We start from the raw sequence: 115,343 nt of genomic DNA, 5'->3' as shown, positions 1-115,343 counted from the left end.
GTTTAATTAGATGTTTGTATTTATCAGGTACATTATACCTAAAATTTGAGGACATTATTCGTGTTTCTTTGTTACGAAATTTTATGGCTTCTGATACTTTATCTAATGATAATAGCATATCCATATCATACTCATCCTTGATTTCGGTTTGCATATCTACCCACTCGTAACCTTTTGTATTAATTTTAGCTCTTTTAAAGGCGAATTTTTCCATACTGTCGCCGAAGAATACTAGTTTATCAATTTCTTTCGTTTCTAGAATATGATTCATAAAGAAGCTAAAATCTCTATAAGCTTTTCCAGCTATTCGATAAGCAGTCTTTTTTTGCTTAGCATTTAATGTAAAATCTTTATCAATCTCTTTGTTGTACTCATTCTTTTTGAGATTTGCAACCGAAGCTTCTACACCAACTTTGTTGCCGTATTGATCCGTCACATTTCTCCATCGCTCAACATTAATATCATAAACAAATCTTCTACCAGAATAATCAATAGAATTTGTATTCTCATTATAGAATGCAATACCGATTTCTGTTGGCATTGATATTCTTTTATGAGATCCATGCACATGCCCATATTCTAGATCAACGAAAGCTATCTCTTCACTAGTACCACATTTCATACTTATCACCAAAATTCCAACAAATTTATTCGACAACTATTGACATTCAAACTTCTATCCAAAAAATGTGGGATACATAAGCATCCCTACAAAACTTATTTCTTAGACTTAGCGGCTGCAGCTTGTGCCCTTGCTTTAAATCCCTGGTTAGTTCCAGTTTTGTCTGCATGGGACTGAATTCTTGCGGCAGCTTTCTGATCCATTGATTTTTTAGACATTTTTTATCACCACTTTGAGAAGGGATTTACATGTTCATAAAGCATTTTGAAGAGTGGATTGTAAGACTAAATTGTTGACTAGTGAACTTTTTGTTAAATCACTTCACGAGTTGTAAACAAATATATACTGGTATACTACTATCCACTAGTCATGGAAGTGGTGAATAGTATGAAAGAAGAAAATTTGACAGAAAAAGAATTAGATGTGCTTGCATATTTTATTGAAGCTGAAAGTTTTGTGATGAATAATCACCAGAAGTTCTTAGAGAATCCGATTATTTTTGAATGTGAAGATGGAAAAGAACACTATTTAGCATATCCTGCAAAAGTTGCAAAAGATTTTCACAAAATAATTTATAAAGAAATATCAAAAAAATGGGCAGGAACTGTTTGTAACAGTCTATATGAAAAAGGCATTCTTGATTATGAAGAGATTAAACCACCTCGTCAAAGGAATACAACTGAGCACTATTTCTTGAAAAGTAATTTAGAAGCATTTAGAACAGTAGCAAATTATATTACAAAAAATACTGAAGGTTGGTATTGCAAACAACTCTTTTCAAAGGCTTATTTTCAACAAAACATCAGTGAACAATTAGTTCAAGAAGTAATGGCTGAGAAAAAGGTAGAAATTGGTAGGGATATCGATTTTTGGCACTGGAAACCAACTGAAGCAGAGCAGCTCTTTGCTGAATGTAAAAGAGCAAATGAAGCATCTTTTGACAAATACATTCAAAATAGGGTAATTGAAAAATATTATCAAAAAAAATCAACATCTTTCCCACCCGGAATTCTTCTTCGTTTCCCTGTACTTAATATGAATAAAGAAGGAAAAAATAACCTTAGCACAAACAATTATCAAAAAATAGTAGAACTTAACAAGCGTTCATTTGGAGAATATACTTCACTTCAGCACACTAGAAGTGGCATTATAGAACATTATACCAAGTTTCAAAGAAGAAACTGGATACTTCCTTTGCTTGCTTTAATTAAATCATCTCCAATAGCTTTACAAGAATTTCTTAATGGTGACTGGGATTGTTCAAGTAAAAGCTGTTGCTCTTATTCTAAAGAAGGAAGTGAGAATTTTAAATACCATTTCTTTAGACTTCTTTTTGCAACAATTAGTGATCTTGCTCTTACAAGAGATGTGGAAAATAGTGATGTTTCTTTTGCAGAGTTTAGATCAAGTTCAAGACATAAAAACGAAAAGGACAACTATCTTCTTAAAATTAGTATGAAATCTTGGCTAAATACTTATTTTGATGGTGGATTTGATACACAACACAATTACATTGGGACAGCGGAAGGAGATATTTTTGAAACTCCTGATGAAACATATTATTGGGCAAAAGCATGGATTGATTATCCAAATAAACATTCTTCACATTTCCTTGGCTTGAAAGACATTATAAATTTTGAACAGTTTGTGGATAGACTGCTTGAGGAAAACAATCAAATGGGGAGATTTATCTTTGAGAGAATTGCTAATTATATGAAAAATATCTTGTTATATCTTAAGGCTTTAGATAAAATTCCCGAAGCATTAAAAGAAGATTTACTTTTTGAGATTAATGATATAATTTTTGATAATGATTTTTCAAAAGAGCAATTATACGATGATAGTGAAATCAGTGACTACACAAAACATGAAATAAACCATTTGAGACAATCCGAAGAATCTGACTTTTATGAACAAAGTCTTATCCACTCTATGAAAAATGGTGTAAATCGTTTGATACTAGAGGACGTTTTTGAAGGTATTATTGCTAAAAATTCGTGGAGGTTAAATAGAGAGAAAGAAGGTGAAGAAAATGACTGGTAAATTCGTCCGTTCTGTAAACTGGCATATAACCAGTCGTTGCAATTACAATTGTAAATTCTGTTTTGCTAAATACCTTGGTAAAGAAATTAAAGACATAACGATTGCAGCAAATATTTTAGAAAAGCTAAATGACATTGGAATGAAGAAGATCAATTTTGTAGGTGGTGAACCTCTGCTTCACCCACTTATCTTTGACCTAATTAGAATTGCAAAAGAAATGGGCTTTTTAACATCTATTGTTTCTAATGGCTATTACCTTAACAGAGAATCAATTGAAAGATTGTCTCCATGGTTGGATTGGATTGGGCTTTCTGTAGATAGTTCTTATGAAGAGATACAGAGTCAATTGGGTCGCGGGGATGGAAACCATATTAATCACATATGCAATGTAGCATCTCTTGTGCATGATAATAATATCAATCTGAAAGTTAATACTACCGTGACTAAATTGACTTTCACAGAAGATATGAAACCTCTTATTAAAGAATTAAATCCGATGAGATGGAAAGTCTTTCAAGTACTGCCTGTAATGGGACAAAATGAAGAACATATTGAAGAACTAAAAATCTCAAATTGTGAATTTAAACAATTTATCCATAATAATTGTAATCTCAGACTTGCACAAGGTGAAATGCCGGTATTTGAAACAAATGATGATATGGTGGACTCGTATTTCATGATTGGACCTGATGGTTCAATAGTAAAGAATTCGGGGATGGAACATTCAATACAACCTATGGATTGTGATTGTATTGAGCAAGTTCTTGAGGTTGTAGATTGGGATAAATATTGTGGAAGAGGAGGAGATTACTGGAATAACTAAGAGAACTTTTCCATTAACTAAATTGGATGTATAAGAAGTCCAGGCCATAGTATATAGTTCCACTATTGATGAAATTAGTATTAGGTGTATATTCATGAGTAATGAAAATAATTTGGATGAAAATATTGCTACGATTAAATTTTTTATTAATGCTTCTAAATATCATTACACAAATTTAAGAAACAAATTAGCTGAAGATAATCAACCTACAATTAATAAGGAAGCATTTGAGGGAATGGTGGGAAATCACAAAGGACTTGAGATAAGAGTGCCGGCAACAATAGAATTCACGGAGGGGTATGCAATTGAGCTATACGAATTTTATTCATTCGTTAGTGCTGTGATGGCTTCGGTAAATAGCATTATCGATTTAAAATGTAGAGTTTATGATTGTTATTCTGAGCATTATTCGTTTTCATTTGGACAGTACATGAATCCGCAAACCCGAAAGAAGAAATTACCATCATTTGCGCCATCCGATGCACATGAGTTAATCACTGAAAATTCTAACTGGATTCAAGAAATTAAAGAAATAAGAGACATTGTACAACACAAACCGATCCAAGAATTTATTGTTGCTCATCTCTTTTTCAAAGGTGAAAGGGATGAAGATGGAAATATTGAAGACAAAAGTTTCGTGGAAAAATATGTACCTTTAAAGAATGAAGATCAGAAGGAGATTTCTGAATTTTGTAATAGCAATATAATCAATCTAGAGAATTTCTGGAACGATATGAAAATGAAACTAAATATTGATGTATATTAATGTACATCAACATTTTAATCAGAAAGAACTCTCTAAACGTCGATTAAAACAAATTCAATATTGCATACAGTGCAACAATGATCAGTAATAAGCCCACTATGTACTTTGACAAACTTGATTTTTTGTTAAAATCGCTTGCATAAATAACCTGTTTAGTACTACGATTTCTAGAACCTGTGAAACCGTCTACCTCTATCTCTGGATGACTATCTTCTATTGATATACTCTGGTCATCTGATACAACTGTTACCTTTTTGCCAGTGCATTCATGTTTTTCTGGGAGACGGTGATCTTTACAGAAAAGCTCTCCGCAACGGCGGCATTTGAATGGGATTGCAATCGTTTTTGAATTGAAAATTTTAGTCCCACGTTCATAAGAGTAATCTCCACCCTCTATAACATTCCCACAATAGAAACACTCAGTTCTTGACTCATCATTCGAATTGTTTTCAGACATTAAGCAACCCCGATCAATATTTTACCATTTATGTTGATTCTATAAAAAGATTACATAATTGTTTAAAATATAATAACTTAATATGAAAAACTGATGACTTACATACAATTTTTCGATTTGTAAATTACACCCACCCTCATATGTCGACCAACTTCCGTTCGATAAGCACATGAGATTCTGGAGCCCTTGTTCTTAATTTCTGATTGTATCATTGGAATAAATTTACTGTGTACGGCTCGAAGCTTGAATACTATATATACCTTTAGACAAAAATTATAAATGTCTGACATGCATACATGAGTTTGGAAATAGTAACAAGTACTCCGGCTCTTACTTTCATTTTGTAAGTTGATGATTCATACTGCCATGCGTTTCCACTAATAAGGAGTAAGGCAGTATGAATACAATAAGAACAAAGTATGACAAGATAGTAGTTGATAAAATTGAACATGAGCATCTCAGTCAGTTTATGATTGAAGAATCGGAGTATAAAAGTGAGGTCTATTTTTCTTTAGCAACCTTCACAATTCTGATAACACCCATAGATGCTATACGAGATCTTCTTTTGAAAGTACTTTATGACTCTATTGAACCACATCTAGATTCAGCTATTAAAGAAAGAATTAATCCGTATGTTTTTGCATATAAGTTCTTCCGCGAGAAGTATGTTGAGTATCGCGAAACGCAGAATCCAATATACACGATGTTTGAACCACCCACCCCTGAGGAAAATAGGAAATGCTTCAATAATGCTTCATTGGAACTCTCAATAGAAGGTTCAAAAAGATTCCATGAATATGATATAAAAATACTGAAAGGAAGCGCAGATAATTCCGAAAGAATGAAAGTCATTGAGCGTTTAAATGCTGAGATTGCTGAGGCTGAGGCTGAACATAAGGCAAAAGCCATGTTGGAGTGATCTCAATGAACACAATAACAAGATATGACCGCGAAGCAATCAGCGAAGAATCATATCATCGGGACTTATATCGCAGCACCCAGGATATGTTTCTAAATATGAGGATTAGCTGGATGATGTCGATTCTTTTTGCGGGCATGGTATATGAAGAACTTAAACCACAGATCGAAGCAGGCATTAAAGAAAAAATACATCCTGAGATTCTTGCATACAAACTATTAAGTGAAAAAGTCGAAAAGTATGCAAATACAAATGAGTGGTTTAAGCATGAATATGCCAGTGACTATACTGATGAGTCTACTGGCAAATTGATGTCATTCAATGACATTATGTTGAAAATGGACATTATTAATGCAAAGGAAAAGTTTGGTAAACGCAAGGATTTAGATTTAGAAATTACACGTCAACTCATTATAGAAGATGACTCTAATCTTAGTAATCTTAGTCTTTATACCGATGAAATTGTCAATGCAGCAGCAGAACATAAGGCAAGAGCTATGTTTGACTAATTTGGTGGAGGTTCTATCTTCACACCAATACCTTTTTTTCAATAAAACCCGTTACACGCGTTCATTTTATCGAGATATTGAGGCACTGTGGGCACATCTGGCGATACTTGACCTTCGTTTCCTGTAAAAATAGTGAGGAGCAAAAAAAGCTATAGACTGTATCATACAGTCCTTTCCAAGTATCTTACTGTGCAGAATCTGCTACATAAAAATAAGTCTATTAGAGGCATTTTTGACTATCGATATAAATCTTAAATATTTACAAATATTCAATTTTACAAACTCTCCATAGCTCTTTATAATTGATATTGAAATATTAAAAAATAAGTAGCACAACATGTTGTTGCTTGCTATCGAAAATTGATACAAATTGGAGAGGAAGAATATGGATATTTCAGCAATTAAGAGATATGCGAAAAAACGGGAGAAGGGCGATGCAGCAGGCGTTACAACCGTAATAATCAGATGTGCTGCAATACTTATAATAGGAATTATCGTTATGAACTCAATCGTGAAATCTGCATCACTTCAGGAAGGAGAGTCATTATACAATCTAAGTCAATCGGTCATTGCTACCATAGGGTCAGGCTATGCTTTAAGTGCATTATTGATAATTTCATTGGGAGCCACTATTGTGATGAGATCTATGGAAATTTTGTAATTACTAATGACTAAAATAAATTTATCCAGGATCTTCTGATTGAAGCTGCACAATTCTCATGATCGCTGAATGTCCATTAATCTCCTCATTATTTTTTTTGTCAATTCAGATTTAGATTATAGTGGCACAATTTTATGGAATATTCCGATTCTCCTTCCCATACAGCCCTCTGTGACAAGAGATCACAATGAATTGATACCAATTTATAGGTCAGGTAATAAAATCCCTCATACGCTTTCATTTTGAGGGTACGGATATTCCGTGCATAGTCTTGGTAAAATTTCTAGAAATACTAAAGATAAGGGCCGTATGTGCCTGTTTTTGCTAACAATGTATCGAATTCTAAGTCTTAAATTTAGTGTAACATCTGTAAAATTTAGTATTTCTTAATCCCACTAAAAATAAGGGCAAATTGCATTATTAAAGCTTCACAATTGAGTAGATGTTGTCCAAAAATAAAAAATGATCATCACTTTAAACGCCTTACCATCTTCCTTCATAATCCACAATCAAAGCTTGAAAACCACCTACTGGTACTTTTGTAGAGGTAATTCTTGAAATTTTATGCTTATATTTGTCTTCAATTAGGTGATACTGATTTAAGTTTACAAGTATTTTGTCAGTATAAAAGGTAGGAATGTGTCGATTGTCAGACTTTTTTCCAATCAATCCACAAACCCAATTTTCGTTTTTCCTTTCAAAATTATCGATAACATAATCATCACCTTTAAAATCAGACTGTAACAGTTCCACAGAAGACAAATCCTCATCAACCTCTTCAATAAAATTTGGGACAAATCCAATGCTTTCAAAAAAATCTCTATAAATATTATCATAGGGTATACTTGAAAAAACAAATCCGACAGTCAAGTAATCCAATGTGATCTCTTCATCTGCAGTTCTCTTGCTATTCGGTTGTGCATGGATATAAAATATGGCATTATCTAATTCATCAACAAAACAAGCTGATTCACGATGATGAATATACCTATTGTTTTTTTTCAATTTAGCATATCTATGATCTTGTTTTTCCAAGGCATCAAGGAAATTTAATGGGCCATGTCCAAACCAGTTATATTCTTCTTGACAAATTCCAAAAGCTGAGAGATTGTGATTAACTTGAAAAATAGAATAGTATTTCTCAATAATTTTTCTTAGATCATTAATTGTGATGCGGGGAAGTAGTTTATCTAAATAGTAGGCTTTCCTGTAAAAATGATTGAATGTATTTGCATATATTATACAATCGCCAACATCTGCAAATGTTTTAGATTCAATATATGGAACTTCTCTACTATCTTCATAGATTATATGTTGATTGTTTTCTCTGGTTAGAATGGATTCAATGTCAATTGTATTTGGAACTGAAGTTATTTCAATACCTGGATAATTTAGAAGTTCATCCAATTCCATTGTTCGAGTAGTATTTCCATGTCTTATGTACCATTTTTCATTGGCTTTAATTGGACGACGAGCCTTTGGTATATTGATATATGCGACATCTCCCTCGTCAAAGTTCACAATCTTGACTTCTGGTTCAATTGGAGGGTGACAATTTTTAGAAGAACTCCCCATTATCCTCTCAATGTCTTTATTTCCAATTGTTACGCCTTCGATTTTACAATCATCAGTAACCCCTAATAGTACTTTACCACCATTATAATTTGCAAAAGAAGAGAGAGTCCTAGCCACATCCTGACCTTTATTTATAAACTCTTTTTGTTTGAACTCAACAGCAGGATTTTCACCATTTTCAATTAACTTCAAAACTTCTTTTTCTAAAGACATAGAATAATCATTAAAAGAAAACATTAAAAACTTTATGATATGATTAATTCGTTTAGGAAGAAAACGTAATCAAAATAATCATGTCCTGTCAAATAGTATTTTTAAATATGGTAGCGACAGGCAAATATCACAAGTACAATTATTTGAAATTTCTAATTTTTAGTGAACTCTATGCGATATATCCAAAGAGAGTTACCTATGCAGAGCTTGCAGAAAGGTTAGAAATGGATAAAATGAGTATAGCACCTATGTTAAAGAGTTACAGCGATTTTGGTTATATTAATCGAAGAAAAAGGAAAGCTTCTGATTCAAATAGGAAAGTTTACAGTTATCAGCTAAATATCCTTGGAATTGAGACATGTCTGAAATTAAGTGCTTTATACAACATGGGAAGGGAACTTAATCTTCGCAAGCTAAATAATGATAAGCCATTACAAAAAATTGATTCTTATACAGGTATCACACGGGCAGCCTGCGAAGGTAATACATGAACATAAATAGTTGAGTATATATGATATTCTATTTCCTTTTTTAAGTATTAGGTATTATTCTTATTTTGCGTGGACTGACATTGCTGTACCATCCTGATTCCCATGTATATCCACCACATTAAACGTTCTCTTTCTGATGATACATTGGTATACCTCTACCTTCTAACTCGTTGTAGCCTTTCATTATGAATTTAACATTTCAGAATTCTAGTTACTCAACATTCTATGATTGAAAATTTGTGAGGTAAGTATTATATCTAAGAACTGCCTACAGATTGTTGTTTGCTAACAGATGAAAATAAGTGATCTGTTATTTTAATATATTCGGATAAGGGGTGAGAACAATCATGATGTCTAAATTTAGAAATTTCTTAGCAATTAGTTTACCGATAGCGATTATTGTATGTGTATTAGCAATAATGAAATCGTGGTATACAATTACTGGATTTAGTTTTGTTTATATCTTAGTAGGTGGACTGTTCTGGAAATTTATAAAATAAGCAGAACTAATTTTACTTAACTAAATAGAATGTTCAATGGGAGGGTTGATCTTTCAGATAACCTCTCATAGTTCTCGCACATTAATCGTTCTTTGATTGCCTGATATCATGATATAAGGAACATAAGAAATATCTATTATTTTGATACCTGGGAGGGAGCTTTTATGTTGACTTCAATTGCATTAGGTGATCTGTTTAACCTCTTTGGGTCTTCCATAGCTTTTATTCTTTTAGCACTAAAAATTATAGAATACAGAAGAGATAAAATAAAATTAGATATCGATTTAAATCTTCTTTCTTTTTCTACAATATATCCAAATGAAGAAAGTAGAGCTTATGGTAGTGTTGAAGACACATATGTTTCTATTATAGCAGATATTAAAAATACAGGAAGGCAGCCAACAACGGTTTCAAAAATTGTTCTTTTCTCAGATAATGAGAATTTTTCAGATCTTAAAATGTTCAATGAATTAGAAAATAAATCTCAGTTTTCTGCATTATCCTACACATTTATTCCAATAAGAGTTGAAGCTAATGATAGAATTGAGATGAAAATCTTTACTTCAAAAAATATCTATCTTGAAAACTTTGAATCTATGAATTGTACTATTGAATTCACTACAAGTCACAAAGTTATAACAAAGAGATTAAAAGTTACAGAAAAAAGAGCTTAATCTATCTTCATAGTACTGATATCATGATGTGTATTTCGATTGTTTCAATCAAAGAAGGATTTTACTGCTGATATAGCTATAAATATTCCAAGGATGGAAGCAACAAAAGCAATTAATCCTATTCCAAATTTTAAAATGTTGAGATGTTCTTTTTGCATATCTCCCCACTTATCATCTTCGACAGGAAAAGTATCTTCATCAATATCATCAGCTACTATTTGAACTAAGCCGATCTTATCTGTAGGCACATTATAGACTGTCCCGATTACTGTGAGAATCACAAATGATATTATAATTGTTACAGCCTTAATTTTGTTATCCATTGATTCAAATAAAGGAATGTGTGCATATAACTATTCTTACTTTTTATTTCTCATGTACATCTCTTGTGCTTATCGTTCTCTTATTGATTGATATCATGGGATGGGTATGTTGTTTACCTTATATTCAGTTAAAAGATATGGTCCTCTTACTGTCAAATTTCATTTCTTTGTAAACATATCTATTAAATCCATCATCAAAATCATAATAGAACGTATAACTTTCGACATCATGAATTATTCCACATGCATCGACATAAGTAAATGTAAAACTAGTATTTTCTGGAGTATATGATTTATTAGCTTTTACAGATATATGCCATGAGTCTGTATCATCTTTTGGCAATGCATATCCGAATCCAAGTTCATTCTCATAGTCTTCATTTGATCTTTTCATAAAAGATATTGACTCGTCTTTGCAATTAAACATTAAATAATAAGATCCTGGTTTGCCACCATCGTTAGATACTTTGAAATGAAAGTCACTTGAAGAGTAAGTTGGTATGTATTCAGGCGGTTGAATTTCATCATGAATCATTTCAGGAGATAATGTATATAATGCCACTCCGACAGTAACGGCTGCACCAAGGATGGCAACAAATAGGGTTACTTTATGGCCTGTTGACAAACTCATAAGAGATATGATGCTTCAAGCACACATAAATAGTTTTTTGCCTTATAGAAAAAGTTAATAGTTGTTGAAAAGATGATTGTTATTTAAGCAATTAAACATTTAGATATAGGTAAATGTATATCGACATCTAGCTCCTTATTCATTTTGAATAAAAGAAAATAGAGAACGGGATGTTGTATACAGCTGAGCACCATCAATAGACTCATTTATACTATCGCCACAGACAATACCCACACTATATCTTGGCCTTGTTAATGCAACATAAAATTGAGCTCTTGTTTTGTTTGCTAGATCGGTGTCATTATCAAATACCCACTTTAACATATTCACAGTGGGGTAAATGATTGCTCTATCACATTCTGAACCCTTTGATTCACCAAAATTCATAACTGGTAACTCATTGTTTGCTCTTTCATCCTTGCTGCTATGTCTAAGTTGGGTAGGCATATAAGTTTCCAAATATTTATTAAGGTCAGACGCTCTGACTAAAAAAACACCATCATGCCCTGTTTTTGTGCATTGGTCGGACTTACACTCTTCATAATCTGGATAAAGTCTTGATGAAAATTTACAGATAAGCTCATTGTTTCTGTGAGAAATATTTAATGATGTTTCATCAATTTCACATTTTTCTTTTTTGCATTTATCTATTATGAAATTTTTAATTCGACCATAAGAGTATTGTTGATGTTTCCGTTCATTATGAGTAAGGTATGTTACTTGACGTGGATCTCCAACCAAAGTCATATTTATAGGGCTATTAAAAAATAATTTTAATAACTCCAAATCGTATCCTGCTAAATCTTGAACTTCATCTACAAATATATGAGAATAAATTTTACTTAATCGATTTATTACAGCATTTTCACTTTGCTCATTACATCTGAATACAAGTTTGGCTATTTTATCAGAGTAGACACGATAATCATCGGTAAAATAGTGTTTGTTAAATTTTGACTCAGGATAACAGATTCTTTGACCACTTTTATTTGTAAACCAATATCCTGATGCCTCATTAACTAATAACATCCCGTTTACTTTATGTTCAAATAAACAATCTTGGTAAGGTTTAATACCATCCTGAATTAAAAATGAAAACCATGTTTGAACAGTGATGTTTTTTGGAATGCATTTTTCAATCTCAAAAATTTTTTGACGAATGGCTTCTTCATTTGCTAGCGTATATGTGGTTATAAGAATATTACCATCATGTTGCTTTAGTGCTTCTTTAATTATCTCAGTCGTTTTCCCCGAACCAGCTGCAGCAATAATTAGTTTATTATTTGTCATTTATTCTATTGCCTCCAATATGTAGTCTGGGAAAACTATTTCTTCATTAGTTTCAAAAATGTCAAGAGCACAATCTGTCTTATTATTTTTCATGAAAGTATGCATTTCATTCTCAGTCTCATAATCAGTGTCAAAAATAGTGTTCATCAATGCTAAACTATTACATTTGAATATTTTAGGCTCTAGTGTATTATAATTGAAAGGTTTGCCACTAATTTCATGGGATCCGGTATCAACGTTTTCATCATAGCAGATGATTATGTTCTCTTTTTTGTTGTCACCTATATAATTTTTATATTTTTTTTGAAGAGCTGCTACATTTCCATCATTATCAGTTACAACTGCAACGTTTTGATCAATTTTTTCTGTAATTTGTAGAAAACGTAAAAATGAAGTCCCAACAGAAATGACATCTATGCCATCCTCTATGGGTAATTTACCCTCGTATTTATTCATATAAGCTTTTTGAACTACTAATTCATCAGAATCTCCTTCAACTAATATTGCTTTTTTACACAATATCATTCTTAGAGTATCATAACCGGATATTTTTTCAAAAAACTCTTTTGTAGAATCTTCTAGATCATTCAGTTTAATTTGATTACGGTTGTTTAAAAGAATAAGATGATCTAGACCTAATTTATTGGCGACAAAACTACTGTGTGTAGAGATAATAATTTGCTTTTCTTGGCAATCATTCTTAATATCATTAATCAATTGATTTAGTTTTGTATGTGTAAGATGATTTTCAGGTTCTTCTAAAAGAATAACTGGGGCCTCTTTTGTCTTTTTGTTGAGGAGTGCCAGTTTTGTTTTTATAATACATTGTTCACCTTTGCCGACATAGTGAAATGGGACATCATCCAAATGTGTCATCAAACTATTTTCCCAAGAGTTTTTAGATGAATGTTCAACAGATAATTCTACTTTTTTTTCAGATACGTTGATGTTATCTTTAATCTTTTCATTGATTTTTTGTATAGTAGGATCATCCATGAAGTATTCTTTCATATTTCTATGAGCTTGTGATATCTGCACAATTTCTTCTGCATCTAAATATTGTCGAACAATTCGTGATAAATAAATGTCAGATCCATTTTGCGAACCACATGATGATGAATCAATTAACGCTGATTTTACAGGTATACTCCTAGTCGTTATGTCTTTTCTAGCAAATGTTGACCACTTAATAGAATAGTATTCGATAGGAAGTGTTTTTATGCCATCACTTTTAACAAGGATTTCATATTCTTCCTTGTATTCTTCATCAAACTCTATTTTTAATGCGAGTCCACACCCATTCATATCTTTATTGCTATTACTACTTCCCATAAATGTTGGAATACTCTCATTATCAAAATATAGTTCAATTAGTATATGAGGGGGATTGGCATCTCCTCCATTACTTAAATTATCTAAATATGCATCTACAATCTCATTGTTAAATAAGTACTGAGTAAGTGTATTTTTTAGATATCTTCCATTTAAGATTCCAGTTAATGCTAAATGAATGGCTTCAAGAATTGTAGATTTTCCGGCTTCATTGTTTCCAACTAATATATTCAGTCCTTCATTTAATTCGAGTTGAAATTCACCTTTAAAACATTTAAAATTTACAATTTTTAGTTTTTTAATCATTATTTATCATCGCCATTTTAGCTAACAGGAATGTATATTTTCTTACTGTCTAAGTTCATCTTGATGGTACATAACTGTTCCCATTTTATTATTTTGTATTGATAAATATTTCCATGCAATAGTATTTTTCCACCTTCTTAGCTAATCTCTCCACCAATATCATTAAACCCTCTACCCCCCACATTCATTGCAATGAATCTTTCACAGTTTACATGAGGAATGTCTCGAATAAAATTGTTCGGTGATAAACTATGACTGCCGAAGATGATTTTAGGACATTTCTTGAAAAAGCAATTTGGGAAAAGACTTGGGAAGAGGAAGATGAGGACGGAGAAATATTAGCTTATGAGGTCCTGTCATTCGAGGAAGCCGGGATCTTGTCAAATGATAATGGCTTAGTTGTTATCGCGCCCGATAGATCGACATTTGTTGTGACAATCCAGCAGAAGATGTGATAGCATGGATGATATTTTTGGTGAAGTTGTCTATAGCTACACATCAGAGCAAGCTGTTGAGGATGGAATCCTATTTGATATCACTAAGATCAATCCTGAATGGGAGAAGGGCATCTTTAGGTACATAACAACTAACCTGATGGCGCATGGCTACATGACTGATGATATCAATATCCCTAACCTGTTAGACCTATTGAATCAAGCTAATGATATTGTACGGAATGCATCTAATGGCTTCAAAGATAAGCCCGAATCGTTTTATTCAGGTAATATCGAGTTGGCCAGTGGTGAGAAACAGCAGATATTCCTATCATTAAACGAGCTTGGAAGGTACACAATTATGTTGCCAGAGGATTACTAAAAGCAACAAAATCTTCTTTTTTTTCTTTGACTGGAAATGCGTGGAGTCGAGTTCTAATCCTAAATATTTGCCAGCTCCCTCAAAACAAAAATATGATATAGCATCAAACACTTTTGAACTTGTACATTATAGGTGTCTTTCTTGGACTCTTACATCAACATTGCAAGGGAATCTGAATTTTATCAGGGGTACATCCGTTTCAAGATGTCGGTTAGCAATGAGAGTCCCTACGTTATCACAGAGATCACGCTTGATTTCATCTTTGACGAGAACCTGTTGCATATTGCGGATCATGATAACTGTCCCGTGAGAAACGGTAAATTTAATCTGGGAATTGTTCATGGTGGCAAGTCAAAAACATTCACTATCCTTTTCGAGCCCCTTACCTGCACCAAAGCTGCTGATATAAGATGTCAAATTAACTATGCGGACCATGAAGGCAGGATGAATTCCTTATGGATGGAACCCAAGGAGATCAGCGTTACCTGCCCAATAATGAAGACTGATCAGGACATTAATATAGGTAGGCTCAAGGAGTTCATCGAGAAACTGCCAAACAGCGATAGCCGTGTTTATGAGGTACAGAACGGTTTTGATGTCAAGAAGCTTTCTATCCTTGCTCGTGAGGTTGTGGAAAGGCATGATGTAAGGCACATCAGTACCTTGCACACCCGTGACGGGAATGCATGTGAGATATGGTACTACGGAAGGACCAAGGTCACTAAAGATGATATTGTAATAAAAATATCCATTCTCGCCGAGCACAGTACAATGGAACTGTTCGCAGCTACTCGTAACTCCGAGGCACTGGCAGGCCTGCTTGCTGAGGTTGGTCGTGACCTGAAAGAGATTGTTGAAGACAAGGCAAGTGGCATAGGCAGGGTTGTAAACGTACACATCAAGGATTCTCTGATCCAGCGCAGCAATTTGCTGGATATGTGTGACATGGACGGTACCTGCGACATCAATGTGGTCATCGAGGATTCTCTGATTCAGCGCAGTAATATTGCCACAGTAAATGAGGAAACTGCACGTCTGAAAGCTGCCGAAGAAGCTGAGAAAAAGAGAAAGGCAGAAGAGGAGCGTAGGCTCAAGGCAGAGGAAAGACTAAGGGATGAGAATGAAGAGGCTGAGAGGAAAAGGAAAGAGGTGAAAAAGCAACAAACTGCAAAGCAAGCACCCGTTTCGTCTCAAACTACACCTGTCTCTAAATCACAAAAACCTGTTTCTCCTCTCGTGAAGCGTCGAGATTCATCTCAAAAAGAGCAAAAGTCTGGTCAGAACAAATTGTTAATACCGATGTTATTGGTTTTGCTTCTTGGAGGAATCTGGTTGACCATGCCGGAAAGTAATGATAATTCGGACACAATTTACGTTCAGGAACCTGTCCAGTCGAATGAGAATCCAGCAATTGTCAATCCAGAAAATCCTACTGATAAAAAAGATGATTCAATTAGTGATATTTCCGAGAATTCCATTGATGAAAATGATTACAAATCTGAGGCTGTTGTAAGTTCATCGAATATCCCAAAAACTTACACCAACACTATCGGCATGGAGTTCACGCTTATTCCGGCAGGCGAGTTCATGATGGGCTCGAATGATGGGCTTTATCGTGAAACTCCTGTTCATGAGGTAACCATTGGGCAAGCCTACTACCTTGGCAAATACGAGGTCACTCAGGAACAATGGATTGAAATAATGGGGGATAATCCTTCTTATTTTGATGGTAAAACTAATCCCGTGGAATCAATTTCATGGCTTGATGTGCAGGAGTTTGTTAAGAAGTTGAATGAAAAGGAAGGTATGGACAAGTATCGTCTGCCTTCAGAGGCCGAGTGGGAGTATGCCTGCAGGGCAGGTACAACCACAGCGTATTCTTTCGGAGACAGTGAGTCTGATCTGAGTGATTATGCTTGGGCTGCTTATGTGGATTATTCAGGACCTCGTCCTGTTGGTACAAAGAAACCCAATCCTTGGGGTTTGTACGACATGCATGGCAACGTCTGGGAATGGTGTCAGGACAGTTATTATGACAGTTATCTCGAAGGTTATAAAGGCGCTCCTGTTGATGGTACTGCATGGGAAGGTAATAGTAACTACCGTAGTTTTGCACGTGGGGGTAGCTTCCACACCACTGCTGAGGGATGTCGGTCAGCGTTTCGCGTCCTTTTCAGCTCGGGCGACGGCGACGAAACATTAGGGTTCCGTCTCATTATGGATGTGTAATTATTTACTGCCTTACCACTTTACAACTTTACGAATTGCTAAGTTAGAACAATGATTTTATCTTCATATCATTAAACGAGCTCGGAAAGTACACAATCATGCTTCTCGTTGACTATTAATAGAAATGACGAATATTTTTTTTACCTTTTAGATGGATATATGTTGGGTAATTTTTCAATAATAAATCGTTTGTGTACGAACATTCTTTAATGCCAGTATCTATATAAGGGTTTCTGGGAAAAGCTAATGTCCTATTATCTGAATATTCTATCTATACTTCTATAATCTCCGTTGTTATCGGAAATCTTGGGAAGGATGAACAAATTGACAGGAATAAGAAGATTGGTTCTGGATGTGTTGAAACCTCACCATCCCTCTACCATTGAACTGGCAGAAAATTTGAGTGTTATTGATGGGGTTACTGGTGTGAACATCGGTTTGTATGAGGTTGACCAGAAGACAGAGAACATCAAGATCACTATTGAAGGTGATCAGATCGACTATAATGTTATAAGGCAATCCATTGAAAATCTTGGTGCTGTTGTGCACAGCATAGATGAGGTAGCTGCAGGCAATAGTCTTGTAGAAGAAGTGGAAACCCTTCAGGATCGCTGAAGGGACAAGTTTTCTGTTATATTTAATAATAATTCATCTAATTGATTCAAAGAGTTGAACCTTTTTATTTTGGGCCTTCCTCTTCATAACGTTCAATGACCTTTGCAAAAGCAAAGTTTGGTTTGACATCTGTGATCTGTATCTTCACAGATTTACCTTTTTCTGCTTCTTTAACAAAGACCACGAAATCCTCAACATAGGCAATACCATCTCCGGAAGCGCCCATTTCTTTGATAACGACATCGAATTCATCGTTCTTATGCAAAGGTGCAGTTAGGAACTTCTTACCGATCACATAGATCTCTGCGCTTTCATCCCTTGATGCATGTGGTGAGTATGCCTTGGTAAATGTGAAGTTTTTTCGAACCTCGTCCATGTAATCCTTGAACATATCTCCCTGGAAAACCTTCACAATAAAATGTCCCTGGGGTTTGAGTATCTTCTTTGCGCATTCCAGTGCGGAAGTTGTAAGGTCTATGGAACGTGCATGGTCAAGGCTCCAGTTACCTGATAGATTTGGTGCAGCATCACAAATGACAACATCGGCTCCATCCTCTCCGACCATTTCGATGATCTTCCTGATGGTCACATCCGAGGTAATATCTCCTTTTATTGTGTCCACACCTTCGATCTCTTTGATGCGGCGAAGGTCCACTCCGACGACCTTTCCTTCGGAGAGTTTCTTTGCGACCTCGAGCCATCCGCCAGGTGCAGCTCCAAGATCCACAATAGTGTCTCCTTCCTTTATTACCTTGAATTTCTCGTTGATCTGGAAAAGCTTATAGGCTGCCCTCGAACGATATCCTTCATCTTTTGCACGCCAGTAATAAGTATCTTTTCTATGCCTTGCCATATCTATCTTCACCTCTCATCGCATACAAACATCAAATATCTTGTGCTGCTCCCAGAGCATCGATCTGTTTGCTAATATCCAGTATCTCAGTCTCCATCTCTGTGATCTCTCCTTCAAGCCACGAATCATAGTCATAGTAGAGATTTAACAGGTCGCTGTATCTGTGTTCAAGCACAGGGATATCAATATTATCGTCTTCTCCTTTAGCAAATGTCTCTATGTTATGCCTGAGCTTTGTGATCCTTGCCTTCAATCTTCTGGAGAATCGATGTGTAAGTTTGTGTGGATCTATCTCACGCCTGTCCAGTTTTAGTATGTCAATGACCTCGCTCAGATCGAATGGAAAATTCGGGAATGCATTTGGTCCAACAATATAATAGTGAACATCTTTACCATCCTTTTCATCAACTTCTCTAAGCTCTTCAGGGGATATTATCTCAAGAAGGTGGTGTGATACTGCTTTTTCCAGCAGCTTAGTGATCTCCTCCTCATCAGGTATGTCCTCTTCTCTGATATAGGCAAGTTCCTGTACGGTCTTTACAACTTCATCATGCGTAACGGCCCCAAGTGCGTCTGCCATGCCTTCGATCTCTTCCGGTTCTACCATGTTCGCTCCTGTTACAGTTTATATCGGCGGCAGCTGAAGATACTTTTTATTATGCTATCAGTATCATGCTTTTCGATCTTTGCATCAATGTTCCTTTCCATTACTGGTAAATCCGTATCAATATTTTCAAGGATATAATTTGCCAGCACAGTGTCTCCACATATTATTATCATATCAATATCAACAGGAGCATGCTCAAGCATGTTCTTCAGTGCGTTCCTGACCTTTTCCACATGATGATCTATATCTTCATCCCTGAGCCTTTCAAAGCGCCTCTGGCTAAATCCACCCTTTGTATGTTTGGCTTTGACACTGCTCCTGATGATCATATCTTCGTCAAATCCGGTCTTATCGGAAGATATGCCGATAAGTGATTCTCCGGCGTGGGCAGCGAGGATACATACATTAATGTCCTTTATGAGCGTGTTCTTTAGCGCCCCGGTCCCAAACGAACCGGACATTTCTACATAACTTCTTTCAAATGGGAGTGCAGGAACTACAACCTCCTTTACCATCTGCATCCTGTCATAGAACAGTGCATATCCTGTGTCACTTTTGATCTTTTGTATCAGGTACTGGCTATTCTGGTCTATCTCCCTAATACCATCCTTTGAGACTCCTGCGTTCAAAATCATCTCTTTTTCAGTAATGTAGGCAGTTAGCAGTGAATCGCGATCAGATCTTATGGATTCCAGCTGTTCAATGTAGGATTCCATCTGTGGCGTTGTGACCTCTTCGATAAGAGCAAATGAGATTTCCTCAGAAACTTCCTCTTTCTTCTCTTCAAGCTGGTGTGTGAGTGTTTCGATCTTAACGTTAGCAGCTTTGAGTTTTTCCTCTGCTTCCTGTTTTGCAGCAAGGGCACGTTTTGCATTGGTCTCGTTCTTCTCAAACCTCTTCCTGTCGATCTCCAGCTCAAGTATGTGTGACTGGAGCTTGTCGATCTCATCCTCCAGCTTTTCTTTTCCTGAATACTTATTAAAAAATGTGTTCAGGTTTCCTGCGACTTTCTTTGTTCCAGCCATTAATCTCAAGTTAAGTGTTTCAGGATGCTATTAATACTTCTGTTAGTATATGCACAACTGTTAAGATTCTTATTGACATTTGCCAAACATTTAAGGAAATATGTGGGTGTATGCGATTGGCTGGATACTTTAGCGGCTAAAGTGATCACTGTAACTCATTGCCTGGTTTGATAGGAAAGAGCTCTCGTTTTACGCGGTGTTACAGTGAATGAATGAATGAATGAATGAATGAAAGGAAAGGTTAAAGATATTTATAGTGAATATGTTTAATGGGGTGCGTTAGATGGATAGTCAAGTAAAATGTTCAACATGCTATTATTGGATAGTCGAAAATGAATTAGGTGGGGATCGTGGGGAATGTAGGAGATATCCTCCCCTTGCCGACACTGAACAACATTTTAGAACTGGTAACGTATATTTCCCCATCACTACTAAAGAGCTCTATTGTGGTGAGTGGAAACAAAGACCAACAAAGGAAGACGTACTAAAATAACGTTCTCCATCTTTTTTTCATTGTTTATTCCGTTTCGTGATCTGTGAACTTCCAGATTACATCTTTTATTTTTATTATTGACTGCTTGACGCTGCTTTTATATTTAGGCAAAATGCCAGTTAATGTGCCTTATGTTTTCTTAACTGGGGCACATTAAAGGCGTCTAATGGAAGAAAATGGGATTCTCCAAAGGTACATTGCATTAGTTTGGGGTATTTTTAACCTATGTGTTCAAAAGCATGGATAAAAAGAATGCCGTTTTTCGAAAAACTTTCAGTAAGCTACTTATCATTAGAACACAAAGTGGATTTGATGAAAATGTCACGTCATCCTACTATATGGATAAAAGGGCAGAGCAGTGCTTCCCTTTCCGGAAAGGTCATCGTTATTGCTGTTACCGGCAGTATAGCTGCAGTACGTGTTGTTGAACTTGCACGTGAACTTATACGCAACGGTGCAGAGGTTTATGCTGTAATGAGCAAAGAGGCGCAACATATCCTTCATCCTTATGCATTGCATTACGCCACTGGTCACGATGTCATCACTGAGATCACCGGTGAAGTTGAGCATGTGAAGTTCTTCGGCTCAGAAGGATGTGCAGATCTTCTCCTGGTCGCACCTGCAACTGCTAATACCATCGGCAAGATGGCATATGGGATAGATGATACTCCTGTTACGACGTTTGCAACCACGGCCATGGGCTCCGGTACGCCTGTGATCGTTGTTCCTGCTATGCACAATTCGATGTATGAACATCCGGCTGTGATGGAAAATATAAACAAGCTTCAGGATTGGGACATAACCTTTGTAGGTCCTCATCTTAATGAAGGAATTGCAAAGATAGCATCCAATGACCAGATCACACTTGCAGTAGAACGTTCTCTTGGCAGCAGTACACTTGCAGGAAAAAAAGTGATCATAACAAGTGGTGCAACTGCAGAGGCCATTGATCCTATCAGGATTATCACCAATCGTGCATCAGGCCGTACCGGCAGGGAGATAGCTCTGGAATTCTACCGCAGGGGAGCGGAGGTTACTGTGGTCCACAATGGCAGGTTCGACTCTGAAGGTGTGAATGAGATCCTGGTCGAAAGCGCAGGGGAGATGATCGATGCAACTCTCAGGGAACTTGAACATGGCTATGATATGTTGATAAGTGCAGCAGCGATCTCAGACTACACTCTTGATGCTCAGGACAATAAGATAAGATCAGGTGGTGAGCTGAACCTGAAATTCAGGAGTACCCGTAAGCTCATAAGAGAAGTACGTGATGCTTATCCCGATATTTCCATTGTTGGATTCAAGGCAGAGGCCGGCATTACAGAGGATGAGCTGATAACACGCGCAAAGGAATCTTTAATAGCTGCTGAACTTGACATGGTGGTCGCAAACGAGGTGAGCATCACCGGGATGGGAACCGTGGAAAATGACGTTCATATAATATCTGCAGGGGATGATGGGATCACTCATGTCAGTGGAAATAAGCGGCTGATAGCTGAAACACTGGCAGATAATGTGGAAGATATGTTTGGGAAAAGAGAGTCCGATGTCAATTGAAAATTCTGTTGGCAGGGCCTTTGCTCCTGGTCATATTACAGGTTTTTTTGAGATACATGATGATCCCGATCCACGCAGGAAAGGATCAACCGGGTGTGGTATTGTCCTTGATGGGGGCATTGATGCCATTGTCACTCCTGGGGAGGAAAAAACGGAGATATTTCTCGATGGAGTCTCTGTTAAAGCAGATACTACACTTTCGTTGATAGGACAACTTGTGGACTTTCCTGTTCATGTGGAATGCACCTCGTCGATTCCCATAGGTTGCGGATTCGGTGCATCTGCCGCAGGTGCTCTTAGTACTGCTTATGCACTCAATGATGCCTTCTCGCTGGGCCTTACCTCCAATCAGCTTGTTGAAGCTGTCCATATTGCTGAGGTGAGCAATGGTAGTGGCATGGGGGACGTTGAAGGTCAGTATTTCGGGGGGGTTCCTATTAGAAAAGCACCGGGTTGCCCTCCTTATGGTGTTCTTGATCGTGTCCCTTCACCATCCTTTGAGGTTCATTGTATCGTACTTGGTGAACTTTCAACTGGTTCGGTGCTAAATGATGATGGACTTATGAGTGAGATCAATTCTGCAGGCAGGTCTGCATTGCGTTCTTTGCTGTCACTTCCTACAGTTACGAATTTCATGGAGGTCTCAAAACAGTTCACTGTAAAATGTGGTCTTGCGAGCGATCGTGCAATGGATGCTATCGAAGCAGTAGGTGCAGCAGGTGGTATGGCTTCTCAGGCAATGTTGGGAGATACCGTTTTTGTCTGCTCGGTTGAAGATGCAAAAGAGGATGTGTTAGAAGTACTTTCGACTTTTGCAGAGGTTACTACTTATAAGGTAACTTCGTCTTATCACCATCCTGGATATTTTTGAAGTTCATCATATAATTTGTTCGCAATGGTACGAAAAGTGTATTAATAAAAAGGATGTATTCTTTAATTCAGTTGGATCACTATATACAAATCAGGAGTAAAATACTATGGTAATGGAAGATGAATGGGATATCAAAGATCCCAAAGAAGGTAAGGAATCCCCTATACCTGAAATAAAGATTCCGCCAATGGCAGGAATTGTTCTCCGTGGAGCGGCTATTCTTCTAACGATACTGATCATCTTTTCCGTATTGTTCGGATCGATCTTCGTATCTATAGGTGCTGGTGAAGTTGGTGTGAAGTTCAGCCAGTTCGGTGGTGTTCAGGATGATGAGCTTGGTGAAGGTCTGCATATTGTCCCTCCGTGGGTAAGTGTTACCAAATATTCTGTCAGGAGTGAAGTCTACACTATGAGTGCAAGATCTTCTGAAGGTGAAGTTACGGGTGATGATCAGATCAATGCACTAACGAATGAAGGATTGACCCTTGGTCTTGATATCAGTGTAAGGTACAGGCTTGTTTCAGAGGATGCGAGTGAGGTCCATACAAAGCTTGGTACTGGCTATGCAGAAAAGATCATAAGGCCTACGATAAAGTCCGTTATCAGGGAAGTTGTTTCCAGAAATACTGCCATGGAGGTCTATGGTGAACAAAGAGAACTGGTCGCAACCGAGATGGTTGATGAGATGGAAGCTGCTCTTCTTGAGGATGGTATAATTGTTGAAGAGGTTCTTCTAAGGAACGTCAGGTTGCCTGAAAAGGTGGCTGATGCTATTGAGTCCAAGCTTCAGGCAGATCAGGAAGCTCAGAGGATGGTCTTTGTGAAGGAAAAGGAACAACTTGAAGCTGAAAGGAAGATCATTGAGGCGAATGGTGCTGCTAATGCGACCATTGTCAGGGCGACCGGAGAGGCAGAGGCTTTGCGTCTGATAAATGCGGAACTTGCAAAGAATCCGAAACTTATCAACTACAAGTATATCCAGATGCTTGAGGGACAGGAAGTTCAGACCTTGATAGTTCCTGCTGATCAGGGAATTATCCTGGATGCTACTGCTTGATCAGTGCGGTATGTAATATGAGCGAGATCCCGAAAGATCATCCAAGATACGCTTCCCTCATAACAAGGGAGAAGATCGTCGAAGGTGTCGAACTGGGAATAACAAGTCAGCAGGGGCTGGTCGCACAGGGTCGGGGCGAATGCTTCGATTACCTGACCGGTGAGCAGACCACTGCCTCTGCTCTTTTGGCAGAGAAGGTCAGTGTTGCCATGTTGCTCCTTGCGGAGCGACCGGTGCTATCGGTGAATGGCAATGCTGCTGCACTTGTTCCTGATTCTCTTGTAAAGCTCTCTGAAGTTACAGGTGCACCCCTTGAGGTGAACCTGTTCCACAGGAGCGAAGAACGTGTCAACCGGATAATCAACCACCTTAAAGGGCACGGTGCATCGGAAGTTATGGGGAGCAAGGCAGATGCACGTCTTGAATTGCCGCACAGCAGGGCGATCGTGGACAGTGAAGGCATCTACAATGCAGATGTTGTACTTGTCCCGCTTGAAGATGGTGATCGATGTCAGGCACTTGTGGATATGGGTAAAAGTGTGATAACTATCGACTTGAATCCACTATCAAGAACATCTCGTACTGCGAATGTTACTATTGTTGATAATGTGGTTCGTGCTGTGGATAACATGATCGATCTTTTCTCTGAGCTGAAAGAGCTTGATGAGGCTGAACTACGCAAAATGGTCGGTGACTATGACAATTCCCGTACACTTTCCGATGCTGTGCAGCAGATGATAAGAAAACTTGAAGAACTTTCAGATACGTGAGGTATCTCATGGATCTGATCGACAGGACCCGGGAATTTGTTGCAGGCGTGCTTGCCGATGAGCCGAGTTCTCATGAGATGTCACACATCGAGCGTGTGGAATCCACTTGTATGGAGATACTGGCAAAAGAAGGCGGTGACCTTCAGGTCATCAGACTTGCAGCTTTGCTTCATGATGTGGGTGTTGTCAGGGAGCATCGGGAAGGCGGTGATCATGCTGAATACAGTTCAGAGATCGCCCGTGAGTTCCTTTTAAGCGAAGGTGTTGATACTCCTACGGTCGATCACGTAGTTTCCTGTATAAGGACCCATAGGTTCAGCCGCGGACATAAAGCGGAATCTCTTGAAGGTCAGATATTGCAGGATGCAGATCGTATTGATGCTCTTGGTGCTATTGGGATATTCAGGGCAGTTATGTCCATGGGTGCATTGCGATGTTTGAAGCATGCCAGCGGGGTAGAGAAAGCTTCTTCAAGGAATGCCTATGCTGAAGATCCTCTGGATGGCTTTGCCGAGTATATGGAAATGAAACCTTTTAAAATAATAAACAGATTAAATACTGCCGCTGCAAGAGAGATCGCAGAGGATAGGCTTAAGATAATGCATCAATATCTTGATGCATTGGAGGATGAGACATCTTCCGATAACATGTACAGGTGTCATAATGGCTGATATCATAATAAAGAACGGTTATATTCTGACGATGGATCCGTCGTTGGAGAACATCAAAAATGGTGTTGTTGTTATAGAAGATGGCAGGATCACGGATGTATGCGAAAAGACAGAAGAGACTGCTGAAACTGTAATAGATGCACAAGGCAGCGTTGTGATGCCTGGTTTTGTGAACACTCACACCCATGCAGGAATGACACTTTTCAGGGGATATGCTGATGATCTCGCTCTTTCTGACTGGCTGGAGAACCATATATGGCCGGCAGAAGCTGAACTGACAGCTTCTGATGTTTATGCAGGCACTCGTCTTGCATGTCTTGAAATGGTAAAAAGTGGAACCATCGCGTTTGCAGATATGTACTTCTTCATGGAAGAAGTTGGGAAAGTAGTTGAAAGTTCAGGCCTTCGTGCTGCCCTGTCCTATGGTATGATCGAGCTATGGGATGAGGAGAAAGGCAAAACCGAACTGAAGAAAGGCAGATCATTCGTTAATGAGTGGAATGGTAGGGCAGGTGGCAGGATATCTGCCATGTATGGTCCACATGCTCCGAATACATGTTCAAAGGAATTCCTTATGAAGGTAAGGGAGCAGGCAACTGAGGACAATGCAAAGATCCACATCCATGTTCTTGAAACTGAAGCGGAACTGAACCAGATGAAAGAACAGTATGGTATGTGCTCTGTGAACATGCTGGACAGCATTGATTTCTTTGGTCCCGATGTTCTTGCAGCACATTGTGTGTGGCTTTCTGATGGTGATATGGATATTCTGCGCAACAATAATGTTAATATTTCACATAATCCTGTAAGCAACATGAAGCTGGCATCAGGTATTGCTCCTATTACGAAGTTGCTCGATCGCGGAGCGAACGTCTGTCTTGGTACCGATGGTTGTGCCTCCAACAATAATCTTGGCATGTTCGAGGAGATGAAGACTGCAGCGTTGCTCCAGAAAGTTGATACTATGGATCCGATGGCACTTCCTGCAAGGCAGGTGCTTGAGATGGCTACGGTCAACGGCGCAAAGGCACTGGGCATTAACAGCGGAATGATAAGGAAAGGTTATAATGCAGATGTTATTATTGTTGACATGAACAAAGCACATTTGAATCCATTATATGATGTTCCTTCTCACCTAGTGTACTCGGCTGGTAGCAGTGATGTGAGAACTACTATTGTAAATGGTAAAGTGCTTATGGATGATTACAGGGTCCTTTGCATGGATGAGCAGAAGGTTATCGATGAGGGTCGGGATGCAGCAGAGAAACTGATGTCCCGCGTGGATGCGAAGAAATAATGTGATAATTCGTTCCATTGTATTGATCCTATTAAATTACATTTTACGCTTTAAATTGGAGATTCGAATATGAGTGAAAAAGAACTGATAGAATCCGGTGATATGAAGATCGGCTGGGTGCGTAATCACATGCCTGTGCTATCTATCATCAGGGAGAACTTTGAGCGCGAGCAGCCTCTTAAAGGGCATAAGATCGCAATGGCGCTTCATGTCGAGGCAAAGACCGCTGCTCTTGTTGAGACCCTTGCAATAGGTGGTGCAGAGGTAGCTATTACCGGCTGTAACCCACTGAGCACACAGGATGATGTCTCAGCTGCCCTCAATACCAGGGAAAACATTGATTGTTATGCTAAATACGATTGTTGTGGCGATGAATATTATGAAGCCATTGACAAAGTGCTTGATATGAAACCTGACATCACTATTGATGATGGTGCAGATCTTATTTTCAAGCTTCACACCGAGCGTCAGGACATGCTTCCTGATATCCTTGGTGGCTGTGAGGAAACCACTACTGGTATCCACAGGCTTAAGGCAATGGAAAAGGACGGTGCCCTGAAGATGCCGGTAATTGCTGTCAACGATGCAATGACCAAGTTCCTTTTCGATAACCGCTATGGTACCGGTCAGTCCTCCTGGGATGGTATCATGAGGACCACTAATCTTCTTGTTGCAGGAAAGACCGTTGTAATTGGTGGGTATGGCTGGTGTGGAAAGGGTGCAGCACTTCGTGCATCCGGACTTGGTGCTGATGTCGTTGTGACCGAGATCGACCCTATACGGGCACTCGAAGCACGTATGGATGGCCACCGTGTAATGTCAATGGCAGAAGCTGCAAAGTATGGTGATATCTTTGTGACAACTACTGGTAACGTGGATGTCCTTACAAGGAAGCACTTTGAAGTTATGAAAGATGGTGCAATTCTTGCAAACTCCGGTCACTTCAATGTGGAGATCAACCTTGAAGAACTCACTGCAATGGCAGATTCTATCAATATCGTCAGGAAGAACATCAAGGAGTATAATGTTGCCGGCAGGAAGATCAACGTACTTGCTGATGGAAGGCTTGTGAACCTTGCAGCAGGCGACGGTCACCCTGCAGAGGTTATGGACATGAGCTTTGCAAACCAGGCACAGTGTGTTAAGTACATTGCTGACAACAAGCTGGAGGCTGGCGTACATCCGGTTCCTCGTGATCTTGACATTTATGTTGCCGAGTTGAAGCTAAAGTCACTCGGAATAGATATCGATGAACTTGAACCCCATCAGACCGAATACATGGAAGGTTGGGAGTGCGGGACATAATTGTCCTGCATTATTTTTTATGACCGCGTTTTCCCTTTGTCTTTGAATTTTGGTCATTTAGTTCATATGTCCTTAAATTCTTGGGAATAGCGATTGGAATAAAGAAACTTGCGATTCGTCCTTTAGAGGAGTTACTAATTATAAAAAAAGATGCGGGAATATTTTCCTTCTGAATTCAGGCCTGCAACTTTGTAAAAGTCGTAAATTATATTATATATATGTATTGAATAGTTGCATGTCTGATCACTGAAGTAATAATATATTTTTTATATGTCTTCATTGTTTATGGGGAAATTACAAAGTACAAAGGCGAGTTCATAGAAACACTTAAATACTATTATTCCCTTGTTGTCCCGTCGTACGAGGCTTGTAATATGTGGCACTCGTACAATGTATCGTCATGGGCTCGTAGCTTAGTCAGGCAGAGCGTCTGGCTTTTAACCAGACGGCCTAGGGTTCAAATCCCTACGAGCCCGCCAGCAATCCTGGAATAATTGCTTGCATATTTTTAAGGAGGAATAAATTTGAGTAAGTTCAGCCTGCTTGACCACGAATTGATCCCCAATCATGAGATAATGGACGAGGATGAATTAAGGACTGTCCTGAAGCACTTTAATGTAGAGAGGGAGCAGTTGCCGAAATTAAAAGTAACAGATCCTATTGCACAGGAGATCGATGCGATGCCTGGTGATGTTGTTAAGATCACTCGCAAAAGTCAGACTGCAGGTGAAGCACTGTATTACAGATATGTAATAGAGTGAACACGAGGTTTTCAAATTTGAGACATTTCGTTTATTTTTCACGTACTTTTTTTGGCCGCAGTATAATACACATTTCCTATATTACGGCCGGTCTAGTCAATACTGTGTTCATTCCATTGAACGCTACTACTGATCATAATCGCTTTATTACTCTTAAATATCCAATTAACTAAAAAGAGGGTGCTATCATCGCATTAGATACAAGCATACTATCAGAGGCCTATTTCACAAAGGACAAGATTGTGCAGCATCACATTGACTCTTACAACAAGTTCACCAAATCTGGTCTCCAGAAGATCATTGATGAGCAAGGTATAATCGAGACAGATCTTGAAGATATCTATGTAAAGCTTGGTAAGATAAGGGTGGAAAATCCGGTAGTTAAGGAAGCTGACGGTGCAATTGAGAAATTGTATCCAAATGAAGGAAGGTTACGTAATCTTTCTTACTCAGCTCCCCTTTTCCTGGAGATGTCTGTTGTACAGAATGGTGAGGAGCAGGAACCAAGGGAAGCCAAGATCGGTCAGCTTCCTGTAATGATCAAATCGGATATCTGTAATCTTGTTGGCATAAATGACGCTGAAATGATCCAACATGGTGAAGATCCGCTCGATCCCGGAGGATATTTCATAGTAAATGGTACCGAGCGTGTTGTAATGACCCTCGAGGACCTTGCACCTAATAAGATACTTGCCGAGTTCGGTGAGCGTTATGGTGATACTATCGAGGTTGCAAAAGTATTCTCTCAGAGGAGGGGCTACAGGGCTCTGGTAGTTGTGGAAAGAGGGCGTAAATCCCTGTTGGAAGTTTCTTTCCCATCCATATCCGGTCGTATAAACTTCATCACATTGATACGTGCTCTTGGAATTGAGACCGATGAGGATGTTGTAAAGGTGGTTTCTACCGACCAGGAGATCATGAAGTTCATGTTCGAGAACCTTGAGGAAGCTGAAGTGGACACCATCGAGGATGCTATCGAGAAGATCGGTGGCCGTGTTGCTTCAGGCCAGGCAAGGGAATACCAGATGAAGCGTGCAAATTACGTAATTGACCGTTATCTGCTCCCACATCTGGGTAACGATCCTGCAGACCGGATCGCAAAAGCCCACTTCCTTGGAAGGATGGCGGAATCATGCTTCGAACTTGCACTTGGAAGGCGAGCTGGCGATGATAAGGATCACTATTCTAACAAGAGGTTGAAACTTACAGGTGACCTGATGGAAGATCTGTTCAGGGTAGCATTCAACCGTCTTGCACGCGATGTTAAATACCAGCTCGAGAGGGCGAATATGAGGAACAGGGAACTGAACGTAGCAACTCTTGTTCGTGCAGATGTACTTACTGACCGTCTGCAGCATCCTCTTGCCACAGGTAACTGGGTAGGCGGAAGAAGTGGTGTTTCACAGTTGCTTGACCGTACAGACTACATTTCCACTCTGTCTCACTTAAGACGTGTGATCTCACCATTGTCAAGAGCACAGCCTCACTTCGAGGCCCGTGATCTGCACCCAACACAGTGGGGTCGTCTTTGTCCGTCAGAGACTCCTGAAGGTCCAAACTGTGGTCTTGTGAAGAACTTTGCCCAGATGGTCGAACTCTCCACAGGCGCTGAAGAGATTGATGCTATCAAGAACATCCTTTATGGGGTTGGAGTTGTTCCTGTTGAACTATATGTTCCTGAGAAAGTGCTTGATTTCTCAGGTGATGCGATCTATGCAGAAGAGCTTGATATAGCACCTGTAGAGACTGTAAAACCAGAGGTTGAATATCATGATATTATGGATGAGAACGCTGATCCTATCGGCGATGATAAACCAGAGGAGGTTGTTCAATGACTGAAGCAAAGGTCTTCCTTGACGGGGAACTTATCGGAACACATAACAACCCGGTAGAACTGGTTGCAGACATCAGGGAGCAGCGTCGCAATGGCATGCTATCCAGTCAGCTGAATGTAACTCTTTACGAGGACATTCATGAAGTTATCATCAGTTCAGACATGGGTCGTGCCAGAAGGCCGGTCATTGTCGTAGAAGATGGTGTTCCTCTGGTCACAGGTGAACATGTAGAGAAACTGAATGCTGGTGAAATATCATTCCTTGATCTTGTAAGTCAGGGGTGTGTTGAGTATCTGGATGCTGAAGAAGAAGAGAATGCTTTCATTGGTCTTTACGAAGAAGACCTTACTCCAAATCACACCCATCTTGAGATCGACCCTTCACTGATCCTTGGTATTTGTACCGGTATGGTCCCATATCCGGAACACAATGCTTCTCCAAGGAACACAATGGGTGCAGCGATGATCAAGCAGTGTATCGGAGTTTCCACTTCTAACATCAAACTTAGGCCGGACACACGCGCACACGTTCTCCACTACCCTCAAAAAGCACTTACACGCACTCACACATGTGATTCAATTCACTTTGATGACCGTCCTGCAGGACAGAACTTCGTAGTTGCCGTTATGTCCTACGAAGGTCACAATATTGAGGATGCACTTGTCTTTAACAAAGGTTCTATTCAGAGAGGTCTTGGAAGAAGCCACTTCCTGAGAACATTCGAGGGAGAAGAACGCCGCTATCCTGGTGGTCAGGAAGACAAGTTCGAGATACCCGACTCTGAGTTCAGAGGCGCTCGTAGTGCAGACGCATATGCAAACCTTGATATTGACGGTCTCGTAAACCCTGAGACCATTGTAGGTCCAAATGCTGTGCTTATCGGAAAGACAAGTCCTCCAAGGTTCCTTGAGGAGCAGTCTGATTTCGGTATAACTGTTGAGCAGCGCAGGGAAAGTGCAATTACCATGCGTTCCAACGAGAAAGGTATCGTGGACACCGTTATTCTTACTGAGTCCATTAATGGAACCCGTCTTACAAAGGTTAAGATAAGGGATCAGAGGATTCCTGAGATCGGTGATAAATTCGCATCAAGACACGGTCAGAAAGGAGTTATCGGTCTGATAGTTCCATATCAGGATATGCCATTCACTGAAGGTGGTATGGTTCCTGATCTTGTTATTAATCCACACGCGATCCCTTCACGTATGACTGTCGCTCACGTTCTTGAAATGATCGGAGGCAAGGTAGGTTGTATCGAAGGTCATCGCATTAACGCAACTGCTTTCTCAGGTGAGACCGAGGATGACATCCGCGATGGTCTGAAGAAACACGGTTTCTCACACACAGGAAAGGAAGTATTCTCTGATGGTGTAACCGGAAAGAAGATCCAGGCAGATGTTTTCGTAGGTGTGATCCTTTACCAGAAACTGCATCACATGGTCGCATCAAAGATACATGCCAGGTCCAGAGGTCCTGTACAGGTATTGACCCGCCAGCCAACAGAAGGACGTGCTCGTGAGGGTGGTCTGAGGTTTGGTGAAATGGAAAGAGATGTACTGATCGGACACGGTGCTGCAATGACCCTGAAGGAAAGGTTGCTTGATGAATCTGACAAGGTTGTCGAGCTTGTATGCGGTCACTGTGGAATGGTTGCTACCTTTGACAGAACACGTAACATAAGGTACTGTTCGAACTGTGGTGCAGAAACAGATATTCACCCGGTAGAAATGAGCTATGCTTTCAAGTTGCTCCTTGATGAGATCAAATCTCTGGGAGTTGCTCCAAGACTTAGACTTGATGATGCAGTGTGATGGTGATACAGATGGATAATATGATACCTTCAATACCAAAAAGGATCGGTGCGATCAAATTCGGTCTGATCTCTCCTCGTGAAGTTAGGAAGATGAGTGTCACATCGATCATAACTGCGGACACTTATGACGATGACGGGTACCCTATTGATATGGGACTTATGGACTTGCGTCTTGGTGTTATTGACCCCGGTCTGAAATGTAAAAGTTGTGGAAGCCGCGCCGGAGAATGCCCCGGTCACTTCGGTCACATTGAACTTGTGGCTCCTGTGATACATGTAGGCTTTAACAAGACCATTCGTAAGATCTTACGTTCAGTTTGTTGCAAATGCAGTGCTCTGATGCTTGATGAAAGTAAAAAGAGGGAGTACCTCGAACAGCTTTCCAAGTATAAGGATATGGGTCATCTTCCTGATGATGTCATCAATGATGTTTTCAAAGAGGCAAGAAAGCCAAAGGTCTGTCCATATTGTGGTGAAGCACAACTTGATATCAAGTTCGAGAAGCCAAGCGAGTATATTGAGGATGGTCACAAACTGACCCCTACTGAGATCCGTGACAGGTTCGAGAACATCTCAGATGATGATATTCGTGTCATGGGGATGAACCCTGATACTGCTCGTCCTGAATGGATGATCCTGACCGTACTTCCGGTTCCACCGGTCACGGTGAGACCTTCCATTACACTTGAGTCCGGTCAGCGAAGTGAAGATGACCTGACACATAAGCTCGTAGATATTATTCGTATCAACCAGCGTTTCCAGGAGAACAGGGATGCAGGTGCTCCACAGCTTATCATCGAGGATCTGTGGGAGCTGTTGCAATATCACGTTACAACTTATTTCGACAATGAAGTTTCAGGTGTACCACCTGCAAGGCACAGGTCAGGAAGGCCGCTGAAGACACTGACCCAGCGTCTTAAGGGTAAAGAAGGACGTTTCAGGGGAAGTCTGTCTGGTAAGCGTGTTAATTTCTCTGCACGTACGGTAGTTTCCCCGGACCCTAACCTTAGTATAAATGAGGTAGGCGTACCTTTTGAAATTGCAAAACATATGACGATCCCGGTAAGGGTCATCTCAAGGAACCTCGAGCTCATGAAGGAATATGTCCGTCGTGGGAAGAAGGTCCATCCGGGTGCGAACTATGTCATCCGTGAGGATGGTCGCCGTATAAAGGTGACTGATCTTAACACTGAGGAACTTCTGGAGAAACTTGAGCCAGGATGGATCGTTGAAAGGCAAATGCAGGATGGAGATATAGTCCTGTTCAACAGGCAGCCTTCACTTCACAAGATGAGTATCATGGCACACCGCATAAAGGTACTTCCTGGCAAGACCTTTAAGCTCAATCCGGCAGTATGTCCTCCATACAATGCTGATTTTGATGGTGATGAGATGAACATGCACGTACTCCAGACAGAGGAGTCCCGTGCAGAGGCAAGCATCCTCATGCAGGTGCAGGAGAATATTCTTTCTCCACGTTTCGGTGGTCCTATCATCGGTGGTATTCACGACCACATTTCAGGTCTGTTCCTTTTGACAAGGAATGAGAATTTCATCAGTAAGAATGATGCTCTGGAACTTCTCCGCAAGTCTGAGTTACGTGAGCTACCAGAACCTGCAGGACATCTTGAAGATGGTGCCCCTTACTGGAACGGTAAACAGATCTTCAGTCAGATCCTTCCTAAGGGTCTTTACGTGGAGTTCCCTGCACAGGTATGTTTCAAGTGTGATGTCTGTAAAAAGGCAGACTGTGAATATGATGCTTATGTTGTTATCGAAGATGGTGAACTGCTTCAGGGTACCATCGATGAACAGTCCATTGGTGCTTTCAAAGGCCTTGTCCTTGATAAGGTGGTCAAGGAATTCGGTGCTACAGCTGGTGCTAAGTTCGTAGATGATTTCACAAGGCTTGCGATCAGGGGTGTAATGTATACCGGACTGAGCTTCGGTATCAGTGATGAGGATATTCCCCGAAATGCTAAGGTCGAGATCGCAGCAAGACTCAAGGATGCCGAGGAAGAGGTCTCTAAACTTATCAGTGCATATGAGGCCAAAGAACTTGAACCATTACCAGGTAGGACTCTTGCAGAAACCATTGAAATGAGGATCATGCAGACCCTGGGTAAGGCAAGAGATGATACTGGTAGGATCGCGGATAACCAGCTTGGTCTGGAGAACTCTGCGGTTATCATGGCAAGGTCTGGTGCTCGTGGTTCGATCTTGAACCTGACTCAGATGGCTGCTTGTGTCGGACAGCAGGCTGTTCGTGGTGAGCGTATAAGAAGAGGATATGCCGGAAGGACATTACCTCACTTCTATAAGGGTGACCTTGCTGCAGATGCACACGGTTTTGTCAAAGCAAGTTACAAGAGCGGCCTGAATCCGACCGAGTACTTCTTCCACGCAATTGGAGGTCGTGAAGGTCTTGTGGATACTGCGGTACGTACTTCCCAGTCAGGTTACCTGCAGAGGCGTCTTGTGAATGCACTTCAGGACCTTGAGGTCCAGTATGACCGATCTGTGCGCGAGACCAGGGGTGTCATTGTACAGTTCAAATATGGAGAAGATGGTATTGACTCCACTAAGAGTGATTACAGTAAGCCTGAGGCAATACACCGTGTTGTCAGGGCTGTTACGGGAAAGGAGGTGGCATAATGTCCATCAGTGAAGCTACTATTGATTCAATGATAGGTGGTCTTCCACTTCCAATGACAACGCTTGCGACCCTCAAGGATGATGTGATGAAGGTCGGAGTAACCAAGAAAGAGCTGGAAGAGATCATCGAACGTGTCATGGCGGATTATGAGTATGCATGTGTTGAACCTTGTGAAGCCGTGGGTGTGGTATCTGCCCAGTCCATTGGTGAACCGGGTACTCAGATGACCATGCGTACTTTCCACTACGCTGGTGTTGCTGAGATCAACGTTACATTGGGTTTGCCACGTCTTATCGAGATCGTAGATGCAAGAAAGACGCCAAGTACTCCTATGATGACAGTTGCACTCGAAGAAGGCTATGCAACTGACAGGGATCGTGCAAGGAAGGTTGCCTGGGAGATCGAAGCAACTCACATCGCGCATCTTGCAGATGTGACTACTGATCTTGCCAACATGAACCTTGTTATTGACCTGAACGAAAAGATGCTGGTCCAGAGGGATATCGCTGTGGATGATGTTGCAGAGAAGCTCGAGGATGATCTTGGAGTTTCAGTTAAGGTCTCAAGTGCTGTGAGCAATCAGATAATTGCTCAGCCAAACGAGCCATCCTACAGGGAACTTCTTCAGCTTGCTAAGAAGATCCATACTATTACTCTCAAAGGCATCGAAGGCATCAAAAGGGTAGTTATCAGGAAAGATGGTGAGGAATATACGCTTTATACAGAAGGTTCAGTGCTAAAGGAAGTCCTCAACGTTGAAGGTGTGGATATTACAAGGACGTACACTAACAACATTGGTGAGATCTATGAGGTGTTCGGCATCGAAGCTGCTCGTAATTCCATCATAAAAGAAGCAAGTGATACTCTGCGTGAGCAGGGTCTTACTGTGGATATTCGTCACATAATGCTTGTATCAGATATCATGACCTGTGATGGTGAAGTAAAACAGATCGGTCGTCATGGTATTTCCGGAGAGAAGGCAAGTGTCTTCGCCCGTGCTGCATTCGAGGTTACTGTAAACCACTTGCTTGATGCAGGAATGCGCGGTGACATTGATGAGCTTAATGGTGTTACTGAGAACATCATTGTTGGTCAGCCTATAAAACTTGGTACAGGTGACGTTCATCTGGTGGCTAGAAATCCTCTTGCTAACCTTGAGGAAGAGTAAGTACAACCAGAAAGTAGATATAATGAATCAGTTATTAGAATACAAATCTCAAATTGACAATATATATGAGTTGATGTAAAATGGATATTAATGTTGATAAAGCACTGATCAAAGTTATCAGGACAGGCTCTGTTATCATCGGGGCAAACCGCACCATTGATGCAGCTGTCAAGAACGAGGCAAAGATGATAGTTCTTGCATCCAATTGTCCTGCACATGTGAGGGAACAGATCGAAGCAACAAACGTGCCGGTCCTTAACTATACTGGAACAGGTGTAGATCTTGGTCCTGCATGCGGTAAGCCATTCACTATTGCTGCAATGGCTATAATGGATGTAGGAGAATCTGATATACTTGCAGCAGCTTAAGATCGGGAGTTGTATTATTTGAGCGAGATCAGACTTTCAACAGAATGTGTAAGGTACATTGCGCTGTTTGAAAGTATGACCGACGCTTCAATTAAGGATTGTATTATCGATGATGGCAGGGTCATCTATGTCGTGAATGCTGGTGACATGGGTGCTGCTATTGGGAAACGTGGAGACAACATTAATCGGGTCAAAAGGTCCGTTGATAAACACATAGAACTTATCGAATACTCGGATGAGCCGGTTACATTTATAAAGAATGCTTTCGGTACAGTGTCTATCAAGTCCGTCAAAATATCCAATGAAGATGACAAAAAGGTCGCCTATGTGGATGTATCTGCAAGTGAGAAAGGGCTTGCTATCGGACGTAATGGAAGCAACATTGAAAAAGTAAAAATGGTAGTTAGTCGCCATCACGATATCGATGATGTGATCTTAGAGTGAACTTTCGTTCGCCAAATGATTAATAATTTCAACTCATTATGTACGGAACACTATTGGGAGGATAATATATGCCAAATGGAAAGTATGCAGCTCACAGACTTCAACAGGTCCGCAAGGATGCCAGGTGGAAAGACAGCCACTACAGTAGACGTACCTTAGGTCTGGACGTTAAATCTGACCCGCTCGGTGGCGCGCCACAGGGTCGTGGAATTGTGCTTGAAAAGGTAGGTGTCGAGGCAAAACAGCCTAACTCTGCTATCAGGAAATGTGTAAGGATCCAGTTGATCAAGAATGGTCGTCAGGCAACAGCATTCTGTCCAGGTGACGGTGCTATCAATTTCATTGATGAGCACGATGAAGTGACCGTGGAAAGGATCGGTGGCCGCATGGGTGGTGCAATGGGTGATATTCCCGGAGTGCGCTTCAAAGTCACTGCAGTTAACAATGTCTGCTTGAGAGAAATGGTCATTGGAAGGAAGGAAAAGCCAAGGAGATAATTCCATGTATAAGTTATTCGGAAAATGGGACCTTTCAGAGGTAGAAGTGAATGATGCTGGTATCAAGAGATACGTGAATCTTGATCCTGTTATCATACCACACACATCAGGTAAGCACGCAAGGCAGCAGTTCAACAAATCTGATCTATGCATTGTTGAGCGTCTTGTCAACAATGTGATGCGCAATGCGCAGAACACCGGTAAGAAGCAGATCGCTATGCGTATTGTGGACGATGCTTTTGATGTGATCAATAAGAGGACACAGAAGAACCCTGTTCAGGTACTTGTGGAAGCTATTGCTAACGCTGGTCCAAGGGAAGAGGTTGTAAGACTCAAATACGGTGGTATCTCTGTACCAAAAGCAGTAGATACTGCACCACAGAGGCGTATTGACAGCGCATTGAGGCATATCGCAATGGGTTCAAACCAGGCAGCATTCAAATCAAAGCGCTCTGCATCCGAATGCCTTGCATCCGAGCTGATCGCAGCTTCCAACCGTGATGCAAAGTGTTTCTCTATTAACAGAAAGGACGGAAAGGAAAGAGTCGCAAAGGCAGCACGTTAATCGTGTTGTTCTTTATTTTTTCATAAAGATTCAATTGTAGGTTTTATTATGGGACGAAGGAAAAAAATGGTTGAGCGTGTAACAACGCTGATGAGCAACCCGGTAATGATCAGGAACATCGCAATTATTGCTCACATCGATCACGGAAAAACTACCCTTTCAGACAATCTTCTTGCAGGCGCTGGTATGATCTCCAAGGAGCTTGCAGGTCGCCAGTTGTTCATGGACTCTGATGAAGAGGAACAGGAAAGAGGTATTACGATCGACTCCGCAAACGTGTCAATGGTGCACGAGTACGAGGATGAAGAGTACCTTATCAACCTTATCGACACACCAGGTCACGTTGACTTTGGTGGTGACGTTACACGTGCTATGCGTGCAGTAGATGGTGCTGTTGTAGTCATTGATGCTGTGGAAGGTACCATGCCTCAGACAGAGACCGTTCTGAGACAGGCACTTAAAGAGCACGTAAGGCCAGTACTTTTCATTAACAAGGTAGACCGTCTTATCAACGAGTTGCAGGTCGATGCACAGGAGATGCAGATCAGGCTCGGTAAGCTCATTGACCACGTCAACAAGCTTATCAAAGGTATGAACGAAGAGCGCTACAATGAAGGCTGGAGAGTTGACGCTGCAGAAGGTACAGTAGCATTCGGTTCAGCTCTTTACAACTGGGCTATCAGTGTTCCTATGATGCAGAAGACCGGTGTCAGCTTTGGTGAGGTATTTGACTACTGCCGTGCTGAAGATATGAAATCACTGGGCGAGAAATGTCCGCTCCACGAAGCTGTCAACGACATGGTCATCAGGTTCCTTCCAAGTCCTATCGATGCTCAGGAAGACAGGGTCGGTGTCATCTGGCACGGCGATCTTGAGACTGGTATTGGAAAGCAGATGGCTGTTGCTGATGCAAAGGGCGATCTTGCATTCATGGTAACTGATATTTCCATGGACCCACATGCAGGAGAAGTTTCAACAGGCAGGCTTTTCAGTGGTTCACTTTCACGTGGTATGGAAGTTTACGTATCAGGTGCAGCAAAGCAGAACAGGATCCAGCAGGTTGGTGTTTTCATGGGTCCGGAGAGACTTGAAGTGGATGAGATCCCTGCAGGTAACATTGCTGCAGTTACAGGTCTTAGGGATGCTATGGTAGGTTCTACTGTAACCACTCTCGAAGGTATGTCTCCATTCGAGAGCATCAGACACGCAAGTGAGCCTGTAGTGACCGTAGCTGTGGAAGCAAAGCACATGAAAGACCTTCCAAAGCTTGTTGAGGTTCTGCGTCAGGTCGCAAAGGAAGACCCAACACTTAAGATCACACTTGATGAAGAGACCGGTGAACACCTGATGGCAGGTATGGGTGAACTTCACCTTGAGGTCATTGCTCACAGGATTGAGCGTGACAAGGGTGTAGAGATCTCAACAACACCGCCTATTGTGGTATACCGTGAGACCATCACAGGAACGGCAGGTCCTGTTGAAGGTAAGTCCCCTAACAGGCACAACAGATTCTATGTTGTTGTCGAGCCACTTGAGCCTGAAGTACGTGAGCTTATCCGTGAGGGCGAGATCTCCATGAGAATGCCTGAACTTGAGAGAAGGGAGAAGCTTATGGCAGCAGGTCTTGACAAGGATGAAGCAAAGAGGATCGCTGACATCTTTGAGAGCAATGCTTACTTTGATATGACCAAAGGTATCCAGCACCTGAACGAGACAATGGAACTGGTCCTTGAAGGTTTCGTCGAAGTTATGAAAGCAGGTCCGCTTTCAAAAGAACCATGCATGGGTGTAAAGGTAAAGCTCATGGACGCAAAGCTCCACGAGGATGCTGTCCACAGAGGTCCTGCACAGGTCATTCCTGCATCCAGGCAGGCAATCCAGGCAGCAATGCTCATGGCAGATGATACACTCTTTGAGCCATACCAGAAGGTATTCATCCAGACCCCACAGGAACAGATGGGTGGAGCTACAAAGGAAATTCAGGGTCGCCGTGGTGTTATTATTGACATGACATCAGAGGGTGACACAACGATCATCGAATCCAAGGCACCTGTGTCCGAATTGTTCGGGTTTGCCGGCGATATCAGATCAGCAACAGAGGGTCGTGCTATGTGGAGTACAGAGTTCATAGGCTTTGAACCACTCCCAACAAACATGATCACTGAAGTTGTTTCTGGCATCCGTGAGCGCAAAGGACTCAAGAAGGATCTTCCACAGGCACAGGACTTCATGAGCATGTAAGGTGGATGTTTCATCCATCTTTTTGTTATGAAATGTTCTATCCTTCGGAAAGGTTTAAGAGTAGAAACAACAATTTAGGTCAAAATCATAGATATTACATCTAACACTCAAAAATAAAGGAGAATATATTATGGCTGAGAAACCACATATGAATTTAGCAGTTATTGGTCACGTTGACCACGGCAAGTCAACCTTTGTCGGCAGATTGATGTTCGAGACAGGAGCAGTACCTGCACACCTTATCGAAAAATACAAGGCAGAAGCAAAAGAGAAAGGAAAAGAATCCTTCGCTTTCGCATGGGTCATGGACACACTCAAGGAAGAGCGTGAGAGAGGAGTTACCATCGATATCTCCCACAAGAGATTCGATACAGACAAGTACTACTTTACAGTAGTCGACTGTCCAGGTCACCGTGACTTCGTAAAGAACATGATCACCGGTGCTTCCCAGGCAGATGCAGCTGTTCTTGTAGTTGCAGCACCTGATGGAGTAATGGCTCAGACAAAGGAGCACGTGTTCCTTTCCAGGACCCTTGGTATCAACCAGCTCATCGTCGCTGTGAACAAGATGGATGCAGCTGAATACAGCGAGGAAAGATACAACGAGGTCAAGAAAGAAGTATCACAGCTCCTCGGTATGGTAGGATTCAAGGCAGAAGATGTCCCATTCATTCCAACCTCCGCATTCGAAGGCGACAACATCACAAAGTCAAGCGAGAACACTCCATGGTACAATGGTCCATCATTGCTTGACTGCCTCAATGATCTTAAGCTGCCAGAAAAGCCAGACACACTTCCACTCCGTATCCCAGTACAGGATGCATACACCATCTCCGGTATCGGTACCGTTCCAGTAGGTAGGGTCGAGACCGGAATCATGAAGAAAGGCCAGAAGGTCGCATTCATGCCAAGCGGAGCAGTTGGAGAGGTCAAGTCAATTGAGATGCACCACGAAGAAGTCGATCAGGCTGTACCTGGTGACAACATCGGTTGGAACGTAAGAGGTATCGGAAAGAACGATGTCAGAAGAGGTGACGTATGTGGTCCTGCAGAGAAGCCACCATCGGTAGCTGAGGAGTTCACCGGACAGATCGTTGTCCTTCAGCACCCATCCGCTATCACAGTCGGATACACACCTGTGTTCCACTGCCACACCACACAGACTGCATGTACTCTCATGTCCATCGACAAGAAGCTGGATCCAAAGTCCGGTCAGGTCAAGGAAGAGAACCCAACCTTCATCAAGGCTGGAGATGCAGCAATCGTTACAATCAGACCAACCAGGCCAATGTGCATTGAGCCTGTAAAAGAGATTCCACAGCTCGGCAGATTTGCTATCCGTGATATGGGTATGACAATCGCTGCCGGTATGTGCATGAGTGTTAAAGATAAGCAGTAACACTCTTCTCTTTCTTTTTAGAGGAGATTAAAATGGCACAGAAAGCAAGAATACGATTATCAGGCACAAGCCCTGTGAATCTGGATGGTGTTTGTGATCAGGTGAAAGCCATCGCAAACCGCACTGGAGTAAGCATATCCGGTCCAGTACCACTACCTACTAAGAAATTGGTAGTTCCTGTAAGGAAGAGCCCTAGTGGCGACGGTACAGCATCATGGGACCATTGGGAGATGCGTGTCCACAAAAGACTTATTGACATTGCAGCTGATGAGCGCGCATTAAGGCAGCTCATGAGGATTCAGGTTCCAAAAGACATCAATATCGAAATTGTACTTCAGAATTAAGTACTTCGATATTGGTCAAAATGGCATGGAACTATGTTACAGATTTTAATCTGTAACAGTTCTCCTCCCCATTTCTTTAATTATTTTTGAATTTTTGATCTTAAACTGGCTTTTGATTCCACTTTTGTTGATCAGTACTTTATTGTTTATAGATAATGTTTATATCGTACACATTTCATATCTATGTGAGGTTATATCATGAGTGAAGAAACATTAACTGAAAATGAATCAGCAGTACTAAATGCTCTGGAAGGCTCTGACAAATCCTTAAGACCTGGTGATATTGCAGAGTCTACTGGTCTGGACGGTAAACTTGTTAGTAAAACAATTACATCACTGAAGAAAAAGGGTCTTGTTTACTCTCCTAAAAGATGTTACTACGATGTTTCAAAGGAATGATCCTTTATTTTTTATAATTTATTTTTTTTCATTATCTTTTTCAGATAAAATTGCTGTATTGATCTCAGGTTTTAGTGGTATCTTAAAAATAAAAGTGCTACCTTCGTTGATTTCACTTTTTACATTCAGGGACCCACCATGCAATTCTGAGTATTTTTTTGCAAGACATAATCCAATTCCAATTCCCCCATGGCTTCTTGTTGAAGATGCATCGATCTGAGTGAAGGGGCTAAAAAGTTTATCAATATTTTCCTCTGATATTCCGATTCCAATGTCTGACACTTCAAAAACCAGATATTTATCAGTATTCTTAATTTCAACGATAATGGGGCTACCATTTTCTGAAAATTTGCTGGCATTGCCAATGAGATGGATAATACTTTGTTCTACTTTTTCGAGATCGACTGTAATATATTCGACATCTGAGTTGATATTAAATGTCAGTCTCTGCTCTTTATCCTGAACTATTGGGATAACATGTTTCCGGATATTTTCCACAAATTCGACTAATTCTACTGTCTTATAATTAAGTTCAATCACTTCGGACTCGATCTTTGAAACTTCCAGCATTAAATTAAAAACATCAAGAAGGTGTTTTCCACTGGAGTATATATTGTGTAGGTATCTTTTTTGCTTTTCATTAATATATCCGAATTTCTTTTCAAGAAGAATTTCTGAGAACCCTATCACTGAATTAAGAGGTGTCCTCAATTCGTGACTGATGTTTGCAATGAATGTGGTCTTTGCCTGGTTTGCAGTTTCAGCTTCAATTTTTGCATGCAACATTGTCTTTTCTGCAATCTTCCTTTCAGTAACATCGATGCCTGAAGCAAGTATTCCGCTGATGTTCCCATCATCATCATAAAGTGTCGAATTATGCCAGGAAATTATTCTTTCTTCACCCGATCTTGTGATAATTGCATTCTCGTAATACTGAAATTGATCGATATCACCTGATATAATAGTGTTGAATATACCCTTTACATTATCATGATCGTTCTCAGGTATTGCCATATCAAACCAGTTGCTTCCAAGTAACTCATTCTCAGAATAACCAAGAATCTCTACGGTTTTCGCATTTACAAGAGTTATTTTCTGGTTTCTGTCAAGAGCAACGAACATAACATTGGAAACATTGAGGTAATGTTGGGCTTTTTCCTTTTCTTTCATCAACTCACGCTCAACTTTTTTGAGCTGATTGATGTTTACCATGATCCCATTAAGGCCAACAACTTCCCCATTTCTGACAATTCCTTTTGAAGAAGTGTGTACATGTGTTATCTTGCCTGATTTCCCAATAACTCTGAACATGTAGGGTTTGTGCTCACCTTTAAGGGTCAGGTCCATATCTTCAAGCAGACCTGGAAGATCCTCTGGGTGTATATATCTCATAAATGATGTGCCTATGACTTCTTCTGGCAAATAGCCTGTAAAAAGTTCAATAGCGGAGGTTATATACGTAAAGTTTCCTACCTTGTCAACACTAAAGATGACATCATTGAGATTCTCAAGATGAAGCTTATAAGACTCTTCCTTTTCCCCAGCTTCCCTAGTGACCAGTTCGATCTCATCTCTGAGGTCTTTGATAGTCTGTTCCAGATCTTCGATCTTTTCAGAGCTTTTAATTTCTTTTTTTACTGTCATTTTTTTGTGTAAAATAGTTCGTTTTTATACTAATATTGGAGTTCCTTCAAAGTATACTTGTGCTTTAATGTATTGAAATGTGTATTAATATGTTTTCAAAAATAATGTTATATCAATAATATACTATATTTTAAAGAATAATATTATATCAATGAACTAATGCCTGATTGATAAAATGAACTTTTTTTATGTGGAAAGCCTTTACTTTAAATCATATTCTTGTTAATGATGCTTGAAGTATTCTAAAATATGAGTGTTTTGTGTCCATCTGTCAAGTCCCAATTCCAAAACAATAATATAATAACTGGTTTATTCTACAATCAGTTACTGTTGTCACTAACTCGATAACATATATTCATAGTCATATTATGGGCCTGTAGTGTAGTGGATATCACTTTAGCCTCCGGAGCTTAGAACCCGGGTTCGATTCCCGGCAGGCCCGTTCTATAATCTATTTGAATTGAATATTTATGACTTAATTTCTGATCAATTCATATTCAATTATCCGGATCATTTTGAAAATTGTAGAGTTTCTCAAGATAGCTTTTTATCCTGCAATAAATGAAATTCCTGTAGCCGATGGTATCCGGAATATCGAATGTAACTATTCCTTCTACATTCCAGAATACGTTTTTAACCAGATCCCTCTCTTCCATGTCATCGACGAAAAATCTAACCTTGCTAAAATCATCAACAGCCTGTCTCCAGTCACCAGCTCTCATTTTTGATGGATCCTTGCTACACATCACTTCAAATTGCTGCAGGCCAAATGCGTATGTTTCTAGCCATTGCCTGTCATCCTTTGTCATTGCAATGATGCCCTGTTTCGCATCTTCTGACATCTGTTTTAGAAGCAAGTCTATATCCTTATTCGTAAACTCATTGTTGTCGAGCTTTTCAAGAAACACATGTAATTTTTCCACGATCACTTCCCCCTGTATATAATATAATTTATGGTGTCTATCAATAGATAAACATTACCTTCTTGATGGTCCTTGAGTGTCTCATTCTCGGGTAGAATAGGATTCCATGCTCAAAGCTTATTTATGGGTTTATTGTTTATGTAGCCCATATAGTTCATTGGTAAAATTTAGTTTTACAATCCAAGGAGACCAAAAGATATGGCAATCCATCCTATTGAATATCGTTACGGCACTGACGAAATGAAATATGTCTGGAGTGAGGCAAATCGCCTTGAAAAGCTCTTAAAGACCGAAGCAGCACTTTCACAGGCTGAAGCAAAGATCGGTATAGTTCCTGCTGAAGCTGCAGCACAGATCGAGAAAAGCATAAATCAGGTAAAACTTGAAAGGGTCACAGAGATAGAAGATGAGATCCACCATGATATGATGGCCATCGTTCTTGCGATCTCCGAGCAGTGTACAGAGGATGCTGCCAAGTGGGTGCACTTTGGTGCAACATCTAACGATATCCTGGATACAGCTACTGCTCTTCAGATGATGGATGCTGTTGCTATCCTTGAGGATAAGGTACGTACGCTTCTTGATGTCTTGCTTACAAAGGCAGAAGAACACAAGAACACTGTCTGTGCAGGAAGGACACATGGTCAGATCGGTGTGCCAACGACATACGGTCTCAGGTTTGCCATCTGGGCAAGTGAGATGGCAAGACACCTTGAACGTCTGGGACAGCTCACACCACGTCTTCTGGTAGGTCAGATGACCGGAGCTGTAGGTACACAGGCAGCATTCGGCAAGGACGGTATTGAGATACAGAAGTACGCAATGGAATATCTTGGTCTTGGCAGTGTTGACGTTTCAAACCAGATCATCCAGCGTGACCGCCATGCAGAATTCGTTATGTGGATGGCGAACACCGTAACAACCCTTGACAAGATCGCTGTGGAGATCCGCACCCTCCAGAGAAGCGAGATCGCAGAGGTCGAGGAAAGCTTCCGCAAGAAACAGGTAGGTTCTTCCACCATGCCTCACAAGAGGAACCCTATCAAGTCAGAGCAGATCAGTGGTCTGGCACGTATCGTTCGCTCAATGGTCGAACCTGAACTGCTTAACAATACTCTCTGGGATGAGCGTGACCTTACAAATTCCTCATGTGAAAGGGTCGTTTTCCCTGAAAGCTGTGTACTGACCGATCACCTTCTCAAACTGGCTATCGGTGTTATCGAGAACCTCAGGTTCTATCCTGAGAACATCCGTAAGAACCTTGATCTTCTTCGTGGTCTTAACATGGGTGAGTCTGTCATGATCGAGCTTGCAAAACGTGGTGTCGGCAGGCAGGAAGCTCATGAGATCGTCCGAAGCTCAGCAATGGAGGCACACGAATCAGGAATGCACCTTAAGGATGTTCTTCTTGGCAAGCCGGAAGTTACACAATACTTAAGTGAATCCGATATCACAGACCTCGTGAACCCTGACCGGTACATCGGTACCGCTGTGGAGCAGGTCGAGAACGTAGCTGCAAAGATCAGAAGCCAGTTCTAAGGTGAGATCATGGAACTGGAAGATGCAGTTAAGTTCCATGGGCACCTGTGCCCCGGACTTGTTATTGGTTACAGGGTTGCAACCTATGCAGCCGAGCAGTTCAAGGATCGCTCTGAGGACGAGGAACTTGTGGTTGTCGTTGAGAACAAGTCATGCAGCGTGGATGCCATTCAGGTGATCAACGGCTGCACCTTTGGAAAAGGAAACCTTGTATTCAAAGACCTTGGCAAGCACGTTTATACTTTCTTCAAAAGGGGAGAGCGCGAAGCACTTCGTATTTCGATCAATCCGCGCCAGCGCCGGGAAGATCCACGTTACAATGAACTTTTCCCCAAAGTAAGAAATGGCACTGCTACAGATGAGGAACAGGAAGAGTTCAAGAAAAGGCATGCTGAAAGAGGTCTTGCAATTCTTGACATTCCGGCTGATGAGTTGTTCACTGCAACAAGAGTTGAGGTCGAACCGCCTGAAAAGGCAATGGTATATCGTTCCATAGCATGTGCAGAATGCGGCGAGGAAACAATGGAAACACGCCTTCGCGTAAAAGATGGGAATATGGTCTGTCTTTCCTGCTTTGAAGGTCATGATATCTGACGTTCCGGTCAGATATCTTTTTTAACCCTTTAAGTTTCCAAACTCTTTACTTTTTGAATCACTTTTAGTCTTTCAACTTATTTTTTGAGTACTCTTTTCAGGAATTCTCCTGTATAGGATACTTTGCTCTTTGCTATTTTCTCGGGTGTGCCTTTTGCAATAATATTGCCACCACGTTCTCCACCTTCAGGACCCAGATCTATCACCCAGTCTGCTGTCTTGATAACGTCAAGGTTGTGTTCTATGACAATGACCGTATTGCCTGCATCCACAAGTCGCTGGAGCACGTCAAGTAACTTGTTCACATCGTCAAAGTGCAATCCTGTTGTTGGCTCATCGAGGATATGAACCGTCTTTCCGGTAGAACGCCTGCTAAGCTCCGTTGCGAGTTTCACACGCTGTGCCTCTCCTCCTGAGAGGGTTGTCGACGACTGGCCAAGTTTGATGTAACCAAGACCAACGTCGTAGAGGGTCTGGAGCTTTTTATTTATCTTTGGTATGTTCTCAAAGAATTCCAGTGCTTCCTCCACGGTCATGGCAAGCACATCAGCGATGGTCTTGTCCTTGTAGGTGACCTCAAGGGTCTCACGGTTGTATCGCTTCCCGTGACAGACCTCACAGGGCACATAAACGTCAGGTAGGAAGTGCATTTCAATTGTTATGATACCGTCACCTGAACAGGTCTCACACCTGCCTCCGCGCACATTGAAGCTGAACCTTCCAGGCTTGTATCCGCGGGACTTTGACATCTTTGTCTGTGCAAAGAGTTCTCTTATGGGTGTGAACAGGTTGGTATATGTGGCCGGATTGGATCGCGGTGTCCTTCCGATAGGTGACTGGTCTATGGTGATGACCTTGTCGATCAGGTCAAGACCCTTTATATCCTTGTATTTGCCCGGTCTGTCTCTTGCACGATGCAATTTCTGGGCAAGCACCTTGTTGAGGGTCTCGTTGATGAGTGTGCTCTTTCCTGAACCTGATACACCTGTGACGCATGCCATGACCCCGAGCGGGAATTCCACATCGATACCTTTGAGGTTGTTCTGTGATGCACCCCTGAGGATTAGTTTGCCTGTGGGCTTGCGCCTTTTCTTTGGGACTGCTATCTCAAGTTTCCCGCTCATGTACTGCCCGGTAAGTGAATCCGGATGTTCCATGATCTCTTCAGGCGTACCTTCTGCCACGATGTCTCCACCATGGATTCCGGCTCCCGGTCCCATGTCAACCACATGGTCTGAGTTCATTATCGTCTCTTCATCGTGCTCCACGACAACTACTGTGTTGCCGATATCACGAAGATGTTTCAATGTATTGATAAGTCTGAGATTGTCTCTCTGGTGTAGCCCTATGCTGGGTTCATCCAGAATATACAGCACGCCCATAAGGCTGGAACCGATCTGTGTTGCAAGCCTGATCCGTTGTGCTTCTCCTCCTGAAAGGGTTGCTGCCGATCGGCTCAATGTAAGATAATCAAGCCCGACGTCCATAAGGAAGCCAAGTCTTGCCTTTATTTCCTTGAGGATCAGCCTTGCAATGGAATATTCACGAGGTGTGAGGGTTGGCTCAAGTTCTTCAAAGAAATGCAATGCAGTTTCCACAGACATTTGCGTGACCTCAATGATGTTGCTTTCATTGATGCTCACAGCCAGGCTTGCAGGTTTTAGCCTATTACCTTTACAGGTCGTACAGGGTTTGGTGGTGATGTACTTCCTGAGCCTGTCCTTTGTGTTCTCTGATTCAGTATTATCATATGTCTTTGATATGTTGGAGATGACTCCCCGGAAGCGTCCCTTGTGCCTCCACATGCCACCGTTCTTACCGACATGCACGAAATCGATCATTTCGTTAGTACCGTTGAAGATTATGTCCTTGTGCTCCTGTTCAAGTTCCTCGAAGGGCACGTCAAGTGAGAATCCGAAGCGCTTCCCCACGGACTCCAGTGCCTGCATGTAGTAACCGTCCTTCTTGTTCCAGGTCTCAACTGCACCTTCCCTCAATGTAAGGGTGGGGTCAGGGACGATAAGTTCGGGGTCGAACTCCATTGAAGTGCCAAGTCCGTGGCATTCTTCACAGGCACCCTGCGGGCTGTTAAATGAGAATGCAGAAGGTTCCATCTCCTCAAAACCAATTCCACAGTCCGTACATGCCAGATTTTCACTGAATACCATCTCTTCGCCGTCAAGCACATGTACCATCAATGTCCCGCCACTTTTCTCAAGTGCGGTTTCCACGGAATCCGATAATCTTTCTTCCATTCCTTTCTTGATGACAAGTCGGTCTACCACCACTTCGATGTTGTGTTTGTAGTAGCGTCCCAGTTCGATGGTCTCAGCATCATCCAGTTCAACGATCTCGCCATCCACCCTTGCTCGTGCAAATCCTTCTCCCCTCAGGTCTGTGAGTAACTTCTTGTACTCTCCTTTTCGTTCACGCACAAGGGGTGCAAGGATGTGAACCTTTGAGCCTTCCTCTATTTTCATAATGCTGTCAACGATCTGGTCAACACTTTGTGGCTCGATGACCTTCCCACATTTAGGGCAATGCCTGATGCCTATTCTAGCATAGAGCAGCCTCAGGTAATCATAGATCTCGGTAACCGTTCCCACTGTGGAACGGGGATTCTTGCTGGTGGTCTTCTGTTCGATGGAGATTGCAGGAGAAAGTCCTTCTATGTACTCAACATCCGGCTTTTCCATCAGCCCCAGGAACTGCCTTGCATAAGCTGAGAGCGATTCAACATATCGCCTCTGCCCTTCTGCATATATGGTATCGAATGCAAGGGATGATTTACCGGAACCGCTGAGTCCTGTAATGACTATCAGTTTGTCACGGGGAAGGACGAGATCGATGTTCTTCAGGTTGTGCTCCTTGGCACCTTTGACTATTATATTTTTGAGGGACATGGTTTCTGGAAGGTAGTGTTTTTAGGATAAGTTGGGGTTTGAGATATTTGAGATATTTGAGTGAGAGGATTAAAGGTTTGCTATTGAGGTGAAATATTACCGGAATTTGATTCGACAGTTGTACGCCTGAGTATGTTCTCACTTTTCAGTATATCATGTAGCAATGTTTTTAAGTTTATTTTTTCATTTTTCCCTGGATGTAGTTTTCAGAATATATTAATCAAAGTTCTTTTCATACTTTTTACAATAAATGCAACTATCAATTCTATAAAATAAAGCTCAGTATGGAAAAATCATGTAATTCTAATTCGTGTTATGTTGTGTTATTGATGACAATATCAATTCTGCTTTAGCATCTCGGGAACAGTTCTTAAATTCATAATTTGCATCATATCATTTAAAATAATATCAGTTGTTATCCTAATTTATACGTGTAACTATACAAATTCTTAGTTAAATCTATAAAATGACATTCAAAGAATTATCTCTTGGATATGAAGCTATGAAAACAAAACTCCTCTTGATCTTCTTTCTTTGTTTTTTCACAATCAACATTGTTGATGCAAGTGAAATATTGCAACTTACCAATGACACCGAATCCATCGGATTCCCTCAATGGTCTCCTGATGGGGACAAGATCATTTACACTTCATCGGATCTCGAAACCATAACGTCAGGAGATTGGGTTGTAGATTTTTGGATGATGGATGCTGATGGAAGTAACAAAACTCAGCTCGCGTCTGGAGATACTATACTCGGACTTGGATTTAATAATCCTTTATCTCCCGATGGAACACAATTCCTGTTCATTTCAAACACCACAGGTAATCATGAGCTTTGGATCATGAATGTCAACGGTTCAAATAAGAAACAATTAACTCACGGAGCACATCTTGAAAACAATTTGCTTGGATTGACGGGCAGATGGGGCATTTCGTGGAGTCCAGACAGTTCACAGATTGTTTATGTTTCTGCATCTTCTGAAAACAGGAATGTTTGGGAATCCGTAGAAATAAATAGCAAAAAAGAACCAATATTCAACATTTCTAAAGTCTCTAAAGATTACGATATCTGGATTGTCGATCACGATGGTAGTAATAATCTAAAGCTCACCACCAGTGGAAAAGATAATATCGGGGCAACATGGCGACCAGATGGGGGAAAAATAGCTTTTGTATCAAATGAATCCGGCAATGGTGGAATCTGGGTAATGAACAAAGACGGATCCGATAAAACACAACTTGTAGACGGATCTGCTTACAATATTGACTGGTCCCCTGATGGTACAAAAATAGTTTATGCAAAGGTTGATCATGAAAATTATACATCCAACATATGGGTAATGGATGCTGATGGTAGTAATAAAAAACCTCTTACCAATAATTCCGAGTATTTTGTATCACAGTCTTATTCAGACTGGTCGCCTGATGGAAGTAAAATTGTTTTCAATTCCGGGAGCATTGGAGAATATGAAATCTGGATCATGAACAGTGACGGAACTGACCAGATTCGAATTGGTGAAGGTTTGATGCTTCAGTGGTCACCAAAAGGGGACAAAATTGTTTCGACAGCAATAAAGGGCGACATATTAGCAATATCAGTAATTGTTCTTGATGAAGAACTGGTATCTAGACCTGCATCAACATTAGCATCTGTGCCAGAATCTCCTCCAGAAAAAACACCCGGATTTAGTGTAGTTATTGCAGTGCTCATGTTAGCCATGACCTTTTCTCTTGAAAGAAAAAAGAGAATCTGAATTTACGAGTAGGGCTTGTAATTCCCAGTGGCCAGCAATCACCTTCATATATCCCTTCATCCAAAAAATACAACACAACAACCAGCAGGTGAGATCATGGAATTTAGTGAAATCATAAGATCAGAAGACACAAACAATGTCGATGACCGTTCAAAAGAAAGGCACATCCCCACTATCGAGGTCCTCAGGAATTACGACAATACAGGGAAGGAATACATCCGTGTTGTTGTGGGGGAAAACGTGAAACATCCGAACACTCCGGAACATCATATCAAATACATTGAACTGTATGGTCGCACCAAGATGATGGACACTGTCACCATTGGAAGGGCAACCTTCGGTCCGGGAGTAAAACCGGATGTTGTGTTCGGATTGGTAAATTTTGGAAAGTACCGGGAATTCTGTGCCATTGCATACTGCAACGTCCACGGAGTGTGGCAGAATTGCATCGAGATACGCGAGGAGCTAAGGTTAACAGCCGGATGTAGAAGGGAAAAGTGTCTGCAGGAAGGTTTCGGGGTTTAAAAATTAAAAAAAAGTTTGGGATTTAATACTTAATACCTAATATTCAAGCTTCACAGCTCGATCTCTACCTCATAGACCTCTTCGACATTCTCCTTGTGAATTTTCCAGAAAGGCTCTTCTCCATGCTCTTCCACAAGTTTCAACGTCCTTCGGGGTATTGTCTTTGGTCCCAGTACAGCCCCCGGTCTGTCAGGATCATCGATATAATCGGTCTCCATCATGAACCGTGTTCCTTCTTCGAGAGCCTGTTCTATGGCTCCTTTGCCTGCAAGCACTCCCGGGAAGATACCAAGCTTCTCGCAAACGTTCACAAGAGGGGGTGCGTAATGTTTGACCACCTTATTCAGCTGGATGCCTGTTCTCTTTGCTCTTTCTGTAATATCGATCAGTTCCGGTTCCTCAACACTTTCTGTGTGCAGCTGGATCGCACAGTCGTGGTCCTTTGCGAGCATAAATCCATGCTCCATGATGGTATTGGATACATCCCATATCTCCTCTGAGACAGGATAGTGAGGCCGCCCACTCTTTAATCCTACAGCAAGGCCTTCATCGACGTACTTTGCAGCGATCTCAAGACCGCTCTTCATAAGCTCAACAGCTCTGTCAAGTTCCATGCGTTCGGTCAGTTTGGTGATCTCAGCCGGATGCACACCAAGTACCGGGAAGGCCTTCACGCCGGTCTCGTTGATCTGTCTGGCAAGGTCGACGGTCTCATCGAAGACGATCCTGTAGTCCTCTGGTCTTGTTACTTCCACTCCGATTGTCCACGTTGGTTTGGTAACCAGGATTATGTGAGTTCCCCCTGCATTCTGGAACTCTTTGACAGCTTTCAGCCCTTTTGCACGGGGGTCGATGTGCATGTGCTCATCGGTGATGGGGATTTTTGGTGATGTGTTCATGTGTTAATAGATGTAGTAAAAGCAGATAATGTTACTGTCTTTTAAGCATTGGTACTTTTATCGGGAAAATGTTCTCAATATGTTTGGAAGGTTTTGAAAAAACAGGGCAGACGAATTGATTTAGTTTTGTAGTTCCATCAAATTTGTCAGGAAATCATCTTCTTTCTACAATGTTATACGATTCATACAATTTCATACGATTTGTATATAGTTAATTTTATATTCTAGATCAATTTATATATAACGATTAAATTCATGCTTATGCCCTTTATTGCCAATTATGTTTGTTTGGTGGCCAATGACAAAATACGACCAAAATTCATCAGGAATTAACACTTATCCATCTGGGTTTGAAGATATTTTAAAAACAACCTGTTTGTTTGATATGTGGGATGAAAATGTTGCAATCATCTCTCCCGATGGCCTGATCATTTATACGAATCAAAGTTGGAAACAGTTTGCTAAAGACAATGGTCTTGATCCGGGGAAATACAGTGAAGGTACTAATTACTTGAAAGTATGCGATGAATTAAATGGCAATTATTCAACTGATGCTTCTGCTGCAACAAAAGGTATAACTGATGTCATAAATGGGACCAATGATATTTTTAAAAGTGAATATCAATACCAAGGTCCTGATGAGGTCTACTGGTTCTTGATGAAGGTCACACCTCTTTCGCGAAGTTATCCTACACATGTTCTTTTACAACATATAGATATAAATGACCGAAAGCGAGCAGAGGAGGAACTTCGAGAAAGGGATTCAGAGCTCCAGAGTATTTTTAGGGCTGCACCTACAGGAATAGGCGTTGTCCAGAACCGGGTGCTAAAACATGTCAATGATCTGGTCTGCGAAATAACAGGGTATTCAAGGGCTGAACTGGTTGGTCAGAGTGCAAGGATCCTTTATCCTAGTGATGATGAATATGAATATGTGGGTAAAGAAAAATATGCTCAGATCGAAAAATGTGGGGTTGGCACAGTAGAAACACAATGGCAAAGAAAAGATGGCAAGGTCATTGATATTCTTCTTAGTTCATCGCCTATCAACCCTGACGATCTCTCGCAAGGGGTTACGTTTACTGCACTAGATATAACTAACCGCAAGAAGGCTGAAATTAAGCTTTATGAGAGTGAAAAAAAGTACTCAACTCTTGTGGAAAATGGAAATGATGGCATAATTATCCTTCAAGGCGATGTGATTAAATATGCGAACAAAACGATGCAGGAAATGTCTGGATATTCTTATGAAGAAATAACCGGTAAGAGTTTTATTAAATTTGTTTCGCCTGAATATGTCGATCTTATTAAAGAAAAATATAAGAGAAGATTAAACGGGGAAAGGATCAGAAAGTACATTGACATGTCATATTCCTCCATCCTTCATCTTGAGACCGGATTCTATGAAGATAGTTCAAAGAATATAGAGGCACTTTCTAAGATCTCGGAAAAACCCTTCAGGACGATTCTTGTGGATACTGATCTAATAAAGATGAGGCTGGAGAACATTGTTCTTGAACATGACTGCGTTAGTAAGGCCCGGAGAATAAAAGAAGCAACAGAGAAGGTGGCTTCCTGTTCCATGTCCATTGAGGTCATAAAAGAACTTGTTGAACTTAAAAATGAGAAAGAAGTCGCAGAGAAAATAACCCAAATGTACTATATCCTGTTTGCACCGGAAAAGGTCAGTTACATATCATTGAAAGATGGACTTGTTCAATCGGAATTTTCTACAAGTTCTGATCCGGATAATGAGCTGAACAGGGATTTCCTGGATATCGACAAAAAATACCTGATAAACGAGAACCGGGATAGCTTCCTACTGAAGATCAAAAGTAATATCGGGGTCATGGGGACTGTTGAAGTCAAAGGATTGTCCTATCCTGGGAATATAAGTGATTATCTGAATACAGCGATTATAATTTCAAATGCTTCCTCTCTTGTTGTTTCTAACATCAGGAGGTACCAGGAGATCCTTGAATCTAAGAAACGCCAGCAGGATCTTACAGATACCCTGAAGGTGATGAACAAGATCCTGAGGCATGATGTTGCAAATAACCTGAACGTAGAGATAAATGCTATCGAGCTATATAATATCAAAAAAGATGCAAAGTTCCTTGAAATGGCACACAATTCTGCATACAGGAGTGTGGAAACGATCAAGAACATGAAGGATATGGAATATCAATTCTTCCGGGATGATCAGGAACTTCTGCCTTATCACATCCACGATCTTATTGAATCTGCATTCAGACATTTCGATATTGAGAGTTCGATAGAGGGCAATGCCCTCATCATGGCGGATAATGCCCTGCCTTCGGTTATCGAGAATCTGATTAGGAATGCACAGGTACATGGCAAAGCAGATAGCATTCAGGTAATCATAGAAGATGATCAGACCAATTGTAAGATATGTTTCAAGGATAATGGTGTCGGGATACCCGATGAGGTCAAATCGTACATTTTTGATGAAGGATTCAAGTATGGTGACACTGGTAATACGGGTCTTGGACTTTATATTGTCAAAAAGACAATCGAAAGATACCATGGTGGCATATCTGTAAAGGATAACGCGCCAAAAGGTGTTTCTTTTGTAATAGAATTACCATCGATACATACTGTGGACACTTCAATAGTTTGACCCTTATGTTCCGGCTTTCCAATCTTGCATTTTTTGCGAGGATTTGGAGGTTTTTGATTTCCCATACCTTATATATACTATGTGGGATTAAGAAGCATCCAGACGATGTGTTACATGATAACACAATTAACTTAACCTTTATACTATTCTAAACGACAAAATGGAATCAATAATATGAGCAAAACTGAGCAGTAATTGAAGGAGATGGAGTCGGACCGGAACTCGTAGATGCTATGCTTAAAGTGGCAGAGGCCGTTGGCACAAATGTCGAGTTCGTGAAATGTGAAGCAGGAGCAGAATGGTGGGAGAAGAACGGTGGAACTTCCCTTGTTCCTGATGAGACATGTGCTATCCTTGACGAAGCAGATGCATGTTACAAGGGTCCTACCACAACACCTGGCGGAGCAGGTTCCCCAAGAAGTGTGGCAGTATCCATCAGGCAGAAATACAACCTTTATGCAAACGTCCGTCCTGTCAAGACCTTCCCTAACACCAACCCACCACTCGGCTAAAATAAGATCTAGCAAAACATCTTCTCAGAACAAGAGAGCTTACAATATCATTTCAATTGGAGCTTTGTTAAAGGAACTAGGACAGCGTTTGATCACTCTTGGATGGGAGCTGGGGGAAGATGTCTAAGATCGCTGTAAGGGGATATACTCAGAAGGTTGAAGGGTCTACAAGTAACTCCTTCTTCAAACCAAGAGAAGATCCATTAAGGCATGATAGGGTATTGGTCTTTGATACTGAAACAACAATAGATCAATACCAGAATTTCAAGATAGGTTCTTTCCAGATCTATCATGAAGGTTTCATTCAACATGAGGGGTTATTCTATGATCCTTCAATGCTCGCTGAAAAAGAAAAAGAGGCTTTTTTAAGTTATGCAAGAAAAATGAGATCTCCCTTTACCTTCTAAATGAGTTTATTGATGAGGTATTTTATCCAGAAGTGTTTGAGCTAGAAACCCTTTGTGTTGGTTTCAACCTCCCTTTTGACATAAGCAGGATCTCAAAAAAAGTTGGAGATTCAAGAGGGAAGAATAAGGGAGGTTTCACCTTCACTCTTTCAGAGAACAGATTTAATCCTCCCATTATCATAAAAAAGATGGGTGATGCTCATTCATTCAAGTTTACATCAACTAAAGAGAACAAGGGGATATTATAGTCGGTAAAGATGCCGATCTTGTTATCTTCGATCCCGAAAAAGAGAAATTACTTACCGAAGAGACACTTCATGAAAAAGCTCAATGGACACCCTATAAAAACCAGAAAATAACAGGTTGGCCGGAGATGACAATGAGCCGCGAAGAGATCATTGTGCAAAATGACGAATTCCTGGGTAAAAAAGGGATGGGGTCTCTTTATATAGAATAAAGCGCTTCGCTTCGATAAAATGTTATTAATTTACAGAGAAAAGGATTAACATGGCACAGAAATCGACAATCATTTATACGAAAAGCGATGAAGCTCCGGCTTTGGCAACCAGTTCGCTCCTGCCTATTGTACAGGCTTATGTGAAAAACGCCGGAATCACTATGGAAACGAGGGATATCTCCCTGGCGGGAAGAATCATTGCCCAGTTTCCCGAAAGACTGACAGAGGACCAGAAGATTTCCGATGCCCTTTCCGAATTGGGAGAGATGGTCTTAACTCCGGAAGCCAACATTATCAAACTACCCAATATCAGCGCTTCAGTTCCCCAGATTAAAGCGACAGTCGCAGAACTCCAGGCTCAGGGATATGATCTGCCCGATTATCCCGAAGATCCTTCTAATGATGAAGAAAAGGCGATCAAAGCGAAATTCGATATTGTCAAGGGCAGTGCTGTTAACCCTGTATTGAGAGAAGGGAATTCTGACCGCAGAGCTCCTAAAGCTGTAAAAAATTATGCGAAAAAACATCCCCATTCCATGGGAGAATGGAAGTCCGATTCCAAATCCCATGTATCCAGTATGACCGGCGGAGATTTTTACGGCAGTGAGAAATCTGTTGAAATTGAAGAGGCTACCAATTTCAGAATTTTCTTTACAGATGACGCTGGTAATAAAACATTATTAAAAGACAAAGCCCCTCTTCAGACCGGAGAAATCATTGATGCAGCTGTTATGAACAAAAAAGCGCTTCAGGCATTTCTGGCTGAACAGATAGAAGATGCCAAAGCTAAAGATGTCTTATTCTCCGTTCATTTGAAAGCGACAATGATGAAAGTTTCCGACCCTATTATCTTCGGTCATGTGGTTAAGGTCTTCTTTAAAGAGATATTTGATAAATATGGTGATCTGCTTTCAGAATTAGGTGTAGATCCCAACAACGGACTGGGAGATCTCTATACAAAAATCCAGAATCTGCCTGAAGACAAACAGGCTGATATCAAAGCAGATATAGAAGCTGTGTATGCCAAGAGACCGGCATTGGCTATGGTTAACTCCGATAAGAGAATTACCAATCTCCATGTTCCCAGCGATGTTATCGTCGACGCTTCCATGCCTGCAGCAATCCGCTCATCAGGCGGCATGTGGGGACCAGACGGGAAACTGAAAGATATGAAAGCCATAATTCCAGACCGCTCTTATTCAGGAGTGTATCAGGAAACTATTGAGTTCTGTCAAAAACACGGTGCCTTTGATCCATCAAAAATGGGAAGCGTTTCCAATGTGGGGCTTATGGCGCAAAAAGCTGAAGAATATGGCTCACATGACAAGACCTTTGAGATGACTGGTACAGGAAAAGTTCAAGTTATCGATGACAACAATAATGTACTCATTGAACAGCCGGTAGAGGAAGGAGATATCTTCCGCATGTGTCAGGTGAAAGACGCACCCGTTCAGGATTGGATCAAGCTGGCCGTTAAACGAGCCAAAGCGACAGGCAATCCTGCAGTCTTCTGGCTCGATGAGAAAAGAGCTCACGATTCACAGCTCATTAAAAAAGTGAACGAATACTTGAAAGATTATGATACTGATGGCCTGGAACTATTGATCAAAGCTCCCGTTGAAGCGACCAAGTTTTCATTGGAGAGAATTAAAGAGGGCAAAGATACAATCTCTGTGACTGGAAATGCTTTGAGAGATTATCTGACAGACCTCTTTCCCATTTTGGAAGTGGGAACCAGTGCGAAAATGCTATCAATCGTTCCCCTAATGAATGGCGGTGGACTTTTCGAGACAGGTGCCGGCGGTTCGGCACCCAAACACGTACAGCAATTTGAATCGGAAGGTCACCTGCGTTGGGACTCTCTGGGAGAATTCCTGGCCTTAGCTGTTTCTCTGGAGCATCTGGGCAACAGTTTTGATAATCCTAAAGCTCTGGTTTTAGCAGAAACATTGGATGAAGCGACAGAGCTGGTTCTGGAAAACGGAAAATCACCTTCCCGAAAAGTGAATGAGATTGATAACAGAGGATCTCATTTTTATCTGGCAATGTATTGGGCTCAGGCTCTGGCTGATCAGGAGAAAGATAGCGAATTAAAAGCGATTTTTGAACCTGTAGCTAAAGCTCTGATGGAAAATGAAGAGAAGATTGCCAATGAGTTGTTAGAAGCTCAGGGCAAAGCTATGGATCTCAAAGGATACTACGCTCCAGATGAGGAGTTGAGATCCCAGGCCATGAGACCTAGTGTGACTTTGAATGGGATTATCGATTCTATTTAATTTTATTGTGGAAACAAAAGGAAAGCCCCGGTTTCGACCGGGGCTTTTTAGTATCTAAATAAGCAATGTGATTAGGGAGCTAAAGCTTCCGCTTCTGCTTGGGTTGGGAAGACAGATGCTATCTTCAAGGCAACAGAGGATGTCATTGGAGAAGGCAAGTATCTTACCTACGATATGGGTGGAGATGCATCCCTTAGCGGAATGACCGATGCTATCATTGCAAAACTGTAAAACAATATTATACGTAAATAATCCCGACTCTGGCGAGAATGGGACTTTGAGTGTATGGGATCTGCGGATCCTTTACACTATTCTTTTCTTTTACACTTCTTTAGCGGATTGCACCGTTATTTGAGTTTCGAATTTGACGAAAAAGACCTTATTTTTAGGTCATGCTGTTTTCTGATCAAGCATAAGTTCATGAATCCTGTTTATGTATTTGAGAGGGATGATACTGATCTGTTGAGGAAGAAAATCATTGAAATGTCCTATACCGAATGGAAGAAGATTCATTTGAGCTAATTGATTATGTTGATATCGCCATAAACTGTGCATCAAAGACTATAAGGGATGTTATCAAGCCTCTTGCACAGGTTAGTACTATGTACATTCTACTAAAATAATTAACATTGACTTGATAAAAAGGCGTGGGAAGTTTTTTGTTGAGACAATTTACCTAAAAAATCAACAATAAACTTTGTCCATCCACCTATCAGTTGTCATTTCTGAGATCGGAAATAGGTATTCTGTAAAGCTAAATTTAGAAGTATATTCTTGCAGAGACCACTATTACCAATATTTTAAATACTAATCCTGCTTGATGTTATTGGGGGTTATAAAGAATGTTATTTATGATTAGCCTTGAGCATACACCTGAACAGTGTTTTGGAAGAGAAGAATACAAGGAAGAAATGAAGCAATGGGCTGGGGAAATGAGAAGCTCAGCAGAAAAACTGGGCATAAAAATAAATGGAGCATACGTTTGCCCTAACGAGCATATTTTCTATTTCATCCTCGAATCAGATAGTTTGAAGGCAATTTCTGAATTCTTTAAACCACCGATGTTAACGCATCATACTGGAAAGATCTCTCCTATAATGACAATAGAGGAGGCAGCAGAAGGGACTTCATTGCTAGAAAAATAAACTTTAGTTTACAAAGGTTAGAGGATGCTATGGGGAAAAATGGCATTCTCCAAAGGTACGTTGCACTACATGAAGCAGAATGCCAGAAGTGAGAAGCCGTTTACTCTCAATGCTTATGTGAGGGAAGGATTGGAAAATTGGATAATAGGGTTTTCAAACTAAAAATGAGAAGGGATTTTTTATCCCTTCCTTAAGAAAAATGCTATAACTAAAATCAACAATAAGATTTGTTATTTCAATTTCTTTAATTTACTTCAGCATCAGTCCACTTCCATGCATACCAGATAATTAGTAAGGTACACCCAATTTCTATAGTTCCAAAAAAGATATAATAAAGAGCAGGAGTTCCAACAAACATTGATAAGGAAACAGCGGCAGTTTTTATTGTACCTGCGATGATGTTTGCCAAGCGATTTGCTTTATACTTCAATACCCTGGACAGAACAACCATGGCAATTGGAATCTCCATTAATATTGCTCCCCCCAACAAAAATCCTTGGGTGATCTGAAGACCGCCTGCATATCCTGTTATTAGTTCCGTTAGTACCGAAGAATCCATTAATGTTGTGATATCTGCATAAATATAATTAAATAGTACAAAGATCCACAATAATGAAAGCTTTTCCTTCATATCCATTTCAATTTCTCCTAATTCGTTAGATTTGATCATTATGATCTAAAGTTATGGCTACTTTTACTCTGAGTGGTTTAAAAAGATAGAAGCGTATCATGCTTCCTGCTTAGGCCATTTCCATGCATACCAGACAATTAGCAAAAGAAGCAAAACTCCTAGGCTATGACCAAATAAATAAAAGTACCAGACCTCTCCTATCATGGTCCCTATCCCAATAAAAACATATAATGCACCCACTATGATGTTTGCCAAGCGATTCGCTTTAGCTGGTAATGCCATGGACAGGAAGACCATAAGACTTGGAATTGTCATTAGTACCATAGCTGACAACGCCCATGCCTGAGTAATTTCAAATTCCCATACTCTTCCCGCCAGGATTTCCTCTATAGACCCTGGTTCATACAATTTGAAAAAATCCAAATACAGATATAAAAACATTAAAGTTGCCCATAATGCTGAAAGCTTTATCTTCACATTTATCTTCACATCTTCTAAGAATGTGGGAGTATTTTCATCTGAGTTCATTTTGTCACCTCTATTTTTTTGTCAAATGCTACAATAAATCAACTTCGGGATTTTATTTCGGGTTTGGCAGATGAATTGAATCCTTTAACTATCAACCATATCGCTAGAACCATTTCATTCACAGCGATCGGTGGAGCAAAGATCAGTTCAAAATTCAGTTCTGAAAATCCAATAGATCCTCCTACCAGAGTCAGTACTGCGCCTGCCAACAAAAATAAAGCAGCAGCAAATCCCCAGACAGATATAAAACGAGGTACAAGTTCGGAGGTATATAGTACATAGTAGAGCATTAAAGCTCCGAAACAAAAGATCATTACATAGATCAAAAAGTTCCACTCGTTCGTATGTTGAATTGAACTGCCTATGATATGGAAATATGAAGCATCGACTACTTCATTATTTAAGTACTGCTGACTTAGGCCGATCAGTGAGAGTTTGTTGATCTCAGAATCAACAAATAAAACCGCTTCAAAGAATCTGAAGACAACATATCCAATGGCCAATGTTTCACTATACCTCCTTAGAACAGGATAAAGGAATATGGCGATGAGTGGTATTGCAAGAACACAGACAAATTCAAGAAGCATTCCAATTATTACAAGTGTACTGTTTGGATATGCAATATCCAGATAATTGGGAGAACTTAGTATTGGTTTGTAAAATGTCTCCCCAATAAAAAGAAATGCAGTAGCAATAATGAACAGTATTCCTACGATTATTGCTGTCTTTCTGTCAGGGTTTGATAGTTCTTTTCTTTCTGCCATTCCATACCACTTCCACATTAAAAATTGGGTGTCGTCACTATTTAGTATTTTTGGATATTCTAAATATAACTTGAAAGTAACTTAAAAATTGATAATAATTGGATTTCCATACCAAAAATGGTTTTTCAATAACATTGCATGTGAGGAGAGAAGATTAGAACTTGAATACACTCAAAAATTTAGAAGAGTTTCGTTTTTTCACGTTACCTATATCCCCGACTTACTATGTGGGGGTCGGATTCGAACCCTCGAATTCCTTCGAACAAATCCAATATAAGTTTCGTTCAAAGACTTTAAATCGTACAGAACGACTATTATATAGGGACCTGTGAAAAGGCAGGTCACCGTTCGCACATCTAATTAACACTTCAAGCCACATAACGCGTAATTGAACTTGTGATCATGTCAAACAGATACCGCATTCCTGACCCTCTTTCCGTGATACATCCACGTTCGTTGAAGCATCTTAGCTTCCAGCTGCAGTCATTAGTTAAGGGCCGCCTCTGGCTCAAGATATTGATCGGGATGTTTCTGGGGATCATTGTCGGCCTGATACTTGGACCATCAGCAGGATTGGTGGGTCAAAATGTTTCATATGCAATTGGTGAATGGCTGGCGTTACCGGGATACATATTTTTGGCACTATTGCAAATGATAGTTGTTCCTCTTGTTTTTGCATCGATCATCCGGGGTATCGCTGCCGGCGAGGACATGGAGCAGCTCAAAATGATCGGGTCGCGTACGGTTGCATATTTCCTCGCGACCACAGCACTTGCCATAATTATCGGTCTGAGCCTTGCTTTAATGATAGATCCGGGCAGTTATATCAGCAGTGAACTTGTCCAGAGCACAATGGGATCGGAAATGCCTTCGGTCAGCGAGGATGCTATTATCACTCCCGGCATTGCAGATGTTCCGGGAATGGTCACAACGATCCTGCCTACCAATCCGCTTGGATCACTTGCTACCGGGCAGATGCTTCAGGTGGTTGTGTTCTCTGTCATAATAGGTCTGGCTCTGGTATCGATGTCACCCACACAATCAAAACCCCTGCTCGATCTGTTGGGTTCGCTTCAGGAAGTGAGCATGACAGTTGTACGATGGACCATGTTACTTGCTCCTCTTGCTGTTTTTGGTCTTATAAGCAAGTTCACGCTGAATCTTGGGATCGCTGCGCTTATGGGAATGCTGGTCTATGTGGGTACTGTACTTTTAGGGCTCCTATCACTACTTGTCTTTTACCTGATGATAGTTTTTATTATTTCAAGAAAAGGTCCTATTAATTTCCTGAGATCTGTAAGGGACGTACTGTTACTTGCATTCTCAACATCCAGTTCTGCTGTTGTCATGCCTTTGTCCATCAAGACCGCAGAGGATAAATTAGGTGTCAGACCTTCGATTTCACAATTTGTCATCCCACTTGGTGCAACTATAAACATGAATGGAACAGCTCTTTACCAGAGTATAGCAGCAGTTTTCCTCGCACAGGTATTTGGCGTGGAACTTGGGTTCGGGGCTCTTCTGTTGCTTATGATCACCGTGGTAGGTGCTTCGATCGGTACACCTTCTACACCTGGTGTCGGAATAGTTATACTTGCAATGATACTGAGCAGTGTTGGAATACCGACTGCAGGTATAGCACTTATAATTGGTGTGGACAGGATCCTTGATATGTGCCGTACATCTGTGAATGTCACCGGTGATCTTGTAACCTGTGTGATCATGGATAAATGGGTAGGCAGCAAGAAACCAGCAATGCAGGAACGCTTTGAACACTCAAAACGTGAAACACAAAGAAAAGTACTGGGCGAAGATGTTATTGTTAACTCGAACGATGCGTGAGTTTTTTAGCAAAATCCTTTCCTGACCATTTTTTACCAGGTCTCTGTTATAATATGGCAATTCAATATTGCAAATATTAAATCAGATATTTTAAAAAAGTATACTTATCCGCTAAAAAGCGGACAAGTTTCAGGCTGTTTTTCTGCCCATGTTCTTCTCGATTATAGGCTCGAAGAGGAAATATTTCTCGACGTATGCCTGTATCTCTTCATCAGAGATGCAGGAAACACGCTTTTCCTTGTCATAAAGTGTGTGTATATCGTTCTGGATCGATCTCAGGCGTGAGTCGTTCTTTTCGACGGTTATCTGAACGCCAATAAGTTCGTTCAGTGTATCCTGTACTTTGAAACGAAGTACTTCGATACCTGATGAATCGCCTATAAGGAAAGCTCTCGTTCCGCCTACGATCTCCGGTGGATATGGTTCGTAGGTGAATGGGTTCTTGATGACGCCTGCAGTGTGGATGCCTGACTCGTGGGCAAAAACATTTTTCCCTACGACAGATTTGTTCCTTGGTATCCTGATACCAATTTCCTTCTGCATGAATTTTGCAAACTCTGTAAGACATTCAAGGTTATATTTGTCAAAGCCTTCAACACGACGGCTAAGGAAAAGCAACAATTTCTCCATTTCTGCATTTCCAGCCCTTTCACCAATACCGAGGAAAGTTACATTGGACCAGTTTGCACCATGCCAGTATCCTGCAATAGAGTTGGCAACTGCCAGGCCAAAATCATCGTGGCAATGTGTCTCAATGTTCTGTACATTAAGATTATCTTTTAAGTGTTTCACCATCTCTGGTATGCCGAATGGTTCATCCACATCTATAAATGGAACTCCAAAACCGATCGTATCACAAAGACGGATCGTACAATTCGGATCTATCTCAAGTATCTTTTCAATAAGTGGATACACGAAATAAGTATTGTCAGCTCGTGTCATATCCTCAATATGTGCACGAGTTCGAAGACCATGGTCAACTGCATACTGGAGTGCGTTCAGGTACTTCTCTTCTGCTGCTTCCCTGTTGGGGAGTCCCATCTTGTCTATGACATGTGCATCAGAGACTGACATCAAGACCCCCGTTTCTTCAATTTCTTCAATATCAAGGACCATGTCTATATCTGCAGGTACGGCTCTTGCCCAGCCGGTGATCTCGGGTGATTCATAACCCCTGTCAAACATCATCTTAACCGCGTTCCTGTCACGCTCATTATAGACGAATGTTTCCAGTTTTTCAATTCCTATCTGATGCAGGTACTCGTATATTTTGAGCTTGTGATCTGCCTTTAAGACAATACCAGGCATCTGTGCCCCATCACGAATGGTACTGTCACTTATGCTTACTTCCTGTCCCAGTGGGAGCTTGATCTTTGGAAGATCCTCATAAGTTTTGTATATATTCATAAATTACCTCCTTGGAGTAATCGACTGTGAAATATGTGGTTAAAGCTATTACAGGTCCTTTATATTCGTATGACAAAACGGTTTGAGAACAGTCCGTTTTTTGAATAGGAACCTGTCTGTAAAAAACATCATTATCTGATTGAGTTTTATCTTTGATTTTACTCCTGTAATACTTTATCCTTAAAATGTCTTTCTTTTTAACCCTTAAAATAATTTAGAAGGCAGGTTCTATAGTTTTTGGAGTACCTTTATTAACGGAACATTTATTAACTGCTTTTTTGTCTGGATCAGAGCTTAAATCTTTATAATTTGGGAAACAAGATGGTAATCATGTGGAGCACAGTACTCAAAAAGTTCGAAAAGCATCCTGCACAGCAAAAGGTCATAAAGATCCTTTTTGAACGTGGATTTCAGGTAAATGATGAAGGAAAAGTGACATCCGGCTCAATTGAGATCCCTCATACACAACTTGCAAAGGAAGCAGGCGTGGATCGCAGGGTAGTCGATGCTACTACAGATACCATTCTCACTGACGAACTCCTGAAAAACATTTTCCAGAATGTAAAATCAATACCATTCCTTCGTGATGTTGCTCCGTCCCTTGGTCTTGGTGTCATTATAATCACGCCCGATGATGCTGCAAATGTAGGTATCCTTTCTAACGTTTCAAAAGTGATTTCCGATCATGGTCTCAGCATCAGACAGGCAGTATCGGATGATCCTCATTTTAATAGTGAAGCAAAACTGACTATCATCACCGACTCAAAGATCCCTGGTGAACTGGTTAGTGACATCCTGGCTCTTCAAGGTGTTAAAGGGGTTAGCATATACTGAAAAGTAAAATAACTGCTATGCAAAAAAGGTCACAGTATCGCTTTTGCAAAAGTCCTGAAAACACCGATCAGGTGCCTTGAGTTCATTGGATTCAATAATTTTTTGATCAATATCGAGGGATGGTCCATATCTCCATACTTTGTGATCATTTCAAGTATGGCAGGATTATTCATCGATGCTATTAGTTCATCTAGCTGATCATCGTTTAGTCCGCCGACGAAATCATGGATCTTCATTCCGATTCCAAGTTCGCGGCCAAGTTCGGCCTGCCATCGTTTTTCGTATGAACTGAGCCTCTCTCCGGAAACATCTCCATCAAGTGCGGCATTTGCTGCAACTTCACCTGCGATCTTTGCACAGGCAGCTCCTGTGTATATACCACCTCCTGATGTTGGTTTTACTTGTCCTGCAGCATCTCCTGCAATGAGAATGCCATTGCTGTAAGTTCTCTTAAGGGGGCCTATAGGGATGCCACCAACCACAAGATCAAGCATACACCGGGAATTTCTGCTGGAAACGTGCGGGTTCGAAGAAATAACTCCTTTGAGGTAGTTTATTGCATTTTGTTCGTTGCCTGGTTCAACGGCAAGTCCTATTCTTGATATGTTCTCGGTGACAGGTACGGTCCATGCAAAAAAACCAGGTGCATTCGATCCAACGAAAAGCTCTACAAAATCATCGTCTTTTGATCGATAGGGTGCTTCTATCTGTACTCCTGACAGGATCCTGTCAACTCTTCCTAGACCTGCATATCTGGCAATATTGCTCTTTACACCGTCTGCTCCGATGACAACCCTTGCCTTTATGGTGATCGGTCTTCCCATATGCATTACTGAAAGGACCTGAATTCCATCCTTCTCCAGAAGCCCTGTCACACGCCCTTTTAGAATCAGTTCTGCACCGGAATCCACTGCCATTGAAACAAGGTTTCGGTCAAACATCTTTCTTGAAACAACATATGCCTTTGTCTTCCTGCCGTCTATAGGAAGACAGGTCCCATTTGGCGAATAGACAAAGGCACCACGTACACTGTTCAATACGAAATCATCATCAGGTGCTATATCACATTCAGCTACAGCACGTGTACTTAATAGTCCGGTGCACTCCACGGGCGTGCCGATAGATGAGTGTTCCTCGATCATGAGTACCTTTGCACCGTATTTGGCAGCATAGCGTGCAGCTGTGGATCCTGTTGGTCCGGCTCCGATCACAACAACATCATAGATCATGGGAACAACTCTAAAAGTAAAAATAATAAAATGAACAATGGATCTTTTTCATTGTTCACTAAGGATAACGTCAGCGCCTATTGAACGCATTGCATCAAAGAAATTAGGGTATGAGATGAAGATGGATTCTGCGGTATCGATCGTGGTATTTCCAGCCACCATTCCTGCAAGTGTCAAAGCCATTACGATGCGATGGTCGTGCCATCCATGTACCTCTGCACCTGTGAATTTCCCTCCTCTTATGGTAAGTCTGTCCTTTTCTTCCCTGCAAAATATTCCCATTTTCTCAAGTTCCACAGCCATTGCATGAAGCCTGTCCGTCTCCTTATAGCGCACATGCTCAGCATTGGTTATTATGGTATCACCTTTTGCCATGGCAGCAAGGACAGCAACTGTGGGAACAAGGTCGGGGGTGGCACCTGCATCCATAGTGATCCCATGAAGCTCTCCCCCTCTTGCGGTTACAGTTCCTGCTTCCATATCCCAGCTGATGTTTGTACCCATCTCTTTCAGTATGTTTATGATAGCTATGTCTCCCTGCATCGAAGGGAACAGGTTCTTGACGGTCACGGTGGAGTTTGTCATTGCAGCGGCTGCAAGAAGATAGGATGCAGACGAGAAGTCACCCGGGACAGTGTATTCCTTAAGGTTGTATCTCTGGTTTCCGGGAATGATGAACTTAGGGTTATGATTATCTTCAACGAGGATCTCAACACCTGCTTTTTCAATAACATCAAGTGTGACATCGATATAAGGTTTGGATTTTAGTTCCCCTTTGATAGAGAGGGTCGTACTGTTCTTTGTAAGTGGACATGCAAGTAGTAATGCTGATATGAACTGTGAACTGATGGACCCGTCTATCTTGACGATAGCACCTTTAAGTCCGCCAGTAACCACAATTGGCGCACAGCCGTTGTTACGGGTAGAATAGGCATCAACACCAAGGTCGTTCAGGACTCTGATAAGTGGGTCATTTGGTCTTGACCTTATTGAATTATCGCCAGTAAGCACAGTAGTTCCGTCGGTAAGTGCAGAGATGGCGGTCATGAATCGGAGTGTAGTTCCTGAATTTGCTACATCGATAACATCATCGGGGACTTCCGGAATACCATCCACACCGCTGATCTGAAGGTTCTCTCCCTCCTTTTCGATGTATGCACCGAACATCTCACTAGCGCGTATAGTGGATTGTGTATCTGCAGATAGCAGTGGTCTGTGGATTATTGCATCTCTTGAAAGGGCAGCTACGGTGATAGCCCTGTGGGTGTAGCTCTTTGAAGGTGGTGCGAATACTTCACCATGCACACTGGATCTTCCAACTGTTACTTTCATTTATTGCACTCCTTTTACAATTTTCTCGATCTTGTCCCAGTCATGGTCATATATATGTGCAGAGATACTCATCGTGGTGATGGTTCCAGCTTTCAGTCCGACATGTTCGGCAACATATTCAAGCAGCTTGGAAAGGCCATAGAGATTAGCGGGATAAGCACCTGCAAAGTCGTGGCTGCGAAATACTGTTGTCAGGTGGACCTTTTCATCCCTGATCTTAAAATCATCAAGTATCATACAGGGTACTTCATCAACATGGGTGTCTATATTTGGGATCCATGTAACGGCTGTAGCCCTTCGTGTTGTCCTGTTATTCTTCAGTTTTTCAATTACATAGGCGATCTGGTCTGTTTTATCATCCCAGTTGCGAAGCCTCTGGCCGTATGTATATTCGAAATCCTGTGCATTTTCACCGGTGATAAGCTGCTTTGCATACTCTTCCAGCCTCTCATGGTTCCATGCGATATCTGCAGGGATCTCATCCCTGTATGGGTCATCTATCACGACCATCAGGTTCATGAACTCTCGTATCTGGCTTCCTCTTTCATCTGTAATGACCTTACCGTGATTCCATATTACATTGAGTCCGCGGTACCATGCATCACTGATGGTCTGAGCTTTTATGATCCTTCCAATTGCCGCATCCTGCGTCATGACAAATTCTCCCTATAATGCACTAAAATAAGCATTATCCTCTAATATAGCTATCTATTTAAAAATAATCCGGGAATTGTCACGAAAGAAATAAGGTTCTCGATCGGTCCATACAATTAGCTTTGCTGATAATGTATACAGAAAAAGTAATAAACTTCACATCCATTCAGTCATCCCGATGGATGAAGATACCCGATGCTATACCATTGGATATGGAAACAGGTCACTGGAAGAATTTATCGATATTCTACAACAGTATGACCTCTCCTATCTGGTTGATATTCGCAGCTATCCGCATTCGGTACGTGAAGAGTTCAATAAAGAGAACCTCGAGGTCGTGCTGCCGAAATACAATATTGCTTATTCTCATTGTCCCGGGCTTGGTGGCTTGCGGGAAGAAGGCTACATTGATTATATCAAAACGGATGAGTTCCGGAAATATTTCACAAAACTGATCGGCAAGATAAAAGAAGTAAATAGCAACGGCTCCGATGTTGTCCTGATGTGTGCTGAGAAAAATCCGAAGAACTGTCACAGGTATAAGCTGTCAAATGAGCTGGAATCCAGTGGAATAAGAGTTATCCACCTGACCAACCCCGGCCAGGCAGACCTTTTCATGTTCTAATTATCTTACATTGAGTTCAAACGATGGATCCTTTCTTCTGTGGATGGATGTGTCCTGAAAAGCTTCATCAGTCTGCTACCTCTCAGGGGATTGACGATAAACATATGTGCCGTATTTTGGGATGGCTGCACGTCGTTCCTGCGTGGGTGGTAGTTCTGAGCACCAGACTCAAGTTTGGAGAGTGCGCTTGCAAGTGCCCATGGTTTCTGTGATATACGTGCTCCTTCTGCATCAGCTGCAAACTCACGTGACCGGGATATTGCAAGCTGTATTATGGTCGCAGCGAGTGGTGCCACAATTGCGAGTGCAATGAATCCTACTATATTGCTTCCTCCATTGTCATCCCTGCCTCCGATACCACCGAAAATAGCAGCCCATCTTGCCCATGTTGCAAGCATTGTGATTACACCTGCAATAGTTGCTGCAATTGCACTGATAAGTGTGTCACGGTTCTTTACATGTGCAAGCTCGTGAGCCAGTACGCCTTCGATCTCTTCCGGTGTCAGAAGATTAAGGATGCCTGTGGTGGCTGCAACTGCTGCATGTTTTGGGTCTCTTCCGGTTGCAAATGCATTTGGCATGGATGTTTCCACAATGTAAACTTTGGGCATTGGGAGGTCTGCACGCATTGCAAGCTTGCGGACGATCTCATAAAGTTTCGGACTTTCAGATTCAGTGACCTCTTTTGCATGATACATCTTTAGTACTATCTTGTCACTGTACCAGTAACTACCAAAGTTCAGCACGATCGCAAAAGCAAAAGCTATGAACATACCGGTAGTGCCGCCAATAAGACGACCTACAATGACCAGAAGTCCTGTCAGGGATGCCAGCAATAATGTGGTCTTAAACATATTCTTCATTTTCTACCTCATTTTGGGGTGGATTTTGTTTTAGTTGATCGGATCAACTGCCATTTCAATTTATCCACACACACCCGGTAATCCATTGAATTGTAATTCTATATAAATGTAACTGTCCAATCATTTATAATTAAATTATGTATTATGTAGAATTTGTATCCAATTATGGCATTAGTTTTATGAAGTTGTACCTCTTTACAAAAACAAAATAATTACAAGGTATGTTCATGATTAAAAGAAGTTCTGGAAATAATACAAAAACGATCTATACAATACTGGGCTTTGCAATATTGTTCCTTTTCACAATATTGTTGGCTGGATTGGTTTGTGTAAGATAAAAATAAAAAAGACAAAAAAAAATAAGTCTGAACTTTTACTCGTTCAGACCTCTTCTATGGTTAAATTATCATCCTCGTCCAGTTCTGAAAGTGTGGCTTCCAGTTCATCAAGATCACTTTCGAGGTCCTCTATCTCGGAATCGGTCAGACCAACGCCTTCTTCTGCGAGGATCTCATCTGCAGTTGGTGCTTCCTCATCAACCGTATCATCTGCAGCCTGATCACCTATACAGCCTGAGAAAGTAAGTCCGATCAGAAGGATGGCGATAATTCCAATGTTCTTAAAGCTTACCATTATAGTACCTCTTCAGTGTCATTGAAGCTATTATTTTCGCCTGAGGTATTTCCTTCTGTTTCATTACCATCTGAGTTGTCTTCGTCTTCGTCTTCTTCCTCAGCTTCTTCTTCTTCTTCTTCGTTTAGTTCTTCCTCTTCATCCTCACTCTCTTCATCTACCTCGTCAACATCCTCGGCTTCTGCAGCTTCTCCTGCAAATTCCATTACAGTTGCTTCGCCACCTTCACCAATCTGGTATGATCCCTCTCCTGAAAGTGAAGCACTGCCTGATCCTTCTGCGAAGACCGTCATGTCCTCTCCGCGTACCATAATGGTCAAGCGTGATCCGTTAATGATTGCGTCACCTGTGAAGTCATGGTATACAAGTGCACGGTTTCCTTTCTCTGCTCTTTCTTCATTTACCAGGTCATATTCACCTGTAACATTGATGTCAGCATCTCCTGCAAGGTCCTTGATCACAAGCATTGCATCTGTTGCGTTGATGGTAACGTTAAGCTGTCCGGAAAGAACGATCGTACCGTCACCGTCTGCATTAAGGGCTCCCTCACCGGCCATGTTCACAAAACCTCTTCTGGATTGCTTCATCTCCTGCAGGAGTTCTCTTAGCTTCTCGTTAGCTTCTTTGGTCTTATCGATCGCATCCTCGGTCTCTCCTGCTTCCTGGAGGGATTCAGCTTCAGCTATCAGCTCATTGTACTCATCAAGCATTTCCTGAAGATTTCCGACATCCTGTCCGTTCTGCTCCATTTCCTTTATTTCGTTCTGCAGGCGCTCAGATATGCGATTGGAGTTGGCAATGTGATCATCGAGTTGTTCTCCAACTCTCAGTGCAGTGAAGTCTCTTATGTCCTTTATTGCATCCTTCCAGACCTTCCTGATGTCCTTCAGTGCATCTGAGAGATCCTTTCTTGTTTCTGCATCCTCAACATCTTTCCTGATGTCTTCGAGCTCTGTGATGTAACCATCAATGGTCGTATTCACATCATCGTTCTGTTTTTCTTGTTTGATATCATCAAGGCGTATGATCATGTAATCGATGGTTCCATTGAGGTAATCTCTGGATGTATTGATCATTTCCTCAGAAGTAAGCTGGCCTCTTGCCTGCTGGCTCTTGACATTCTGGAATTCAGATGTCATTTTATTGTAGTCGTTCTTAGCTTCCTGGAAATTCGTCCTTGACCTGTCCCTGTCCTGTACAGGATCGAAGTCCCCATCGGTAAGATTCTTCTTCAATTGCCCCGGAGCAGTCTCAAACCCATCCCCATTGGTTGCAAGTGCACTGATGGGCAGAAGACTGACCACCATTAGCACAGCAGCGATAATTGCAAAACTTTTCATCGTTCCTCTTTTCATTTAGGATTCCTCCATTGTTATGGAATAAACTTACAAAACAATATTCGGGATATTTGAATATAAACTTACTTTAGAACTTGATAGTACAGGTCATAACATTAATGTAGGTCAAGGCAGTTTTCAAGCATAATATTTGTAATAAAGCTTGATGATGGTATATTTGTCAAAATTAAGTGTTTGAAAGCTTTTAATTTCTAATTAAAACTTTAAAGAGGTTTCTCTGTAATTTATTGCATTTCTCTCTGGTCTGCTTGCCAACAATATGTGGCTCGCATTGAGACATCTGGTATTAGTGATTAAAACGATCTGAAACTGGATTCAAGAGCAACAATAAACTATAATAGTTGCCTGCCATAATACTACACTGTGAAGATCAGAACCTTATTTGTTTTCAGCGTATGTATCTTGTCATGCTTCTTTTCAGCAGTTCCGGTAAGTGCCGAAGGAACAGCCACGATTCATGGTGCCATCTATGAATGGGATACTTTCCAGCTGATGGAGAATGTAATCATTGAAGTGAACACCACGCCGCCACAGTCCATCGTAGCGAAATATGGTGTGTATTCCATGAATCTTGCTCCGGGTGAATACCTGATCACAGCAACTTATTACGAGAACAACACGCTTACAGCCTCTACGCAGGAAACTATTACCATCAGTGATGATGGTGACTACATTATAGACCTGATACTTCTTCCTTCATATGATAGTGATCTTACCGAAGATCCTGATCTTTTGAACATTACTACTTCATTGGAAGCTGATTCCGAAGCAATTGAAAATGGAGCAGGTGATAATACACTATATTATGTTGCAGTTCTTATTATTCTTTTGATAGCCGGAAGTGGTCTTTATCTCTTCTCAAAGAAGAACGGAAAGAAAGAGGAGGGTGAAGGGGAGCAAATTATTGTTATGGAAGATATGGTAAAAGAGGCAACCATTGAAACTAACAGTGAGTTCATTGCCGGTGTATCAGATGAAACTGATGAAAATGATGATACAGAAGAATTGAAACCGGATGCACCTGATTTCTCTGAAGTGGAGGAAAAGACATCATTGCCTTCGGACCTGCAGGAAGTTCTTGACATCATCAGTTCCAGTGGTGGTCGGATCACCCAGAAGGAACTGCGTTCAAAACTGAGCTATTCTGAAGCAAAGGTAAGCCTGATAGTTTCAGATCTTGAGAACCGGGGACTTGTGGAGAAGTTCAAGAAGGGAAGGGGTAACATCATAATAATACCCGATGAACAGCGTTGATCGCTGATAATTTTCCCATCGTGTTTTCGTGAAGTCATCTTTATTATACTAAGTCCGTGGACTTTTCTTATCAATACATTTATATGAGAAATAACTAAGAGGGAACACATGAGAGTTTCAATGGATATCGAACTGAAAGATGCTCCCGGACAGTTGCTTCTGGCTCTGAATCCGATCTCAGAGCTAAAGGGGAACCTGAAGTCCATCGTACACCACCATGAAGAACGAACACCAAGAAGTACTATTCCTGTTCAGCTTGTGTTCGAGGTGGAACCTGAGAACCTCGATCTTATTATTTCACGTCTTGAAGAGAACGGTATCGGTGTTGCCAGGGTTGATGAAAAGCGCTTTATGGAACATGGTGCTGTCATCCTGATAGGTCATATTGTACATACCGATATACAGGACACTATAGACACTATTGACAAGACAGGCTTTGCAGAAGTTGTGGATATATGTCTTTCAATGCCTCATATCGACAAGCGTTCATCCGCTTCCCTGAAGATAGATGCTGTTGGCAGGAAAGAGCTTCATGAAGCAATGGCTGTCTTAAAAGAAGTGGCAGAGAAAAAAGACCTGCTGGTCATAGAGCCGATTGAGGCTGAAGTTGCATAAAGGTGATATTTCAATGAGAAAAGTACGCGCATCCATTATTGGATTTGGTTCAGTGGGACGGGGTGTTGCAGAGGTCATTCTGCAAAAGGATGATGAACTAAAGTCTCTTGGTATCGACCTTGATGTAGTGGCAATAGCCGATTCAAGGGGAGCTGAGGTCAACACTGAGGGTATCGATCTTAATGCTGCTCTTGCAAGGAAAAACGAAACCGGTACAGTGGCTGTTGAAGACCTCACCGGTGAATACGTGATCAGGAACGTTGACCATGATCTTGTCATCGAGACGACACCTACCGATATTGAGACCGGAGGTACCGGACTGGTCAATATGCTTGCTGCATTTGAGAATGGCAGGGATGTCGTGACCTCTAACAAAGGTCCTCTTACACTGAAATACCAGGAGCTTATGAAGGCTGCCAGTGAAGCAGACTGCAAGTTCATGTTCGAGGCTACCGTAGGCGGTGCAATGCCTATCATCAATCTTATAAAAGGTACACTTGCCGGTAACGAGATCCAGAGCATTGAAGGTATTCTTAATGGTACCTGCAATTACATACTTACACGTATGATGGAAGAAAAAGCATCATATGAGCAGATGCTAGCCGAATCCAAGGAATTGGGTATTGCTGAGACCGATCCCACTTATGACGTAGAGGGCATCGATGCCGCCTGCAAGCTTGTAATTCTTTCAAATTCCATCTTCGGGCAGAATGCCACTTTCCAGGATGTCGAGGTCACCGGTATTACCAAGATCACACCTGAATCACTTGCTCTTGCTTATGACGAGGGCTACGTGATCAAGCTCATTGGAGAGGTCAGGAAGGATCGTCTCCGGGTATCTCCACGTCTTGTGCCGGCTTCCCATCCGCTGGCAGTTGGTGGGACACTTAATGTTGCATCAGTACGCACCGATCTTGCAGGCACTGTCACAGTTGCCGGAAGGGGTGCAGGTTCAATTGAGACTGCAAGTGCGATATTGAGTGATGTCATATCCATTTACAGGGAATAAAGTCTCTTTACATGCTGCTATTGGAGAATATTTACAGGAAGTTATCATGACCGATTTCAAAGAATTCGCTGATGTATGTAAAAAAATAGAACATACTGCCGGTTCACTGGATATGACGGACATCGTCTCTGAGATGTTACATTCAGTATCCGGTGAAGAACTTCCGGTTGTTGTTCATTTTGTTATGGGTGATGTCTTCCCTGCATGGAGCACCGAACAGCTTGGAGTTGGTCCGAGTCTTCTTTACGCAGCTTTATCCAGATCCTCAGGTCTCTCGCAGAAAGAGATCGAGACACTCGTACGAAATACCGGGGATATCGGGGAGACTGCAATTGCAGCATTAAAAAAAGAGACCCGGAACCAGGCAACATTTTCTTCTTTTATGGATGATACTCCATCTCTTTCTATTATGGAAGTATTTGAAAGGTTCAACAACATATCAGATACTACCGGTAAAGGTTCACAAACAACCAAGGTAAAGAACCTGCAATATCTTTTTAATTCAGCAACTCCGGAGGAGGCTCGGTATCTCGCAAGGCTGGCAATAGAAGATCTTCGAATTGGTGTTGGTGAAGGTATCGTAAGGGATGCCATCTCCAAAGCATTCGGAGTGCCTGCGGGGGATATTGAACGTGGCTTTATGCTGACCAATGATCTAGGTCTTGTGGCAATTGCTGCAAAAGAAGGTGGTTTGGAGGCTGTTTCAAAGCTTGGTATGGAACTGAACCGCCCGATCAAGATGATGCTGGCACAGGTCACACCAAATATTGAAACTGCTATTAATGACCTTGGTGTTGTGGCCGTTGAATGGAAGTTCGATGGTGCCAGGGTGCAGATACACAAGGATGGGGACAACATCAACATCTTTTCAAGACGTCTTGAGAATGTTACAGGTTCATTGCCAGATATCGTTGAAGCTGTGAAAGAGAATGTAAAAGCAGATTCTGCAATTCTTGAGGGTGAAGCTATTGCTGTGGATGAGAAGGGTGATCCACGTGCATTTCAGGATATCCTTAAGCGCTTCAGGAGAAAGTATGATGTCGAGACCACCGTACGTGAGATTCCACTGATATTGAATCTTTTTGAGATCCTCTATCTTAATGGTGAGGTTCTCATAGATATGCCACTTTCCGACAGGCGGGATGTTTTGGTCGGTTGTGTGGAAAACACAGATCGTATTAAAGTTGATTATCAGGTGCTTACCGATGATGTGGAAAAGGTGAACGAGATATATTCTGCAGCACTGGCAGCAGGGCATGAAGGTGTCATGATCAAGAATCCGGGTGCACCATATTCCCCCGGCAAAAGAGGCAAGAACTGGTTAAAGAAGAAACCTCTCATGGAAACTCTCGACCTTGTGGTCATTGGTGCGGAATGGGGTTATGGAAGGCGTGCAAACCTTATTGGTTCCTATGCACTGGCATGCTTTGATCCGGATGCAGGTACTTTCCTTCCAATAGGAAAGGTAGCTACCGGTTTTTCAGATGAGCAACTTGCAGAACTGACTGAACTTCTGTCTGATCAGATCGTTGTTGAATCCGGAAGGGAGATCGAACTAAAACCAGAATTAGTGTTCGAGGTTGCCTTCGAGGAGATCCAGAAAAGCACTAATTATGAATCCGGGTATGCGTTGAGGTTCCCAAGGCTTGTGAATGTCAGGGAAGACAAGTCCCCTGAAGAAGCCGAGACCCTTGAGCGTATCGAGAGTATTTATCTTGCTCAAAGGAGTTAAAGATCAAAACTAAAGATCAAAGCCAAATCATAATTTAATATGGTGATATTAATTTATGATCCGGTCAAGTTATTTTTTATTTAATATTAAAAAAAGTTCATCTGCCGAGCTCGGCATGAGCTCTTGCCAGATGTCCGGCAGCCTGTGCACCTATCAGTGATATCTCGCCTGCAAGCACCGCTGCTGCTACAATTTCTGCCAGTTTCTTTGAGTTCTCACCCGGAACTTTGCCGGCACCTGCAACTCCCAGCAGGTTCAGGCAATCTCTCTGTGTGCCGATACTTGTTCCTCCTCCAACTGTGCCGACCTGCACTGATGGCATGGTAACTGAACAATATAGGTCTCCATATCCATTTACTTCCATTGTTGTGATTGCGGTACTACCCTCCACAACGTGAGCTGCATCCTGTCCGCATGCAAGGTATAGTGCTGCTACGATGTTGGCGGCATGTGCATTGAATCCAAGTGCTCCTGCTCTTGCAGAACCAAGCAGGTTCTTCCTGTAGTTTACCTCTTCCATCATCTCCGGAGTGGTTTTCAGTTTCTTCCCGACAAGCGCTTTTGGAATTGTTACATCCGCTGCAACTGTCTTTCCCCTTCCAAGGATGTTATTGATGGCTGCAGGCTTCTTATCAGTACACATGTTTCCTGAAAGGGATATTGGATAAGCTCCGAACTCATCGGAGATGAGGTTGAGTATTGCATCGGTGGCAATGGTGACCATGTTCATTCCCATTGCATCCTTTGTGTCATAGGCGAACCTTAAGAAAACTGTGTTTCCTGTAACATATGGCTCAACGCTGAGAAGTTCACCGAAGCGCGTTGTTCCGGCAGCCTTTTCCTTCATCTGTTCAAATATATCAGGTTTCCTTATCCAGTCAACGAATTTTCTTGCATGTACCACATTATCCATCTTGAAAACAGGTGCACGTGTCATCTGGTCCTGAAATATCCTTACATTGGCACCGCCGGATGCTGTAATGGCTGAACATCCGCGGTTGGTACTTGCAACAAGTGCTCCTTCGGTGGTGGCAAGTGGAAGCATGAACTCATCATTAGCATATTCGCCGTTCACTTTTATAGCGCCTGCAATTCCAAGTGGGATCTGCACAGCACCTATCATATTTTCGATATTTCTCTTTGTAACTGACTCAGCATCAATTGTATAGTTCTGAATATGTTCGAATTGGACATCTTCCATCTTCTCGATCGCACATTTTCTCAACCTGATCGCAGTGTCTTTATCCGTGTATGCATCGATCTTCCTTAGAGGGATCTCTCCTGATACGACCTTCTCAATCAATTCCTCTTCGCTAAATGTGGGTTCGGTGTTTGATGCCATGATATTCCCCTGTTGTATGATGTTAGGTGGTTAATGTCAGATGACCTTAGAATGAATAACTTTTCCGTGGTCTGGTAAAAATATGCCTAACTTATTCCTGTTATTAATCGCTGATTATAGTATTTGATGATATTTATAGGTTCATATTGAATAAATCAGTATCAAGCAACTTCTTTTCCGGATTTCTCTTCTTTTTGAATTTGGTTACACAGCCTCTACAACTACTCATAATTATGATTACTATTAACTTGAGTGCAGATAAGCTTAAATATGAAACTGCTAATGTTTTTAAGGAAGCCATATCTTTGGTATGGGTTCACAAGAGAGGGATGAAACAGACCGTAATTTAGCGGTTTGGTTGTTGTCATTCAAGGATTAATTGCACTTGTCTGTGAGATCTTTATAGAGAATTCAGGACATGTGGTTACATAGGTGGTATTGAATGATTAATTCGAACAGTCTTACAGTGGATCATGTTGCCAGGTTAGACACCGGCTCTAAAGAGGAGTTCAATAAGTGGCGCAAGGAATGGATCGTTGAAAATGCTAAATCCAGACAGCTAGAGGTCTATCAGGAGATGACTAACCACAATAATTCCAATGGTTTTTGGGCCTGGTATCTCGAAAAGCACAATGACCTGACCCGAAGGTATAATAATCTTTATTCAGATATAACCGCAAAGGACTGCAGGGAAATGGAATTTAGTAGTTCCAATGGTTCTGATTTCAGCATGAATCCCGGATATGGTGACCTTGACAGGATCAGACTGGATTTTATCAAACATGACAATGAGGCGATCGAACGCATAACTTCAAGCCTGAGCAAGATCGGTCTGGAAAGAGAGGCGCAAAAACTTGCTTCCACAGAGCCAATGGATAAAAAGACAATTCACACTCTTGACAGGTTCTTTGATTCATTGCATGAAAATGAATTCAATGATTTTCAGATAATTGATTTTTATCTGTCACTTTCTCCTGAAGAACGGATATCTCTTGGATGTAAGCCATAATATCCAATCAATATCCAATCATAATATCCAACTATGGATCATGATGCGGGTTCAGGTCGATAACTTCAGGTAAACAATTTACTTTTTCTCAATGTTTCAGCTAATGCCTTCAGTGCTCTCTTTACTGTGGTGCTTTTAGGTATCAGGAAGGCAACTTTTAGAATATCTTGTCATTTTAGAACACAACACCTATATATCATAATTTAATCTACATCATAGTACTTATTTGTGCATTATATGAGGAATATCTATGGAACAGACTAAGATCCTACTTGATGAAAACGAGATGCCAAAAAAATGGTATAATATCCTTCCGGATATGCCCACTCCATTGGCTCCTCCACTTAATCCTGCAAATAATGAGCCACTGGCACCAGAAAACCTTGCTCCTCTTTTCCCGATGGAGCTCATTAAACAGGAAATGAGCAGTGAGAAATACATTGACATTCCAAAAGAGGTTCTTGAAATATACAAACTCTGGAGACCTGCTCCTCTGTTCCGCGCACACAGGCTTGAAAAAATGCTTGACACTCCTGCAAAGATCTACTACAAATATGAAGGAGTCAGTCCTGCAGGCAGTCACAAACCAAATACTTCTGTGGCACAGGCTTACTATAATATGAAAGAAGGCACCGAGAGGATAACCACCGAGACCGGAGCTGGTCAGTGGGGCAGTGCACTTTCACTTAGCTGTAATTTTTTTGATATCGAATGTAAGGTCTATATGGTACGCTCCAGCTTCGAGCAAAAACCATACAGGAAATCACTGATCAACCTGTGGGGTGCACAGGTAGTGCCTTCACCAAGTCCTGATACTGAGTTTGGACGTCACATGCTTGAGAAATACCCGGACACAACAGGCAGTCTTGGTATCGCTATCGGAGAAGCTGTAGAGGATGCTGTGAAGCACGATAATACCAAATATGCTCTTGGCAGTGTGCTCAACCACGTTATGTTACACCAGACCGTCATAGGTCTTGAAGCCCAGCAGCAGCTCGACAAGGTCGAGGAATATCCTGACATAGTTATCGGTTGCTGTGGTGGCGGAAGTAACCTTGCAGGTATCAGCCTTCCATACATGAGGGATAAGATCGAAGGAACCCATGATCCACGCATCATCGCTGTGGAACCTTCTGCCTGTCCGACCCTTTGTGACGGCAAGTTCCAGTATGACTATGGTGACATGGCAAAACTGACCCCCCTCCTTAAGATGTATTCACTAGGATACGAGTTCATTCCACCTGCCATCCATGCAGGCGGCTTGAGATACCACGGCTGCTCACCTATAATCAGCCAGTTGACCGCAGATAAACTTATGGAAGCTACCAGCTATCATCAGGTAGAGGTATTCGAAGCAGGCGTCATGTTCGCCCGCAGTGAAGGCATTCCACCTGCACCAGAGTCCACCCACGCTATCAAATGCGCTATCGATGAGGCTCTCAAGTGCAAGCAGACCGGAGAAGAGAAGACCATCCTGTTCTGCCTTAGCGGACACGGTCACTTCGACATGTACTCTTACGACAAGTACTTCAGCGGTGAACTTAGCAACGACTGATCCGGGAAAGCGGCTTAACAGCCGTGTTCCTTTACTTTCTTTTTATTTTGCTCAATCCTGCTTTTTTGTTGACTTTGTATTTCTCATGTCATTTTTGATTACTCTAATTCTTGCTTTTGATCAATTTCTTTATCCATCCCAACATCGTAACAAAAACATTAAATATCCATAAATTCTTTAATAGTATTGCAATGGGGGAAGATGATCATAAGGCTTGGCTCCGAGAAGAGGTCGAAGACTGGAGCAGTGAAGGAATAATTGACGATCATCAGGCAAAGCTGATCCTGTCAAGATATGGGCTGGCTGAGGCACCTTCCAGCAATGAAAACCTCAACAAGAAGAAGGACACATCAAAGCTTGTAACAGTAATCTCAATATTGGGTGCCTTCCTGATCGGTATCGGAGCAATACTATTTGTTGCATCGAACTGGCAAAGGATTCCTAATATTGCAAAAATGGTACTTCTGCTTGGTACAACGTATGGGACCTATTTTGTTGGCTGGGAATTAAAATTTAACAGGAGAACATACCCTTTAATGGGTGAAGCATTGCTTTTCCTTGCTTCGTTGTTCGTTGGTGCTACAATTTTCCTGACTGCTCAGATATTCAACGTGAACGCAAATACTCACTGGCTTTTACTGGTGTGGTTCCTAGCAATACTTCCGTTCGGTTATGCTTTCAGGTCTTCAATTATTATATCATTGAATATAGTCACATTTGTTCTCTGGACAACGTTCTATATCTCACAGGCCAGGTACCTGGTACAAAGCAGTTTCGAGATATTTATGCTGTATCTGCTATTAGGTATCAATCTCTATGGTCTTGGGCAACTGCATCTGAAATTTGAAAAATATGCTCATTTCAGGATCATCCATCAGGGCTTTGGTCTATTCTTCATCCTAATCTCATACTTCTATTTTAGTTTAGAAACACCATACAGGGACATCTTGACACGGCTCACGCCGGTAAACTGGCAGGTCCAGTTGTTCTTCCTGTTATTTGCAGTAACATCAGTTATCTTTTTGATATCGAACATTTCAATGTACCAAAAGGTCAAGAATACAAAATACGAGCTCATCGTACTTGCACTGGCATTTTCAGGGTGGATAGGTGCATGGTTGTTGACCTTTTTCATCGATTCATTTACAACATCGGTTACAGAGTATGGTTACACCTACACTCGAATAGATCCACAAATAGCTACAATATTATTCATATTTTTCAACCTGATATTCTTTGTACTATCCATTGGCAGCATCCTGATCGGATATTATAAAGCTACAGTACCGTTCGTCAATATCGGGATGTTCTTCTTTGTGCTGGGTGTGCTGCACCTGTATTTTACAACGCTTTACGAGCTGTTGCCAAGGTCTCTTGCCTTCATTGCCGGAGGTCTGATTCTCATAACACTTGGCTGGTATATGGAAAACAAGAGACGTTTCATTATAAGCGAGATAAAGGAGTTTGATCTCTCATGAATTCAAGAAGATTCCTTTTGCTTATGGCCTATTCCTTGATCATTCTCACATTGATCTTCCTGCCTAAAATGATCACGTTAAGCCTTGGACAGGACATTTTATTAAAGACTGCACCTGTGGATCCCAGAGATATTTTCCGGGGGGATTATGTGAACCTGAGGTATGACATCTCAACAATTGATCTTGACAATACTCCTTATGATCACGAATTTATGATTGGTGAGTCAGTATACGCCAGCCTTTCGGAAAAAGAAAAATACTGGACCATAGATTCGGTAAGCCATAGAAAACCTGATGTCAGTGATGAAGATGTCTGCATAAAAGGAGTGGTAACAAGTAGCTATGATGATACACTGAACGTTAGATGGGGTATTGAAAGCTACTTTGTACCTGAATCTGAGGGCGTTCCAATACAGGAGCAGGTGAAAAGCACCTCAGTTATTGTTTCAGTTGGTCCGGGTTGTTCAGCTGTGCTAAAACAGCTTTTGATAAATGGTGAACCTTTTACATTTGAATGACCTCTGTTGTTCCTGCATAAGGTTCATAACTTCAGATCAACATTCGGTCAATGTAAAGTCAATATTAGGTAAACATCAGATCAGCTTCGGACAAATATCATTCATTATACATACATCACACTTCGGAGACACCGGACGACAGATACTCTTGCCGAAAAGTACCATCAGCCCGTTTATATCCTTCCACATATCCTTCTCCACCACCTTTTCAAGCTCGATCTCTGTTTCTTCAGGAGTATCTGTTTCAACGAGTCCCATCCTGTTGGATATGCGATGTACGTGAGTATCGACAGCTATGGCATCTTTGTCAAAAGCATAGGTGAGTACACAATTAGCTGTTTTCCTGCCAACTCCCGGGAGCTTAACAAGGTTGTCGATATCGTCAGGAACTACTCCCTCATATTCATCCAGGAGCACGCGTGAGATCTCTATCAGGCGCTGTGATTTGACATTATAGAAACCCACTTCTCTTATCAGTTCCCGAAGTTCATCCACGTCGGCGGTTGCCATCTTCTTAGGGGTGTCGAAAACAGAAAAGAGCTTCTGGGTCGTCGGGATGGTCACCTCGTCCCGGGTACGCTGGGACAATACCGTGGAAATAAGAAGATAATATGGGTCTCGGTTGATATGGAAATAGCCTTTCGGGTACAATTTCTTTAGGCGGGATATGATCTCATCGACGTACATCAAATAGTGTAAAATCCCGGATTATTTAACCCTTTGTAGCAGATGGTCCTCAGCTAGTTTTAATAAATTACTTATACGATACTGAAACAATCGCTGTAATGTGATGTGAAATTCCCATGCTGATAAGAGAGCTTGATATTCCTGATGATATAATCCGTTTCTACGAAGATTCCGGTATAAAGGAGCTTTATCCTCCACAGGCTGAAGCTGTCGATAATGGCCTGCTTGAAAGAAAGAACCTTCTTGCTGCGATACCCACAGCTTCCGGAAAGACACTTCTGGCAGAGCTTGCAATGCTCAAGGCTATTCGTAACGGTGGGAAAGCATTATACATAGTTCCACTTCGTGCACTTGCGTCTGAGAAGTTCGACCGGTTCAGGGAGCTTGCACCTTTTGGTATCAAGGTCGGCATATCAACAGGTGATTTTGATTCCAGGGATGAATGGCTTGGCTCTAACGATATCATTGTAGCAACTTCTGAAAAGACCGATTCACTGCTTCGCAATGGGACCTCGTGGATGGAAGAGGTTAACACCATTGTTGTGGATGAGATCCACCTGCTTGATTCAAAGAACAGGGGTCCTACCCTTGAGGTCACGATAACCAAACTTATGCGTCTGAATCCGGAGTCTCAGATCATCGCGCTTTCAGCTACCGTAGGAAATGCCCGTGAGATGGCAGACTGGCTTGATGCAGGTCTTGTCTTAAGCGAATGGCGACCTACTGATCTGCATGAGGGGGTTTTCTTTGGTGAGGCTATCAATTTCCTGGGAAAGCAGAAGAAGATAGAACGCCGGGATAAGGATAATGCCACAAATCTTGTGCTTGATACCATCATTGAAGGCGGACAATGCCTTGTTTTTGAGAGCAGCCGTCGCAATTGTACGGGATTTGCAAAATCGTCCTCGAACAAGGTTGTGAAATTGCTTGACAATGATGTTCGCGGGAAACTTGCTCAGATGGCGGACGAGGTGGAATCCGCCGGTGAGACCGATACTGCAAAGGTGCTTGCAAATTGTATAAGGAAAGGTGTTGCTTTCCACCACGCGGGTCTGAACTCATCCCACAGGAAGATCGTGGAAGACGGTTTCAGGCAGAACCTGATCAAAGTTATCTCCAGTACCCCGACACTGGCAGCCGGCCTGAACCTTCCTGCAAGGAGGGTCATCATCAGGAACTATCGCAGGTTCGATTCAAATTTCGGCATGCAGCCGATCCCTGTGCTTGAATATAAGCAGATGGCAGGAAGGGCAGGTCGTCCACATCTCGATCCTTACGGGGAATCGGTGCTGCTTGCTAAGGAATATGCAGAATTTGAGCAGTTGCTGGAAAACTATGTGGAAGCTGATGCAGAAGATATCTGGTCGAAACTTGGGACTGAAAATGCCCTGAGGACACACGTTCTTTCTACCATTGTGAACGGATTTGCATCTGACAGGGCTGAGCTGATGGAATTCATGGGTGCGACGTTCTTTGCTTTCCAGCAGGATACCTGGAGCCTTGAGGATGTTATTGACGATTGCATCGAATTCCTGGCTGAGAATGAAATGATCGGGAAGAACGAAACATCGGCCTCGATCTCTTTAAGCTCGACCCAGCTCGGAAAGCTTATTTCGATGCTTTATATCGATCCTATGTCCGGGGCAAAGATCGTGGATGGGTTGAAAAAGGCTGTCAATGTTACTGATCTTACGCTTCTCCATTTAATATGCAGTACACCTGACATGAGGCAATTGTACATGCGAAGCGGTGATTATGTAAAGATCAATGATTTTGTGATGTCGCATAGTGATGATTTCATTGAGGTTCCGAATCAGTTCAAGGAAGTTGATTATGAGTGGTTCCTTGGGGAAGTAAAGACTGCAATGTTGCTGGACGAATGGATCAGTGAGATCCCTGCAGACGACATCACGCAGCACTTCAACGTAGGTGAAGGGGATATCCATGCTCTTGCAGATACGGCAGAGTGGCTTATGCATGCTACCACGAAACTGGCGGAACTGATCGGAGTGAAATATTCTGCCTATGCACGCGGACTTGAGAAGAGGATACATTACGGTGCCAGTCCGGAGCTCATGGAGCTTGTAGGTATCAGGGGCGTTGGACGTGTCCGTGCACGTAAGCTCTACAAAGCCGGATTTGTATCCCTTGCAGAACTTAAAAAGGCCGATCATTCAGTATTATCGAAGCTTGTTGGTCCTAATGTGGCTGCAAATATCCTTTCGAACATAGGCGTTCGTGTCAGGAAACAGGTGGATAAGAGCGCACCTATAAATTCAAATACTCTAGATACATTACTGGACAAAGACCAGAAAACATTCAGTGATTTCCAGTAATGTTAAAATAATTTGATCAGGACGTAAACCTGCGACCAGATGCAGTTTTTGTCCTTTCTGACCTTAATAATGAGATGATCATATGCTGTATAAACACCTATCCGATGTCACCGAAGAAGAGATGGATAAGCTTCTTAACCGCACAGGAGAGCTGATGGACGTAACAGATACCGTTTCATCAATACTCAAGGATGTGCAGGAAAAAGGTGACGATGGCCTGCGTGAGTACACGAAGAAGTTCGACAGGGCAGACATTCAGGATATAGAAGTGACCCCTGAAGAGATCGAAGAGGCAATGGGGCTTGTCGATGCCGAACTTATAAGGCATCTTGGGATCGCAGCAGAGAACATCAGGAACTTCCATGCAGCACAACTTCCTCAGAAGACATGGTTCATCGAACCTTCTCCTGGCATCAAGCTTGGCCAGATGGCCACACCTCTTGCATCGGTTGGTGCTTACGTGCCTGGGGGCAGGGCTTCCTATCCTTCCACTGCACTTATGACCATCATTCCTGCAAAGGTGGCTGGGGTCAAGAGCGTTGTCATGTGCACACCACCGGGTCCTGATGGCAAGATCAATCCGCTTACACTTGCAGCAGCTAAAGTTGCAGGTGCAGATCACATTTACAAGGTGGGCGGTGTCCAGGCAATTGCAGCAATGGCCTATGGTACCGAATCTGTTTTGAAGATCGATAAGATCGTAGGACCCGGAAATGTCTTTGTTACCGTTGCCAAGATGATGGTGCGTGATAAAGCAGAGATCGATTTTCCGGCAGGTCCAAGTGAAGTTCTTATCATTGCAGATGATTCTGCGGATGCTGCTATGATCGCATCCGATATTCTTGCACAGGCAGAGCATGATCCAAAGTCTGTTTCAGTGCTTGTGACAACATCTTCTTCCCTTGCGGAGCAGACGAACGATGAGGTCAAAAAGCAGGCAGATGCAGCTGTCCGTAAAGAGATCGTGGATTCATCCCTTGAGAATGCAGCTATTATTGTGACCGATACAATGGATGAGTGTATCTCTATTTCCAATGACTTCGCACCGGAGCACCTCGAGATCATGGTGAGGGATGACGACGCTGTGCTTGAGAGGATCGAGAATGCAGGTTCCATCTTTGTTGGCAATTATGCTCCTGTGGCAGCAGGTGATTATGCATCAGGTACGAACCACGTGCTTCCCACCGCCGGCTACCCTAAGATATACTCCGGTCTGAACATCCACCACTTCCTGAAGTACTCTACTATACAGAAGATAACAAAGGAAGGCTTAAGCTCGATAGGGGATACGATAATATCTCTTGCTGAAAAAGAAGGACTTCAGGCACATGCTGATTCTGTGAAACTTCGCCTCAATGACTGATAGTTCCTAAAGAACTTTTCAGTCGTCAATTATTTAATAGGTCACTTATTAATAATTAATTTGATAAGTTATGTTTAACTGTTTGAATATAATGGGGTGTTCCTATGAAAATTAGAGTCGTAAGCAAAAGAGATGAAATTCTAAACCTTGACGCCGGCGAAAAAGTGATCCACCTTGCATTCAGGCCATCGAACGAGGATATCTTCAATCTCATAAAAAGATGCAAGGATGTAGAAGTTATCCAGATACCTACATCATACCGTAGGACTGTTTCCAAATCCATAGAAATGTTTCTGGAAATGCAGGGCATAAAGCTTGTTGAAGGCGATGTTTGGGGGCACAGGAAGGATATTAATGAGTACTACAGCATCTCACCTGCGATCATTGAGAAGATCAAAGAAATGAAATTGGAAGGAATTGCAGATGATGATATTGCTGCGAAGCTTTCACGTGAGGGGAAACTGAACAAGGAAATGCTTCTATATATTCTGGATAAAAGCTGATCGCGTCATGTTACTCAATTTTCATTGGGTAATCTTTTCTTTCTTTTCAATAGGTCTTTTTCTTCACATTATGCTATTTTCAAAAGCTGAAGAACTTTTGTTCTGATCATATCTTTACAATCCCGAAAGAATAGCATATCAATCTATTTATTGTATCAGGTTCTTACCATCAGCAAAATAGAAATTGAGGATATCTGGTAATATGGCTCAAAAATACGGAAAAGTATATCTTGTAGGCTCAGGTCCCGGTGACCCTGAACTGATGACCGTGAAGGCTCGCAGGCTTATGGATACAGCTGATGTCATTGTGTATGACCAGCTTCCGGGAAAGCAGATCCTGGATACCATGCCGGAGGCAGCTGAGAAGGTAGATGCAGGCAAGCATGCAGGCGATCACACACTGACCCAGAGCGAGATCAACGATGTGATCGTTGAGAAGGCAAAGGAAGGCAAGATGGTAGTCCGTCTTAAAGGCGGAGATCCGTACATGTTCGGCCGTGGTGGAGAAGAAGCTGAAGAACTTGTCGAGGCAGGTATTGAGTTCGAAGTAGTGCCTGGCATTACATCCGCACTGGCTGCTACTGCTTATGCAGGTATCCCGGTAACCCACAGGGATCATGCTTCAATGGTGACCTTTATCACAGGACACGAGGACCCTACTAAGGAAGAGACAGCTCTTGACTGGGAGACACTTGCAGCTTTTGGCGGAACGATCGTTATCTTCATGGGGGTCAAGATGCTTGAACGCAACATGAACGAGCTCATGAAATTCGGGAAGGACCCAAAGACACCTGTTGCAATGGTCGAGAGGGGAACACGTCCTGACCAGCGCGTGACCATCGGCACAGTTGGTACCATCGCACAGATCTCAAAGGACCAGAATGTAAAAGCGCCGGCACTCACAGTAATTGGTGATGTTGTCAAGCTCCATGAGATACTGGGTTCCCAGATCTAAAGAGTTTGTGGATTGCTATCTGATAGTAAATTAATAATTGATGTTTGGATTTAAGAGATGTTCATATGGATGCAACTGATCGTAAGCCTGTTATTGCAATCATGAGGCCTCAGGGATACGTTGAAGGTTCCCGGAAACTTGCGGAATCCTTTGGTTTTGAGGTAGTGGCCGTTCCCATGATCGAGCTTGAGGCTATGGAGGATGAGTACTTTGGCACTTTTGCAGAGAACGTATTCTCCGGCGTTTCCGATTATGTGATATTTACAAGTGCTAATGGAATTGATTTCACTCTGGAGAAGATTGCTGAGGAAAAGCGTGATGATTTCATCGAAGCGCTCAACATAACCAAAGTTATCGCTATTGGTCCAACAACTCGGAAGCAACTGGAAAAGCTTGGTATCGAAGTTATGGGGATGCCTGGTGTTTACAGTTCAGAAGGACTTGTTGAGTTCCTCTGTCCTGACGTCAAGGGTAAGAACATAGATACTGCAAGGAGCGCTTACGGTTCAACGTTGCTGATATCCGGACTCAGGGATTGTGGTGCGAACGTTCTTGAGACAAAGGTCTATACCCTGACAATGCCTAAAGGACCATTGCAGGAGGAGCTTATTACCAGAAGTCTCAACAAAGAGATCGATGTGTTTGCATTTACAAGTTCCATGATGGTGCGTAGTTTCTTCGACCAGGCAGCAGCAATGGGTGCAGGCGACGAGATAAGGCAAGTGCTTGCCGATTCACTGGTGGCTGCAATTGGTATTCCTACAGCCAATACGTTGAAGGAACATGGTGTTGAAGTGAACGTCACACCGGATGAATACACTTTCAAAGAGATTCTCAGGGTTGCAAAGGAAGCAGTTGAGAACAACTAAATTAAAATGAAAAACGGAAAATTTGATATTTTACTAATATTGCAGGAGGATCACAATGATAGGAATCTCAAAACTCTATTGCGGAACTGTTGAACCATCAGACGCCCTTCGTTACGGGCGGGATTCAAAACGACTTCCGTCACACCTGCTGCAATTCGCAAAGGACAAGAAGCCTGTTGTCGTCTGGAACATGACCAGGCGCTGCAACCTTCGCTGTGTTCACTGCTATGCACACGCAAAGGACATCGAGTTCAAGGATGAGCTGACCACCGAGCAGGGCAAGGAACTGATCGACGATCTTTCTGAGTTCGGCTCACCTGTGATACTTTTCTCAGGCGGCGAACCGCTGATGCGCAAGGACCTTCCTGAACTGGCCGAGTATGCTATCTCCAAGGGAATGCGTGCGGTGATCTCCACCAACGGTACGCTTATCGACGAAAAAATGGCAAAGACGCTCAAGGAGATCGGTCTTTCATATGTGGGAATCTCCATTGACGGTGTGCGTGAGACAAATGACAAGTTCCGTGGCATGAAAGGTGCTTTCGATGCTGCAATGACAGGTCTTCGCAATTGCCAGAGAGAAAGCATCAAGGTGGGACTGCGTTTTACCATCAACAAGCAAAATGTGGCTGACATTCCTGCGATCTTCGATATGCTCGAGGAAGAGAACATCCCACGTATCTGTTTCTACCATCTGGTGTATGCCGGAAGGGGTACTAAGATCATCGATGAGGACCTTTCACTGGAGGACAGCCGCAAGACGGTTGACCTGATCATGGACCGCACGAAGGAGCTTCATGAAAAGGGAATGCCTGTTGAGGTCCTGACAGTGGACAACCACTGCGACGGTCCGTACATCTACATGAGACTGGCAGAAGAGAACCCCGAGCGTGCAGATGAGGTATATGAGCTCCTGCAGATGAACCGTGGTAATTCCACAGGTATCGGCTTTGGCTGTGTTTCATGGGATGGTTCAGTACACCCTGATCAGTTCTGGAGACACTACAGCTTCGGAAACGTGAAGGACAGGAAGTTCAGTGAGATCTGGACAGACCTTGACGATGACCTTATGGCAGGTCTCAAGGACAGGAAGCCACTCATAAAGGCAAATGCCGACAGGTGTGCAAAGTGCAAATGGTTCGATGTCTGCAACGGCAATTTCCGTGTACGGGCAGAGGCTGTCTACGGCAATGTCTGGGCAGATGACCCTGCATGCTACCTGACAAAAGAAGAGATCGGTTATTACGACGAAGAGTGAGCTTTCGCTCTTCTGTTTTTGTTTTTATCATTTATTTTCGTAAAACTTCATTCTGCAGCTTAGTTTTACTGAGACTACTAATTAAAAAAGAAGTTAAGACCCGGATCAGGTCTTAGTATCCAAGTTTATCCATTTCAGGCAGCACGTCAGTGCTGATGTCAGTAAAGTTCTGGATACCGCCAGTCCATGCTGCCATCATCATTGCGTCCAGGACCTCTGCCCTTGTAGCACCGTGTTTCTTGAGTTTCACAAGGATCTTCTTTGCACTGTTGGTGTTGTTCTTTGAACATGCTATGGCAAAGACGATAAGGTGCTTGTTCTTCATTGAAAGGCCGTCTTCCCTGTCCTTCCAGATGGCCTTGTAGAATCCTGCAAGTCCCTGACCGAAGTCATCGTCCATTTCCTTTGCCATCTTGATAGCCTTTGGCATGGAGCCTTTGACCTGCTTTATTTCTTCTGTATTTCCTGTCATTGATATCACCTGATCTGTGTCCAGTCGGTTACTGCTGCAGGCGGGTTGAATACCCTTGCAGAGAGTTCCTTGTCTATAATGAACAGGCCATTTCCTTCTTCTCCTGCAAGTTTGAGCTTGTCGATGATCTCATTGTCATTGCCTTCTTCCTCGATCTGCTCGGTGATGTACCACTGGAGGAAGATGTGGGTTGCATGGTCCTTCTCTTCGATGGCAAGGTCCACTAGATCATTGATGGATTTTGTGATGAACTGCTCATGTTCAAGGGTTGCATAAAGCATGTCAAGTGCAGTGCCGAACTCCTGTGGTGGTTCATCGATTTGCATGAGTTTGACAGGTGCTCCCTGATCGCTAACATAGTTGTAGAGCTTCATGGTGTGTAACATTTCTTCCTGATACTGGACCATGAACCAGTTCGCAAATCCGTTTAGCCCGACGTTAGAACTGTGAGCTGACATTGCCATGTAAAGATATGCGGAATACATTTCCTTGTTGATCTGTGTGTTAAGCGCATCTGTCATCCTTTCACTTATCATTTTAGAGACTCCTCCGTAGTGATCGATTGTGTTTCCATTCCGGAACTGGCTCCCCGATATTTCCGGTGTTCCCCCTGAGCCTCCGAATGGTATTTTTCTTCTGAAAGTACATTGAAATATAGTTTCAAACTGTATAAATGGTTATCTGTATTGGCTGCTTTGACTCTTACCCTCTCAACAGTCTTTTTATTAAGCCTGTTGAATCTCATTCTTTTCTCATAAACATAAATGCAATTCCCAATATGATCAATGTCAGCACGGAACCGATAAAAGGCATCTCGGTAATTCCCCTATCGTTGATGTAGTTGATGCCGATGTTATTTTCAGAAACATTTGCAACGAGACCTTTGCCATTGTCGAATAGATGATTTCCACTCACGGTATTGTTATTGCTGGAATCTTCAAGGAACTTGCAATATTTGAAATCATGTGTTATGATATCGGTATTCACAGTTTTGTTATTGGATTGATTAAGATCGATACCATGATAGCCATTGAAATTTGCAGTATTATTAATGATCGTGTTGAAGGTGGAAGATTTCAGGTATATTCCATGCATTTTATTCGAGTTTGCAGTGTTTCCCTCGATACTGTTGTTACTGGTTTCATTCAGATAGATGCCATATTGTTCGTTCGAGTTTGCAGTATTATTGATCAATGAGTTATGGTCGCTGTAATAATACAACATGATTCCGTGCTCATTATTCGAAGCAGTGTTGTTTCCCAGATAATTGCCCCAGGAAAAATCATTAAGATAAATTCCATGTTCACCGTTTGAATTTGCTGTGTTGCCTTCCAGCACGTTGTAGTGAGAACGATCAAGGTAGATTCCGTCACGTTTGTTGAAGCTTGCAGTGTTATTTATAAGCGTGAGATTTGCGGAGCCTCTAATGTAGATACCATGTTCGTTGTCTGAAGCTATGTTATTGCTAAACGTATTGTCGTTGCTATAAATGTCCAAAATAATACCATAACTGTTGTTCGAAATGTTGTTATTGTTTAATGTGTTATTAGTGCCTCCAAGCATCGCAATGCCTCCATAGTTGTTCACCAAATCATTTTTACTCAGCTTAATGCTGTTGGAACTCCCAAAAAAGATGGCAAAATTGTTGCCTGAAGCAGTGTTATTACTCAGTACATTATTGCTGGAGTCCTCCAAAAAGACACCTATGCTATTGTTGAACAATCTATTGTTAGTAATGATACAACCCTGGACTTCGTCATCATTAGCGATAACAAATTCATGTCTTCCATCAAGATATATGCCATAGGCAGGACTGTTTTTTTCAGTGCCATTAGCACCTGTCACATTAAATCCACTGATTGTCACGTTATTTGCAGTTACATGAAATACAGGATCATTTAGATCATTAGCTTGAACAGTCGTATCATCTGGATTTTGAGTTTTTGCGATTATCGCTAACTCCTTGTCCACATCAACGTTTTCTGAATATCTTCCAGGATAAACAAGAACTGTATCACCATTGTTTGATGCGTTGACGGCTGCCTGAATGGTAGTATAATCTTCATTTCCACTATCGTCGACAATAATTGTACTCGCTGCTACACTATTCGATGTTACTATCAAAAAGATAATTGTTATTGCAATATAGTGTATTTTATATGATTTCATTCGCATTTGTCCCCACATCCAACATTGTCAATATATTTCAATTAAGTTGTATATTAAGACATCGCGCAAATATGGTAACTGTGTGAATGTAGGGGTTGAACCATAGCCGCATTTGCTCAAAAAATATAGAATATAAGAGTGGGAGCTAAAGGACTTTTGTCAACTGGTTGTGATCTTGGCTTGACAATCTCTCTGGGAAAAAGTCATCAACCTTGCATCTATTTGAATCAATTTTCGGACAAAGCATGTTTTGGCAAATCCAATACCCGAATAGAGCATTAAAGACCGAATGGATCCGGATCCCGGATCGTTCATCTCAAATGGTTTTATACTTTTGAGGAGTAGTACGTACAAGGACTATCATCGAGAGAATGAACATGGAAGATATCAAAAACAGAATTTTGGATAAGATCAAGCCATCAGATGAAGAAAGGGCACGTCTGACCAAAGTTGCTGATGAACTGATGTACAAGATCGATTGCATTACCTTCAAGGTCGGCCTGACCGGTGTAAAGACCCAGCTTGTAGGCTCGGCTGCCCGAGGTACCTGGATATCCGGAACCCATGACCTTGATATATTCATCATGTTCCCTGACACCACAAGCCGCGAGGACCTTGAAAGCTATGGTCTGTCCGTTGGTCGGCAGATAGCAAAAGAGGCACAGGAGTGGGATGAGCACTATGCAGAGCATCCTTATGTCAAGATGAGGTACAGTGGCTTTGATGTTGACCTTGTTCCATGTTACAGTGTTTCCAGTGCATCATGCATCCTCTCCGCAGTTGACAGGACACCTTTCCATAATGAGTTCATAAAGGCTCATCTCAATGGTCGCGAGGACGATGTACTGTTGCTCAAGCAGTTCATGAAAGGCACAGGTGTCTATGGCTCCGAGCTCAAGACCGAAGGTTTCTCAGGTTATCTCACAGAGCTTCTGGTGATCAACTACGGTTCTTTCGAAAAAGTGCTGGAGGCTGCTTGTGAATGGCGTCCGGGTCTGCTTCTAGATCTCATGGAACACGGTGCCCAAAAATTCGAGGACCCTCTTGTTGTTATTGATCCCACAGACCCAAGAAGGAATGTGGCTGCTGCACTGTCCTTGGACAAGTTCTGCACGTTCATCGATGTTTCCAGGAGCTTCCTTGACACTCCCGATGAAAGCATGTTCTTCGCTTCTGCAGAACCTCCAATCTCTGACGCAGAGTTGCTAGACAGGATGAAAACACGTGTTACCTCATTGATAGCTATTGTTTTCAAGACACCTGATGTTGTGGATGATATTTTCTATCCGCAATTTGCGAAGATGGAGCATTCCATCGTACCAATGCTTGAGAAGAATGAATTTACCGTTCTGAAGGCCGGTAAATGGAGTGGTGAGGATTCGGTTGTATTCCTGGAACTGTTGTCAAAGACCCTGCCGGATGTGAAAAGGCACAGGGGGCCACCTGTATGGGTGCGAGCTCATGCCGAGGCATTCAGGTCAAAATATGTTGATAATCCGGATGCTTACTCCCTGACAATTCAGGATGGGTTCTATGTTGCTGAGATCCCTCGCAAATATACCGATGCAGTTGTATTTCTGGAGTCAGAAGTTGGCGGATGTTCTCTTGGAAAACATATCTCAAAGAGCGTAAGGGAAGGTTTCACAGTTCTTGAGGGTGAACAGATCATTGGTCTGAAGGATGAAGGATTGCGAAGTTTCCTCAATGGATGGCTCTGAGAGTCCTCTGTGATGAGGTCGTGGTAGTGTTGAAAAATTGAAATCAAGCACGCAATCAAAATGATGTCACAGACATGGAGAAATAACCCTTAGGAAATCACGATCATATTGATAATGTGCTCCAGGATCGCTTTAGAGTTTTCCAGGTCTGCAAAGGTACTTCATATCGTTTGATGCCCTTCCACAGTTTTTGCAGTAGAATTTTGCACCTGTGACAAGTTCTTTGAATTCATCTTCCCTGTCTCTGATGTCATCTTTTTTCCATGTACACATATTTCTCGACACAAATAACATCTCCTGTCAACGCACTTTAGAAAAATAATAAAATACAATATATGTCAATGTTATATTAACATTAAAAGTTGGTGTTGATCTGATCTGTTGAGGAAGACGATCATTGGCCTGCCTTATGCCGAATATGAAAAATAGAAAGACAAATGGAATAAACTTGTTTATTCCATTGAAATTGCTTCGGATGGACAGGAGTCCACACATATACCACATTCAGTACATTTACCAGCATCTACTACAGCGATGTTTTCTTCGTCCATTGTAATTGCTTCGGCTGGGCAATCATCTACACATACTCCGCATCCTACACATTCGTCCCTGTTAACTATCGCTACCATTGTTATTCTCTCCCATTCAAGTTGATTTAACTTGCATTAGTTGCAAATTTTACAATATACTTATTAAATAATATTTGATAAAAATGCATCGAATATCAATACAAGTTTTGTTCAATATTATCTGAACCGAAGAAATTATCAAAACGATTACTTTTTTCTGTACTTATTTAATGTTGGTACATTTTATCAACCCTCATCTTTATAAATTTGTACAGCCTACCTTTTATATCAATTATAAGGTGGGAGTTCATGAAAACATTAGTAGCATATATGACACAGACAGGAAATACAAAGAAGATCGCAGAAGCTATTTATGATGAAATTGCTGGTGAAAAGGACATCAAAGATATTAAGGATCTAACCAACTTTGAAGGTTATGACCTTGTCTTCGTAGGTTTTCCTGTATTACAATTCAATGTTCCGGAGAATGTTTCAAAATTCGTAAAAGAGAATGTAGCTGGTAAGGGCATAGCATTCTTCATGACTCATGGTGTTCCTGAAGGATTTGAGGCCATTAAATCATGGACTGGATCATTAAAGGATATCGCAGCCAAGGGTAATTTACTTGGTACATTTGAGTGTCAGGGTGAAATTGCACAGCACGTTCTTGATATGCTCGAAAAGTCCGATGACCCTGAGATGAAGGCATTTGCTGCGTTGGGTCCAGCCGCAAAAGGACAGCCTGATGAATCCCATCTTCAGAAAGCAAAGGAATTTGCAAAGGAAATTCAGGCTAAGGTCCAGTGACCGAATAGGTCTGATTTTTCTTTTTTGACTTTAATAATTCTTACTCTTCTCAATGTCTAATGCTTTTACAACCTCTAGTAGAGAAAGGTTGGAAACGTGGGATGGATGTTTATATGGAAAAATATAGGGGAAATATCATTATGACATTATCTATAATATCTTCCTCATCTCCTTCGTATTCCGATTAAAGTCGACTTCCTTTATTATGGGGTTTCTACATCTGATTCACTGCTGTTTTCTCATTATCATTGCGGTGCTGAAGAGATGAACATTTTATATAAGTATTTTAAATCGGCATTCATCATCTCCGGAAATAACTGTTTTCTCCATCAAGACATCTATATCTCTATTTAGTCCTATTCTGAACTTCTTTTTTAGATTTCCCAGAGTACAATAACAGAGAGTTGCTGAAGCATCATCAATATTCTCGTTGACAAGAGGGCAATAACATTTGTCAAAGACAACATAGACATCATTACCCTCTATTTTGACTCGCCATTGTTGAGACAACTTTTCCAAAAAATCATGTTCATCATTGGAAGCATCCTTGATTGCTAACAATCGTTCATCTGTGAGGTGAGTGAATGGACAATTTTCACCACATGCCTTCATGATTGTAATTTTTGTCTTTTCATCCAGGTTATCATCCAAGCTTTTGAGTAAAGTCTTTAACCAAACGGGCATAAGTAAGGCTTTAATTACCAATATATAAATATTATTACTTAGAATACCTTGTTTCATTTTCTATCATTTTCTTTATCTTTCGTATAAAGCTCATACAAGAAATTCTTCCTATTGCTATTGTTTTCTTCATTTCATTATCAATTTCTACATAAATCTTTAATTTTCGTACAAGAATCGTATCAGAAATTGTTTTTATTGCTCTTGGTTTTTTTATAAAAAAGAAAAGAATAAAGATATCAAGCTTATCCTTTAGTTAAATCTTGATGGTATGCAAACCAAGTATTCTAGAAATTAATTAATAATTCACTTTTTAATTATTTAACTTCAGTTCATGTCAGCAGTAAATATTGGGAGTTCGGTTTTTTCTCAGATGTTTGAATTGTGGTCGTGTGTTATACATACAAAACCCCGTTGCCATATTTTTCTTTGTATATATCCCCGACTTGTTATACAGGAGGAGGCATTCGTACCTTCTCGTTTTTGTTTAGAATAGTACACCAAGCCTTAAGAATTGGGATATTTTTTAACCAAAGTATTTGAACAGCGTGGAATGATATGCTGAGTAGAATTAGATAAGCCCCTCAAGCCGCTTCTGGTAGAACAGATATTGCTGGGCATAGCCGCAGTACTTCCCGAAATAGTGCCTGCCCCAGTTTCCTATTTTTGTCTTGGTGGCTTTGCCTTCAAAGAACGGGTCATCGCCGTAGTAGGTTCTGACGATCTTCTCCACATGGGTATCCACAGGGAAGCCTTCCATCTTATCGAATGCGAACAGCAGGATGCAGTCTGCGACCTTCTCACCGATACCCTCCAGTGACATCAGCTCCTTCTTTGCAGCCTGATATTCAAGCCTGAACAGTTCATTAAGGACAATGTCTCCGGTGACAACAACATTCGCTGCTTTGATTATTCTGGCTGTTCTGAATCCCATCTTGCATTCGCAAAGTTCATCACAGCAGGTTGCTGCAAGGTCTTCTGGTTTCGGGAAGCTGTAGAGTCCCTCTTCCAGTTCTTCTCCGAACATTGCTGAAAGCATGGATATGTTCTTCTTTATCCTCGGGATGTTCGAAGCGGTGGCAAGCATGTAGGAGATCAGGCATTCCCAGGGATCCTGGCGGATCAGGCGTAGTCCGCGATATTTATTGATCGCGATATCCATGTGCTCGTCCTTGTTGATTTGCTCGAAAATTGCCGGCAGGTCGTCGTCGAGCTTGAAGTAATGATAAAAGAATTCCTCATCAAGAGATGAATCGACCAGAAGTTCACCTGTATCAGGGTTCTGGCTTATGCGGGCAACGGTACCGTTGACCACGCCTGTCCACAAGTCTCCGTCCTTATCCCAGCGGAACACCTGACCGCAGTCAAGCGTATAATCCAGGTCGAAATCTTCTGTCCTGATGGTGTACATCTCTGGTCTTGAAAACAAAAAGAAATTGAAGTATGGTCTTATTCGGCCATGCTTCTTCCCATTTCAAAAGCTTTTACGTTCGTGTCAATGGTCTTTGGAGGAACCATCTCTTTAACGCGTTCAAGCAGGGTTTCTGTCTTTATAGGCAGGAAGTTGGAGACAGCTCCGACAAGAACAACGTTCATTGCCTGTCTGCTTCCGGCCTCTGCTGCCTTTTCGCTTGCATTGAAAGCGATGACACGGTGCGTTTCCTTCAGCTTTTCTACGATGCTGTCAATAGACGGGTAAGTTGCCTTTCCTGTTGTGACCGTGATCGGGTAAACTGATTCGGTGTTCATGATTATGACACCGTCATCTGAGAGGTAATCGATGTAACGGAGGGCTTCCACAGGCTCAAGCGCGAGCAGGCAATCTGCTCCTTTAAGCGGGATCATGGAACCAAGCTTACATCCGATACGGACGTGGTTGACAACTGAACCGCCACGCTGTGCCATTCCGTGGGTCTCTGCTGCCCTTACACCTTTTCCTTCAAGGACTGCTGATCTGCCGATGATGTCTGATGCAAGAATGGTTCCCTGCCCGCCGACACCTGAGATCACAAGATCGAATTCAGAAGCTTTGCTGCTCATTTCTGCACCTCCACGATAGCATCGAACTTGCAGACAACACTGCAGAGTCCACAGCCTGTACACATTGCATTGATATGTGCTTTCTTTGTTTCTTTATCGAACTCGATAGCAGGACATCCGAGGTTGACACACATTCTGCATCCGATACATTTCTCTGTATCGACCTGGAATGGTATGCGCCTGACACCTGCTCTGCGTGCGTGGATGACACATGCCTGTCTTGTGATGACCACGGAAGGACCTTCGAAGTCCTTTGCACGCTTGAATACTTCTTCGGTAGCCTTGACATCGTATGGATCGACCGTTTCCACGAACTCAGCACCGAGTCCACGGCAGAGGAGTTCCATGTCGATCTCCTTTGTAGGCTCGCCTGTAGATGTGAATCCCATACCAGGGTTTGGCTGGTGGCCTGTCATTGCGGTGATACGGTTGTCAAGGATGGCTATTGTGATGTTTGACTTGTTGTAGACAGCGTTGAGCAGTCCGTTGATACCTGTGTGGAAGAATGTGGAATCTCCAATTGAACAGCAGATAGGCTGCTTCTCGCCTGCATCGTAGATACCTGATGCAACGGTGATACTGCCACCCATACAGAGTGTTGTATCGACTGTTCCGTTCTGAACTCCGAGTGTGTAACAACCGATGTCACTTGGGAACACAGCGTTCTTGCCGAACACTTTCTTCATGGCATGATAGGTAGCACGGTGTGAACATCCCGCACAGAGTGCAGGTGGCCTTGGTGGAAGTTCAAGTTCTGCTTCAGCTATTTCCGGAACATCGACTTCGATGTCGAATGCTTTTCCAATTGCCCTTACGCAGGCATCGGTATTGAGTTCGCTGACCCTTGGGATATATCCGCCAGTCTTGCCGAGTATCTTTACAGGGCTCTCGATATCCTTTGCGAGAACCTTGCAGCGGTCTTCGACTATTGGTTCAAGCTCTTCGATTACAAGCACGGTGTCACACTGCTCGTACATCTTCTTGATAAGACCTTCAGGAACAGGGTATGCTCCGATCTTCAGGAAGGATGCTTCCAGTCCGAGGTTCTCCATTGCTTCCCTGGCATATACTGAGGCCAGACCTGATGCGATGACACCGATCTTTGTGCTCTCGTTGATTGTAAGCTCGTTCCATGGTGAGCTCTCAAGCTCTTCCATGATGCCTTCCTGTATTCCAAGAAGGTGTGGGTGACGAATTACCGCATTGCTTGGTACCATTACCCAGCGTGAGGTGTCCTTCTCGAACTTTGCCTCGACCCTGTGGTCGGTGATAGTTCCAAGCTCGATCTCGGACTTACCGTGTGAGATCCTTGTTGTTGGCCTGAATATCACAGGGATCTCGAACTTCTCGGAAAGTTCGAATGCGTATGGGATCATGTCCTTTGCTTCCTGTGGTGTGGAAGGGTCAAGACATGGCATAAGTGAGAATTCGGAATACTTGCGTGTGTCCTGTTCATTCTGTGATGAATGACATGCAGGGTCGTCAGCGACAATGATGATCATTCCGCCCTTTACACCCATGTAAGCAAGTGTCATAAGAGGGTCTGCTGCAACGTTGAGACCAACGTGTTTCATTGTCACCACAGAACGCACACCTGTCATGGCAGCTCCTGCAGCAACCTCCATAGCAACTTTTTCATTAACTGACCATTCAACGTAAAAATCACGTTCTTTCATTGCAGATAACGTATCAACGATCTCAGAAGAAGGCGTACCGGGATACCCGGAGATAACTTTACCTCCTCCTTCCACGATACCGCGTGCGATCGCCACGTTTCCAAGCATATACTCGCGTGTGCTCATGTTAATCTCCTGCCGTTTTGATAATAGTCCATCATTGATAAATATGTAGGTAAAATCCGGCAGGTGGTTGTTTTTTGGAATGTATTGTGTTGTACGTTGGTGTATATTATTGTTTATAAATCGGGTATTATTTTTCTGATCATTCCATTTTTTATTTCCTACAATATATTACTGCCATATCATCACAGTTACCCACGGTACTGCCAAAACCTTGCATCTTCCTTCAGTACTTAACCACGTTTATATGCAACTGTAACAATGTAGCAGTACTGACAAATAATGAAGGTGATTCAATGATCGATTTCGCATGTAAGGAATTCAAAATTAAAGATGTGATAAAATGTGCTCTGAACCTGACACGGGCTGATATGAAAGTGTTGGAGTACTTCTTTGAAGAGCCTGATATTTGGAGCAAAACGGAGCATATAGCAACTCTTACAGAACTCGACCTTTCAACCGTCCAGAGGTCTGTTAAGAAGCTGCATGAAAAAGGCATACTCACAAAATCACAAAATAACCTCGATGGAGGCGGATATTCATTCATTTACAGGATAAAAGACAAAGCAGAGATCAAAGAGCTGATCATGGGAATTGTCAGCAAATGGGTAGCGAAGGTCGAACAGGAACTGGAGGATTGGTAAATGCTTAAGATAACACCTTATCTTGGCTCTCTGGTAGTCATAGTCTCCATTGGAGGTCTCTGGTATCCGATCCTTGGTTACTTCATGCTCGCTGTCATGGGGACACTGTTCATCACCAGCCTCATCAGAGGGCGCTGGTTCTGTGGTAATCTCTGTCCACGTGGCAGTTACTTCGATTACGGTATCATAAAGATCTCAAAGAAAAGGAAGATCCCAAAGATCCTCTCAAGCATGTGGCTCAGGATCCCTGCATTCACAGCTATGATGGCTCTGATGATGTACCGCATCTCGGTAACATTTGCTGCACAGAACACCTTTGAGCTCATCGGTACCATCCTTGTCTCGATGTGTCTTATGACAACAATCATTGGCACAATGCTTGGAAGCTACTTCAACACAAGGTCCTGGTGTAACGCCTGCCCAATGGGAACAATGCAGAGGATCATCGGCGGTAACAAGTACCAGCTTCAGATGGACCATGATTCATGTGTTGACTGCAAACTTTGTGAGAAGGTCTGTCCGATGGAACTTAAAGTTCGTGATATCGGCAACAACCCGGACTGTATCAAATGTGGACGATGTATTGAGAAATGTCCGAAAGATTCACTATCATTCTAAAATGGAGAAAATTTGTTTCCAATTTTTCCTTTTTTAAATTGGACATTACTCAAAAAATAACTTAAAAGTTTATATTGAAAAACGACCCAATTTCTAAGGGGGATCTAATATGGCAAAAAACACAGCAAACCTCACCTCCTCTCAGGAGGAAGAACTCGGCGGTATATTTGGCGACCGCGTGAATTTCAGCAAACGTGAAAGACACTTCTACAGTCATGATGTCGGAGCACTTCCGTCAATGGCAAAGATGATGTTAGGCAACACTGACCCTGCAGCGATCGTAAAACTTCGCACAGAGGACGATATTGTCAAACTGATGGATTTCTCACGTAAACATTCTATTCCTATTGTTCCCCGTGCCGGAGCATCATCCGGTTACGGTGGTGTCATTCCTACAAAGGGTGGTATCATTGCAGATGTTAACCTGATGAATGATATAATCTCCATCGATGCTGAGAACATGACCGTCACGGTCGGAGCAGGTATCGTATGGGAGCGCCTTGAGAAAAAGCTCAATGAAAAGGACCTTTCTGTCTGTGCCATGCCTTCAAGTGCCCCTGCAGCAACAGTAGGTGGGTGGCTTGCACAGAACGGTATTGGTTACGGCAGCTATGAATACGGCTGGTCCCAAGACACCATGGTCTCTGCAAGAGCAGTGCTTCCAAACGGCGAGATCAGGGATTTCACAGGCGATGAAATGGACAGCCTCATCGGAAGTATGGGTACTGTCGGTATCATTACCCAGATCACCCTGAATATACGCAATAAGGAAGATACAGCATCCATCTCTGCAGAATTTGCTGATTCCGAGTCCATGCAGAAAGCCCTTCAGTCAGTAGCTGCAGAAAAAGTGCCACTATGGTCTATCTCATTTATAAATCCCGATTGGGCAGGCATGAAGAATGAAATGCCATTTTCCACCCACCATGGCGAAACGGTCGTCGAGGACAGACCGGAATTGCCTAAGTCATATATTTGTAACTTTATTTATCCTGAGTCAAGGGATGTTAGTGCCCTTGAAAATATCATAACCAGCAATGGTGGCAAGATCCTTTCTGAAGATATTTCCAGACACGAAGCCAGTGAATGGTTCCGTTCCATGAAGGTCAAGAGGCTTGGTCCTTCGTTCATTCCTGCGGAGATCATTGTTCCTGTTGACAAGGTCGGCAAGGTCTTCAATGAGATCAAAGCGAAGATCGACCTTCCTGTGCTCATCGAAGGTATGGTGGCAAAGGACGGTAATGTTATCCTCCTCTGTTTTATCCCTCACTCTGAGAGATCATTCAAGTTCAACCTTGCATTCACACTCGGTATCAGTATCATAAAGATCGCCGAGGAGAATGGCGGAAGGATATACGCTTCAGGTCTCTATTTTGCAAAGGAAGCAGAGAAGGTCTATGGTGACCGCCTGAAGAAGATGCTGGCCCTGAAGCAGCAGGTCGATCCGGATGACATCATGAACCCTGAGACCATTTCAGGTAAAGGCATTCTCAAAGCCGGGATATCAATGTCCAAGGCATTCGAACCGATGATGAGATTTGTCGGAAACAGGAGTGGTGTCGGGGAAGAGACCTTCAGGAAGCAGAAGGATATCCCTGCAGACATCGTTTCCCATGCATACACCTGTGCACAGTGTGGTTACTGTGTTGAAGAGTGTGACCAGTACTACGGTCGCGGTTGGGAATCCCAGTCCCCGAGAGGTAAGTGGTTCTTTATCAAGGAATACCTTGCCGGCAGGGATAAGATGACACAGGAGCAGGTAGACACTTTCCTTGCCTGTACGACCTGCGAGCTTTGTGATCACAGGTGCCAGCTTGATCTTCCGATCAACGATTCCTGGATGACCATGAGAGAAGAGCTGGTCGTAGAACGTGGTATGATGACCATCCCACCTTTCGAGATCATGGCTTCCAGCCTGCTCAAGGAAAGGAACATCTGGGGAGAGTACCTCAAGAACAGGGAAGAATGGATCCCTGAGGACCTTAAGCCCAAGATCAAGGACAAGGCTGAATATGCTTACTTTGCAGGCTGTACTGCATCATTTGTCGAGAAGGACATCGCTGAAGCTTCAGTACGTCTGCTGACAGATGCAGGTATGGAGATCACATACCTCGGCAAAGAAGAGTCCTGCTGTGGTATCCCGATGCTTGCTGCCGGTAAGTGGGATGTTTTCGAGAAGATCATGAGAATGAACATCGAGAACATGAAGAAGAAAGGTGTAAAGACCGTAATCACATCCTGTCCTGCATGCTGGTTGGTATGGGATACCTTCTATCGCCAGTGGGCAGAGAAGCTCGGTATCGAGTACGACTTTGAGGCAAAGCACTACTCACAGGTACTTCAGGACAAGCTCGATGTACTGTCTGAGAAGTTCGTCACACCTCTTGACAAGGTCGTAACAGTTCACGATGCATGTCACATGGGTCGTGCAGGTGGTATCTATGAGCCTCCAAGGGATCTTATCAAGTCGGTTCCGGGCGTCGAACTGCGTGAAATGGAGCACAACAGGGCAGAAGGTCACTGCTGTGGTTCAGTCCTGACACTGGTCGCAGATCCGGCTATTGCTAACGTCGTCGGTAACATGAGGCTTAAGGAAGCTGAGGATATTGGTGCTGACATTATGGTTGCTGCCTGTCCGTGCTGTCAGGTACAGCTGAGGATAGCTGCAGAGAAGAGTGGCAGTCCGGTGGACGTCCAAGACCTTTCAGCAACAGTAGCTCGCAGTATGGGGTATGATATTCCTGATACGACGAACACCGCACTTACAGCATGGGTGACATTCGACCAGATGATCGCACTCCTTAAGCCCGAGAACATGACTGACCTGATGGTGGAACTGTTGCCTCAGATGATGGCTGCAATGCCTGCTCCACTGCGTGGTATGATGAAGATGGTCAAGTACGTCCCGGGCATGGACCTCATGATGAAGCCAATGATGCCGATCATGATGCCAATGCTTTTGCCAGGCATAATGCCAAAGGTCATGCCTGACATGCTCAAGGCTGTCGAGAAACGTGTGCAGATGTCCGATGATATGAAGGAACAGATGCCTGATCTCATGCCACAGTCAATGGAGAATCTGATGCCGAACATGCTTCCGCAGATCATTCCACTGCTTACGCCGAGGATGATCAAGTACATCAAGGAAGATATGTAATACGAAATGAAATGAAAATAGGTGTGGGAAAGATGCCTCTTAGCATCATTTCTCGCTCTTTTTTGTTTTCCCGGAAGTTGCTTTTTTCTTCTTTTCCTTTTTCTCTTTCTTCGGAAGGGAACTCACATAGCTGTACGATATGTCCAACCATTTTCTGAACTCGATCTCATCATCATATACTGCCGGTGGAATCAGGGCATATTCCTTCATGCGCCTGCCGTTTGGTGTAAAAGGAGCTGCTTCATCGTATTCTTCATAGAGATTCTGCTGGTCTTCCTCCTGCAGGCGCATCATGATCCCGTCACCATGAACACCGATGAACATGTTCCCGTTCACAAAATAGACAGGGCTGCCGAACATCTTACGAAACTCAACATCATAGTCGGATACGGATTCCCCTATCAGTTCTCCAAGTTCCTCTGAAGCTTTCTTCCACGCTGTCATAGTAAAAAGTATTGAGAAGATGGGATATATAAGTAACGTCAGGGTAAATTCATTTCAAAAACACTGATAAATTGATCTTTCAGCAGGATTTGGATAAGCTTATTGTTCTTCATTTCTGTCAAATAACAAGCTGATGAGCTAATGTTACTACTATAATCTTGATTTAACTAAAATAACATGAAATTTGAAATATGTATTAATGGATGTGTAAAAAACGTTATTTTCGGATAAATACTTTCATATAATATTCAGGGGCACTAGCATTTAAATCCTTTACCAACAACAATTGATATATTATCTTGTTGGATTCTATGGATCTTATCATAATATCTCAAATAATAAGGTGAACAAAAGCTCATGAGTCAGGAACTTTTGAAGTACAAAGATGTCTCTATTCGTTATGGTGAGAAGGAAGTATTATCTCATTTCGATCTTGATATTAAAAAAGGGGACCGCATCTTGCTGAAAGGCAGGTCTGGTTCAGGCAAGTCCACACTTTTGAAGATGCCGATGGGTTTTGGCCATCCCACAAGTGGTAGTCTTTATTTTAACAACCAGCTACTTGACAGCAATACTGTATGGGATGCAAGAAAAAGGATCGCTTATGTTTCCCAGGACCTTGATATCTATGAAGGTTCGGTGAATGAATTTATCGAGGAAGTATTCTCCTATTCTTTCAATGAAGGAAAACTTGACAGGACCAAGCTCAGAAGGCTTCTTGTTTATCTTGGTTTTGAAAAAGACGTTCTTGAAATGGATTTCGAGGATCTGTCCGGGGGCGAGAAGCAGAGAATCGGCATAATTATGTCAGTGCTGATTGGAAAGGATGTCTACCTGCTCGATGAGATTACTTCGTCCCTTGATGCTGCACTGAAAGAAAAGGTGGCCAATTATTTCCTGGAGCGTAAGGAATGGACACTCGTGGTGATATCCCATGATGATGTCTGGGAAAAGCAAAATGTAAGAATCGTGCCGGTGGGTGTTTGAATGGAAGCTGTTGATATTAGCTATCTATCCCTCATAGCATGTTTCCTTTTACTTGCAATTCCTCTGTTTGTAAGTCATTATCTTAAGCTCGGGATAATCCATGACACAGTTGTTTCGGCTTCAAGAATGGTCGTACAACTTGCTTTTGTGGGTTTTTTCCTCACAGTGCTTTTTGACCTGAACAATTCATTTGTGAACCTTTTGTGGTTAATGATAATGGTCCTTGCAGCAACCCATTCCACGATAAATGATGTCGGGCTTGACCTGAAAAAATTGCTACTGCCGACACTTGCTTCATTTATAGTAGGAAACTTCCTGATAATAATTTACTTCAATGCGTTTGTTGTAGATCTTGAGAACCTCTTTGATGCCCGATACCTGATACCCATATTCGGCATGTTCCTTGGTAATTCCCTGAGGGGAAATCTCGTAAGCATCAGCAACTTCTATGATACGATACGGAGGAACGAGAATCGTTACCTCTACAGTCTGTCACTGGGTGCAAAGAAACATGAAGCTATTCTTCCCTATGCCAGAAAAAGTCTTAACCTTGCATTGAAGCCCTCGATAGCAAGCATGTCCACGATTGGTATCGTCTCACTGCCGGGGATGATGACCGGTCAGATAATAGCAGGTTCCAGTCCGATCCTCGCTATCAAATATCAGATGGCCATAATGGTCGGTATCTATGTTTCCACCGTGATGACGGTTGCCATTGGTATATTTATGACCATGCGTTCAAGTTTCGATGATTATGGTATCCTTAAGGAAGATATCTTCAGGTCAACAAAAGCATAATCTGGATATTTCCTTCTCTTTTTATCACTAAATTTCCTGATCCCAAGACTACGAATTATTTTGTAGCTTAAATAAATGATTTATATCTACGGATCATTTGTTCATTTAGTTAATACTGAGGAATGATCAACATGAACAAATATTTTGCATTCGGCCTGACACTTTTGTTAGTAATGGCCGCTGCATTTTCAATGGGCTGTACTGAAACCACTTCAGATGGGTTGGCAGACGAGGTCAGTGGAACTGATGAAGTAGTAGATGAAGAAACAGATCATGAAGAAGGCGAAGATACTGATGATCAGGTTTCAGAAGAAAATAGTGTTCAGGGGATGGTCATATTTGACGAACCTGTTGAGTCATTCTCTAATGCGACTATCTACCTGAAAGTTGAGGATGTGAGCCTTCAGGACGTTGCATCAGTTGTTATTTCAGAAGATACTATTGATGATGTTTCTATGGATGCTGGTAACATTGAGCCATTGCTATACATGATAAATCATCCTGATCTTGACGAAAGAATGACCTATTCACTTTCAGTACATGTGGATGTGGATGGAGATGGAAGACTTTCAAATGGTGACTATTATAGTACCTGGCACAACCCTGTACCTACAGATCCCGGAGTACATGATCTTGATGTTCATGTGGAACTTATCTGATAATTGCGTTTAAAAAAAGGGGACAATCGTTATGGAATGTGCATCAAATCCCGTAAACATCGATAAATTCCTGATCCTCCCTATTGCTGAAGGATCAAGGAATGTAACTGAAGTGCTTTCAAGAGAAGGTTCTTTCACGATACTGGAAGTGCTTTCGGAATATCCACTTTCTGTTCGGGAAATTTCCCGCAGGACCGGTCTTCCTTTTGTGGATGTTGAAGATAAGGTCATGGCCCTTATGGATTCCGATCTTGTAGAGATAAAGAGCACTTCCTCCGGTCTGGAGGGGAAAGAAGATATCTACGGACCTGCTAAAAGGTTTGTAGCATTCTCTTCTGAAGACAAAAGCATGGTTGTATGAGATCAACCTCTGGTGCGAACATGGTCACTAAAGACGTTGAAAATAAGAACAAGGCTGAAACTGAAGATACAGATCAGGACAGTTCGGACAATGTAGTTGTACTTCCGCTCAACGAGGATTCAAAGAAGATCACACAGACGCTTTCCAATGAGAAGTCCCTGAAGATCCTGGACCTTCTTTCCGAAGAGCCGATGTCTGCAACGGATATCTCTAAAAAGCTCGGTCTTTCAATTACCACTATCAAGTACAACATTGACAGCTTGCTGGAAGCTGATCTTATCAAAGTTCACAGGATCAAATGGAGTGAGAAAGGCCGTGAGGTCAAGATCTACGAGCCTGTGCAGAAACTGATCGTAGTGGCTCCCGGGAATATGAATGTCAACAGGGCTTCCATAATCAGCATGTTGCAGCAGTATATCGGTGTTATCGGTGCTGCATTCCTTGGTGCTGCAGGGCTTCAATATCTATCAAGACCGGTTTCCATAGGGAATGGAGATGCTTTCACAGCACCTGCAATGGTGGCGTATGATGTGGAAGAGGAAGTCTTGCGTGAAGCACCTATGGATATGGCACCTTCACTTGCTGCTGATGAAGCTGGAGGAGAAGTTGTAAAGGCAGTTCCTGAAGAAGCCGCTCCCCAGATCCTGGACAGCGTTCATACGTTCTTTTCGAACTTTTCCGATAACATTGGTCTCTGGTTCTTCCTGGGATGTCTTTTTGCTGTCTTGCTAATGGTGTTAAAAGGACGGTATTATGACAATGCCAGCAGTTCTACAAAGAGGTCCGTAAAACGCTATCTTCTTCCGTTAATGCTTGTTGGTGTGGTGATAGCTGCACTTTCTGTGGGAATGGCTCCGGCGGAAGATGACCAGTTCGCTTTCCCTGTGATCGAGAAGATGCCTGCGGATCATGTCTTCACTGAAGAGGACAATGGCACTACAGTATCGGTTCAAGCCGGAAGCATTGTACGCATCGATCTGGATAGACCGTCGGAAGGCTACTGGTCTCTTTCAGATGGAACTGACCTCTCCATAATGGAAGAAGGATATGGATACTCCTCAACATACAGTCCTGTGGAGGATGATTCTGTCTATGGATGGACCTTTGAAACACTGTCCATTGGTGAGAAATCCATTATGGTAGAATATAACTCATGGAATGGCCAGTCTTCCGTTCCGGAAGATTTCGAAATGATGTTGATAGTTGAGGGGGATAATGAGCTTTATCCTTCCTTCATCCTGGATGGGTACTATTCTGGAGATGCGATTAAGATCAAAGAGGGTGACTGGATGCTTATCAGGCTGTTCGAATCCACAGCTGACACCTATTCCTGGAATATGACGTTGACGGACGGTCTCCAGGTAAGAGGGGATGAATTTATCCCGCAATCTGAGGGATCCCTTTATGGGCAGCATGCGTGGGAGATAGAGGCAATTGCAGCCGGTGAACAGAACATCTCTGCAATATACATGCAGCCAGAAGTGAACCTTACAGGATATGAACAGACCCTTGACCTTAAGGTCAGGGTTCTGTGATCATTTTTCTTTAATTAGTTTTAATTGCTTTCAATTGACCTCAGGTATTCAGTAGGGTCAAGAAGCTTTTTGGGTCGTTTATCTCCGAACCAGTTTCCACCGAGATAATCGCTGTCTTCAACGATAGGGTCGGCTTCCCACAACTCAAAATGGAGCATGCTGGGATTCTTATCTTTTAGTTTTTGGATATATTCGGGAGCATTTTCATCGACCTTCTTACTGTTTAGCACAATTCCAACGTGTCCAATTACCTTGCCCGCTTCAACAGTATCTCCTAACTTTACATTCGAGGAACCAAGCTCACCATATTTGCAGAAAAGTCCTGACTGGTTCCTGATGATTATATAATAGGTATCATTCCAGTAAGAGATCATTTCGGGAGATGTCATTATGCCTACGTCGATAACTTCTCCATTCTCAATAGAAATAACAGCTTCACCTTCAGGTGCATAAAGATCGATACCACAATGGTGGCGGTCTTTCCTGTCTTCCCAGAAAGCTCCGCTTTCCTCGTTCTCACGTAAGATGTTCTTTGACTTTTCAGGTAAAGGAAATGCTCTCATCCATGTTAATTATGAACAAATTCATATATATTCCTGTCAGTCTTAAAATGAAGGTGATCATAAAATGTCAGAAAATCCACTTCAGGTAATTATCGATTCAGATGCAGACTTTTTCCAGCTTCTTGAGGATACACGAGTAACCTCTTTTGAGGAAGATGGCATTCCCCTAAAATACAAACTTCTTATGGCAATGGCACTTGATGCATCAAAAGGTGCTGTGAATGGCGTAACATCCCTTGCAGTACAGGCAATGGAAGCAGGAGCCACAAAAGAAGAGGTCATGCAGGCAGTAAAGGTCACACATTACATCTGCGGTGTGGGAAGTGTCTATGTTGCTGCAAACGCTTTAAAGGATGTCCTTTGATCCTTTTTTCATTTTTCTTTTCTCACCGGTTTCGTTCTTTCGTTCTAGTTATTTTCCGCCATAAGAGCGGATATGTTCCCATGAATTGTGGTACTTTTTGAACTTGTCCTTCTTTTCATACATTGAAGCATCTTCCCTTCCGAAAATCCTGCGGTCCTCGCCGATCGGACAGACCTTTATGCATATCCCGCAGGGAGAAATATACCGGCTGTTCAGCTCATCACTAAAAGATGCACAGGATTTCTTATCGGTTATTCCCTGAGGATAGTCCTTTTCCTCAAGTGCATTCGATGGACACATCCTAACGCAACGCATGCAATGGTTGCATAGCTGCTCTTCCATGATGTCGTCTGGTTTAAGTTCCGCAGTAGTGAGAATTGTACCGAAGCGTATGCGTGGTCCGTATTCCGGAGTAAGTATCATGTTGTTGATTCCGAAGGTCCCAAGCCCGGCAAGGAATGCAGCATGACGGTGTGAAAAGAAAGCAACGGGATTTTCCAGAAGTACTTTGATAGAACCGTACCCGTCTCTTGGAACGAAAACTGAAGGGTGTCCTTTCTCAGTAAGAAAATTTGACAGCCGGTAAGTGTACTGGTCCAGCAGGCTGTTCACTGTCTTGTAGAGTTCCCTGTAATATATCGACGGGGAGGTCTCCAGCACTGGAAGAGTGACTGGTAGTCCGATGACTATCACAGACCTTGCTTCCGGGTAGATGGAATGCGGGTGGAATTCTTCCGGTATCCAGGGCTGGAACAGGGGCTTTTCCCAGCGTTCGATATTTGCCACTCCGACCAGAGGGATCTCCATTTCCCTGCATTTTTCCAGAAGGGCTTCTTTCAGTTGTTGTTGTTGTTCCATAGTACCTCATTCCTTTGGATCAATTAACGAATATGTGATGATCGATCAGTTCTGATGCTTCCTATATTCCGCTGTCAGCTTCACATATTCTGCTGCATTTTCCCTTATCATTGCAACATCCTCAGGTGTGGCTTCCCTTCTTACTTTACCGGGAACTCCTGTGATAACGCTGTTAGGCGGGAATTTCTTTCCCGGAGGAACTAGTGCATTGGCACCAACGATGGAATTCTCTCCGATCTCGACCCCGTCAAGCACTGTGGAATTCATTCCTATGAGGACATTGTTCCCGATCTTGCAGCTATGCAGTACTGCTCCATGACCCACGGTCACATCGTCACCGATCTCGGTTGCCAGTGGGGGGTCGGTGTGGATCACTGAATTATCCTGAATACTTGTGCGTTTCCCGATCTGTATTTTGTCCATGTCTCCCCGGAGAACCGCATTGAACCAGATGCTTGAGTGTTCACCGACAACAACATCTCCTATGATTTCAGCAGAATCGGCAACGAAAGCAGTTTCATCGACAAGAGGCACCTTGTCCTTGAATTTTGATAGCATGTGTATCGCCTGATTATATTGTTTGTTTCATCTATGGAATGTCGATATTTTTCATAACTTGAGTAAACTCGTTTAATAACTATTATATGAACTTATCTCTTTGAAACCATTTTCTGTCTGTTAATATATGTTCCATAGTGGTCAGATTCCAATATGAGTTCTTCTCGAGCGATATCCAATGTTCAATTTACATTAACTGTTTATATGATGATCTGAAAAGTCATATCTGGGATGGGATATTGTAGTGGATCTTTACAGATTATTATCTGTTCTCTACTGGATGGGCTGCAGTTTTCCACGACATTTTAGTTTAGCAGGGTCTGAGGATATTCCTATGAATGGTTGATCGTATGAATGAGAAAATAAGGGGAAATAGGAGGAAATATCTATGGAAATGAGCCCGGAAGAAATGCAGAACAAAAAGGAAATGGTATTGTCGATGTGTGTTTGTGCCAACTGTCCTTCGTGGAAAGAATGTGGGGAAAAGGGTGGATACTGTTTCCTTACTATTGGTAAAAGCAGCTGTATAAACGAGGAAAATGGTTGTATCTGTGGTGGTTGCCCGGTGACCGAGAAATTAGGCCTTAAGCACGGATACTACTGCACACGCGGTTCTGAAAATGAACAGTTGTAAATGGATTTTTGGTTGTAATTAATTAAATAGGTGACACATAAGTGGTTCTGTGGGGATTATAAATGAGAAGCAAAAGGAATATGATGATCTGTTTTGGAATGGCTTTAGTATTAATGACCATTGGAACAGCATCTGCAGATACAATCACGGTGAACAACAGCACTGGAAATGATGCAAATTATACATCAATACAGGCTGCTATAGATGATATAAATACACGGGATGGGGATACGATCCTTGTCTATCAGGGAACCTATACAGAGAACGTGACTGTGAACAAGGAACTGACAATCAATTCACAGTCTGGTAATCCGAGCGATACCATTGTCCAGATTATCGATCCAAACAATTACGTAATTTTAGTGAATGCAAACAACGTCAATATTAGCGGATTTACTGTGACAGGCTTAAATGATAACGTTGGGATACTTCTCAATGAAGCTAATGGATGTAATATTAGTGATAATAGCTTATCTAACAATTCTGATGGCATCAGGTTGGATTGGTCCAGCAACAATATCCTGAGCAGTAACACTGCAAGTTCGAACAACGACACCGGGATCGGTCTGTTGAATTCCAGCTACAACACTCTGAGTAATAACATTGCAAACTCGAACCTCGATGTGGGTATCTGGCTATCTTCTTCCGATAACAACACTCTGAGCAACAATACTGCAAACTCGAACATCGAAATGGGCATCGGTCTGTTGAAC

At 42.0% G+C, this 115,343-nt stretch carries 112 protein-coding genes, 2 tRNA genes and 1 pseudogene (2 of these 115 running past the window's edge); 75 read left to right on the top strand and 40 right to left on the bottom strand.

Features of this window, described 5'->3' with window-relative positions:
• Positions 1–622, bottom strand: partial view of a hypothetical protein gene (locus E7X57_RS10650; RefSeq protein ID WP_135612941.1) — the 5' portion only. The gene continues 146 nt to the left of window position 1, outside the view; only the first 622 of its 768 coding nucleotides appear in the window; its start codon is at positions 620–622; its stop codon lies off the left edge, out of view.
• 95 nt (positions 623–717) lie between these two features.
• On the bottom strand, positions 718–840 hold the full coding sequence (locus E7X57_RS12900) for a hypothetical protein (protein WP_256369420.1): 123 nt from the start codon (positions 838–840) through the stop codon (positions 718–720).
• Between the two features lie 169 nt (positions 841–1,009).
• Between E7X57_RS12900 and E7X57_RS10645 the strand changes: the two genes are divergently transcribed.
• The 3 genes from E7X57_RS10645 to E7X57_RS12565 all read left to right on the top strand — a co-directional run bounded on the left by E7X57_RS10645 (position 1,010) and on the right by E7X57_RS12565 (position 4,254).
• Complete coding sequence (locus tag E7X57_RS10645) at positions 1,010–2,665, top strand: hypothetical protein (RefSeq protein ID WP_135612940.1); 1,656 nt, start codon at positions 1,010–1,012, stop codon at positions 2,663–2,665.
• Positions 2,655–3,488, top strand: a complete 834-nt coding sequence (locus E7X57_RS10640) for a viperin family antiviral radical SAM protein (RefSeq protein ID WP_135612939.1) — start codon at positions 2,655–2,657, stop codon at positions 3,486–3,488. The genes E7X57_RS10645 and E7X57_RS10640 overlap by 11 nt, the downstream gene beginning before the upstream one ends.
• A 94-nt stretch (positions 3,489–3,582) precedes the next feature.
• Positions 3,583–4,254: a hypothetical protein gene (locus tag E7X57_RS12565; RefSeq protein WP_167880983.1), complete on the top strand. Its 672-nt coding sequence runs from the start codon at positions 3,583–3,585 to the stop codon at positions 4,252–4,254.
• 43 nt (positions 4,255–4,297) lie between these two features.
• On the opposite strand, the gene E7X57_RS10635 is transcribed toward E7X57_RS12565, so the two are convergent.
• Entirely contained in the window at positions 4,298–4,711 is a 414-nt protein-coding gene (locus tag E7X57_RS10635; protein WP_135612938.1) for an AN1-type zinc finger domain-containing protein, read from the bottom strand.
• 397 nt (positions 4,712–5,108) lie between these two features.
• Between E7X57_RS10635 and E7X57_RS10630 the strand changes: the two genes are divergently transcribed.
• The 3 genes from E7X57_RS10630 (at position 5,109) to E7X57_RS10620 (ending at position 6,800) form a co-directional block, all read left to right on the top strand.
• Positions 5,109–5,630 (top strand): hypothetical protein, encoded by a 522-nt coding sequence (locus tag E7X57_RS10630; RefSeq protein WP_135612937.1) that lies wholly within the window; start codon positions 5,109–5,111, stop codon positions 5,628–5,630.
• 5 nt (positions 5,631–5,635) lie between these two features.
• On the top strand, positions 5,636–6,139 hold the full coding sequence (locus E7X57_RS10625; protein ID WP_135612936.1) for a hypothetical protein: 504 nt from the start codon (positions 5,636–5,638) through the stop codon (positions 6,137–6,139).
• Positions 6,140–6,524: 385 nt separating this feature from the next.
• Positions 6,525–6,800, top strand: a complete 276-nt coding sequence (locus E7X57_RS10620) for a hypothetical protein (protein WP_135612935.1) — start codon at positions 6,525–6,527, stop codon at positions 6,798–6,800.
• Positions 6,801–7,283: 483 nt separating this feature from the next.
• Here E7X57_RS10620 and E7X57_RS10615 read toward each other — a convergent pair whose 3' ends face one another.
• Positions 7,284–8,588, bottom strand: coding sequence for a helix-turn-helix domain-containing protein (locus E7X57_RS10615; RefSeq protein WP_167880982.1), 1,305 nt, complete (start codon positions 8,586–8,588; stop codon positions 7,284–7,286).
• Positions 8,589–8,695: 107 nt separating this feature from the next.
• Between E7X57_RS10615 and E7X57_RS10610 the strand changes: the two genes are divergently transcribed.
• Positions 8,696–9,079: a hypothetical protein gene (locus tag E7X57_RS10610; RefSeq protein ID WP_135612933.1), complete on the top strand. Its 384-nt coding sequence runs from the start codon at positions 8,696–8,698 to the stop codon at positions 9,077–9,079.
• 664 nt (positions 9,080–9,743) lie between these two features.
• Positions 9,744–10,253, top strand: coding sequence for a hypothetical protein (locus E7X57_RS10605; protein WP_135612932.1), 510 nt, complete (start codon positions 9,744–9,746; stop codon positions 10,251–10,253).
• 44 nt (positions 10,254–10,297) lie between these two features.
• On the opposite strand, the gene E7X57_RS10600 is transcribed toward E7X57_RS10605, so the two are convergent.
• From E7X57_RS10600 to E7X57_RS10585, 4 genes are all read right to left on the bottom strand, one after another.
• The gene (locus E7X57_RS10600) at positions 10,298–10,576 is read right to left on the bottom strand and encodes a hypothetical protein (RefSeq protein ID WP_135612931.1); all 279 of its coding nucleotides are present in this window, start codon (positions 10,574–10,576) and stop codon (positions 10,298–10,300) included.
• 124 nt (positions 10,577–10,700) lie between these two features.
• Positions 10,701–11,207 carry a hypothetical protein gene (locus tag E7X57_RS10595; protein ID WP_135612930.1) on the bottom strand — a complete coding sequence of 169 codons (507 nt, stop codon included), beginning with the start codon at positions 11,205–11,207 and terminating at the stop codon, positions 10,701–10,703.
• 135 nt (positions 11,208–11,342) lie between these two features.
• Positions 11,343–12,497, bottom strand: a complete 1,155-nt coding sequence (locus E7X57_RS10590; RefSeq protein WP_135612929.1) for a UvrD-helicase domain-containing protein — start codon at positions 12,495–12,497, stop codon at positions 11,343–11,345.
• Positions 12,498–14,135: an ATP-dependent endonuclease gene (locus E7X57_RS10585; RefSeq protein WP_210409062.1), complete on the bottom strand. Its 1,638-nt coding sequence runs from the start codon at positions 14,133–14,135 to the stop codon at positions 12,498–12,500.
• 251 nt (positions 14,136–14,386) lie between these two features.
• On the opposite strand from E7X57_RS10585, the gene E7X57_RS10580 reads away from it, so the two are divergent.
• The 4 genes from E7X57_RS10580 to E7X57_RS10565 all read left to right on the top strand — a co-directional run bounded on the left by E7X57_RS10580 (position 14,387) and on the right by E7X57_RS10565 (position 17,795).
• A complete protein-coding gene (locus E7X57_RS10580; protein ID WP_135612927.1) occupies positions 14,387–14,590 on the top strand; it encodes a hypothetical protein in 204 nt (67 codons plus the stop codon).
• A gap of 4 nt (positions 14,591–14,594) precedes the next feature.
• Positions 14,595–14,951, top strand: coding sequence for a hypothetical protein (locus tag E7X57_RS10575; protein ID WP_135612926.1), 357 nt, complete (start codon positions 14,595–14,597; stop codon positions 14,949–14,951).
• 141 nt (positions 14,952–15,092) lie between these two features.
• Entirely contained in the window at positions 15,093–17,180 is a 2,088-nt protein-coding gene (locus E7X57_RS12820; RefSeq protein ID WP_244603680.1) for an SUMF1/EgtB/PvdO family nonheme iron enzyme, read from the top strand.
• Positions 17,181–17,495: 315 nt separating this feature from the next.
• Positions 17,496–17,795 carry a DUF211 domain-containing protein gene (locus E7X57_RS10565; protein ID WP_244603679.1) on the top strand — a complete coding sequence of 100 codons (300 nt, stop codon included), beginning with the start codon at positions 17,496–17,498 and terminating at the stop codon, positions 17,793–17,795.
• A 64-nt stretch (positions 17,796–17,859) separates the two neighbouring features.
• On the opposite strand, the gene E7X57_RS10560 is transcribed toward E7X57_RS10565, so the two are convergent.
• From E7X57_RS10560 to E7X57_RS10550, 3 genes are read right to left on the bottom strand one after another with little or no spacing between them, the layout of a single operon-like run.
• Entirely contained in the window at positions 17,860–18,648 is a 789-nt protein-coding gene (locus E7X57_RS10560) for a 23S rRNA (uridine(2552)-2'-O)-methyltransferase (protein ID WP_135612924.1), read from the bottom strand.
• A gap of 31 nt (positions 18,649–18,679) precedes the next feature.
• Entirely contained in the window at positions 18,680–19,255 is a 576-nt protein-coding gene (locus E7X57_RS10555; protein WP_135612923.1) for a hypothetical protein, read from the bottom strand.
• A gap of 11 nt (positions 19,256–19,266) precedes the next feature.
• Complete coding sequence (locus E7X57_RS10550; protein ID WP_135612922.1) at positions 19,267–20,280, bottom strand: Vms1/Ankzf1 family peptidyl-tRNA hydrolase; 1,014 nt, start codon at positions 20,278–20,280, stop codon at positions 19,267–19,269.
• A 283-nt stretch (positions 20,281–20,563) separates the two neighbouring features.
• Here E7X57_RS10550 and E7X57_RS10545 point away from each other — a divergent pair, with 283 nt between their 5' ends.
• The 22 genes from E7X57_RS10545 (at position 20,564) to E7X57_RS10440 (ending at position 42,791) form a co-directional block, all read left to right on the top strand.
• On the top strand, positions 20,564–20,773 hold the full coding sequence (locus tag E7X57_RS10545) for a hypothetical protein (RefSeq protein ID WP_135612921.1): 210 nt from the start codon (positions 20,564–20,566) through the stop codon (positions 20,771–20,773).
• Between the two features lie 312 nt (positions 20,774–21,085).
• A complete protein-coding gene (gene coaBC, locus E7X57_RS10540; protein ID WP_135612920.1) occupies positions 21,086–22,330 on the top strand; it encodes a bifunctional phosphopantothenoylcysteine decarboxylase/phosphopantothenate--cysteine ligase CoaBC in 1,245 nt (414 codons plus the stop codon).
• Positions 22,320–23,201, top strand: a complete 882-nt coding sequence (locus E7X57_RS10535; RefSeq protein ID WP_135612919.1) for a pantoate kinase — start codon at positions 22,320–22,322, stop codon at positions 23,199–23,201. The genes coaBC and E7X57_RS10535 overlap by 11 nt, the downstream gene beginning before the upstream one ends.
• A 106-nt stretch (positions 23,202–23,307) precedes the next feature.
• The gene (locus E7X57_RS10530) at positions 23,308–24,258 is read left to right on the top strand and encodes a prohibitin family protein (RefSeq protein ID WP_135612918.1); all 951 of its coding nucleotides are present in this window, start codon (positions 23,308–23,310) and stop codon (positions 24,256–24,258) included.
• 17 nt (positions 24,259–24,275) lie between these two features.
• Positions 24,276–25,028, top strand: coding sequence for a 4-phosphopantoate--beta-alanine ligase (locus E7X57_RS10525; protein ID WP_135612917.1), 753 nt, complete (start codon positions 24,276–24,278; stop codon positions 25,026–25,028).
• Positions 25,029–25,036: 8 nt separating this feature from the next.
• The gene (locus tag E7X57_RS10520; protein ID WP_135612916.1) at positions 25,037–25,699 is read left to right on the top strand and encodes an HD domain-containing protein; all 663 of its coding nucleotides are present in this window, start codon (positions 25,037–25,039) and stop codon (positions 25,697–25,699) included.
• Positions 25,692–26,996 carry an amidohydrolase family protein gene (locus tag E7X57_RS10515; RefSeq protein ID WP_135612915.1) on the top strand — a complete coding sequence of 435 codons (1,305 nt, stop codon included), beginning with the start codon at positions 25,692–25,694 and terminating at the stop codon, positions 26,994–26,996. Before E7X57_RS10520 ends, E7X57_RS10515 begins: the two co-directional genes overlap by 8 nt.
• 69 nt (positions 26,997–27,065) lie before the next feature.
• A complete protein-coding gene (locus E7X57_RS10510) occupies positions 27,066–28,301 on the top strand; it encodes an adenosylhomocysteinase (protein WP_135612914.1) in 1,236 nt (411 codons plus the stop codon).
• 402 nt (positions 28,302–28,703) lie between these two features.
• Positions 28,704–28,780, top strand: a tRNA-Lys gene (locus E7X57_RS10505).
• 45 nt (positions 28,781–28,825) lie between these two features.
• Complete coding sequence (locus E7X57_RS10500; RefSeq protein ID WP_135612913.1) at positions 28,826–29,062, top strand: DNA-directed RNA polymerase subunit H; 237 nt, start codon at positions 28,826–28,828, stop codon at positions 29,060–29,062.
• Positions 29,063–29,304: 242 nt separating this feature from the next.
• Positions 29,305–30,897: a DNA-directed RNA polymerase subunit B'' gene (locus E7X57_RS10495; protein ID WP_244603678.1), complete on the top strand. Its 1,593-nt coding sequence runs from the start codon at positions 29,305–29,307 to the stop codon at positions 30,895–30,897.
• Positions 30,894–32,708, top strand: a complete 1,815-nt coding sequence (gene rpoB / locus E7X57_RS10490) for a DNA-directed RNA polymerase subunit B (protein WP_135612911.1) — start codon at positions 30,894–30,896, stop codon at positions 32,706–32,708. Before E7X57_RS10495 ends, rpoB begins: the two co-directional genes overlap by 4 nt.
• Before the next feature lie 11 nt (positions 32,709–32,719).
• Positions 32,720–35,365 (top strand): DNA-directed RNA polymerase subunit A', encoded by a 2,646-nt coding sequence (locus E7X57_RS10485; RefSeq protein ID WP_135612910.1) that lies wholly within the window; start codon positions 32,720–32,722, stop codon positions 35,363–35,365.
• Positions 35,365–36,534 carry a DNA-directed RNA polymerase subunit A'' gene (gene rpoA2, locus E7X57_RS10480; protein WP_135612909.1) on the top strand — a complete coding sequence of 390 codons (1,170 nt, stop codon included), beginning with the start codon at positions 35,365–35,367 and terminating at the stop codon, positions 36,532–36,534. The genes E7X57_RS10485 and rpoA2 overlap by 1 nt, the downstream gene beginning before the upstream one ends.
• Positions 36,535–36,614: 80 nt before the next feature.
• The gene (locus tag E7X57_RS10475; protein ID WP_135612908.1) at positions 36,615–36,902 is read left to right on the top strand and encodes a 50S ribosomal protein L30e; all 288 of its coding nucleotides are present in this window, start codon (positions 36,615–36,617) and stop codon (positions 36,900–36,902) included.
• 18 nt (positions 36,903–36,920) lie between these two features.
• Positions 36,921–37,346 carry a NusA-like transcription termination signal-binding factor gene (locus E7X57_RS10470; protein WP_135612907.1) on the top strand — a complete coding sequence of 142 codons (426 nt, stop codon included), beginning with the start codon at positions 36,921–36,923 and terminating at the stop codon, positions 37,344–37,346.
• A gap of 68 nt (positions 37,347–37,414) precedes the next feature.
• Positions 37,415–37,843 carry a 30S ribosomal protein S12 gene (locus tag E7X57_RS10465; RefSeq protein ID WP_135612906.1) on the top strand — a complete coding sequence of 143 codons (429 nt, stop codon included), beginning with the start codon at positions 37,415–37,417 and terminating at the stop codon, positions 37,841–37,843.
• A 4-nt stretch (positions 37,844–37,847) separates the two neighbouring features.
• A complete protein-coding gene (locus E7X57_RS10460) occupies positions 37,848–38,408 on the top strand; it encodes a 30S ribosomal protein S7 (RefSeq protein ID WP_135612905.1) in 561 nt (186 codons plus the stop codon).
• A gap of 48 nt (positions 38,409–38,456) precedes the next feature.
• Positions 38,457–40,649, top strand: coding sequence for an elongation factor EF-2 (locus E7X57_RS10455; RefSeq protein WP_135612904.1), 2,193 nt, complete (start codon positions 38,457–38,459; stop codon positions 40,647–40,649).
• A gap of 127 nt (positions 40,650–40,776) precedes the next feature.
• Complete coding sequence (tuf, locus tag E7X57_RS10450; protein ID WP_135612903.1) at positions 40,777–42,048, top strand: translation elongation factor EF-1 subunit alpha; 1,272 nt, start codon at positions 40,777–40,779, stop codon at positions 42,046–42,048.
• A 32-nt stretch (positions 42,049–42,080) separates the two neighbouring features.
• The gene (gene rpsJ / locus E7X57_RS10445; RefSeq protein ID WP_048195085.1) at positions 42,081–42,392 is read left to right on the top strand and encodes a 30S ribosomal protein S10; all 312 of its coding nucleotides are present in this window, start codon (positions 42,081–42,083) and stop codon (positions 42,390–42,392) included.
• 198 nt (positions 42,393–42,590) lie between these two features.
• Positions 42,591–42,791: a helix-turn-helix domain-containing protein gene (locus E7X57_RS10440; protein ID WP_135612902.1), complete on the top strand. Its 201-nt coding sequence runs from the start codon at positions 42,591–42,593 to the stop codon at positions 42,789–42,791.
• 18 nt (positions 42,792–42,809) lie between these two features.
• On the opposite strand, the gene E7X57_RS10435 is transcribed toward E7X57_RS10440, so the two are convergent.
• On the bottom strand, positions 42,810–44,435 hold the full coding sequence (locus E7X57_RS10435) for a PAS domain-containing hybrid sensor histidine kinase/response regulator (RefSeq protein WP_135612901.1): 1,626 nt from the start codon (positions 44,433–44,435) through the stop codon (positions 42,810–42,812).
• Positions 44,436–44,805: 370 nt separating this feature from the next.
• Between E7X57_RS10435 and E7X57_RS10430 the strand changes: the two genes are divergently transcribed.
• Positions 44,806–44,877: transfer RNA gene (locus E7X57_RS10430), tRNA-Arg, on the top strand.
• Between the two features lie 55 nt (positions 44,878–44,932).
• On the opposite strand, the gene E7X57_RS10425 is transcribed toward E7X57_RS10430, so the two are convergent.
• Positions 44,933–45,358, bottom strand: coding sequence for a hypothetical protein (locus E7X57_RS10425; protein ID WP_135612900.1), 426 nt, complete (start codon positions 45,356–45,358; stop codon positions 44,933–44,935).
• Positions 45,359–45,556: 198 nt separating this feature from the next.
• Between E7X57_RS10425 and purB the strand changes: the two genes are divergently transcribed.
• Both purB and E7X57_RS10415 read left to right on the top strand, forming a co-directional pair.
• Positions 45,557–46,897, top strand: coding sequence for an adenylosuccinate lyase (purB, locus tag E7X57_RS10420; RefSeq protein ID WP_135612899.1), 1,341 nt, complete (start codon positions 45,557–45,559; stop codon positions 46,895–46,897).
• A 9-nt stretch (positions 46,898–46,906) separates the two neighbouring features.
• Positions 46,907–47,491, top strand: a complete 585-nt coding sequence (locus E7X57_RS10415) for an FmdE family protein (protein ID WP_135612898.1) — start codon at positions 46,907–46,909, stop codon at positions 47,489–47,491.
• A 77-nt stretch (positions 47,492–47,568) separates the two neighbouring features.
• Here the strand turns inward: E7X57_RS10415 and uvrA are convergent, their stop codons facing one another.
• Positions 47,569–50,394 carry an excinuclease ABC subunit UvrA gene (gene uvrA, locus E7X57_RS10410; RefSeq protein WP_135612897.1) on the bottom strand — a complete coding sequence of 942 codons (2,826 nt, stop codon included), beginning with the start codon at positions 50,392–50,394 and terminating at the stop codon, positions 47,569–47,571.
• A gap of 466 nt (positions 50,395–50,860) precedes the next feature.
• On the opposite strand from uvrA, the gene E7X57_RS10405 reads away from it, so the two are divergent.
• Both E7X57_RS10405 and E7X57_RS10400 read left to right on the top strand, forming a co-directional pair.
• Positions 50,861–52,150: a TolB family protein gene (locus tag E7X57_RS10405; protein ID WP_135612896.1), complete on the top strand. Its 1,290-nt coding sequence runs from the start codon at positions 50,861–50,863 to the stop codon at positions 52,148–52,150.
• 96 nt (positions 52,151–52,246) lie between these two features.
• On the top strand, positions 52,247–52,675 hold the full coding sequence (locus tag E7X57_RS10400; protein WP_135612895.1) for a desulfoferrodoxin family protein: 429 nt from the start codon (positions 52,247–52,249) through the stop codon (positions 52,673–52,675).
• Positions 52,676–52,725: 50 nt separating this feature from the next.
• Here the strand turns inward: E7X57_RS10400 and E7X57_RS10395 are convergent, their stop codons facing one another.
• Entirely contained in the window at positions 52,726–53,574 is an 849-nt protein-coding gene (locus E7X57_RS10395) for a TatD family hydrolase (RefSeq protein WP_135612894.1), read from the bottom strand.
• Positions 53,575–53,959: 385 nt separating this feature from the next.
• On the opposite strand from E7X57_RS10395, the gene E7X57_RS10390 reads away from it, so the two are divergent.
• The 6 genes and pseudogenes from E7X57_RS10390 to E7X57_RS12685 all read left to right on the top strand — a co-directional run bounded on the left by E7X57_RS10390 (position 53,960) and on the right by E7X57_RS12685 (position 61,174).
• A complete protein-coding gene (locus E7X57_RS10390) occupies positions 53,960–56,215 on the top strand; it encodes a PAS domain-containing sensor histidine kinase (RefSeq protein ID WP_135612893.1) in 2,256 nt (751 codons plus the stop codon).
• A 174-nt stretch (positions 56,216–56,389) separates the two neighbouring features.
• Positions 56,390–56,724, top strand: a pseudogene (locus E7X57_RS10385) (isocitrate/isopropylmalate family dehydrogenase); the annotation flags it as partial.
• A 122-nt stretch (positions 56,725–56,846) separates the two neighbouring features.
• A complete protein-coding gene (locus tag E7X57_RS12815; protein ID WP_244603677.1) occupies positions 56,847–57,134 on the top strand; it encodes a hypothetical protein in 288 nt (95 codons plus the stop codon).
• Between the two features lie 507 nt (positions 57,135–57,641).
• Positions 57,642–59,867, top strand: coding sequence for an NADP-dependent isocitrate dehydrogenase (locus tag E7X57_RS10375; RefSeq protein ID WP_135612892.1), 2,226 nt, complete (start codon positions 57,642–57,644; stop codon positions 59,865–59,867).
• Positions 59,868–60,709: 842 nt separating this feature from the next.
• Positions 60,710–61,012 carry a DUF3303 domain-containing protein gene (locus E7X57_RS10365; protein ID WP_135612891.1) on the top strand — a complete coding sequence of 101 codons (303 nt, stop codon included), beginning with the start codon at positions 60,710–60,712 and terminating at the stop codon, positions 61,010–61,012.
• A 24-nt stretch (positions 61,013–61,036) separates the two neighbouring features.
• On the top strand, positions 61,037–61,174 hold the full coding sequence (locus E7X57_RS12685; protein ID WP_210409064.1) for a hypothetical protein: 138 nt from the start codon (positions 61,037–61,039) through the stop codon (positions 61,172–61,174).
• A gap of 82 nt (positions 61,175–61,256) precedes the next feature.
• Here E7X57_RS12685 and E7X57_RS10360 read toward each other — a convergent pair whose 3' ends face one another.
• The 3 genes from E7X57_RS10360 to E7X57_RS10350 all read right to left on the bottom strand — a co-directional run bounded on the left by E7X57_RS10360 (position 61,257) and on the right by E7X57_RS10350 (position 62,935).
• Positions 61,257–61,649, bottom strand: a complete 393-nt coding sequence (locus E7X57_RS10360; protein ID WP_210409061.1) for a DUF6326 family protein — start codon at positions 61,647–61,649, stop codon at positions 61,257–61,259.
• A gap of 90 nt (positions 61,650–61,739) precedes the next feature.
• Positions 61,740–62,171: a DUF6326 family protein gene (locus tag E7X57_RS10355; RefSeq protein ID WP_135612889.1), complete on the bottom strand. Its 432-nt coding sequence runs from the start codon at positions 62,169–62,171 to the stop codon at positions 61,740–61,742.
• 38 nt (positions 62,172–62,209) lie between these two features.
• Positions 62,210–62,935, bottom strand: a complete 726-nt coding sequence (locus tag E7X57_RS10350) for a DUF4386 domain-containing protein (protein ID WP_167880981.1) — start codon at positions 62,933–62,935, stop codon at positions 62,210–62,212.
• Between the two features lie 402 nt (positions 62,936–63,337).
• On the opposite strand from E7X57_RS10350, the gene E7X57_RS10345 reads away from it, so the two are divergent.
• Entirely contained in the window at positions 63,338–64,777 is a 1,440-nt protein-coding gene (locus E7X57_RS10345; RefSeq protein ID WP_135612887.1) for a dicarboxylate/amino acid:cation symporter, read from the top strand.
• A gap of 129 nt (positions 64,778–64,906) precedes the next feature.
• Here the strand turns inward: E7X57_RS10345 and E7X57_RS10340 are convergent, their stop codons facing one another.
• Positions 64,907–66,184, bottom strand: a complete 1,278-nt coding sequence (locus tag E7X57_RS10340) for an isopropylmalate synthase (RefSeq protein WP_135612886.1) — start codon at positions 66,182–66,184, stop codon at positions 64,907–64,909.
• A 330-nt stretch (positions 66,185–66,514) separates the two neighbouring features.
• Here E7X57_RS10340 and E7X57_RS10335 point away from each other — a divergent pair, with 330 nt between their 5' ends.
• A complete protein-coding gene (locus tag E7X57_RS10335; protein WP_135613032.1) occupies positions 66,515–67,018 on the top strand; it encodes an amino acid-binding protein in 504 nt (167 codons plus the stop codon).
• 29 nt (positions 67,019–67,047) lie between these two features.
• On the opposite strand, the gene E7X57_RS10330 is transcribed toward E7X57_RS10335, so the two are convergent.
• The 3 genes from E7X57_RS10330 to E7X57_RS10320 are packed head-to-tail and all read right to left on the bottom strand — an operon-like array spanning position 67,048 to position 70,233.
• Positions 67,048–68,247: an NAD(P)/FAD-dependent oxidoreductase gene (locus E7X57_RS10330; RefSeq protein ID WP_135612885.1), complete on the bottom strand. Its 1,200-nt coding sequence runs from the start codon at positions 68,245–68,247 to the stop codon at positions 67,048–67,050.
• A gap of 48 nt (positions 68,248–68,295) precedes the next feature.
• Positions 68,296–69,579 (bottom strand): 3-phosphoshikimate 1-carboxyvinyltransferase, encoded by a 1,284-nt coding sequence (gene aroA, locus E7X57_RS10325; RefSeq protein WP_135612884.1) that lies wholly within the window; start codon positions 69,577–69,579, stop codon positions 68,296–68,298.
• Complete coding sequence (locus tag E7X57_RS10320) at positions 69,580–70,233, bottom strand: thymidylate synthase (protein ID WP_135612883.1); 654 nt, start codon at positions 70,231–70,233, stop codon at positions 69,580–69,582. It abuts the gene before it with no gap.
• A gap of 178 nt (positions 70,234–70,411) precedes the next feature.
• On the opposite strand from E7X57_RS10320, the gene E7X57_RS10315 reads away from it, so the two are divergent.
• Positions 70,412–70,858 carry a DUF488 family protein gene (locus tag E7X57_RS10315; RefSeq protein ID WP_135612882.1) on the top strand — a complete coding sequence of 149 codons (447 nt, stop codon included), beginning with the start codon at positions 70,412–70,414 and terminating at the stop codon, positions 70,856–70,858.
• Between the two features lie 5 nt (positions 70,859–70,863).
• Here the strand turns inward: E7X57_RS10315 and htpX are convergent, their stop codons facing one another.
• The 3 genes from htpX to E7X57_RS10300 all read right to left on the bottom strand — a co-directional run bounded on the left by htpX (position 70,864) and on the right by E7X57_RS10300 (position 73,709).
• Positions 70,864–71,721: a zinc metalloprotease HtpX gene (gene htpX, locus E7X57_RS10310; RefSeq protein ID WP_135612881.1), complete on the bottom strand. Its 858-nt coding sequence runs from the start codon at positions 71,719–71,721 to the stop codon at positions 70,864–70,866.
• Positions 71,722–72,102: 381 nt separating this feature from the next.
• A complete protein-coding gene (locus E7X57_RS10305; protein ID WP_135612880.1) occupies positions 72,103–72,354 on the bottom strand; it encodes a hypothetical protein in 252 nt (83 codons plus the stop codon).
• Positions 72,354–73,709 (bottom strand): hypothetical protein, encoded by a 1,356-nt coding sequence (locus tag E7X57_RS10300; protein WP_135612879.1) that lies wholly within the window; start codon positions 73,707–73,709, stop codon positions 72,354–72,356. Before E7X57_RS10300 ends, E7X57_RS10305 begins: the two co-directional genes overlap by 1 nt.
• A 366-nt stretch (positions 73,710–74,075) precedes the next feature.
• On the opposite strand from E7X57_RS10300, the gene E7X57_RS10295 reads away from it, so the two are divergent.
• From E7X57_RS10295 to E7X57_RS10280, 4 genes are all read left to right on the top strand, one after another.
• Entirely contained in the window at positions 74,076–74,966 is an 891-nt protein-coding gene (locus tag E7X57_RS10295; RefSeq protein WP_135612878.1) for a MarR family transcriptional regulator, read from the top strand.
• 108 nt (positions 74,967–75,074) lie between these two features.
• Positions 75,075–75,581: an amino acid-binding protein gene (locus E7X57_RS10290; protein WP_091688734.1), complete on the top strand. Its 507-nt coding sequence runs from the start codon at positions 75,075–75,077 to the stop codon at positions 75,579–75,581.
• Between the two features lie 13 nt (positions 75,582–75,594).
• Positions 75,595–76,590 carry a homoserine dehydrogenase gene (locus E7X57_RS10285; protein ID WP_135612877.1) on the top strand — a complete coding sequence of 332 codons (996 nt, stop codon included), beginning with the start codon at positions 75,595–75,597 and terminating at the stop codon, positions 76,588–76,590.
• 46 nt (positions 76,591–76,636) lie between these two features.
• Positions 76,637–78,322 (top strand): ATP-dependent DNA ligase, encoded by a 1,686-nt coding sequence (locus E7X57_RS10280; RefSeq protein ID WP_135612876.1) that lies wholly within the window; start codon positions 76,637–76,639, stop codon positions 78,320–78,322.
• A gap of 97 nt (positions 78,323–78,419) precedes the next feature.
• Here E7X57_RS10280 and hmgA read toward each other — a convergent pair whose 3' ends face one another.
• Positions 78,420–79,664: a hydroxymethylglutaryl-CoA reductase (NADPH) gene (gene hmgA, locus E7X57_RS10275; RefSeq protein WP_135612875.1), complete on the bottom strand. Its 1,245-nt coding sequence runs from the start codon at positions 79,662–79,664 to the stop codon at positions 78,420–78,422.
• 442 nt (positions 79,665–80,106) lie between these two features.
• On the opposite strand from hmgA, the gene E7X57_RS10270 reads away from it, so the two are divergent.
• The 4 genes from E7X57_RS10270 to E7X57_RS10255 all read left to right on the top strand — a co-directional run bounded on the left by E7X57_RS10270 (position 80,107) and on the right by E7X57_RS10255 (position 84,224).
• Positions 80,107–80,673, top strand: coding sequence for a hypothetical protein (locus tag E7X57_RS10270; protein ID WP_135612874.1), 567 nt, complete (start codon positions 80,107–80,109; stop codon positions 80,671–80,673).
• Between the two features lie 250 nt (positions 80,674–80,923).
• Positions 80,924–82,228 carry a TrpB-like pyridoxal phosphate-dependent enzyme gene (locus tag E7X57_RS10265; protein ID WP_135612873.1) on the top strand — a complete coding sequence of 435 codons (1,305 nt, stop codon included), beginning with the start codon at positions 80,924–80,926 and terminating at the stop codon, positions 82,226–82,228.
• Positions 82,229–82,419: 191 nt separating this feature from the next.
• Positions 82,420–83,706 (top strand): DUF2157 domain-containing protein, encoded by a 1,287-nt coding sequence (locus tag E7X57_RS10260; protein WP_135612872.1) that lies wholly within the window; start codon positions 82,420–82,422, stop codon positions 83,704–83,706.
• Complete coding sequence (locus E7X57_RS10255) at positions 83,703–84,224, top strand: GDYXXLXY domain-containing protein (protein ID WP_135612871.1); 522 nt, start codon at positions 83,703–83,705, stop codon at positions 84,222–84,224. Before E7X57_RS10260 ends, E7X57_RS10255 begins: the two co-directional genes overlap by 4 nt.
• Positions 84,225–84,299: 75 nt before the next feature.
• Here the strand turns inward: E7X57_RS10255 and nth are convergent, their stop codons facing one another.
• Positions 84,300–84,911, bottom strand: a complete 612-nt coding sequence (gene nth, locus E7X57_RS10250) for an endonuclease III (RefSeq protein ID WP_135612870.1) — start codon at positions 84,909–84,911, stop codon at positions 84,300–84,302.
• Between the two features lie 116 nt (positions 84,912–85,027).
• On the opposite strand from nth, the gene E7X57_RS10245 reads away from it, so the two are divergent.
• The 6 genes from E7X57_RS10245 to ahbC all read left to right on the top strand — a co-directional run bounded on the left by E7X57_RS10245 (position 85,028) and on the right by ahbC (position 92,195).
• Positions 85,028–87,247, top strand: coding sequence for an ATP-dependent DNA helicase (locus tag E7X57_RS10245; protein WP_135612869.1), 2,220 nt, complete (start codon positions 85,028–85,030; stop codon positions 87,245–87,247).
• 82 nt (positions 87,248–87,329) lie between these two features.
• Entirely contained in the window at positions 87,330–88,610 is a 1,281-nt protein-coding gene (gene hisD, locus E7X57_RS10240) for a histidinol dehydrogenase (protein ID WP_135612868.1), read from the top strand.
• Between the two features lie 104 nt (positions 88,611–88,714).
• Complete coding sequence (locus E7X57_RS10235; RefSeq protein ID WP_135612867.1) at positions 88,715–89,113, top strand: DUF1699 family protein; 399 nt, start codon at positions 88,715–88,717, stop codon at positions 89,111–89,113.
• 202 nt (positions 89,114–89,315) lie between these two features.
• Entirely contained in the window at positions 89,316–90,068 is a 753-nt protein-coding gene (cobA, locus tag E7X57_RS10230; RefSeq protein WP_135612866.1) for a uroporphyrinogen-III C-methyltransferase, read from the top strand.
• A 65-nt stretch (positions 90,069–90,133) separates the two neighbouring features.
• Positions 90,134–90,937 (top strand): uroporphyrinogen-III synthase, encoded by an 804-nt coding sequence (locus tag E7X57_RS10225; RefSeq protein ID WP_135612865.1) that lies wholly within the window; start codon positions 90,134–90,136, stop codon positions 90,935–90,937.
• Positions 90,938–90,992: 55 nt separating this feature from the next.
• A complete protein-coding gene (gene ahbC / locus E7X57_RS10220; RefSeq protein ID WP_135612864.1) occupies positions 90,993–92,195 on the top strand; it encodes a 12,18-didecarboxysiroheme deacetylase in 1,203 nt (400 codons plus the stop codon).
• A gap of 112 nt (positions 92,196–92,307) precedes the next feature.
• Here ahbC and E7X57_RS10215 read toward each other — a convergent pair whose 3' ends face one another.
• From E7X57_RS10215 to E7X57_RS10205, 3 genes are all read right to left on the bottom strand, one after another.
• Entirely contained in the window at positions 92,308–92,667 is a 360-nt protein-coding gene (locus tag E7X57_RS10215) for a carboxymuconolactone decarboxylase family protein (RefSeq protein WP_135612863.1), read from the bottom strand.
• Positions 92,668–92,672: 5 nt separating this feature from the next.
• Positions 92,673–93,203 (bottom strand): ferritin, encoded by a 531-nt coding sequence (locus E7X57_RS10210; RefSeq protein ID WP_135612862.1) that lies wholly within the window; start codon positions 93,201–93,203, stop codon positions 92,673–92,675.
• Positions 93,204–93,408: 205 nt separating this feature from the next.
• The gene (locus E7X57_RS10205) at positions 93,409–94,836 is read right to left on the bottom strand and encodes a right-handed parallel beta-helix repeat-containing protein (protein WP_167880980.1); all 1,428 of its coding nucleotides are present in this window, start codon (positions 94,834–94,836) and stop codon (positions 93,409–93,411) included.
• A gap of 377 nt (positions 94,837–95,213) precedes the next feature.
• Here E7X57_RS10205 and cca point away from each other — a divergent pair, with 377 nt between their 5' ends.
• The gene (gene cca, locus E7X57_RS10200) at positions 95,214–96,554 is read left to right on the top strand and encodes a CCA tRNA nucleotidyltransferase (RefSeq protein WP_135612860.1); all 1,341 of its coding nucleotides are present in this window, start codon (positions 95,214–95,216) and stop codon (positions 96,552–96,554) included.
• Between the two features lie 132 nt (positions 96,555–96,686).
• On the opposite strand, the gene E7X57_RS12560 is transcribed toward cca, so the two are convergent.
• Both E7X57_RS12560 and E7X57_RS10195 read right to left on the bottom strand, forming a co-directional pair.
• Positions 96,687–96,839 (bottom strand): hypothetical protein, encoded by a 153-nt coding sequence (locus tag E7X57_RS12560; protein WP_167879770.1) that lies wholly within the window; start codon positions 96,837–96,839, stop codon positions 96,687–96,689.
• A 167-nt stretch (positions 96,840–97,006) separates the two neighbouring features.
• Positions 97,007–97,183: a 4Fe-4S binding protein gene (locus E7X57_RS10195; RefSeq protein WP_135612859.1), complete on the bottom strand. Its 177-nt coding sequence runs from the start codon at positions 97,181–97,183 to the stop codon at positions 97,007–97,009.
• Positions 97,184–97,432: 249 nt separating this feature from the next.
• Between E7X57_RS10195 and E7X57_RS10190 the strand changes: the two genes are divergently transcribed.
• Positions 97,433–97,930: a flavodoxin family protein gene (locus E7X57_RS10190; RefSeq protein WP_135612858.1), complete on the top strand. Its 498-nt coding sequence runs from the start codon at positions 97,433–97,435 to the stop codon at positions 97,928–97,930.
• A gap of 273 nt (positions 97,931–98,203) precedes the next feature.
• Here the strand turns inward: E7X57_RS10190 and E7X57_RS10185 are convergent, their stop codons facing one another.
• The 4 genes from E7X57_RS10185 to iorA all read right to left on the bottom strand — a co-directional run bounded on the left by E7X57_RS10185 (position 98,204) and on the right by iorA (position 102,453).
• A complete protein-coding gene (locus tag E7X57_RS10185; RefSeq protein WP_135612857.1) occupies positions 98,204–98,671 on the bottom strand; it encodes a DUF6144 family protein in 468 nt (155 codons plus the stop codon).
• A 511-nt stretch (positions 98,672–99,182) separates the two neighbouring features.
• Complete coding sequence (locus E7X57_RS10180) at positions 99,183–100,022, bottom strand: DNA-3-methyladenine glycosylase (RefSeq protein WP_135613031.1); 840 nt, start codon at positions 100,020–100,022, stop codon at positions 99,183–99,185.
• Positions 100,023–100,060: 38 nt separating this feature from the next.
• Positions 100,061–100,651 carry an indolepyruvate oxidoreductase subunit beta gene (locus tag E7X57_RS10175; protein WP_135612856.1) on the bottom strand — a complete coding sequence of 197 codons (591 nt, stop codon included), beginning with the start codon at positions 100,649–100,651 and terminating at the stop codon, positions 100,061–100,063.
• Positions 100,648–102,453, bottom strand: coding sequence for an indolepyruvate ferredoxin oxidoreductase subunit alpha (iorA, locus tag E7X57_RS10170; RefSeq protein ID WP_135612855.1), 1,806 nt, complete (start codon positions 102,451–102,453; stop codon positions 100,648–100,650). The genes E7X57_RS10175 and iorA overlap by 4 nt, the downstream gene beginning before the upstream one ends.
• 293 nt (positions 102,454–102,746) lie before the next feature.
• Here iorA and E7X57_RS10165 point away from each other — a divergent pair, with 293 nt between their 5' ends.
• The 3 genes from E7X57_RS10165 to E7X57_RS10155 all read left to right on the top strand — a co-directional run bounded on the left by E7X57_RS10165 (position 102,747) and on the right by E7X57_RS10155 (position 106,869).
• Positions 102,747–103,094 carry a MarR family transcriptional regulator gene (locus E7X57_RS10165; RefSeq protein WP_135612854.1) on the top strand — a complete coding sequence of 116 codons (348 nt, stop codon included), beginning with the start codon at positions 102,747–102,749 and terminating at the stop codon, positions 103,092–103,094.
• Positions 103,095–103,712, top strand: coding sequence for a 4Fe-4S binding protein (locus E7X57_RS10160; RefSeq protein WP_210409060.1), 618 nt, complete (start codon positions 103,095–103,097; stop codon positions 103,710–103,712).
• A 109-nt stretch (positions 103,713–103,821) separates the two neighbouring features.
• Positions 103,822–106,869: an FAD-binding and (Fe-S)-binding domain-containing protein gene (locus E7X57_RS10155; protein WP_135612853.1), complete on the top strand. Its 3,048-nt coding sequence runs from the start codon at positions 103,822–103,824 to the stop codon at positions 106,867–106,869.
• Between the two features lie 45 nt (positions 106,870–106,914).
• Here E7X57_RS10155 and E7X57_RS10150 read toward each other — a convergent pair whose 3' ends face one another.
• Positions 106,915–107,313 carry a TfoX/Sxy family protein gene (locus E7X57_RS10150; RefSeq protein WP_135612852.1) on the bottom strand — a complete coding sequence of 133 codons (399 nt, stop codon included), beginning with the start codon at positions 107,311–107,313 and terminating at the stop codon, positions 106,915–106,917.
• Positions 107,314–107,670: 357 nt separating this feature from the next.
• Here E7X57_RS10150 and E7X57_RS10145 point away from each other — a divergent pair, with 357 nt between their 5' ends.
• The 5 genes from E7X57_RS10145 to E7X57_RS10125 all read left to right on the top strand — a co-directional run bounded on the left by E7X57_RS10145 (position 107,671) and on the right by E7X57_RS10125 (position 111,653).
• Complete coding sequence (locus tag E7X57_RS10145; RefSeq protein WP_135612851.1) at positions 107,671–108,300, top strand: ATP-binding cassette domain-containing protein; 630 nt, start codon at positions 107,671–107,673, stop codon at positions 108,298–108,300.
• Positions 108,301–109,098, top strand: coding sequence for an ABC transporter permease (locus tag E7X57_RS10140; RefSeq protein WP_135612850.1), 798 nt, complete (start codon positions 108,301–108,303; stop codon positions 109,096–109,098).
• Positions 109,099–109,229: 131 nt separating this feature from the next.
• Complete coding sequence (locus tag E7X57_RS10135; protein ID WP_167880979.1) at positions 109,230–109,757, top strand: YbaY family lipoprotein; 528 nt, start codon at positions 109,230–109,232, stop codon at positions 109,755–109,757.
• Positions 109,758–109,788: 31 nt separating this feature from the next.
• On the top strand, positions 109,789–110,118 hold the full coding sequence (locus E7X57_RS10130; protein ID WP_135612848.1) for a hypothetical protein: 330 nt from the start codon (positions 109,789–109,791) through the stop codon (positions 110,116–110,118).
• 20 nt (positions 110,119–110,138) lie between these two features.
• Complete coding sequence (locus tag E7X57_RS10125) at positions 110,139–111,653, top strand: protease inhibitor I42 family protein (protein ID WP_135612847.1); 1,515 nt, start codon at positions 110,139–110,141, stop codon at positions 111,651–111,653.
• A 20-nt stretch (positions 111,654–111,673) separates the two neighbouring features.
• Here E7X57_RS10125 and E7X57_RS10120 read toward each other — a convergent pair whose 3' ends face one another.
• Complete coding sequence (locus tag E7X57_RS10120; RefSeq protein ID WP_135612846.1) at positions 111,674–112,216, bottom strand: M23 family metallopeptidase; 543 nt, start codon at positions 112,214–112,216, stop codon at positions 111,674–111,676.
• Positions 112,217–112,280: 64 nt separating this feature from the next.
• Here E7X57_RS10120 and E7X57_RS10115 point away from each other — a divergent pair, with 64 nt between their 5' ends.
• Positions 112,281–112,580, top strand: coding sequence for a carboxymuconolactone decarboxylase family protein (locus tag E7X57_RS10115; RefSeq protein ID WP_135612845.1), 300 nt, complete (start codon positions 112,281–112,283; stop codon positions 112,578–112,580).
• A gap of 48 nt (positions 112,581–112,628) precedes the next feature.
• Here the strand turns inward: E7X57_RS10115 and E7X57_RS10110 are convergent, their stop codons facing one another.
• Together E7X57_RS10110 and E7X57_RS10105 are read right to left on the bottom strand one after the other, a co-directional pair.
• Positions 112,629–113,438 carry an epoxyqueuosine reductase gene (locus tag E7X57_RS10110; RefSeq protein ID WP_244603676.1) on the bottom strand — a complete coding sequence of 270 codons (810 nt, stop codon included), beginning with the start codon at positions 113,436–113,438 and terminating at the stop codon, positions 112,629–112,631.
• A 45-nt stretch (positions 113,439–113,483) separates the two neighbouring features.
• Positions 113,484–113,996, bottom strand: a complete 513-nt coding sequence (locus E7X57_RS10105; RefSeq protein ID WP_135612844.1) for a gamma carbonic anhydrase family protein — start codon at positions 113,994–113,996, stop codon at positions 113,484–113,486.
• Positions 113,997–114,384: 388 nt separating this feature from the next.
• On the opposite strand from E7X57_RS10105, the gene E7X57_RS10100 reads away from it, so the two are divergent.
• Positions 114,385–114,630 (top strand): DUF2769 domain-containing protein, encoded by a 246-nt coding sequence (locus E7X57_RS10100; RefSeq protein WP_244603675.1) that lies wholly within the window; start codon positions 114,385–114,387, stop codon positions 114,628–114,630.
• A gap of 113 nt (positions 114,631–114,743) precedes the next feature.
• On the top strand, positions 114,744–115,343 hold the 5' end (the start) of the coding sequence (locus tag E7X57_RS10095; protein WP_167880978.1) for a NosD domain-containing protein. Its footprint extends 1,956 nt past the window's final position; the window shows 600 of its 2,556 coding nt (coding positions 1–600); its start codon is at positions 114,744–114,746; its stop codon lies off the right edge, out of view.

Source organism: Methanococcoides sp. AM1, assembly GCF_900774055.1.
Taxonomy (GTDB): domain Archaea; phylum Halobacteriota; class Methanosarcinia; order Methanosarcinales; family Methanosarcinaceae; genus Methanococcoides.
The sequence above is the reverse complement of the archived record's forward strand: the minus strand, read 5'-3'. Positions and strand labels throughout refer to the sequence as shown.

Excerpts from the sequence above, each read along its gene's own strand:
- E7X57_RS10210 (WP_135612862.1), bottom strand. The coding sequence starts at position 93,203 with ATGATAAGTGAAAGGATGACAGATGCGCTTAACACACAGATCAACAAG.
- E7X57_RS12565 (WP_167880983.1), top strand. The coding sequence starts at position 3,583 with ATGAGTAATGAAAATAATTTGGATGAAAATATTGCTACGATTAAATTT.
- E7X57_RS10185 (WP_135612857.1), bottom strand. The coding sequence starts at position 98,671 with ATGAAACAAGGTATTCTAAGTAATAATATTTATATATTGGTAATTAAA.
- E7X57_RS10635 (WP_135612938.1), bottom strand. The coding sequence starts at position 4,711 with ATGTCTGAAAACAATTCGAATGATGAGTCAAGAACTGAGTGTTTCTAT.
- E7X57_RS10125 (WP_135612847.1), top strand. The coding sequence starts at position 110,139 with ATGGTCACTAAAGACGTTGAAAATAAGAACAAGGCTGAAACTGAAGAT.
- E7X57_RS10560 (WP_135612924.1), bottom strand. The coding sequence starts at position 18,648 with ATGGCAAGGCATAGAAAAGATACTTATTACTGGCGTGCAAAAGATGAA.
- E7X57_RS10375 (WP_135612892.1), top strand. The coding sequence starts at position 57,642 with ATGGCACAGAAATCGACAATCATTTATACGAAAAGCGATGAAGCTCCG.
- E7X57_RS10515 (WP_135612915.1), top strand. The coding sequence starts at position 25,692 with ATGGCTGATATCATAATAAAGAACGGTTATATTCTGACGATGGATCCG.
- E7X57_RS10530 (WP_135612918.1), top strand. The coding sequence starts at position 23,308 with ATGGTAATGGAAGATGAATGGGATATCAAAGATCCCAAAGAAGGTAAG.
- iorA (WP_135612855.1), bottom strand. The coding sequence starts at position 102,453 with ATGAGCACACGCGAGTATATGCTTGGAAACGTGGCGATCGCACGCGGT.
- E7X57_RS10190 (WP_135612858.1), top strand. The coding sequence starts at position 97,433 with ATGAAAACATTAGTAGCATATATGACACAGACAGGAAATACAAAGAAG.
- E7X57_RS10600 (WP_135612931.1), bottom strand. The coding sequence starts at position 10,576 with ATGGATAACAAAATTAAGGCTGTAACAATTATAATATCATTTGTGATT.
- E7X57_RS12900 (WP_256369420.1), bottom strand. The coding sequence starts at position 840 with ATGTCTAAAAAATCAATGGATCAGAAAGCTGCCGCAAGAATTCAGTCC.
- E7X57_RS10405 (WP_135612896.1), top strand. The coding sequence starts at position 50,861 with ATGACATTCAAAGAATTATCTCTTGGATATGAAGCTATGAAAACAAAA.
- E7X57_RS10335 (WP_135613032.1), top strand. The coding sequence starts at position 66,515 with ATGTGGAGCACAGTACTCAAAAAGTTCGAAAAGCATCCTGCACAGCAA.
- E7X57_RS10620 (WP_135612935.1), top strand. The coding sequence starts at position 6,525 with ATGGATATTTCAGCAATTAAGAGATATGCGAAAAAACGGGAGAAGGGC.
- E7X57_RS10245 (WP_135612869.1), top strand. The coding sequence starts at position 85,028 with ATGCTGATAAGAGAGCTTGATATTCCTGATGATATAATCCGTTTCTAC.
- E7X57_RS10140 (WP_135612850.1), top strand. The coding sequence starts at position 108,301 with ATGGAAGCTGTTGATATTAGCTATCTATCCCTCATAGCATGTTTCCTT.
- aroA (WP_135612884.1), bottom strand. The coding sequence starts at position 69,579 with ATGAAAGTAACAGTTGGAAGATCCAGTGTGCATGGTGAAGTATTCGCA.
- E7X57_RS10150 (WP_135612852.1), bottom strand. The coding sequence starts at position 107,313 with ATGACAGCGTGGAAGAAAGCTTCAGAGGAACTTGGAGAACTGATAGGG.
- E7X57_RS12815 (WP_244603677.1), top strand. The coding sequence starts at position 56,847 with ATGTCTAAGATCGCTGTAAGGGGATATACTCAGAAGGTTGAAGGGTCT.
- E7X57_RS10580 (WP_135612927.1), top strand. The coding sequence starts at position 14,387 with ATGACTGCCGAAGATGATTTTAGGACATTTCTTGAAAAAGCAATTTGG.
- E7X57_RS10130 (WP_135612848.1), top strand. The coding sequence starts at position 109,789 with ATGGAATGTGCATCAAATCCCGTAAACATCGATAAATTCCTGATCCTC.
- E7X57_RS10455 (WP_135612904.1), top strand. The coding sequence starts at position 38,457 with ATGGGACGAAGGAAAAAAATGGTTGAGCGTGTAACAACGCTGATGAGC.
- E7X57_RS12685 (WP_210409064.1), top strand. The coding sequence starts at position 61,037 with ATGCTATGGGGAAAAATGGCATTCTCCAAAGGTACGTTGCACTACATG.
- E7X57_RS10355 (WP_135612889.1), bottom strand. The coding sequence starts at position 62,171 with ATGAACTCAGATGAAAATACTCCCACATTCTTAGAAGATGTGAAGATA.
- E7X57_RS10225 (WP_135612865.1), top strand. The coding sequence starts at position 90,134 with ATGGATGCAACTGATCGTAAGCCTGTTATTGCAATCATGAGGCCTCAG.
- rpoB (WP_135612911.1), top strand. The coding sequence starts at position 30,894 with ATGACTGAAGCAAAGGTCTTCCTTGACGGGGAACTTATCGGAACACAT.
- rpsJ (WP_048195085.1), top strand. The coding sequence starts at position 42,081 with ATGGCACAGAAAGCAAGAATACGATTATCAGGCACAAGCCCTGTGAAT.
- E7X57_RS10350 (WP_167880981.1), bottom strand. The coding sequence starts at position 62,935 with ATGGCAGAAAGAAAAGAACTATCAAACCCTGACAGAAAGACAGCAATA.
- E7X57_RS10260 (WP_135612872.1), top strand. The coding sequence starts at position 82,420 with ATGGGGGAAGATGATCATAAGGCTTGGCTCCGAGAAGAGGTCGAAGAC.
- cobA (WP_135612866.1), top strand. The coding sequence starts at position 89,316 with ATGGCTCAAAAATACGGAAAAGTATATCTTGTAGGCTCAGGTCCCGGT.
- E7X57_RS10585 (WP_210409062.1), bottom strand. The coding sequence starts at position 14,135 with ATGATTAAAAAACTAAAAATTGTAAATTTTAAATGTTTTAAAGGTGAA.
- hmgA (WP_135612875.1), bottom strand. The coding sequence starts at position 79,664 with ATGGCATCAAACACCGAACCCACATTTAGCGAAGAGGAATTGATTGAG.
- E7X57_RS10115 (WP_135612845.1), top strand. The coding sequence starts at position 112,281 with ATGTCAGAAAATCCACTTCAGGTAATTATCGATTCAGATGCAGACTTT.
- E7X57_RS10120 (WP_135612846.1), bottom strand. The coding sequence starts at position 112,216 with ATGAGAGCATTTCCTTTACCTGAAAAGTCAAAGAACATCTTACGTGAG.
- hisD (WP_135612868.1), top strand. The coding sequence starts at position 87,330 with ATGCTGTATAAACACCTATCCGATGTCACCGAAGAAGAGATGGATAAG.
- E7X57_RS10390 (WP_135612893.1), top strand. The coding sequence starts at position 53,960 with ATGTGGGATGAAAATGTTGCAATCATCTCTCCCGATGGCCTGATCATT.
- E7X57_RS10525 (WP_135612917.1), top strand. The coding sequence starts at position 24,276 with ATGAGCGAGATCCCGAAAGATCATCCAAGATACGCTTCCCTCATAACA.
- E7X57_RS10270 (WP_135612874.1), top strand. The coding sequence starts at position 80,107 with ATGATTAATTCGAACAGTCTTACAGTGGATCATGTTGCCAGGTTAGAC.
- uvrA (WP_135612897.1), bottom strand. The coding sequence starts at position 50,394 with ATGTCCCTCAAAAATATAATAGTCAAAGGTGCCAAGGAGCACAACCTG.
- E7X57_RS10305 (WP_135612880.1), bottom strand. The coding sequence starts at position 72,354 with ATGGTAAGCTTTAAGAACATTGGAATTATCGCCATCCTTCTGATCGGA.
- E7X57_RS10195 (WP_135612859.1), bottom strand. The coding sequence starts at position 97,183 with ATGGTAGCGATAGTTAACAGGGACGAATGTGTAGGATGCGGAGTATGT.
- E7X57_RS10435 (WP_135612901.1), bottom strand. The coding sequence starts at position 44,435 with ATGACAGTAAAAAAAGAAATTAAAAGCTCTGAAAAGATCGAAGATCTG.
- E7X57_RS10235 (WP_135612867.1), top strand. The coding sequence starts at position 88,715 with ATGAAAATTAGAGTCGTAAGCAAAAGAGATGAAATTCTAAACCTTGAC.
- E7X57_RS10640 (WP_135612939.1), top strand. The coding sequence starts at position 2,655 with ATGACTGGTAAATTCGTCCGTTCTGTAAACTGGCATATAACCAGTCGT.
- E7X57_RS10595 (WP_135612930.1), bottom strand. The coding sequence starts at position 11,207 with ATGAGTTTGTCAACAGGCCATAAAGTAACCCTATTTGTTGCCATCCTT.
- E7X57_RS10205 (WP_167880980.1), bottom strand. The coding sequence starts at position 94,836 with ATGAAATCATATAAAATACACTATATTGCAATAACAATTATCTTTTTG.
- E7X57_RS10290 (WP_091688734.1), top strand. The coding sequence starts at position 75,075 with ATGAGAGTTTCAATGGATATCGAACTGAAAGATGCTCCCGGACAGTTG.
- E7X57_RS10475 (WP_135612908.1), top strand. The coding sequence starts at position 36,615 with ATGGATATTAATGTTGATAAAGCACTGATCAAAGTTATCAGGACAGGC.
- E7X57_RS10110 (WP_244603676.1), bottom strand. The coding sequence starts at position 113,438 with ATGGAACAACAACAACAACTGAAAGAAGCCCTTCTGGAAAAATGCAGG.
- htpX (WP_135612881.1), bottom strand. The coding sequence starts at position 71,721 with ATGAAGAATATGTTTAAGACCACATTATTGCTGGCATCCCTGACAGGA.
- E7X57_RS10255 (WP_135612871.1), top strand. The coding sequence starts at position 83,703 with ATGAATTCAAGAAGATTCCTTTTGCTTATGGCCTATTCCTTGATCATT.
- E7X57_RS10545 (WP_135612921.1), top strand. The coding sequence starts at position 20,564 with ATGGATAGTCAAGTAAAATGTTCAACATGCTATTATTGGATAGTCGAA.
- E7X57_RS10135 (WP_167880979.1), top strand. The coding sequence starts at position 109,230 with ATGAACAAATATTTTGCATTCGGCCTGACACTTTTGTTAGTAATGGCC.
- E7X57_RS10155 (WP_135612853.1), top strand. The coding sequence starts at position 103,822 with ATGGCAAAAAACACAGCAAACCTCACCTCCTCTCAGGAGGAAGAACTC.
- E7X57_RS10415 (WP_135612898.1), top strand. The coding sequence starts at position 46,907 with ATGGAACTGGAAGATGCAGTTAAGTTCCATGGGCACCTGTGCCCCGGA.
- E7X57_RS10175 (WP_135612856.1), bottom strand. The coding sequence starts at position 100,651 with ATGAGCAGCAAAGCTTCTGAATTCGATCTTGTGATCTCAGGTGTCGGC.
- E7X57_RS10280 (WP_135612876.1), top strand. The coding sequence starts at position 76,637 with ATGACCGATTTCAAAGAATTCGCTGATGTATGTAAAAAAATAGAACAT.
- E7X57_RS10520 (WP_135612916.1), top strand. The coding sequence starts at position 25,037 with ATGGATCTGATCGACAGGACCCGGGAATTTGTTGCAGGCGTGCTTGCC.
- E7X57_RS10535 (WP_135612919.1), top strand. The coding sequence starts at position 22,320 with ATGTCAATTGAAAATTCTGTTGGCAGGGCCTTTGCTCCTGGTCATATT.
- E7X57_RS10360 (WP_210409061.1), bottom strand. The coding sequence starts at position 61,649 with ATGGATATGAAGGAAAAGCTTTCATTATTGTGGATCTTTGTACTATTT.
- E7X57_RS10300 (WP_135612879.1), bottom strand. The coding sequence starts at position 73,709 with ATGAAAAGAGGAACGATGAAAAGTTTTGCAATTATCGCTGCTGTGCTA.
- E7X57_RS10320 (WP_135612883.1), bottom strand. The coding sequence starts at position 70,233 with ATGACGCAGGATGCGGCAATTGGAAGGATCATAAAAGCTCAGACCATC.
- E7X57_RS10315 (WP_135612882.1), top strand. The coding sequence starts at position 70,412 with ATGGATGAAGATACCCGATGCTATACCATTGGATATGGAAACAGGTCA.
- E7X57_RS10630 (WP_135612937.1), top strand. The coding sequence starts at position 5,109 with ATGAATACAATAAGAACAAAGTATGACAAGATAGTAGTTGATAAAATT.
- coaBC (WP_135612920.1), top strand. The coding sequence starts at position 21,086 with ATGAAAATGTCACGTCATCCTACTATATGGATAAAAGGGCAGAGCAGT.
- E7X57_RS10610 (WP_135612933.1), top strand. The coding sequence starts at position 8,696 with ATGGTAGCGACAGGCAAATATCACAAGTACAATTATTTGAAATTTCTA.
- E7X57_RS10395 (WP_135612894.1), bottom strand. The coding sequence starts at position 53,574 with ATGAACACATCACCAAAAATCCCCATCACCGATGAGCACATGCACATC.
- E7X57_RS10340 (WP_135612886.1), bottom strand. The coding sequence starts at position 66,184 with ATGAATATATACAAAACTTATGAGGATCTTCCAAAGATCAAGCTCCCA.
- rpoA2 (WP_135612909.1), top strand. The coding sequence starts at position 35,365 with ATGTCCATCAGTGAAGCTACTATTGATTCAATGATAGGTGGTCTTCCA.
- E7X57_RS10625 (WP_135612936.1), top strand. The coding sequence starts at position 5,636 with ATGAACACAATAACAAGATATGACCGCGAAGCAATCAGCGAAGAATCA.
- E7X57_RS10615 (WP_167880982.1), bottom strand. The coding sequence starts at position 8,588 with ATGTCTTTAGAAAAAGAAGTTTTGAAGTTAATTGAAAATGGTGAAAAT.
- E7X57_RS10145 (WP_135612851.1), top strand. The coding sequence starts at position 107,671 with ATGAGTCAGGAACTTTTGAAGTACAAAGATGTCTCTATTCGTTATGGT.
- E7X57_RS10400 (WP_135612895.1), top strand. The coding sequence starts at position 52,247 with ATGGAATTTAGTGAAATCATAAGATCAGAAGACACAAACAATGTCGAT.
- E7X57_RS10165 (WP_135612854.1), top strand. The coding sequence starts at position 102,747 with ATGATCGATTTCGCATGTAAGGAATTCAAAATTAAAGATGTGATAAAA.
- E7X57_RS10465 (WP_135612906.1), top strand. The coding sequence starts at position 37,415 with ATGCCAAATGGAAAGTATGCAGCTCACAGACTTCAACAGGTCCGCAAG.
- E7X57_RS10265 (WP_135612873.1), top strand. The coding sequence starts at position 80,924 with ATGGAACAGACTAAGATCCTACTTGATGAAAACGAGATGCCAAAAAAA.
- E7X57_RS10575 (WP_135612926.1), top strand. The coding sequence starts at position 14,595 with ATGGATGATATTTTTGGTGAAGTTGTCTATAGCTACACATCAGAGCAA.
- E7X57_RS10550 (WP_135612922.1), bottom strand. The coding sequence starts at position 20,280 with ATGGCTGGAACAAAGAAAGTCGCAGGAAACCTGAACACATTTTTTAAT.
- E7X57_RS10345 (WP_135612887.1), top strand. The coding sequence starts at position 63,338 with ATGTCAAACAGATACCGCATTCCTGACCCTCTTTCCGTGATACATCCA.
- E7X57_RS10440 (WP_135612902.1), top strand. The coding sequence starts at position 42,591 with ATGAGTGAAGAAACATTAACTGAAAATGAATCAGCAGTACTAAATGCT.
- cca (WP_135612860.1), top strand. The coding sequence starts at position 95,214 with ATGGAAGATATCAAAAACAGAATTTTGGATAAGATCAAGCCATCAGAT.
- E7X57_RS10565 (WP_244603679.1), top strand. The coding sequence starts at position 17,496 with ATGAACAAATTGACAGGAATAAGAAGATTGGTTCTGGATGTGTTGAAA.
- E7X57_RS10285 (WP_135612877.1), top strand. The coding sequence starts at position 75,595 with ATGAGAAAAGTACGCGCATCCATTATTGGATTTGGTTCAGTGGGACGG.
- E7X57_RS10485 (WP_135612910.1), top strand. The coding sequence starts at position 32,720 with ATGGATAATATGATACCTTCAATACCAAAAAGGATCGGTGCGATCAAA.
- nth (WP_135612870.1), bottom strand. The coding sequence starts at position 84,911 with ATGTACGTCGATGAGATCATATCCCGCCTAAAGAAATTGTACCCGAAA.
- E7X57_RS10605 (WP_135612932.1), top strand. The coding sequence starts at position 9,744 with ATGTTGACTTCAATTGCATTAGGTGATCTGTTTAACCTCTTTGGGTCT.
- E7X57_RS10365 (WP_135612891.1), top strand. The coding sequence starts at position 60,710 with ATGTTATTTATGATTAGCCTTGAGCATACACCTGAACAGTGTTTTGGA.
- E7X57_RS10215 (WP_135612863.1), bottom strand. The coding sequence starts at position 92,667 with ATGACAGGAAATACAGAAGAAATAAAGCAGGTCAAAGGCTCCATGCCA.
- E7X57_RS10330 (WP_135612885.1), bottom strand. The coding sequence starts at position 68,247 with ATGATCTATGATGTTGTTGTGATCGGAGCCGGACCAACAGGATCCACA.
- E7X57_RS10105 (WP_135612844.1), bottom strand. The coding sequence starts at position 113,996 with ATGCTATCAAAATTCAAGGACAAGGTGCCTCTTGTCGATGAAACTGCT.
- E7X57_RS10590 (WP_135612929.1), bottom strand. The coding sequence starts at position 12,497 with ATGACAAATAATAAACTAATTATTGCTGCAGCTGGTTCGGGGAAAACG.
- purB (WP_135612899.1), top strand. The coding sequence starts at position 45,557 with ATGGCAATCCATCCTATTGAATATCGTTACGGCACTGACGAAATGAAA.
- E7X57_RS10510 (WP_135612914.1), top strand. The coding sequence starts at position 27,066 with ATGAGTGAAAAAGAACTGATAGAATCCGGTGATATGAAGATCGGCTGG.
- E7X57_RS10645 (WP_135612940.1), top strand. The coding sequence starts at position 1,010 with ATGAAAGAAGAAAATTTGACAGAAAAAGAATTAGATGTGCTTGCATAT.
- E7X57_RS10555 (WP_135612923.1), bottom strand. The coding sequence starts at position 19,255 with ATGGTAGAACCGGAAGAGATCGAAGGCATGGCAGACGCACTTGGGGCC.
- E7X57_RS10100 (WP_244603675.1), top strand. The coding sequence starts at position 114,385 with ATGGAAATGAGCCCGGAAGAAATGCAGAACAAAAAGGAAATGGTATTG.
- E7X57_RS10180 (WP_135613031.1), bottom strand. The coding sequence starts at position 100,022 with ATGTACACCATCAGGACAGAAGATTTCGACCTGGATTATACGCTTGAC.
- E7X57_RS10160 (WP_210409060.1), top strand. The coding sequence starts at position 103,095 with ATGCTTAAGATAACACCTTATCTTGGCTCTCTGGTAGTCATAGTCTCC.
- ahbC (WP_135612864.1), top strand. The coding sequence starts at position 90,993 with ATGATAGGAATCTCAAAACTCTATTGCGGAACTGTTGAACCATCAGAC.
- E7X57_RS10460 (WP_135612905.1), top strand. The coding sequence starts at position 37,848 with ATGTATAAGTTATTCGGAAAATGGGACCTTTCAGAGGTAGAAGTGAAT.